The 115,343-nt window shown below is 56.1% G+C and carries 99 protein-coding genes and 3 tRNA genes; 36 read left to right on the forward strand and 66 right to left on the reverse strand.

Going from position 1 to position 115,343, the window contains the following annotated elements:
* Positions 1–43 precede the first annotated feature (43 nt).
* Together ELY38_RS01680 and ELY38_RS01685 are read left to right on the forward strand one after the other, a co-directional pair.
* The gene (locus tag ELY38_RS01680) at positions 44–472 is read left to right on the forward strand and encodes a DUF2231 domain-containing protein (protein WP_127059786.1); all 429 of its coding nucleotides are present in this window, start codon (positions 44–46) and stop codon (positions 470–472) included.
* Between the two features lie 35 nt (positions 473–507).
* On the forward strand, positions 508–1,869 hold the full coding sequence (locus tag ELY38_RS01685) for a PQQ-dependent sugar dehydrogenase (RefSeq protein WP_422822308.1): 1,362 nt from the start codon (positions 508–510) through the stop codon (positions 1,867–1,869).
* 91 nt (positions 1,870–1,960) lie between these two features.
* Here the strand turns inward: ELY38_RS01685 and ELY38_RS01690 are convergent, their stop codons facing one another.
* Complete coding sequence (locus tag ELY38_RS01690; protein ID WP_127059788.1) at positions 1,961–2,983, reverse strand: SO_0444 family Cu/Zn efflux transporter; 1,023 nt, start codon at positions 2,981–2,983, stop codon at positions 1,961–1,963.
* 71 nt (positions 2,984–3,054) lie between these two features.
* Between ELY38_RS01690 and ELY38_RS01695 the strand changes: the two genes are divergently transcribed.
* The 4 genes from ELY38_RS01695 (at position 3,055) to ELY38_RS01710 (ending at position 7,036) form a co-directional block, all read left to right on the forward strand.
* The gene (locus tag ELY38_RS01695) at positions 3,055–3,498 is read left to right on the forward strand and encodes a MerR family transcriptional regulator (protein WP_127059789.1); all 444 of its coding nucleotides are present in this window, start codon (positions 3,055–3,057) and stop codon (positions 3,496–3,498) included.
* A 109-nt stretch (positions 3,499–3,607) separates the two neighbouring features.
* Positions 3,608–4,120 (forward strand): hypothetical protein, encoded by a 513-nt coding sequence (locus ELY38_RS01700; protein WP_127059790.1) that lies wholly within the window; start codon positions 3,608–3,610, stop codon positions 4,118–4,120.
* A gap of 323 nt (positions 4,121–4,443) precedes the next feature.
* The gene (gene fhuE, locus ELY38_RS01705; RefSeq protein WP_246009046.1) at positions 4,444–6,648 is read left to right on the forward strand and encodes a ferric-rhodotorulic acid/ferric-coprogen receptor FhuE; all 2,205 of its coding nucleotides are present in this window, start codon (positions 4,444–4,446) and stop codon (positions 6,646–6,648) included.
* 172 nt (positions 6,649–6,820) lie between these two features.
* Entirely contained in the window at positions 6,821–7,036 is a 216-nt protein-coding gene (locus ELY38_RS01710; RefSeq protein WP_126950504.1) for a hypervirulence associated TUDOR domain-containing protein, read from the forward strand.
* A 109-nt stretch (positions 7,037–7,145) separates the two neighbouring features.
* Here ELY38_RS01710 and ELY38_RS01715 read toward each other — a convergent pair whose 3' ends face one another.
* Positions 7,146–7,943, reverse strand: coding sequence for a PhzF family phenazine biosynthesis protein (locus ELY38_RS01715; RefSeq protein ID WP_127059792.1), 798 nt, complete (start codon positions 7,941–7,943; stop codon positions 7,146–7,148).
* Positions 7,944–8,017: 74 nt separating this feature from the next.
* Positions 8,018–9,217, reverse strand: coding sequence for a Bcr/CflA family efflux MFS transporter (locus ELY38_RS01720; RefSeq protein WP_127059793.1), 1,200 nt, complete (start codon positions 9,215–9,217; stop codon positions 8,018–8,020).
* A gap of 216 nt (positions 9,218–9,433) precedes the next feature.
* Here ELY38_RS01720 and ELY38_RS01725 point away from each other — a divergent pair, with 216 nt between their 5' ends.
* Genes ELY38_RS01725 through ELY38_RS01740 form a run of 4 tightly spaced genes read left to right on the forward strand, consistent with a single transcriptional unit; the run spans position 9,434 to position 11,619 of the window.
* A complete protein-coding gene (locus ELY38_RS01725) occupies positions 9,434–9,943 on the forward strand; it encodes a cupin domain-containing protein (RefSeq protein WP_127059794.1) in 510 nt (169 codons plus the stop codon).
* Positions 9,944–9,994: 51 nt separating this feature from the next.
* Positions 9,995–10,627 carry a TetR/AcrR family transcriptional regulator gene (locus ELY38_RS01730; protein ID WP_127059795.1) on the forward strand — a complete coding sequence of 211 codons (633 nt, stop codon included), beginning with the start codon at positions 9,995–9,997 and terminating at the stop codon, positions 10,625–10,627.
* On the forward strand, positions 10,624–11,301 hold the full coding sequence (locus ELY38_RS01735) for a type 1 glutamine amidotransferase domain-containing protein (RefSeq protein ID WP_127059796.1): 678 nt from the start codon (positions 10,624–10,626) through the stop codon (positions 11,299–11,301). Before ELY38_RS01730 ends, ELY38_RS01735 begins: the two co-directional genes overlap by 4 nt.
* A 21-nt stretch (positions 11,302–11,322) precedes the next feature.
* Positions 11,323–11,619 carry a DUF1330 domain-containing protein gene (locus ELY38_RS01740; RefSeq protein ID WP_018917975.1) on the forward strand — a complete coding sequence of 99 codons (297 nt, stop codon included), beginning with the start codon at positions 11,323–11,325 and terminating at the stop codon, positions 11,617–11,619.
* Positions 11,620–11,658: 39 nt separating this feature from the next.
* On the opposite strand, the gene ELY38_RS01745 is transcribed toward ELY38_RS01740, so the two are convergent.
* Both ELY38_RS01745 and ELY38_RS01750 read right to left on the reverse strand, forming a co-directional pair.
* On the reverse strand, positions 11,659–12,651 hold the full coding sequence (locus ELY38_RS01745; protein WP_127059797.1) for a virulence RhuM family protein/type II toxin-antitoxin system death-on-curing family toxin: 993 nt from the start codon (positions 12,649–12,651) through the stop codon (positions 11,659–11,661).
* A 281-nt stretch (positions 12,652–12,932) separates the two neighbouring features.
* Positions 12,933–13,742 (reverse strand): sulfite exporter TauE/SafE family protein, encoded by an 810-nt coding sequence (locus ELY38_RS01750; RefSeq protein WP_127059798.1) that lies wholly within the window; start codon positions 13,740–13,742, stop codon positions 12,933–12,935.
* 107 nt (positions 13,743–13,849) lie between these two features.
* Here ELY38_RS01750 and ELY38_RS01755 point away from each other — a divergent pair, with 107 nt between their 5' ends.
* The 3 genes from ELY38_RS01755 to ELY38_RS01770 all read left to right on the forward strand — a co-directional run bounded on the left by ELY38_RS01755 (position 13,850) and on the right by ELY38_RS01770 (position 16,536).
* On the forward strand, positions 13,850–14,635 hold the full coding sequence (locus tag ELY38_RS01755; RefSeq protein WP_127059799.1) for an AraC family transcriptional regulator: 786 nt from the start codon (positions 13,850–13,852) through the stop codon (positions 14,633–14,635).
* A gap of 196 nt (positions 14,636–14,831) precedes the next feature.
* Complete coding sequence (locus ELY38_RS19300; RefSeq protein ID WP_246009047.1) at positions 14,832–15,149, forward strand: hypothetical protein; 318 nt, start codon at positions 14,832–14,834, stop codon at positions 15,147–15,149.
* 133 nt (positions 15,150–15,282) lie between these two features.
* The gene (locus tag ELY38_RS01770; RefSeq protein ID WP_127059800.1) at positions 15,283–16,536 is read left to right on the forward strand and encodes a cytochrome P450; all 1,254 of its coding nucleotides are present in this window, start codon (positions 15,283–15,285) and stop codon (positions 16,534–16,536) included.
* Positions 16,537–17,021: 485 nt separating this feature from the next.
* On the opposite strand, the gene ELY38_RS01775 is transcribed toward ELY38_RS01770, so the two are convergent.
* Positions 17,022–18,134 carry a Fic family protein gene (locus tag ELY38_RS01775; RefSeq protein WP_127059801.1) on the reverse strand — a complete coding sequence of 371 codons (1,113 nt, stop codon included), beginning with the start codon at positions 18,132–18,134 and terminating at the stop codon, positions 17,022–17,024.
* 32 nt (positions 18,135–18,166) lie between these two features.
* A complete protein-coding gene (locus ELY38_RS01780; RefSeq protein WP_222845098.1) occupies positions 18,167–19,399 on the reverse strand; it encodes an MFS transporter in 1,233 nt (410 codons plus the stop codon).
* 174 nt (positions 19,400–19,573) lie between these two features.
* On the opposite strand from ELY38_RS01780, the gene ELY38_RS01785 reads away from it, so the two are divergent.
* Both ELY38_RS01785 and ELY38_RS01790 read left to right on the forward strand, forming a co-directional pair.
* Positions 19,574–20,191: a TetR/AcrR family transcriptional regulator gene (locus ELY38_RS01785; RefSeq protein WP_127059802.1), complete on the forward strand. Its 618-nt coding sequence runs from the start codon at positions 19,574–19,576 to the stop codon at positions 20,189–20,191.
* Positions 20,192–20,328: 137 nt separating this feature from the next.
* Complete coding sequence (locus ELY38_RS01790) at positions 20,329–20,637, forward strand: hypothetical protein (protein ID WP_127059803.1); 309 nt, start codon at positions 20,329–20,331, stop codon at positions 20,635–20,637.
* Positions 20,638–20,953: 316 nt separating this feature from the next.
* Here ELY38_RS01790 and ELY38_RS01795 read toward each other — a convergent pair whose 3' ends face one another.
* The 3 genes from ELY38_RS01795 to guaB all read right to left on the reverse strand — a co-directional run bounded on the left by ELY38_RS01795 (position 20,954) and on the right by guaB (position 25,588).
* Positions 20,954–21,904, reverse strand: coding sequence for a DUF808 domain-containing protein (locus ELY38_RS01795; RefSeq protein WP_127059804.1), 951 nt, complete (start codon positions 21,902–21,904; stop codon positions 20,954–20,956).
* A 542-nt stretch (positions 21,905–22,446) separates the two neighbouring features.
* Positions 22,447–24,024 carry a glutamine-hydrolyzing GMP synthase gene (gene guaA / locus ELY38_RS01805; protein WP_127059805.1) on the reverse strand — a complete coding sequence of 526 codons (1,578 nt, stop codon included), beginning with the start codon at positions 24,022–24,024 and terminating at the stop codon, positions 22,447–22,449.
* A 94-nt stretch (positions 24,025–24,118) separates the two neighbouring features.
* Positions 24,119–25,588: an IMP dehydrogenase gene (gene guaB, locus ELY38_RS01810; protein ID WP_127059806.1), complete on the reverse strand. Its 1,470-nt coding sequence runs from the start codon at positions 25,586–25,588 to the stop codon at positions 24,119–24,121.
* Between the two features lie 172 nt (positions 25,589–25,760).
* Here guaB and ELY38_RS01815 point away from each other — a divergent pair, with 172 nt between their 5' ends.
* Positions 25,761–26,351: a DsbA family oxidoreductase gene (locus ELY38_RS01815; protein WP_127059807.1), complete on the forward strand. Its 591-nt coding sequence runs from the start codon at positions 25,761–25,763 to the stop codon at positions 26,349–26,351.
* Between the two features lie 4 nt (positions 26,352–26,355).
* Complete coding sequence (gene xseA / locus ELY38_RS01820; protein ID WP_127059808.1) at positions 26,356–27,693, forward strand: exodeoxyribonuclease VII large subunit; 1,338 nt, start codon at positions 26,356–26,358, stop codon at positions 27,691–27,693.
* Positions 27,694–27,715: 22 nt separating this feature from the next.
* Here the strand turns inward: xseA and ELY38_RS01825 are convergent, their stop codons facing one another.
* Both ELY38_RS01825 and ELY38_RS01830 read right to left on the reverse strand, forming a co-directional pair.
* Positions 27,716–28,288: a carboxymuconolactone decarboxylase family protein gene (locus tag ELY38_RS01825; protein WP_127059809.1), complete on the reverse strand. Its 573-nt coding sequence runs from the start codon at positions 28,286–28,288 to the stop codon at positions 27,716–27,718.
* A 40-nt stretch (positions 28,289–28,328) separates the two neighbouring features.
* Positions 28,329–29,654, reverse strand: coding sequence for an aspartate aminotransferase family protein (locus tag ELY38_RS01830; RefSeq protein WP_127059810.1), 1,326 nt, complete (start codon positions 29,652–29,654; stop codon positions 28,329–28,331).
* Positions 29,655–29,882: 228 nt separating this feature from the next.
* Here ELY38_RS01830 and ELY38_RS01835 point away from each other — a divergent pair, with 228 nt between their 5' ends.
* Entirely contained in the window at positions 29,883–30,770 is an 888-nt protein-coding gene (locus ELY38_RS01835) for a MurR/RpiR family transcriptional regulator (RefSeq protein ID WP_127059811.1), read from the forward strand.
* A 156-nt stretch (positions 30,771–30,926) separates the two neighbouring features.
* On the opposite strand, the gene ELY38_RS01840 is transcribed toward ELY38_RS01835, so the two are convergent.
* From ELY38_RS01840 to ELY38_RS18995, 3 genes are all read right to left on the reverse strand, one after another.
* Positions 30,927–32,090 carry a DUF3618 domain-containing protein gene (locus ELY38_RS01840; protein WP_127059812.1) on the reverse strand — a complete coding sequence of 388 codons (1,164 nt, stop codon included), beginning with the start codon at positions 32,088–32,090 and terminating at the stop codon, positions 30,927–30,929.
* Entirely contained in the window at positions 32,087–32,542 is a 456-nt protein-coding gene (locus tag ELY38_RS01845; protein ID WP_127059813.1) for a phage holin family protein, read from the reverse strand. The genes ELY38_RS01840 and ELY38_RS01845 overlap by 4 nt, the downstream gene beginning before the upstream one ends.
* A gap of 127 nt (positions 32,543–32,669) precedes the next feature.
* A complete protein-coding gene (locus ELY38_RS18995) occupies positions 32,670–33,440 on the reverse strand; it encodes a YML083C domain-containing protein (protein WP_185858900.1) in 771 nt (256 codons plus the stop codon).
* Positions 33,441–34,137: 697 nt separating this feature from the next.
* Here ELY38_RS18995 and ELY38_RS01855 point away from each other — a divergent pair.
* A complete protein-coding gene (locus ELY38_RS01855; protein WP_127059814.1) occupies positions 34,138–34,992 on the forward strand; it encodes an SDR family oxidoreductase in 855 nt (284 codons plus the stop codon).
* A gap of 85 nt (positions 34,993–35,077) precedes the next feature.
* On the opposite strand, the gene argA is transcribed toward ELY38_RS01855, so the two are convergent.
* The 3 genes from argA to ELY38_RS01870 all read right to left on the reverse strand — a co-directional run bounded on the left by argA (position 35,078) and on the right by ELY38_RS01870 (position 38,539).
* Positions 35,078–36,394: an amino-acid N-acetyltransferase gene (gene argA / locus ELY38_RS01860; protein ID WP_127059815.1), complete on the reverse strand. Its 1,317-nt coding sequence runs from the start codon at positions 36,392–36,394 to the stop codon at positions 35,078–35,080.
* 189 nt (positions 36,395–36,583) lie between these two features.
* Complete coding sequence (locus tag ELY38_RS01865) at positions 36,584–37,849, reverse strand: inorganic phosphate transporter (protein WP_127059816.1); 1,266 nt, start codon at positions 37,847–37,849, stop codon at positions 36,584–36,586.
* A gap of 9 nt (positions 37,850–37,858) precedes the next feature.
* A complete protein-coding gene (locus ELY38_RS01870) occupies positions 37,859–38,539 on the reverse strand; it encodes a TIGR00153 family protein (protein WP_127060137.1) in 681 nt (226 codons plus the stop codon).
* 138 nt (positions 38,540–38,677) lie between these two features.
* Here ELY38_RS01870 and ELY38_RS01875 point away from each other — a divergent pair, with 138 nt between their 5' ends.
* Together ELY38_RS01875 and ELY38_RS01880 are read left to right on the forward strand one after the other, a co-directional pair.
* Positions 38,678–39,565 (forward strand): CYTH domain-containing protein, encoded by an 888-nt coding sequence (locus ELY38_RS01875; RefSeq protein ID WP_127059817.1) that lies wholly within the window; start codon positions 38,678–38,680, stop codon positions 39,563–39,565.
* Positions 39,566–39,648: 83 nt separating this feature from the next.
* Positions 39,649–40,536, forward strand: a complete 888-nt coding sequence (locus tag ELY38_RS01880) for an ion transporter (RefSeq protein WP_127059818.1) — start codon at positions 39,649–39,651, stop codon at positions 40,534–40,536.
* Here ELY38_RS01880 and ELY38_RS01885 read toward each other — a convergent pair.
* A complete protein-coding gene (locus ELY38_RS01885; protein ID WP_127059819.1) occupies positions 40,533–41,156 on the reverse strand; it encodes an L-threonylcarbamoyladenylate synthase in 624 nt (207 codons plus the stop codon). The two genes, ELY38_RS01880 and ELY38_RS01885, sit on opposite strands and share 4 nt — an antisense overlap.
* 68 nt (positions 41,157–41,224) lie before the next feature.
* Positions 41,225–42,163 (reverse strand): PHP domain-containing protein, encoded by a 939-nt coding sequence (locus tag ELY38_RS01890; protein ID WP_127059820.1) that lies wholly within the window; start codon positions 42,161–42,163, stop codon positions 41,225–41,227.
* Between the two features lie 167 nt (positions 42,164–42,330).
* Between ELY38_RS01890 and ELY38_RS01895 the strand changes: the two genes are divergently transcribed.
* Positions 42,331–42,630 carry a YciI family protein gene (locus tag ELY38_RS01895; RefSeq protein WP_127059821.1) on the forward strand — a complete coding sequence of 100 codons (300 nt, stop codon included), beginning with the start codon at positions 42,331–42,333 and terminating at the stop codon, positions 42,628–42,630.
* A 156-nt stretch (positions 42,631–42,786) separates the two neighbouring features.
* Positions 42,787–44,784, forward strand: a complete 1,998-nt coding sequence (mnmC, locus tag ELY38_RS01900) for a bifunctional tRNA (5-methylaminomethyl-2-thiouridine)(34)-methyltransferase MnmC2/FAD-dependent 5-carboxymethylaminomethyl-2-thiouridine(34) oxidoreductase MnmC1 (RefSeq protein WP_127059822.1) — start codon at positions 42,787–42,789, stop codon at positions 44,782–44,784.
* On the opposite strand, the gene ELY38_RS01905 is transcribed toward mnmC, so the two are convergent.
* From ELY38_RS01905 to ELY38_RS01920, 4 genes are all read right to left on the reverse strand, one after another.
* Positions 44,778–45,050 carry a YheU family protein gene (locus tag ELY38_RS01905; RefSeq protein WP_126950543.1) on the reverse strand — a complete coding sequence of 91 codons (273 nt, stop codon included), beginning with the start codon at positions 45,048–45,050 and terminating at the stop codon, positions 44,778–44,780. The genes mnmC and ELY38_RS01905 overlap by 7 nt on opposite strands.
* Positions 45,047–47,083: an NAD-dependent DNA ligase LigA gene (gene ligA / locus ELY38_RS01910; RefSeq protein ID WP_127059823.1), complete on the reverse strand. Its 2,037-nt coding sequence runs from the start codon at positions 47,081–47,083 to the stop codon at positions 45,047–45,049. Before ligA ends, ELY38_RS01905 begins: the two co-directional genes overlap by 4 nt.
* Before the next feature lie 108 nt (positions 47,084–47,191).
* Positions 47,192–48,988 (reverse strand): cell division protein ZipA, encoded by a 1,797-nt coding sequence (gene zipA, locus ELY38_RS01915; protein WP_127059824.1) that lies wholly within the window; start codon positions 48,986–48,988, stop codon positions 47,192–47,194.
* Between the two features lie 460 nt (positions 48,989–49,448).
* Positions 49,449–50,324, reverse strand: a complete 876-nt coding sequence (locus tag ELY38_RS01920; protein WP_127059825.1) for a LysR family transcriptional regulator — start codon at positions 50,322–50,324, stop codon at positions 49,449–49,451.
* A gap of 109 nt (positions 50,325–50,433) precedes the next feature.
* On the opposite strand from ELY38_RS01920, the gene ELY38_RS01925 reads away from it, so the two are divergent.
* Positions 50,434–51,603 carry a mandelate racemase/muconate lactonizing enzyme family protein gene (locus ELY38_RS01925; RefSeq protein ID WP_127059826.1) on the forward strand — a complete coding sequence of 390 codons (1,170 nt, stop codon included), beginning with the start codon at positions 50,434–50,436 and terminating at the stop codon, positions 51,601–51,603.
* Between the two features lie 8 nt (positions 51,604–51,611).
* Here ELY38_RS01925 and smc read toward each other — a convergent pair whose 3' ends face one another.
* From smc to ccmA, 10 genes are all read right to left on the reverse strand, one after another.
* Positions 51,612–55,106 (reverse strand): chromosome segregation protein SMC, encoded by a 3,495-nt coding sequence (gene smc / locus ELY38_RS01930; protein ID WP_127059827.1) that lies wholly within the window; start codon positions 55,104–55,106, stop codon positions 51,612–51,614.
* A gap of 36 nt (positions 55,107–55,142) precedes the next feature.
* Positions 55,143–56,111 (reverse strand): c-type cytochrome biogenesis protein CcmI, encoded by a 969-nt coding sequence (ccmI, locus tag ELY38_RS01935; protein ID WP_127059828.1) that lies wholly within the window; start codon positions 56,109–56,111, stop codon positions 55,143–55,145.
* Positions 56,108–56,578, reverse strand: a complete 471-nt coding sequence (locus ELY38_RS01940; protein WP_127059829.1) for a cytochrome c-type biogenesis protein — start codon at positions 56,576–56,578, stop codon at positions 56,108–56,110. Before ELY38_RS01940 ends, ccmI begins: the two co-directional genes overlap by 4 nt.
* Positions 56,569–57,096: a DsbE family thiol:disulfide interchange protein gene (locus ELY38_RS01945; RefSeq protein ID WP_127059830.1), complete on the reverse strand. Its 528-nt coding sequence runs from the start codon at positions 57,094–57,096 to the stop codon at positions 56,569–56,571. Before ELY38_RS01945 ends, ELY38_RS01940 begins: the two co-directional genes overlap by 10 nt.
* Positions 57,093–59,102: a heme lyase CcmF/NrfE family subunit gene (locus ELY38_RS01950; RefSeq protein ID WP_127059831.1), complete on the reverse strand. Its 2,010-nt coding sequence runs from the start codon at positions 59,100–59,102 to the stop codon at positions 57,093–57,095. Before ELY38_RS01950 ends, ELY38_RS01945 begins: the two co-directional genes overlap by 4 nt.
* A 95-nt stretch (positions 59,103–59,197) precedes the next feature.
* Positions 59,198–59,680: a cytochrome c maturation protein CcmE gene (ccmE, locus tag ELY38_RS01955; RefSeq protein WP_127059832.1), complete on the reverse strand. Its 483-nt coding sequence runs from the start codon at positions 59,678–59,680 to the stop codon at positions 59,198–59,200.
* Positions 59,670–59,906, reverse strand: coding sequence for a heme exporter protein CcmD (gene ccmD, locus ELY38_RS01960; protein ID WP_127059833.1), 237 nt, complete (start codon positions 59,904–59,906; stop codon positions 59,670–59,672). Before ccmD ends, ccmE begins: the two co-directional genes overlap by 11 nt.
* The gene (locus ELY38_RS01965) at positions 59,906–60,646 is read right to left on the reverse strand and encodes a heme ABC transporter permease (protein WP_127059834.1); all 741 of its coding nucleotides are present in this window, start codon (positions 60,644–60,646) and stop codon (positions 59,906–59,908) included. The genes ccmD and ELY38_RS01965 overlap by 1 nt, the downstream gene beginning before the upstream one ends.
* Positions 60,647–60,660: 14 nt before the next feature.
* Positions 60,661–61,359, reverse strand: a complete 699-nt coding sequence (ccmB, locus tag ELY38_RS01970) for a heme exporter protein CcmB (RefSeq protein WP_127059835.1) — start codon at positions 61,357–61,359, stop codon at positions 60,661–60,663.
* A 9-nt stretch (positions 61,360–61,368) separates the two neighbouring features.
* Positions 61,369–61,989, reverse strand: a complete 621-nt coding sequence (ccmA, locus tag ELY38_RS01975) for a cytochrome c biogenesis heme-transporting ATPase CcmA (RefSeq protein WP_127059836.1) — start codon at positions 61,987–61,989, stop codon at positions 61,369–61,371.
* Between the two features lie 270 nt (positions 61,990–62,259).
* Here ccmA and ELY38_RS01980 point away from each other — a divergent pair, with 270 nt between their 5' ends.
* Positions 62,260–62,697, forward strand: coding sequence for a LexA family protein (locus ELY38_RS01980; RefSeq protein WP_222845100.1), 438 nt, complete (start codon positions 62,260–62,262; stop codon positions 62,695–62,697).
* Positions 62,698–63,330, forward strand: a complete 633-nt coding sequence (locus ELY38_RS01985) for an IMPACT family protein (RefSeq protein WP_127059837.1) — start codon at positions 62,698–62,700, stop codon at positions 63,328–63,330. It abuts the gene before it with no gap.
* Between the two features lie 78 nt (positions 63,331–63,408).
* Here ELY38_RS01985 and ELY38_RS01990 read toward each other — a convergent pair whose 3' ends face one another.
* The 3 genes from ELY38_RS01990 to ELY38_RS02000 form a co-directional block, all read right to left on the reverse strand.
* The gene (locus ELY38_RS01990; RefSeq protein WP_127059838.1) at positions 63,409–64,731 is read right to left on the reverse strand and encodes a sodium ion-translocating decarboxylase subunit beta; all 1,323 of its coding nucleotides are present in this window, start codon (positions 64,729–64,731) and stop codon (positions 63,409–63,411) included.
* Between the two features lie 12 nt (positions 64,732–64,743).
* Positions 64,744–66,552, reverse strand: a complete 1,809-nt coding sequence (gene oadA / locus ELY38_RS01995) for a sodium-extruding oxaloacetate decarboxylase subunit alpha (protein WP_127059839.1) — start codon at positions 66,550–66,552, stop codon at positions 64,744–64,746.
* Between the two features lie 91 nt (positions 66,553–66,643).
* Complete coding sequence (locus ELY38_RS02000) at positions 66,644–66,901, reverse strand: OadG family protein (protein WP_127059840.1); 258 nt, start codon at positions 66,899–66,901, stop codon at positions 66,644–66,646.
* A gap of 126 nt (positions 66,902–67,027) precedes the next feature.
* Here ELY38_RS02000 and ELY38_RS02005 point away from each other — a divergent pair, with 126 nt between their 5' ends.
* Complete coding sequence (locus ELY38_RS02005) at positions 67,028–68,035, forward strand: tRNA dihydrouridine synthase (protein ID WP_246009048.1); 1,008 nt, start codon at positions 67,028–67,030, stop codon at positions 68,033–68,035.
* Positions 68,036–68,182: 147 nt separating this feature from the next.
* Here the strand turns inward: ELY38_RS02005 and ELY38_RS02010 are convergent.
* The 9 genes from ELY38_RS02010 to ELY38_RS02050 form a co-directional block, all read right to left on the reverse strand.
* A tRNA-Arg gene (locus tag ELY38_RS02010) sits at positions 68,183–68,259 on the reverse strand.
* A gap of 71 nt (positions 68,260–68,330) precedes the next feature.
* Positions 68,331–68,407 (reverse strand) — tRNA-Arg (locus ELY38_RS02015).
* A 17-nt stretch (positions 68,408–68,424) separates the two neighbouring features.
* Positions 68,425–68,517 (reverse strand) — tRNA-Ser (locus ELY38_RS02020).
* A 125-nt stretch (positions 68,518–68,642) separates the two neighbouring features.
* Positions 68,643–68,831, reverse strand: coding sequence for a carbon storage regulator CsrA (csrA, locus tag ELY38_RS02025; protein WP_018918037.1), 189 nt, complete (start codon positions 68,829–68,831; stop codon positions 68,643–68,645).
* Between the two features lie 194 nt (positions 68,832–69,025).
* Positions 69,026–70,276 (reverse strand): aspartate kinase, encoded by a 1,251-nt coding sequence (locus ELY38_RS02030; RefSeq protein WP_127059841.1) that lies wholly within the window; start codon positions 70,274–70,276, stop codon positions 69,026–69,028.
* Positions 70,277–70,374: 98 nt separating this feature from the next.
* Positions 70,375–72,984, reverse strand: coding sequence for an alanine--tRNA ligase (gene alaS, locus ELY38_RS02035; protein ID WP_127059842.1), 2,610 nt, complete (start codon positions 72,982–72,984; stop codon positions 70,375–70,377).
* A 170-nt stretch (positions 72,985–73,154) separates the two neighbouring features.
* A complete protein-coding gene (locus ELY38_RS02040) occupies positions 73,155–73,616 on the reverse strand; it encodes a regulatory protein RecX (protein WP_127059843.1) in 462 nt (153 codons plus the stop codon).
* A 5-nt stretch (positions 73,617–73,621) separates the two neighbouring features.
* Positions 73,622–74,683 carry a recombinase RecA gene (recA, locus tag ELY38_RS02045; RefSeq protein ID WP_127059844.1) on the reverse strand — a complete coding sequence of 354 codons (1,062 nt, stop codon included), beginning with the start codon at positions 74,681–74,683 and terminating at the stop codon, positions 73,622–73,624.
* An 88-nt stretch (positions 74,684–74,771) separates the two neighbouring features.
* Positions 74,772–75,305 carry a CinA family protein gene (locus ELY38_RS02050; protein WP_127059845.1) on the reverse strand — a complete coding sequence of 178 codons (534 nt, stop codon included), beginning with the start codon at positions 75,303–75,305 and terminating at the stop codon, positions 74,772–74,774.
* A gap of 145 nt (positions 75,306–75,450) precedes the next feature.
* On the opposite strand from ELY38_RS02050, the gene mutS reads away from it, so the two are divergent.
* Together mutS and fdxA are read left to right on the forward strand one after the other, a co-directional pair.
* Positions 75,451–78,051 (forward strand): DNA mismatch repair protein MutS, encoded by a 2,601-nt coding sequence (gene mutS, locus ELY38_RS02055; RefSeq protein ID WP_127059846.1) that lies wholly within the window; start codon positions 75,451–75,453, stop codon positions 78,049–78,051.
* A 157-nt stretch (positions 78,052–78,208) separates the two neighbouring features.
* On the forward strand, positions 78,209–78,532 hold the full coding sequence (gene fdxA / locus ELY38_RS02060) for a ferredoxin FdxA (protein WP_126950569.1): 324 nt from the start codon (positions 78,209–78,211) through the stop codon (positions 78,530–78,532).
* 172 nt (positions 78,533–78,704) lie between these two features.
* Here fdxA and ELY38_RS02065 read toward each other — a convergent pair whose 3' ends face one another.
* From ELY38_RS02065 to pilM, 13 genes are all read right to left on the reverse strand, one after another.
* On the reverse strand, positions 78,705–80,096 hold the full coding sequence (locus ELY38_RS02065) for an L-cystine transporter (RefSeq protein WP_127059847.1): 1,392 nt from the start codon (positions 80,094–80,096) through the stop codon (positions 78,705–78,707).
* 646 nt (positions 80,097–80,742) lie between these two features.
* Complete coding sequence (eno, locus tag ELY38_RS02070) at positions 80,743–82,032, reverse strand: phosphopyruvate hydratase (protein WP_127059848.1); 1,290 nt, start codon at positions 82,030–82,032, stop codon at positions 80,743–80,745.
* A gap of 58 nt (positions 82,033–82,090) precedes the next feature.
* Complete coding sequence (kdsA, locus tag ELY38_RS02075) at positions 82,091–82,954, reverse strand: 3-deoxy-8-phosphooctulonate synthase (RefSeq protein ID WP_127059849.1); 864 nt, start codon at positions 82,952–82,954, stop codon at positions 82,091–82,093.
* A 10-nt stretch (positions 82,955–82,964) separates the two neighbouring features.
* Positions 82,965–84,620, reverse strand: coding sequence for a CTP synthase (locus tag ELY38_RS02080; protein ID WP_127059850.1), 1,656 nt, complete (start codon positions 84,618–84,620; stop codon positions 82,965–82,967).
* A gap of 184 nt (positions 84,621–84,804) precedes the next feature.
* Complete coding sequence (locus ELY38_RS02085; protein ID WP_127059851.1) at positions 84,805–86,223, reverse strand: FAD-dependent oxidoreductase; 1,419 nt, start codon at positions 86,221–86,223, stop codon at positions 84,805–84,807.
* Positions 86,224–86,256: 33 nt separating this feature from the next.
* Positions 86,257–90,699, reverse strand: a complete 4,443-nt coding sequence (gene gltB / locus ELY38_RS02090) for a glutamate synthase large subunit (protein WP_127059852.1) — start codon at positions 90,697–90,699, stop codon at positions 86,257–86,259.
* 451 nt (positions 90,700–91,150) lie between these two features.
* Positions 91,151–92,257, reverse strand: a complete 1,107-nt coding sequence (gene aroB / locus ELY38_RS02095; protein WP_127059853.1) for a 3-dehydroquinate synthase — start codon at positions 92,255–92,257, stop codon at positions 91,151–91,153.
* Complete coding sequence (gene aroK / locus ELY38_RS02100; protein WP_127059854.1) at positions 92,254–92,820, reverse strand: shikimate kinase AroK; 567 nt, start codon at positions 92,818–92,820, stop codon at positions 92,254–92,256. Before aroK ends, aroB begins: the two co-directional genes overlap by 4 nt.
* Positions 92,820–94,868, reverse strand: coding sequence for a type IV pilus secretin PilQ (locus tag ELY38_RS02105; protein WP_127059855.1), 2,049 nt, complete (start codon positions 94,866–94,868; stop codon positions 92,820–92,822). The genes aroK and ELY38_RS02105 overlap by 1 nt, the downstream gene beginning before the upstream one ends.
* Positions 94,869–94,902: 34 nt before the next feature.
* Positions 94,903–95,433, reverse strand: a complete 531-nt coding sequence (locus ELY38_RS02110) for a pilus assembly protein PilP (RefSeq protein ID WP_127059856.1) — start codon at positions 95,431–95,433, stop codon at positions 94,903–94,905.
* Entirely contained in the window at positions 95,430–96,086 is a 657-nt protein-coding gene (locus ELY38_RS02115; protein WP_127059857.1) for a type IV pilus inner membrane component PilO, read from the reverse strand. The genes ELY38_RS02110 and ELY38_RS02115 overlap by 4 nt, the downstream gene beginning before the upstream one ends.
* Positions 96,083–96,652 (reverse strand): PilN domain-containing protein, encoded by a 570-nt coding sequence (locus tag ELY38_RS02120; RefSeq protein WP_127059858.1) that lies wholly within the window; start codon positions 96,650–96,652, stop codon positions 96,083–96,085. Before ELY38_RS02120 ends, ELY38_RS02115 begins: the two co-directional genes overlap by 4 nt.
* Entirely contained in the window at positions 96,649–97,710 is a 1,062-nt protein-coding gene (gene pilM / locus ELY38_RS02125) for a type IV pilus assembly protein PilM (RefSeq protein WP_127059859.1), read from the reverse strand. The genes ELY38_RS02120 and pilM overlap by 4 nt, the downstream gene beginning before the upstream one ends.
* A 193-nt stretch (positions 97,711–97,903) precedes the next feature.
* Between pilM and ELY38_RS02130 the strand changes: the two genes are divergently transcribed.
* Positions 97,904–100,432 carry a penicillin-binding protein 1A gene (locus ELY38_RS02130; RefSeq protein ID WP_127059860.1) on the forward strand — a complete coding sequence of 843 codons (2,529 nt, stop codon included), beginning with the start codon at positions 97,904–97,906 and terminating at the stop codon, positions 100,430–100,432.
* A 94-nt stretch (positions 100,433–100,526) separates the two neighbouring features.
* Here ELY38_RS02130 and ELY38_RS02135 read toward each other — a convergent pair whose 3' ends face one another.
* From ELY38_RS02135 to lhgO, 4 genes are all read right to left on the reverse strand, one after another.
* Positions 100,527–102,539, reverse strand: coding sequence for a TRAP transporter permease (locus ELY38_RS02135; RefSeq protein ID WP_127059861.1), 2,013 nt, complete (start codon positions 102,537–102,539; stop codon positions 100,527–100,529).
* A 164-nt stretch (positions 102,540–102,703) separates the two neighbouring features.
* Positions 102,704–103,201 carry a DUF1850 domain-containing protein gene (locus ELY38_RS02140; RefSeq protein ID WP_127059862.1) on the reverse strand — a complete coding sequence of 166 codons (498 nt, stop codon included), beginning with the start codon at positions 103,199–103,201 and terminating at the stop codon, positions 102,704–102,706.
* Between the two features lie 62 nt (positions 103,202–103,263).
* Positions 103,264–104,223: a TAXI family TRAP transporter solute-binding subunit gene (locus tag ELY38_RS02145; protein WP_127059863.1), complete on the reverse strand. Its 960-nt coding sequence runs from the start codon at positions 104,221–104,223 to the stop codon at positions 103,264–103,266.
* Positions 104,224–104,343: 120 nt separating this feature from the next.
* Positions 104,344–105,540: an L-2-hydroxyglutarate oxidase gene (lhgO, locus tag ELY38_RS02150; protein ID WP_127059864.1), complete on the reverse strand. Its 1,197-nt coding sequence runs from the start codon at positions 105,538–105,540 to the stop codon at positions 104,344–104,346.
* Positions 105,541–105,678: 138 nt separating this feature from the next.
* On the opposite strand from lhgO, the gene csiR reads away from it, so the two are divergent.
* The 6 genes from csiR (at position 105,679) to gabT (ending at position 112,239) form a co-directional block, all read left to right on the forward strand.
* The gene (gene csiR / locus ELY38_RS02155) at positions 105,679–106,368 is read left to right on the forward strand and encodes a DNA-binding transcriptional regulator CsiR (RefSeq protein WP_127060140.1); all 690 of its coding nucleotides are present in this window, start codon (positions 105,679–105,681) and stop codon (positions 106,366–106,368) included.
* Between the two features lie 172 nt (positions 106,369–106,540).
* Positions 106,541–107,719, forward strand: a complete 1,179-nt coding sequence (locus ELY38_RS02160; RefSeq protein WP_127059865.1) for an acyl-CoA dehydrogenase — start codon at positions 106,541–106,543, stop codon at positions 107,717–107,719.
* Positions 107,720–107,748: 29 nt separating this feature from the next.
* Positions 107,749–108,963 carry a CaiB/BaiF CoA transferase family protein gene (locus ELY38_RS02165; RefSeq protein WP_127059866.1) on the forward strand — a complete coding sequence of 405 codons (1,215 nt, stop codon included), beginning with the start codon at positions 107,749–107,751 and terminating at the stop codon, positions 108,961–108,963.
* A 219-nt stretch (positions 108,964–109,182) separates the two neighbouring features.
* The gene (locus ELY38_RS02170; RefSeq protein WP_127059867.1) at positions 109,183–109,992 is read left to right on the forward strand and encodes an EAL domain-containing protein; all 810 of its coding nucleotides are present in this window, start codon (positions 109,183–109,185) and stop codon (positions 109,990–109,992) included.
* Positions 109,985–110,911: a sensor domain-containing diguanylate cyclase gene (locus ELY38_RS02175; protein ID WP_127059868.1), complete on the forward strand. Its 927-nt coding sequence runs from the start codon at positions 109,985–109,987 to the stop codon at positions 110,909–110,911. Before ELY38_RS02170 ends, ELY38_RS02175 begins: the two co-directional genes overlap by 8 nt.
* Before the next feature lie 53 nt (positions 110,912–110,964).
* Positions 110,965–112,239, forward strand: a complete 1,275-nt coding sequence (gene gabT, locus ELY38_RS02180) for a 4-aminobutyrate--2-oxoglutarate transaminase (protein ID WP_127059869.1) — start codon at positions 110,965–110,967, stop codon at positions 112,237–112,239.
* A 66-nt stretch (positions 112,240–112,305) separates the two neighbouring features.
* Here the strand turns inward: gabT and ELY38_RS02185 are convergent, their stop codons facing one another.
* Genes ELY38_RS02185 through ELY38_RS02195 form a run of 3 tightly spaced genes read right to left on the reverse strand, consistent with a single transcriptional unit; the run spans position 112,306 to position 115,159 of the window.
* Entirely contained in the window at positions 112,306–113,610 is a 1,305-nt protein-coding gene (locus ELY38_RS02185) for a TRAP transporter large permease (protein ID WP_127059870.1), read from the reverse strand.
* Positions 113,611–113,633: 23 nt separating this feature from the next.
* Positions 113,634–114,146, reverse strand: coding sequence for a TRAP transporter small permease (locus ELY38_RS02190; RefSeq protein WP_127059871.1), 513 nt, complete (start codon positions 114,144–114,146; stop codon positions 113,634–113,636).
* Positions 114,143–115,159 (reverse strand): TRAP transporter substrate-binding protein, encoded by a 1,017-nt coding sequence (locus ELY38_RS02195; RefSeq protein ID WP_127059872.1) that lies wholly within the window; start codon positions 115,157–115,159, stop codon positions 114,143–114,145. Before ELY38_RS02195 ends, ELY38_RS02190 begins: the two co-directional genes overlap by 4 nt.
* Positions 115,160–115,343 lie beyond the last annotated feature (184 nt).

A 115,343-nucleotide genomic window follows, 5' to 3' on the forward strand; every position in this document is an offset into this window, starting at 1 on the left:
CTGCCCACGTTTTATGGGGTCACTTATCAAGGAGGAACGCTCTATGTCGAGGCCTGCACCGACGACCTATCTAAGCGGCATCCACCCGCTTCATGCCCTATTACTTGCGAGCACTTTTCCACTTTTTCTTGGCGCTACGCTAAGCGATTACGCTTACTCGAAAAACTTTCATATCCAGTGGAGCACGTTTTCTTCCTGGTTAATTGCCGGAGGGCTTGTTTTTGCAGGCCTGGCTTTTCTATGTGCAATTATCGGCCTCTTTCGTGCCGACCATCGCCGCGGACTTGTCTTGGTCTATCCATTGCTCTTGCTGGTCACCTGGATACTCGGCTTTATCAATGCGCTAGTTCATGCCCGTGATGCCTGGGCCATGATGCCCACCGGCCTTATTCTTTCGATCATCGTTACCGTACTGACAGTCGCGGCGATTTGGATCGGTTTTTCCCGCCCCACCGTCGGAGCAAAGCCATGAAGTTTTCGCACGTTTGCTACCTCACTCCTTTGTCCATGCTACTGTTTGCCGGTGGCGCCAGCGCCCAGCAACTCTATGGCCCTAACCCGGACCTTCCAGAACCCCAGCGTGGGCTTTTACCTGAGATGACGGTTCCCGAACCCGCCGAATGGGGCGACCAGCTACCCACGGTGCCCGAAGGCTATACCATCACCAGAATTGCTTCTGATCTCAAGGTGCCCCGGCAAACCATCATGCTGCCCAACGGCGACATTCTTGTAGCCGAAGGCAGGGGCGGCAATGCGCCTGCATTAAAACCCAAGGATGTGATTGCCGGTTATATCAAGGATCAGGGTAATACCGCTGTGGAAAGCGGCGACCGTTTAACCCTGCTGCGCGATGAAAATGGTGACGGCAACTACGAACAGATGATCTTCGCGGAAGACCTGAACGCGCCTTACGGGCTGGCTCTGGTAGATAACAACCTCTATGTGGCCAACCAGGATGCGTTAGTGCGCTTTGATTATGAAGAAGGCCAGACAGAAGCCAGCGGGCCACCTGAAGTCATTGCGCAATTACCCTCGGAGATTAATCATCACTGGACCAAGGCGATGACCGCCAGCGCCGATGGCCAATATCTTTACGTGGGTATCGGCTCTAACAGTAATATTACCGAGCGCGGTATGGAGGCCGAAGTTAATCGCGCCGAAGTGTGGGAAATCGACGCCGAAACGGGCGCCCACCGGCCCTATGCTACAGGCCTGCGCAACCCCACTGCCCTGGCCATCCATCCGGAAACGGATCAGCTTTGGGCAGTGGTGAACGAGCGTGATGAGCTGGGCCCGGACTTGGTGCCTGACTATCTCACCTCCGTTCAGGAAGGCGGCTTTTACGGCTGGCCCTATAGCTACTGGGGGCAGCATGTCGACCCGCGCGTGAAACCGGAAGACCCTGAAAAGGTGGAATCCGCCATTGCGCCCGACTACAGCCTGGGCTCCCACGTGGCACCGCTTGGCTTGGCGTTCTCTACCCCAGCCATGGGTGAGGAGTACGCCGAGGGCGTTTTTGTGGGTGAGCATGGCAGTTGGAACCGTTCGGACCCGGTTGGCTACAAGGTAAGCTTTATCCCCTTCAACAACGGCCAGCTCTCTGACAGCGATCCGATTGATTTTGCCAGCGGGTTTCTTACCGATGATGGTAGAGCACTCGGTCGCCCTGTAGGCGTTACTGTTGATCCGGACGGCGCGCTGATCATCGCCGACGACCTGACCAATGCGATATGGCGGGTTACACCGGATAATCCGCCCGCTCAACAGGCGCCCGAAACAGACACCGCTGAGACAGAAGATCCTGAAACAGAAGCCCCTGAAACAGAAGACCTGGAAACAGACGAATCAGTGACAGAGACCACTGAATAATCCAACCAGTTGTCAGTGTTTCAAGTGGCTGAGGGCCAATCAAGCGCCGGATGGGCATCCCCCACCCGGCGTTTTTACCTACTGAAAATACTTAAAATCCCAGCAGCCTCTTGCGCACTGGTCGAATAGCCACCAGCGCCAGTATGCCAAGCGCCGACCACTCCAGCCAAATAGGCAGCAGCTCCTGCACCTCGCTTGCCTGCTCCACCGGATTCCAGCCTGTCATGCCCAGCATCGTGTCAAACACCCAGCCCACTAGCACGGTCACAGCAAGCACGCTGGCGAGATAGACGACCAGTGCCGGATTGCCCAACTCGCGGCGCAAAATTGCCAGCGTTGCCAAACTGGTAATCGGCCCCGCCAGCAGAAACACCAGCGCCATGCCGGGTGAGATTCCCGCCAACAGCAGTCCGGCGGCCACTGGTGTGGCGGCGGCCGCGCAGATATAAAGCGGAATACCCACTACGGCCATCAGCATCAACGCCAGCAGGCCGCCCGAGTAATAGGCCAGGGTATCGGGTGGCACCAGCGTTACCAGCACCCCGGCCAGCAATAACCCGGCGAACATCCATGCGCTGATATCATCCAGCAGGTCACTGAACGCATAGCGCAGTCCTGCCTTAAGGCCACTGGGTTCGCCAGTGTTTGCATCAGGTGCATGGCAGCCGGATGAGGCGCAACAGCCGCCAGACGTGGCAGGGGCTGGCGTTTTCGTCTCACGGGTAAACCCCACCAGCAGCCCGGTCACAATAGCCGTTACCAGCGCACCTGCGACCCGCACCACCGCCATCAACGGCCCAAGCAGCACGCTGGTCAAAAGAATGGAATCAACCCCCACTCCGGGCGTGCTGATTAAAAATGACGTGGTGGGTCCACGCCCAGCACCGCCACGGTGTAGGGCAATGGCGGTGGGAATTGCGCCACACGAACACAGCGGCAGCGGCATACCAATGACCGCCGCCCGCACAATACTCCCCAGGCCACGCCCGCCCATCCAGCGCTGCAATAAATGTTCCGGCAGCCATGCCTTGATCAACCCGGCAATCACCAGTCCCAACAACAGCCACGGGGCCGCCGTTAGCGCGATTTGCAATAACTCGAAAACCAGCGTCATGTCATCACCTACTTGTCCACGGTGGGAATAGGGACTAGCCTAAACCCTGTAATCGTTACAGGGTCAAGCCAATGAAAAACGCTTATCGGATTGGTGAAGTGGCTACCCGCACTGGCTGCTCACCGGAGAGTATTCGCCATTATGAAAAGCTGGGATTACTGCCTACTCCAAAACGCAGCCAGCAAGGCTACCGGTACTACGATCAAGCGGTGCTAGAGCGCGTGGGTTTTATTCGTCATGGCCGAAGCCTGGGCCTTGATTTACACAGCATTCAGGAATTGCTGGCACTTTCTGACCACCCTGATACCGACTGTGGCGCGGCTGACGACATCGCCACCCGGCATCTTCAGCATCTGGAAGCGCGCATCGCCAAGCTGCAAGCACTAGCCACTGAGCTACGCCAAGTGGTACAGCAGTGCCGGGGCGGCAAAGCCGCCGACTGTCAGATCATTCAAACGCTGTACGACCACACGCTCGACTGCAGTGAACGCGGCTGCGGGCAAATAGAGGCATAGACAAATAGAGGCATAGGTAAATAGCGTCATGGCAAGCTGGACTGAATCCCCTCATTTTCAAGCAGCATCGTCTACGCTGAGGTTAAATCATCGTAAAAAGGAGTAGTACATGATCGAAACAAGGGAAGAACTCGACGAGATCAGAAAGACCTGCCGCACGATGGTAACCAAAAGCTCCAGCCTCTCAGCAGGCGCGGCGGTCATTCCTATCCCTGGGGTGGATATTGGATCGGATGTGTCCATACTGCTAAGGCTCATTCCTAAAATTAACGAGAAATTCGGCTTGACGCCTGAGCAGATTGACAGCCTGGATACTGAATCCAAAATAATGATAATGACGGCCATCTCCAATGTCGGCAGCAAGATGGCAGGAAAATACATCACCAAGAAACTAATCGTGATGCTGCTACAAAAGATGAGCGGCAAGATAGCCGCTAAAAGCGTTACCAAGTACGTGCCTTTCATCGGCAGCGCCGTGGCAGGCAGTATCAGTTTCGCCGCCATGAAATACATGGGCAACAGTCATATTGACGACTGCTATGAAATTGTCTTGGCGGCAATGGAAAACAAGCTACCCGCTACAGAGCCTGCGTTTGAACCCAAGCCATCCGATCTTGAATAGAACAGCGCTTGCCATCTTTCAGCTTACCGCTATGCACTAGCCTAAAAAGTTAGCCATTAACGCCGCTCAACCGTTTAACTTTTAAGCGGAGGGGCGGCAAGCAATTATACGGCTATCCATGCCTGACGAAGGCAGGCTAATCGTTACTTATAAACGGGTCTTCAATCACATAAGTGACTATTTCATCATTCATGACCGCCCTAATCATTAATACTAAACATTCTCATATACATTTAAGAATCATTTTTATATGATCCCTTGCTATTCATTTATATAAAACCAGTGAACAAGCGCCGTCACGGCGTGCAAGGGATCCTATGAAAATGTCATCGCTTCATGTCTTGAACACGGCTCGGCGCCCAGTGGCTAAAGCGGCTGTTAGTGATTCTCTTACCTGGCGATATGCCACGCTAACCGCGCTTGTTTCCGCCGCTCTGCTCGTCTCGGGTAACGCCGCGGCACAGACCGCTAATACTGATAGCCCTGAAGCGCTGGGAACCGTCACGGTCACTGGCACTAACCTGTATGAAAATGTTGGATATACGCGGCGCACCACCAGTGCGGGTACCGGTTTAACGCTGAGCCAGAAAGAGCTGCCGCAAGCCATCAGCATTGTTACCGAACAGCGCATACGGGACCAAAACCTGGACTCCATCGAGTCGGTTTTGGGTAACACTACCGGCATTTCAACGCGCAATGTGGATAGTGATCGCGTCAGCTTTTCATCACGTGGCTTTCGCATTAACAGCTTTCAATACGACGGCATACCCACGCTTAATACCGATAACCGCTGGTACTTCGGTGAGGGCCGCTTGAACACTGCGATCTATGATCGGGTCGAAGTTATTCGCGGGGCCAACGGGCTGACTACCGGTTCGGGCAATCCGGGAGCGTCGGTCAATTTCGTGCGTAAACACGCAGACAGCCGCGAACTTACCGGCTCCATTTCCGGCACGGTGGGCAGTTGGGATAAGCGCGGCAGTACCGTTTATGTGACCACGCCGTTAACGGCCTCAGGCGATGTGCGCGCCCGCTTTATCGGCGGTTATGAGGAAGGCGGTGCTCACCTTGACCGTCAGGACAAGCGCCGCACATTTGGCTATGGCGTTATCGATGCCGATGTGACGGACGCCACTACGCTTTCATTGGGCTTTGACTACCAGGATAGCCACACTTCATCACCCACCTGGGGCGGTTTGCCGCTGTGGTTCAGCGACGGTACGCCCACTAACTACTCACGCTCCTTCAGCGTGGCGCCGAACTGGTCCTACTACGACTTCGAGTCCGAGAAGGTCTTTGCGGAGATCAATCACCGCTTCGACAACGACTGGCAGGTTCGAGTAGTGGGTACCCATGAAAAAACCGATATGGATGGCAAGCTGGCCTACCCTTACGTAGAAGCAACGCTACCGGATCGAATGGACGGCAGCGGTGTTACCTTCTTTACCGGATGGAACCGTGGGCATCGTGAAGTCGACTCAGTAGACGTTCAGGCAAGCGGCCCATTTGCACTTTTAGGCCGTGAGCATGAACTGGTCATCGGCGGCAGCTACAGCGACCAAACCAACGACTACGAAAACACCTTCATCCCTGGCTTTGAAGTCGATAACCTCAACAGCTGGGATGGCTCAGCTCCCAACGAAGGCTGGGCTGCCTTCGCTCCGTCTGAAGCATCCAGCACCCGCCAGAAAGCCGTTTATACCGCTTCGCGCTTCTCGCTTGCCGACCCCCTAACGCTGATTGCAGGCGCGCGCTATACCGAATGGGACGGCATGACCCAGCTCCGCCGCCTGGATAGCCAGAGCAAGTACGAAGTCACGCCTTACGGTGGTTTGGTGTTTGATTTCAATGACACCTATTCGGCTTTTGCCAGCTACACCGAGATTTTCGAGCCACAGAACTACCGCGATGTCAGCGGCACCTACCTGGACCCGGTGGTGGGCAAGAACTACGAAGCCGGCTTCAAGGCGGCATGGGTCAACGGTCTGCTTAACGGCTCCTTCTTGGTGTTCCGTATTGAGCAGGACAACGTTGCCGCGGCCCTCCCGATGGCCCCAGGCCAAACCGAAACGTTTTATTCCGCCGCTGAAGGCGTAGTGAGCGAAGGGTTTGAAGTAGAGCTGAGCGGTGCGGTGACCGCTGATCTCGACATGACCGTCGGCTACTCCCACTTCACTGCGAAGACCGATGATGACTCGCTCAACATTAATCAGCCGCGCTCGCTATTCAACCTGTTTGCCAGCTATAACGTGCCGCAAAAAAGTGAGCTGACCGTGGGCGGTGGAGTTAACTGGCAGAGCAGCCTCTTCGCCGGTGATCTGTCTACACCCGCTGGCCTTCCCACCGAATACGAGCAGGGCAGCTACACGCTCGCCAACCTTTTTGGCCGTTACCAGTTCACGCCGGACCTGTCGCTTCAGGTTAACGTCAAGAACCTGTTCGACGAGAAGTATTACAGCAACGTGGGTGGCTACGGCGTTTATGGCGAGCCACGTAGCATCTCTTCGACGCTGCGCTACGCGTTCTAATATGCAGGCGTAAGCGATGGCGCCACGCTGACAAGACCGCCTCGATTCGCTCAGAGAACCCGATCTTCCAAAGCTCCTCTCGAACATACCGGCACGCCTACCAAATGCAAAATTGCGCAAACCCGCAAAACGTACAATTATTGTAAATCACGTGTATCGAAAGAGTTTTGCAATGGCGGACTTTAAACAGCGCGAGTGGGTGAAGTGGAAATGGGGCGAGAACTGGGCCGAGGGCCAGGTGACCCGGAAGTATCAACAAGAGGTAACCCGCAAGCTAAAGGGTAGCGAAGTGACCCGCAAGGGTAGCGAGAAGAACCCCGCGTACCTGATCAAGCAAGAAGATGGCAGCCGAGTGTTGAAACTTCATAGCGAGCTCAAGAAGGCATAGGCAGGGAGGCCAGCTTGCCAGCCAGTCGAGTATCACGGGACTGGACAGCACATAGCTGCCCTCTTCACCACAGCACTTTCAATGCAGTATTCGTTTTACTGATCGTTATTTAACAAGCATCTTCCGGCAGAGAAATAACCCCTTGCAGGTAAGGCGCTACGCGCCCTTTGATCACCACGCGTTCGCCCTCTACCAGGCAGCTCAACTTTCCTTTACGAGCGCCGCCCTGGCGGGCAGTGAGTGAGGGCTTACCCAAACGCTTTGCCCAGTAAGGCGCAAGCGACGTATGCGCCGAACCGGTCACCGGGTCCTCCTCCACGCCCACCTTGGGGCCGAACCAGCGGGAGACAATATCCACATCCTTGCCTTGGGCCGTCACCGCGATACCTCGCCCCGGCAGCGTTTTCAGCCGCTGCATATCCGGCGCAAGCGACTCGATCAGCACCGTGTCATTCACCACCGCCACGATATCGTCGGATATCCAGAGCTCTTCGATCTCGATACCACCAAGTGCAGCGGCGACTTCATCGTGCATATCCAACGATGCCAGCGTTTTGGCCGGGAAATTCATGGCCAGCTCATCGCCTTCGCGGCGCACTGTGAGCACGCCGCTGCGCGTCTCGAAATGCAGGGTATCGGCGCTATAGCCAAGCCGGTTGAAGATCACCCACGCGGCGGCCAGGGTGGCGTGGCCGCACAGGTCTACTTCCACTTTTGGCGTGAACCAGCGCAGATGGTAGCCCGCTCCACCAGCCACGAAGAAGGCGGTTTCTGAGAGGTTGTTCTCAGCGGCAATTGCCTGGAGAGTTACGTCATCCAGCCATGCATCCAGCGGGCACACCGCTGCCGGGTTGCCCTCGAAGGGTCGGGAAGCAAAGGCGTCTACCTGGTAAAGATCGAGTTTCATGGGCTCCACTTTATTAGAAACGAATAGGCAAGGCTGAAAAGCATACGGCGTTTAACCAGCGAGTACGGTCCGACTCAATGCGCCTCGACCGCGGCCCGCCCCTTGATGATCGAGCGTGCGAGCAGCCAGTATGCCACCGAACCACAGGCGGCCATGGCCAGAACGACCGATTCCAGCGTATGCGGCAGCACGGCGGACAGCGCACTTAAGATACCGGCGATACCGAACTGGGCAGCACCCAGAAGGGCGGCGGCCGTGCCTCCGCTGGTAGGAAAGAACTCCAGAAAGCAGGCCTGAATATTCGGCGAGATCGCCCCCACCGTGCCGATGGTCAGCATCATGGCGGCCAGGAAGGCGTAAAGTGACCAGTCCATAAAGGCAGCCATCACCAGTAGGAATATGCCGACCGCCTGACAGCCCGTTGCCAACTGAAGAATGCGAAACGACGGCAGCCTGGAAAGCAGTATCCGATTGAGAATATTGAAGATAAGCATGGCCACAATGTTCGCCGCAAACAGTATCGAAAAGCTCGAGGGCGATTGCTCGAAGTGCCCTTGATAGATGAAGGATGCGTAGGTGATAAACATCATCAGGGTAGAAAAAGAGGCGGCCTGCCAGGCAATGAACGGCAGCGCCGGCTTGGTCGACAGCACCAGCTTGTATCGCGCCAGCAGGCTCATCTGCGGGCTTTTCGCGCGAGATACCTTGCCCTTGCCGGTAAACAATACCCGTACCAGCAGTGGCACCAGCAGCACCGCGTAGGCCGCCAAGGCGAAGAAGATATAGTGCCAGGAGCCAAATGACAGAATCGCGCTGCCCACGCTTGGCGCAATGCCAGGCGCCAGAACCATGATAAAGCCCATCATCGAGAACAGTTTCGCGGCGTCGCGGCCTGACACCCGATCGCGCACCAGCGCTGGTACCGATACCAGCGTCAAACCCGCGCCAATGGCCTGAACCGCCCGCCCGCTAAGCAGTGTATTCAAGGAATCCGCCATACCTATAGCAATGCTTGAGAGCGCAAAAATCGCCAGCCCGCTCATCAGAACCCGCTGGCGTCCGAAACGATCCGAAAGCGCGCCGCCGATCAACTGACCCAGCGCCATCGCGAATACGTATACCGACACGCTCAGCGATACCGCCTGCTGAGAAATACCCAGCGACTCCCCGATGACCGGAAAGGCCGGCAGATACGTATCCATGGAAAACGGGCCCAGCATCATGGTCAATGCCAGGCTCAGTACCACAATGAATGGCGTTTTAGATTGGGTCATGAGAGCTCGCGGTAAGGTGGATTAATGATGGATCACATCATCAATATGATAACGATTGACGCCATTATCAGCCAATGATCGCCGCTTTTAAGACCCGCGTACGCAGCCAGGCGATCATCTGAAGCCCACCGCCAGTCGCTTATCAATTAGCTCGGCTATGCTAAAAACTATTTTGTAAAGACTATGCTGAAAGAGCATCCTAACGAGGAGACCAGAATGTCTACCCCGCAGCCCGAACTACTCCATCTCGATAGCGACGAAACAAGCGGCTATCCCAACTCCCCGCTTCCCGTGCTGATTTACCGCGGGGTTCTGGACCTCAGCAGTGCAGAGGAGCGGGCCGATGCCTTTGAAAGCATGTTCAAGCAGCACGGCTGGCCACCAGCGTGGCGTTACTACTTGTATGACTTTGACCACTTTCACTCCACCGCTCACGAGGCTCTAGGCATTTTTCAGGGCCAAGCCAGGGCTCGATTGGGCGGCCCCAACGGCCGAGAAGTGATGCTTTACGCGGGCGATGTACTGGTACTGCCCGCAGGGGTTGGGCATGCCAGCCTAGAGGCCGACGATGATTTCTGCATGGTAGGCGCCTACCCACCGGGGCAAGACCCGGAGATTGAGCGCGGCGACCCGGCCGAGCTTGCGGCGGCAAAGGCGCGGGTGGCGTCGGTAGCCGTACCAAGCACCGCGCCGGTAGGCGGGCCGCTTAAACCGCTATGGGAATAGACGCCACAACACTGCTAGACGACTGGTCTAGTCAGGCGTAAGCTGTTTGTCATGAACACGACTCCAGTTACCGGCGATGTCCGGCAGCGTATTCTCCATACCGGCCAGCTTATTATCGCTGGCAAAGGGTTCTCGGCGGTGGGCCTTAACGAGGTTCTCAAAGCCGCCGAAGTGCCCAAAGGATCCTTTTATCACTACTTCGGCTCCAAGGAAGCCTTTGGCGAAGCCCTGTTAGAAGACTACTTCACCGGCTACCTCACACAGCTTGAAGAGCGCCTGGGCCAGCCGGGCGTTTCCAATGCCGAACGGCTAGTAGGCTATTGGACAAACTGGCGGGACACCCAGCACCACGGTGACCCGCGCGGTAAATGCCTGGCGGTTAAGCTCGCGGCGGAGGTAAGCGATCTTTCCGAACGCATGCGCCAGGTGCTACAGCGTGGCACCGATCGCATCATCGCCCAGCTGGCCCTGGCAATAGAGGCAGCGGTTGCCGATGGCTCACTGCCCAGCCTTGCCAGTACGCAGAGCAACGCGGCTGAGCTTGCCACCACGCTTTACCAGCTATGGCTGGGTGCCAGCCTGCGGGCCAAGATTACCCGCGACCGGGTACCGCTGGATGTTGCCTTAAAAGCCACCTACGCTCTGTTAAGTCTCTCTCCCTCCCAGGAAAGGAATGGATCATGAAAATTCTCGTTGTAGTGACTTCACACGATAAGCTTGGCGACACCGGCAAAAAAACCGGCTTCTGGCTCGAAGAGCTGGCCGCGCCCTACTATACGTTCAAGGACGCAGGTGCCGAGGTGACCCTAGCCTCCCCCGAAGGCGGCCAGCCGCCGCTGGACCCCAGCAGTAACGCGCCGGACGCCCAAACCGAGGCTACCAACCGATTCCAAGCGGACCTCGACGCGCAGGCGGCGCTGGCCAATACCCATAAGCTTGCCGATATCGACATCGCCGAGTTCGACGCGGTGTTCTATCCCGGTGGCCACGGCCCGCTGTGGGATCTGGCCGAGAGCGCCACTTCCGTTCGTCTGATCGAGGACGCCCTGGCCGCCAACAAGCCGGTCGCCACGGTATGCCATGCCCCCGGCGTGCTGCGCCATGTGAAAGGCAGCGATGGCAAGCCGCTGGTCGCGGGCCGTAAAGTGACGGGCTTCACCAACAGCGAAGAAGAGGCCGTTGGCCTGACCAACGTAGTACCGTTTTTAGTTGAAGATATGCTCAAAGACCTGGGCGGCCAGTACACTAAGGGTGATGATTGGAGCTCCCATGTGGAAGTGGACGGTCTGCTGATTACCGGGCAAAACCCCGGTTCGTCTGAAGCCACCGCCCAAGCGCTGTTAAAGAAGCTTTCCTGATAATTACCCAAGGAGAATGGAATGCCGGCTTATGTTGTACTGACTCGTGAGCGCACTCACGACGCCAAGGAAATGGAGCAATACGCCACCAAGGCCAAAGCCGCCCGCGAAGGCCATGACCCGAAGCCGCTCGCCTTTTATGGTGACTTTGAAGTGATGGAAGGCAGCGATATGGAAGGCGCGGTAATTCTGCGCTTTCCCGATATGGCCGCCGCCCGCGCCTGGTATCAAAGTGACGCCTACCAGGAAGCCCGCAAGCACCGCTTTCAGGGTGCTGACTACCGCGTGTTTATTGTGGACGGGGTTGAAGAGGCTTAAACGACCAAGCCCCCGCCTTTAACGGCGGGGAGTTAACAGCTATCGCAGCAAGATAAAATGCTCGATCAATCGGATCATCAGCGTTTTTTGATCGGGTAGGCTCTCAGCCACTAACAGGGCTAACGCCACCAGCGTATTATCGTTGATGAGTTGCTCGACGGGCCGGGCCAGCAAGGCCGCATTGCGGCGCAGATACCATAGAAACAGAAACGAGCCACAGCGCTTGTTACCATCGGCCAGCGGATGGTTTTTGATCACAAAATAAAGCAGGTGCGCCGCCCGAGTAGCCACATTAGGGTAAAACAGCTCATCACCAAACCCCTGCTCGATAGTAGCAAGGGCTGATGTCAAACCATCACCTCGCACTTGCCCAAACAATTCGGTTGCCTCACCTTTAGCGATTAAGGTTTGCTTTAACTCCCTAATGGCTTTCAGAGCTTCTTCCAACTCCAGCGAATGCATACCGGGCTGCTTGATGTTTAACTCAGCTAATTGCTGCTCATCGTAACCTTGCAGCAAACTCCAAGAGCGAGCGTAATCGCTAATCACGCGGGCTACCGCTTCGCCTTCTGGAGAAACCAGGCCTTGATTGGTCAAGGTACGGCTGAGCAGACTCACCGCCTGCTCAAACTCTATGCCACGCTCGGTTAGGCGGCGTTGGTTTAGGGTATAACCATGAACCAAATGCTCTTTCAGTACCTGAGTAGCCCATTTACGGAACTGCACGCCGCGATGGGACTTTACTCGGTAACCCACTGAAATAATGGCATCTAAGTTATAATGATCTATTTCCCGCTGAACTTGGCGTTTACCCTCTTGGCGAACTATCCGGAATTTCCGGATAGTTCCCTCTTTCTCCAGTTCAGCTTCTGCATACACATTACTAATATGTTCATTCACGGTACGCACATCTTTGCCAAACAGTTCTGCCATCTGCGCCTGGCTTAGCCAAACCGTCTCTTGCTCCAGCGTCACCTCAAGGTGTGCTTGTCCATCTTCGCTGGTGAATATCTGTATTTGCTGGTCATTCATGAGTGTTGCCCCCTAGGTTTAATCAAGCGCCACGCACCTCCAAAACATGCACCTGCCAAACAAGCATCACTCAATGCAGCAATCTTCACCTTTGCACACCAAAGCAAATACTCAAGCGCACCTGTTATAAGAAGTTAAGTAAACCTTAACACAAAAACTGTTTATTCATACAGAAAAGCAAAATAATCTCTGCACAGTAACAGTAAGCACCTAACACCTGCCCCGACTAAAAACGATTTGGCAGCAGCAAACGTGTAGCAATCGTAGGAGCCTGGCTCGATTCAATGCATAAAAACCATTACCACCAGCACCATTGCCAGCAATAGAAGATATACCCTGGCATGAATACGATCAGGGATCCGCCCGATCCAGATCGACGCCAATCGGATGCCGAACCAAGAGCCCACCGCTAATACCAACAAGGCGCGCAGATCTACATAACCTGCATACCAGCCCTCCAACGCTGGGTGGTTCGCCGACAGCAACACATACGTTGCGGTACCACTGACCGCCATGGGCAACGATAATGGGTTGGCCATAGCGGTGGCTGCCGTCATACTCGCGCCTCTACGGCGCATGAGCGGTACGGTCATCACACTGCCACCAACGCCCAACAAGGCGGCCACTGCACCAATGAATGTACCCGTAATGGCTGTTACTGCACGCCCCATAGGACGCACATTACTCCCCGCCTGATGCAGAAAACCAGGCCGCAGAACGGCATCCGTAATAGTGATGCACAAATAGCCAATAAACGCCCAGCGCACCCACTCCCCACTTAACGACACGGCAGCCGCCGCGCCAAGCACAGCGCCCATGGCGATATAACCGACCAACGGACGCACTAAATGCCATTGCACAGTGTGACGCCGATGATGACGCCATGTTGCCAGTGAAGCCGCGAAGACCATTAACGCAGTCGAGGTGGCTACCGCGATATGCATTGCCGCCAGACCCGCCTCGCTATTCGACCCATGGATGGAAATCAGTAAGACATACAGCAATGGAACCACCACAAACCCACCACCGAAACCGAACAACACGGTGGTGACTCCCGCCAACCCGCCACAGAGAAGTAATATGCTATACACCGCCGCTCTCCTGATGAAACGAAACAGCAGACACTGTATGCTGGCGGGGGTTGGCCGACATTCGTCGTTCGGACAATAATCATCGCATTACGGCCAGAATAAAAATTATGCTCAATACTCCCCTATCCGACGTGGATCATGTGGCACGGCCCATTGTGGCCATCGGTACTGACTACAACCCCGGCACACTCCTCGACTTCCATACCCATCGTCGTGTCCAGTTTCTCTATGGCATGACAGGCGTGATGGAAGTCAATACGGATGACGGCACCTGGATGGTGCCGCCTTATAGCGGTGTCTGGCTGCCTGCGGGCAAGCGACATCAGGTGCGCATGAATGGAGTTAGCACTCGAAGCCTGTATATAGAGCCCCACACCGCTCTACGCGCTTCCCGCAATTGTGAAGTGCTGGTCGTAACGCCTCTGTTGCATCATCTGCTGCTGGCTTCCGCCCACCTACCCGCGCTCTATGACGAAAACGGCCGCGACGGCGCCCTTGCCCAATTGCTCCTATACGAACTGCAACAAGCTCAGGCCCTGCCGCTGTTTGCGCCCCTGCCCCATGACCCTCAATTAGCCAGTCTGTGCCGAGATTTTCTCAGCCAGCCGAACATTCACACTCTTCCCGAGGACTGGGCTCGGCAGATGCATCGCAGTCAGCGCACCTTCAATCGCCTATTCCGTCAGCAGACCGGCACGTCCTTTGCCGTATGGCGCCAACAGGCCTGTCTCATGGCAGCTATTCCCAGCCTGCTGTCTGGCAGTTCCGTTACTCGAACCGCGCTGGAACTCGGCTACGACAGCCCAGCCGCTTTTTCTAGTATGTTTCGCAAGGTACTTGGTCAATCTCCCACCGTTTTCGTCCGAGCGGCTACTCGCCAACTGGAAGAGTAACAAGCACGCCTACGGATCAGTTGCTCGGCTAATCCTAGTAGTTAGGTGTATGGCCATTCTTAACAGCCCACTTATATTCTTATTTGTTACTTTTGAATAAAGGAAGTAAATCATGGTGGCTGCCAGTCTTAGCTAGGGGAAACACTGGGAAGTCTTCATTAGAAATGAAGTCTCCAGCGGCCGCTACGGCCCCGCTGTGGGCCTAGCCAAAGACGCCCGCGAAGGCCACGGCCCAGAGCCGCTCGCCTTCTACGGCAACTTTGTGGTGATGGAAGGCAGCGACATGGAAGGCGATGTGATTCTGCGCTTTTCTGAAAGACAGCCCTTTTCTACCGGCTCGGCCAAATCCCGCGTTGTGGTAGCTTTACTCGCCTTGGCCAATGAGCGGTACTTCAAGGTGATCGTAGTATGCCTCGCGGCGAGCCGATTGCCGCTCTGCCTGTGCCAACGCCCTACCCGTTACTGCGCATGTAACGCGCCTACTACCCTTGCCAAAGGAATGGTGGCCCCCTAATCAGCGGTTAGCGTCCTTGGCGGCTACACTTAGATAAGTTTACTTGAGCGCAGTGGTCAGCAAACCCACCACTTTCAGGCAGGTTGATCATTGTCCTTTAACCGCACGAACTCTTGCAAACAGGGAGGTTATAATGAGTAAGCGGACGAATATGCCAGAAGAAAAAGGCCTGGAGCACAGCATTAGTCTAGTGAAAGAAGGCTATCATTTTATTATTAATCGACGCGAGTCGATGCAGTCCAATGTCTTTAAAACCAGGGTACTTGGCCGTAGCGCTTACTGTCTTAGTGGCAGCGAGGCTGCCGAGCTGTTTTACGATGAGTCTAAATTTAAACGAGCTGGGGCGGCTCCGCTACCGGCTAAAAAAACATTGTTCGGCGTGGGCGGGGTCCAGGGGTTAGATGACGAAGCTCACCGGCACCGAAAAGCAATGTTTATGCAGTTATGGACGCGCGAATCGGTGGATAGATTGGGCCAGTTAACTCGTGATTACTATGCCAAGGCGGCAGAAGATTGGGTTCAGCAGGACGAGATCGTTTTATATAACGAAGCCAAAAAGATCCTGACGCAAGTGGTTTGTGACTGGTGCGGGGTTCCATTAGCGGCAGATGAGATTGAGAAACGAACCGATCAGCTTAGTCTTATGTTTGAAAAAGCAGGGGAAGCAGACTTTTCGCATTTTAAAGGTTGGAGTGCCCGTTCAAAAGCAGAAGATTGGATTGAAGATCTCATTAGTCAAGCGCGCGAAGGCAGCTTGCAACTAAATGAAGACACCCCTTTTTATAAGTTTATTTGGCATAAAGACCTAGATGGAAGTTTGCTCGATAAAGAGATAGTGGCCGTAGAGGTGCTTAATTTACTGCGGCCTACCGTGGCAAATGCAGTCTGGATAGCCTTTATAGGCTTGGCGTTACACGATTCTCCGCCAAATTCCGAGCTGACTCACGAGCAACTTGAAAGCTTCTGCCAGGAAATAAGACGTTTTTATCCATTCTTTCCTTTTACGGTGGCGAAGGTTCGGGAAGATTTCACCTGGCAAGGCTATGAATTTGAAAAGGACACGCTCACACTGCTGGACTTGTATGGCACTAACCACCACCCGGAGGAATGGGATAACCCGGACACCTTTATTGGTACCCGTTTTATAGACAGCAAGCAGCGTCCGTTCAGCTTTATTCCTCAGGGTGGCGGGGACTATGACACAGGGCATCGCTGTGCAGGCGAGTGGATGACACTTCTTATTATGCAGGAAACCGTCGATTTCCTAATGAATAAGATTAGTTATCAGTTACCGGAGCAGGATTTGTCTTATAGCCTGAAGGAAATTCCAAGCCTACCTAAAAGTCGGATCCGAATGAGAGACATCCGTTTTAATACGCCGGATTGACTTAACCGCGCAACCTAGTTACCCCAGAAAGGCAGGGAGTATTGATGTTGGCCAATTTGGCTAATAAAGATACTCCCCATTCCCTTCTCACTCTTTTCAAACACGTGAAAAACCTTACTGCCCGGTACTGGTATAAGCATGCGGGTACGGCAGGAAAACCACCTGATTACGGCCGTTTGTCTTCGCCTGGTAGAGCGCCTGATTAGCTCAGCATCGGCTGCCCTTTTTGCAGTGTTAGAGAACCATAGCCCCCTGTTTACTCATATCCAGCGGCTGTTCAAACACGGTTGCCCGCTGCGCTAAGCGCCGCTGACTTTGAAGGGCGTGATGATACGTTAATTCAGCATTGGCAGGCAGTGGCTTTGTTCACGGTGGGGGCAAGGCGGGGCTGGCTCTAGAGTAAGCCTAGTTAAACGAGGGCTAAATATAAGGTTAAAGACTTTCGCCAAGCATGTTTAATCATCGCTCTATCGGCTATTAGGGGTTCATCCAAACAGTACCGCATAACGCGTACTCCGCCCGCCCCCAGGCAGCTTGTAAAGGCAGCCTTTTTCTACCAGCTCGGCCATATCCCGAGTAGCGGTGGCCTTACTCACCTTCGCCAATGCTTGGTACTTACGGGCACTGATACCCTGCGCAAACTCCTCACCCGCGCCATCCAGTAAGCGATTAAGCACTTTAATCTGGCGCTCATTTAGTACGATGGTGGCGTGGTGCTGCCAGAAGTTGGTTTTCGAAAGTACTCGGTCGATGCGCAACAGCGCCTGCTCAAGCGCCTCTCTCAACGTATCCAGAAACCACAATAGCCAAGGCGTAATATCCAGGCTGCCTTTCTGGACGCTCTCAAGATGATCGTAATACGCCTCGCGACGCGCCATGATGGCGGCACTCAACGAATAAAAGCGGATGGACTGTCGCTCGGCCTGTGCCAGCGCTTTATCCGTTACCGCACGCGTCACGCGCCCGTTACCATCATCAAATGGATGAAGCGTAATCAACCAAAGATGGGCGATGCCAGCCCGTATTAAAGGATCAAGCCCTTCAGGCGGATGGTTGAACCAGTTAATAAACGCATCCAGCTCAGTTTCCAACTGCCCACGCGGCGGCGCTTCAAAATGTACCGTGGGGCGATCAATGCGCCCAGATACGACCTGCATGGGATGATCCCCTCGCAGCTTGCCAACCCTTACCCTTCCCAACAAACCAGGACCTTGCACGAACAACAGGGACTGCCAGAAACAGAGTTGTTGGTAGGAAATAGGCTCATCCGGATGGTGAGTTGCTTGCAGCAAAAGCTCGATCAACGCTTCGGATTCCGGCGTGGTTCTGGTGGATACCCCCGCTTGCTCAAGCCCTAAATGACGCGCAACCGAAGAGCGCACGGAGCCAACATCCAGGCGCTCGTCCTCGATCTCGCTGGTTCGAATAGCATTCTGAATGAGCGCATCCATTTCCACGTCTAAATCAGTCTGCTCGGGAGCAGCATCCATTCTGCCCAACGCCCGTCCTTGCAATAGTCTTACGGCATTTAACGTAGGCCGTAGGGCAGATTCATCCCACTTGAAATAAGGCCAATTGTGCTGCTGCCAGATATACATGAGCCGATTATGGTTTATATTCGGCTCATAGGCTAGCAGCCGCTCGAATCAGGTTCTCCCTGGGTTTCTCCATTTCGGGGGCCAGGTTTGAAAGCATGTGAACGCGCCGCCCACGCGACGGTGAATGCGATAACAAGCAAGATCACCAGAGACCAGGGGAAGGCGCCTACACCCCATGAATTAAGAAGCATACCGCCAACGACTCCACCACCAGCAATCGCAGCATTCCATGTCACTACATTCATGGAAAGCGCCACATCGGCACCACTTCCAGCCGTATCGGCCAGCGCGGTTTGCAGCAATGTGGAAGCACCGCCGAAGGTGACGCCCCACACTACAATGCCGATGAAGACGACAACGGGGCTTTGAGTGCTCAAACCAAAGATGAAAGCGGTTATCGCGAATGCTGCAAGGCTTGTCAGTACCGTGACCCGCAAATGGCTGTCCACCAGCTTTCCGGCAATCCAGATGCCGCCAAGCGATGCAGCGCCAAAGGTTAATAGCACCAGATCAATCCGTTCGCCGAGTCCCGCTGCCCCCACAAACGGAGCAATATAGGTGTAGAGAATATTGTGGGCTAGCATCCACGTTACGACCACTGCAAGCACAGGCCGCACGCCCGGCGTCGTAAAGACTTTTCGCAATGGCATACGCTCGCCTGCCGGCTGCCCGGGATAGTCTGGAACTTTGGCCATTACCCATACAACCAGAGAAAGTGTCAACGCGGACATGACCCAGAAAGCGGTACGCCAGCCGGCGACCGAGCCCATGTAGGTTCCAAGAGGCACACCGAGAGCCAAAGCCACGGGGATGCCGACCATCGCCACGGCCATTGCACGCCCTTGTTGATGAGGAGCGACCATACGCCGAGCATAACCAGCGAGAAGACTCCAGGCCAACCCGGCGGCAACACCGGCAAAGAAGCGAGCAACCAGCGTCAGGCCATAGGTACTGGATAGCGCAGTGACCGAGTTAAAAACAAAGAACCCGATAATGGTGAGCAGCAAGACGTTGCGTCGCCGCCAACCGCGCGTAGCAATCGTCAAAGGAATCGCCGCTAACATCGACCCCAGCGCATAAGCCGTCACCATTTGACCCGCCAACGCTTGGCTGATCCCGAGACCCTCACTGATTTGAGGTAATAATCCCGCAGGTAGCGTTTCTGTCACGATGCAGACAAAGCCCGTCATAGCCAAGGCCAGCAGTGCGGACATGGGAAGCTTATCAGTCGTCGCCGATTCCGCCTGAATAGATGAGTAGGCCACAAAAATACCCTTTCGAAGATGAAGTTTAGCGCTGGGCAGCAGACACCCAGAGCATTTTTTCTCACATATGTATCGATCGGTATAAATATGTGGCGCCGGATAGATTATTGTCAAGGACTTTTGTATCGAGTAGTATATAAGTCATCTGTATTTAGTAACGTAATGGAGTTCGAAATGGCACAGATGGGGCGCCCCAGAGTGTTTGATCGACAGCAAGCTATTGAGCAAGCGATGCACCTTTTCTGGGAGCAGGGTTATGAGACAACGTCTCTGAGCCAGCTCAAAACTCAGATAGGCGGCGGCATCTCTGCACCAAGCTTTTATGCTGCTTTCGGATCCAAGGAAGCTTTGTTCAAAGAGGCTGTTCAGTGTTACCTGGAGAGCTATGCCCGCGTGACAGACGGCCTATGGGACGATGAAATACCTCCCAGAGAAGCGGTCGAACTTACGCTACGTCGTTCGGCGAAAATGCAGTGCGAATCGGGGCACCCAAAAGGCTGCATGGTGGCCCTGGGAACCATGAGTGCGCCGAAACCTGAGCATGCGCATGTCGCAAAGCCGCTAGCCGCCTCACGTTCGCGTACTCATGCTGGGTTTGTACGATGCGTTGAGCGTGGAATTGCTATGGGCGAGCTCTCCGAAGAAACCGATGCTCGGGCCATGGGGACAATGTTCAGTAGTTTTCTGCTGGGTGTGTCCATATCAGCGAGAGACGGCATCAAGATATCGGTCTTCAATGCCTCTATTACAGAGCTCATGAAATTGTGGGACGCCGCACGCAATGAGCGGTAGAGACTTTTTCAAATAGAAAGTCTCCCGCACGTTGGCAATTTCCCAGTACACCCAGCCGCTGTTCGATCACCGCTGATACCAACCAAATAATTTTCTGCCGAATTCATGCGCTTTTATATTCGCTAACTGGACACGCTATGCATAACCTATGGATTCCCGTTGTCGCCATTTTCGTCGTGGCTGGCCTGATATTCGGTAGCCAGGCCTATTCCGAGGCCCAGCGTGATGCCCACATCGCCGCGACGATATCTGAACGCCTCGAAAGCCAAGCACCGGCCAAAATCTCCCACTTGACGCGAGTCAACAAGGGCTATGGGGTGTGCGGCGACTATGAGCTTTCAGGCGCCGAGTCCGGTCATTTCTACTACAACAGCAACACCAAGCGACTAGCGTTGGGCACCGATGCCCCGCTGTATCAAGACAACTGCAAAAGCGTTTATAACTAATCTCTTAGAACCTGTTCACGATTTGTTAAGCAGTAAAGTGATTGCGTTCGATGCTGCGCGGATTGTTGAGCAGATGAAGTCGAGGTAGCCTGGCGCGGCAGATTCAAGGTAAAGCGCGGTGGCAAACAACCACCAGTTCACGTTTTTCCATCGAGTAAAGCCGATACGCCCCGCTCTTGCAGAATCAGACGTTGTTAGTGCATGTTCGTAATTAGAGAACAGCTCTTCAGCACGAGCCAGGGAGCCTTTAAAGCACCACGTTGCAGTTCATGATAGCGGGCTCTTAGCTCCCTGGTACGCACGTCGCGGCCCGCACCTATGCCGAGTGAGTCTTCTTAAAGGGAACGAGGTGCAACACCCCCACCACCACCGAGCCCACCAAAAAGCCAATCACCGCAGAGCACAGCGTATTGAAGCTCCAGCCCAGCGCGCCGCCCAGGGCACCGGTTGCCTCGCTAATGCCATGCTCAATATGGTGAACCCACTCATAGGGCGCGTTGAACCAACCCGTGCCATCAGCACCCAGATTGGCCATCAGGATATGCCCTCCCACCCAGAGCATGGCGACGGTACCCACGACCGAGATGGCCGCTAGCACCTTGGGCATTGCAGTCACCAGACCACGGCCAAGTGTCTGCATGCCCGAACTGCCCCGCTGGGCGAGCTTCAGGCCGATGTCATCCATCTTGACCAACAGCGCCACCACGCCATACACCAGAATAGTGATGATAAACGCGACCACCACCAGGCTCGCCAGCTGTGACCAGAATCCCTGATGGGAGACACTGGCAAGCGAGATCACCATGATTTCGGCGGACAGAATCAGGTCGGTCCGAACGGCGCCACTTACGATCTTTTTCTCGGCTTCCGGCCCCTTTTCTACCGCCGGCTTTTCATCAACATGTCCCCCCGAGAGCTTGTGCCAAACCTTTTCCGCGCCCTCAAAGGCCAGATAGGTGCCACCCACCATCAGGATGATTGGTAATAGCGCGGGCAAAAAGTAATTCAGCAGCAGCGCCGCCGGCAGGATAAAAACCAGCTTGTTGCGGATCGAGCCCAGCGCGATCTGCTTCACAATCGCCAGTTCACGCTCCGCTGTCACCCCCTGCAAATATTGCGGCGTCACCGCCGCATCATCGACCACTACCCCGGCCGCCTTCGCCGTCGCACGCCCAGCGGCTGCACTGACATCATCCAATGATGCGGCGGACAACTTCGCCAATGCAGCAATGTCATCCAATAATCCTATCAAACCGCCTATGGCCATGGATGCTTACTCCGTGAATAGCAGTTGCTAATAGTAAAGCACATAGCGGGTTGGGCAGGTCACCTCTTTTGCCCGCAGGACAGTGCTGTTTCAGTCTGACTTTCAATTAACTGCCACCCGTTGAGTATGCTCAAAAGCGGCATCAGATGAAGGATCTTATTGAGCGAGGGGTACTAATCGAGAGTCAACCAACGCACTGCTGAGTCGCTCCCTTCGGCCTGATCCAGTACCAACGCTCACTTTCTATCTTGACCTCTGTAACCTATACCTGTGACGCTCGGCATTCTTACTCGCTCATCATATTATTTATCTTAGCGCCCTATCGCCTGCTGGATAGTGGATAACGCCTCATGAAAGTCCTTTTTTTCGCTCGGCTAGTTTCGGCTTGGTAGTTGACCGTAAACAGATTCGCGACTGGAGAAATCTGGCTATATGTCTCTTTGCTTTATCTAGTTTCTATCATTAAAAGCCATCAACTATTTGATACTCATAAAAAACCCGCCTTTCGGCGGGTTTTTGCGAAAAGAGCTAGCAAGTAAAACTCACTCCCACTCAATAGTAGCCGGCGGCTTGCTGGAGACATCATAAGTCACCCGCGACACTCCACCCAGCTCATTGATAATCCGATTGGAGACGGTCTCCAGCAACTCATAGGGCAGGTGCGCCCAGCGGGCGGTCATGAAGTCGATGGTTTCGACCGCGCGTATGGCGATGACCCATTCGTAGCGGCGGCCGTCACCTACTACGCCGACTGACTTGACCGGCAGGAACACGGCGAACGCCTGGCTGGTTTTTTCGTACCAGCCGGAGGCGCGCAGTTCTTCGATGAAGATGGCGTCGGCTTCGCGCAGGATGTCGGCGTACTCTTTTTTCACTTCGCCCAGAATACGCACGCCCAGGCCCGGCCCCGGGAAGGGGTGGCGGTACACCATGTCGTAGGGCAGGCCAAGTTCCAGACCGAGTTTGCGTACTTCGTCCTTGAACAGCTCGCGTAGCGGCTCAACCAGCTTGAGCTTCATGGTTTCCGGCAGGCCACCTACGTTGTGGTGGGATTTGATCACGTGCGCCTTGCCGGTTTTGGAGGCGGCGGATTCGATCACATCCGGGTAGATGGTGCCCTGGGCCAGGAACTCGACACCTTCAATCTTGCTGGCTTCTTCATCGAACACGTCGATGAAGGTGTTACCGATGATTTTACGCTTGGCTTCCGGGTCCTTCTCGCCTGCAAGCTTACTCAGGAACAGGTCTTCGGCATCTACACGAATGACCTTGACGCCCATGTGCTTGGCGAAGGTTTCCATCACTTGGTCGCCTTCGTCTTTACGCAGCAGGCCGTTATCCACGAATACACAGGTCAGCTGGTCGCCAATCGCTTTGTGTAAAAGTGCGGCTACCACGGAAGAGTCCACACCACCGGAGAGGCCCAGCAGTACGTGGCGGTCGCCGACCTGTTCACGCACACGCTGTACCTGGTCTTCGATGATCTGGGCAGGCGTCCACAGCTTCTCGGCCTTACAGATATCCAGCACGAAGTGCTCGAGCATGCGCTGGCCTTGCAGAGTGTGGGTCACTTCCGGGTGGAACTGTACGCCGTAGAACTGCTTCTCTTCCCAGACCATGGCGGCAATCGGGCAGCTGGGTGTGGAGGCCGTGATGGTGAACTCGGCAGGCGCCTTGGCTACCTTGTCGCCGTGGCTCATCCATACATCCAGCAGAGCTTTGCCGGTGTTGGCATCTACGTGGTCTTTAATGTCTTTGAACAGCGCGTTTTCAGCATCGATGCTGATTTGCGCGTAACCAAACTCGCTCTTGTTGGAGCCTTCCACCTTACCGCCCAACTGCTCGGCCATGGTCTGCATGCCGTAACAAACACCAAACACGGGCAGGCCCATTTCGAACACACACTGAGGCGCACGCGGGGAATCCAGCTCGGTCACGGATTCCGGGCCGCCGGCCAGGATGATGCCGTTGGGGTTGTACTCGCGGATCTCTTCTTCGGTGATATCGAAGGCGCGAACCTCAGAGAACACGCCAATTTCGCGTACCCGGCGGGCGATCAGCTGCGTGTACTGTGAGCCGAAGTCGAGAATCAGGATTTTATGGGAGTGGATATCATTCATGGCAGTGTCTCGATTAAGCAGTGGGGGTGCTGCTAAAAAGGCTGAAAAGCAAGCGGCGGGGCAAAGCCCGCCGCCATTCAACTAAAAGCGCTGGTTAGCTCACCCGGTAGTTGGGAGCTTCTTTGGTGATCTGCACGTCGTGAACGTGGGATTCGTTAAAGCCAGCACCGGTAATCTGGACGAATTCCGGCTTGGTGCGCATTTCTTGAACATCACGGCAGCCGGTGTAGCCCATGGAGGCGCGCAGCCCACCCATCAACTGATGAACGATGGCGCTCATCATGCCTTTGTAAGGTACGCGGCCTTCGATACCTTCGGGTACCAGCTTCTCGGCACCGGCATCCTTATCCTGGAAGTAGCGATCGGCGCTGCCCTGGTTCTGGGCCATGGCGCCCATGGAACCCATGCCGCGGTAGGCCTTGTAAGTACGGCCCTGGAACAGCTCGACTTCGCCCGGCGCTTCTTCGGTACCGGCCAGCAGGCCACCTACCATCACGGCACTGGCACCAGCGGCAATCGCCTTGGCCAAGTCGCCGGAGAAGCGTACGCCACCGTCAGCAATCAGCGGAATGTCGTACTCTTTAAGCGCGGCGGCTACGTTGGAAACCGCGGTGATCTGCGGCACACCTACACCTGCCACAATACGCGTGGTGCAGATGGAGCCGGGGCCAATGCCCACTTTCACGCCGTCAGCACCCGCTTCGGCCAATGCCTTGGCAGCGGCACCTGTGGCAATGTTGCCGCCGATCACCTGAATGTCAGGGAAGTGCTCTTTGATCCAGCTAACGCGGTCGATAACGCCCTGGGAATGGCCGTGGGCGGTATCGACGATGATCACGTCAACACCCGCTTCAGCCAGCGCAGTAACACGGTCTGGAGTTTCCGGGCCGGTACCCACGGCGGCGCCTACCAGCAGGCGGCCATCGCTGTCTTTAGCAGCCATCGGGTACGTGCGGGCTTTTTCGATATCCTGGAAGGTCACCAGGCCACGCAGATGGAACTCGTCGTCAACAATCAGCATTTTTTCGATGCGGTGTTCGCGCATCTTGGCTTTGCTGACTTCAAGCTCGGTGCCTTCGGCAACCGTTACCAAGCGCTCACGCGGGGTCATGATATCGGCCACGCTGTCGCCCACGTTCGGCTGGAAGCGCATGTCACGCTCGGTCACGATACCCACCAGGGTTTCGCCTTCAACCACCGGGAAGCCGGAGAAGCCGTACTCTTTCGCCATGGCAAGAAGGTCTTCAAGCTTGGCTTTGGGGCTAACCGTGACGGGGTCTTTTACAATGACGCTTTCGTGCTTTTTGACCTTGCGGACTTCAGCAGCCTGCTGGGTCATGGTCATGTTTTTGTGAATGATGCCGATGCCGCCTTCCTGAGCCATCGCAATTGCCAGACGTGCTTCGGTCACGGTGTCCATTGCAGCAGAAACGAGCGGGATATTAAGCGAGAGGTTACGGGTCAGGCGGGTTTTGAGACTGACATCCTTGGGGAGGACGTCGGAGAAGCCAGGAACGAGAAGTACGTCATCGAACGTAAGCGCTTCTTGGGCCATACGTAGCATAGCGGCAACACCCAATTTGATGTGGGAAGAAGGGGCGTGAAAAGTTAATCCCCCATTATAGCGTTTTGAGGGGCACCCCAGCAATGCAGTCGAGCGGTTGTGCTTATACCAATTGCTAATGACGTATACTGCTAGACTGATGGTTGGTTACTTTTTTATCGAAGGGGGCCTTATGTCTCAACAGATTATTGTTTACACCGATTACGTCTGCCCCTTCTGTCTGCTGGCTGAAGAGGCGATAGTTCAGGCAACCGAAGGCATGGACGTTGAAATTCGCTGGCGGCCCTTTGAGCTGCGCCCTGCCCCGGTGCCCACGCTGAAGGTGGAAGACCCTTACTTGCCCAACGTGTGGCGCGAGTCGGTGTATCCCATGGCGGAAAAATTGGGCGTGCCCATTACGCTGCCCAATATCTCCCCTCAGCCGCGTACCGATAAAGCCTTTGAAGTGTTCGCCATGGCCGAAGAGCACGGTTTGGGTCATGCCTATTCGATGGCCGCGTTAAAGGCGTTCTTCCAGGAAGAGCGCGATATCGGCGACCCTGAAGTACTCGCGGATATCGGTGAATCGGTGGGCTTGGAGCGCCAGGCGGTGCATGATGCGCTTGCCCAAGGCCGTTACCGCGAACAGCACCAGGCGGCCCAGCGGCACGCGGTGGAAGAAGCGCGCATCCAGTCAGTGCCTACGTTGATCATCGATGGCGAAGTGATTCAGGGCGTGCCCGACCCTGCAGCTCTAAAACGTTATTTGATGGAGCGCGCTTAACCTTATGGCTACCTCCTCCCAGGCGCTTTCCGTCAGCGAACTCAACAAGCAGGCCCGCCAGGCGCTTGAGCGCGATGTGGGCGAGGTGTGGGTGGAAGGCGAGCTCTCCAATGTTTCGCGCCCGGCGTCGGGGCATATCTACTTCACGCTAAAAGATGACCGCGCCCAGGTGCGCTGCGTGCTGTTTCGCCAGCGGGCTCGCTTTGTGTCAGCCCCCATGCGCGATGGCGATCAGGTAAAACTGCGTGGGCGGGTGTCGCTGTTTGAACCACGCGGCGACTACCAGCTGATTGCCGAAGCCGTGCAGGCGGCAGGCCTGGGTGAACTGCTGGCCGCCTTTGAGCGACTGAAAGCCCAGTTGGATGCCGAGGGCGTGTTTGCCAATACGCGCGCTCTGCCCTTTCCGCCGCGCAAGATTTTGATTTTAAGCTCGGGCACCGGCGCGGCCATTCGTGATGTGCTGGCAGTGCTCGCCGCCCGCTGGCCCTTGGCGGATGTCACGTTAATCCCGGTGCCAGTGCAGGGTGTGGAAGCCGCACCTGCGATGATCGCCGCCCTTGGGCTGCTCAACCGCCAGGCACGGCTGGCCCCTGAACGGGATGTGGTGTTGATTACCCGGGGCGGCGGCAGCCTGGAAGATTTATGGGCGTTCAACAACGAACATCTGGCCCGGGCGATTTTTCATTCACGCCTGCCGGTAATGTCGGCGGTGGGCCATGAGGTGGATATCACGCTTGCTGATTTTGCCGCTGATGTTCGTGCCCCCACCCCGTCGGCTGCCGCCGAGCGCCTGGTGCCAGATCAACACGCCTTGAAGCGCCAGCTAACTGACCAGAAAAGCCGCCTGCACCGCGCCATGCAGCGGCGGTTGGAGCGCGATAGCCAGCAGCTGGATAGCCTGCGCGCCCGGCTCAAACACCCCGGCGAGCAGTTAAACCGTCAGCGCCAGCACGTGACGACACTTACCCAGCGCTTAACTCGCGCCATGCAGCAAACCCTTGCCCAGCAGCAGTCAAGGGTGACACAACTGGGCAGGCGTTTGACGAGCCAGGACATGGCGCGGTTACACCGCGCAGAAAGCGAACGGGTTAACCAATTACATCGCCGTATGGAAAACGCTATCCAGCGTCAGTTTCAACGCCAGCAAGCCCGCTTAACCAGTGCGGCTCGGGAACTAAACGCCATCAGCCCGCTAGCCGTTCTAGGCCGTGGCTACGCGATTGCTCAGGATGACAAGGGCCAGGTCGTTCGCCGTGCCGAGGAGACCCAGCCGGGCCAGAAGCTCTCACTGCGCTTGGGTGAAGGCAGGCTAAGTGTCGAGGTAAAACGGCGCTTCAAGTAGGGCTGCTCGAGACCTTCGCTTGCTATGTTGAAGGCGGCGTTAGTGAAAACAGCGTTGGATTCGACCGGGCCTCTGCTTGAATGGCCTCATCAATCGGCGTGTCATAGGTCTTGAGTAAATAACCCAGCACCGAATAGAAACCAACCATGGCAATCAGGTCGATCACGGCCTCACGTCCGATTGCATAGGCCAACGCTTCTTCTTGATGCCGTGTAAGCATGTGCGCGTCGAGTAACGCATCCACTGCGTTAACAATCATGCCGTCAACACCGTCAATTGCTTCAGGCGTACCGCGAATAGCGTCAATCCGCGCCTCGGAAAACCCCAGCGCCAGCGCACGGCTGACATGGTGCACCCACTCATAGGCAGACCCCAGGCGAAAACCAGCACGTAGAATCACTACCTCGGTTAACTCAGGGCCCAAGGCATTGTCCTTCACCACATGCTGCCGCAACGGCGCCCAGGCGTTTAACAGGGCTGGGTGATGCGCCATGGTGCGGTACACGTTCAGTGCGCCCGCAAAACCATCGCGCAACGCCGCAATATTTTCTGGCCAGTCGGCATCGGTCACTGGTGGACAAGGCGACTGCTTCATCTTGGCATTTCCTCTTGTATTATTTGGCTATCGCGTCAGGTTATTCAGCTATTGCGGCGTCAATCGCCTGGGTAATCCGTTCAATAAGGAAATCAATCTCATCCGCCTGGATGGTATACGGGGGCGCAAGCAGCACGTGATCGCCATACACGCCATCAATGGTACCGCCCATTGGATAGCTGATCAGGCCTCGTGCCATTGCCTGGCGTTTGATCTTGGCGTGAATTTTTCGAGCGGGGTCAAACGGCGTCTTTTGCTCCCGGTCTGCCACCAGTTCAATGCCACGAAACAATCCCCTTCCCCGAATATCGCCCACATAAGGTGATGCGCCTAGCGCTGCTTCCAGGCCACTTTGTAAGCGCGCGCCCATGGCGTTGACGTTGGCCAGCGTTTCAGGCCGCGCGATGATCTCGACGACCTTGTTGGCAGCGGCCGCCGCGACGGGGTGGCCAAGGTACGTATGCCCATGCTGAAAAAGGCCGGAGCCGTTGGCGAAGCTATCAAATATAGCGGATGACAACAGCACAGCCCCAATCGGCTGGTAGCCTCCCCCCAGGCCTTTGGCCACGGTGAGAATATCAGGCGTTATGCCGTCCTGCTCGCAAGCGAACATGGTGCCTGTGCGCCCCATGCCGCACATGACTTCATCAAGAATCAACAACACGCCATGCTGATCGCAGATTTTACGCACCCGCTTGAAGTAATCCGCTTCAGAGGCCACCGCGCCAAGGGTAGCCCCCACCACAGGTTCGGCCACAAACGCCATGACGCTTTCAGGGCCCAGTTCGAGAATCTTGGCCTCAAGTTCATCAGCAAGCCTTGCAGCGTACGCTTCTGGGGATTCGTCGCTTCCCTTGTCACGGTAGGCATAGCAAGGCGAAACATGATGCGTTTGGGGCAAAAGTGGTTGGAACTGCTGTCGGCGCATGGCGTTGCCCCCGGTGGCAAGCGCACCCAGGGTATTGCCATGGTAACTCTGGCGCCGGGCGATAATATGCCGCCGCTCTGGCCTGCCGGTTTCCACGAAATACTGGCGAGCCATTTTTAACGCGGCCTCTACCGCTTCTGAACCGCCGGATACCAGGTACACGTAATCCAGGCCGTCGGGCGCCAGCTTCACCAGCTGCTCAGCCAGCTCCTCGGCGGCATCCGTGGTGAAAAATCCTGTATGGGCGTAGCAGAGGTTATCAATTTGGGCACGCATGGCTGCCAGCACTTCCGGGTGGCCGTGCCCCACACTCGTCACTGCCGCCCCGCCAGAGCCATCCAGGTAGCGGCGCCCTTCGGTATCAGTGATATAGACGCCTTGCGCTGATGCCGCATGCGGCAACGGCTGGCCAATGCTGCGATGAAGAATACGAGCCATGGTTATCTTTTCCCCTTTTTCAAGCGCTGCTTTTCCGAGCGGTCTTTGCCGAGCCGCCACAGCCCCCCTTGTTCAGCACAAGAGTGGCACGACCTTATCCACCAATGCAACAAGACAATCATTAAATAAATTATTAAAACAAATGGATCATTGTTTTCAGTAAAAAGGCGCGTTTACACTCATGCGCAATCATCTCAAGCCCATGGCATGTTTAAGAGGCACCTTTCTATGTCACAGAGCGATCCGCTAAGAGAGCAGATCATTGCTCGGTTCGATGCCATGTCAGCACAACTGCAACAGGCAGCGCGCTACGTCCTTGAGCATCCGGAAGAAGTGGCATTGGTTTCCATGCGCGAATTGGCACGTTTGGCCGCCGTTCAGCCGGCGACCATGACGCGGCTTGCCAAAGTGCTGGGCTTTCAGGGCTACAATGAAATTCGTGCTTACTATGCTGAAACGGTGCGTAAGCGAAACGACGGTTTCGCTGCCAAGGTACGCCAAAGAGACGTTGAAACGACTAGCACGCCGGAAAGTGATATCGCCCATCACATGCTGCACGGGATAAGCGCCCAAATTGCAGCGCTCTGTGAGCCAGAGCCGCTACAGTGCTTGACCGCCATGGCCGATAGGCTGGCAGCCGCCAAAAAAGTCTATGTGCTGGGGTTACGCTCAAGCCATGTGGTGGCCTGGCATTTTCATTACGTCATGTCGCTGCTGGGCGAGCGCTCCGTTCATCTTGATGGCCCCGCCGGCACGGGTGGCGACGCCTTGATTCGTGCCAAGCCTGATGAGGTAATGCTTGTCGTATCCATCAAACCCTATGCGGTAGATACGCTGGTGCTTGCGCAATTGGCAAAAGATAAGGGCCTGGCTGTTCTCTCGATTACAGATAGCGAGGTATCACCGCTGGCGGGAATTTCCGAGCATACGATTTATTGCGCCACGGACAGCTACAGCTTCTTTCATACCCTGACCCCTGCCCTGGCCGTTTCGGAAGTGCTCTGCACATTGCTGGCCGAGCTTGACCGTCCTTCGGCGCTGAAAGCCCTTCAGGACGCCGATGATCATCTTGCACACCTTAACACCTACTCGAATACGCTCCCCAGGCGGGTGTGAATGGCACTGCTCCGGCTAGCTTTCTGAACGTGGCAGGACGTAGATCAGGGCTTTAGATGTAAGCTCTGGATCAGCAAGTTCGCCCATAAAAAAGTGCCCGGCCTAGGCCGGGCACTGCGCTTCAATATCAGAACTTAACGCTTGCTGTTTTAGCGCTTACGGGGCTTTATTGGTGCCTGAGCCCTGCGTATTACCGGAAGGCGTATTCGAGCTTGCCAAGCCCGGCGATTTATTACCCGCTGGAGGGTTCGCTACGGGATTGGTGCTTGAGCTAACGCCCGATGCTGAGTTATGGCCCATTGACGAGGCGCCGGAATGATTGCTCGATCCACTACCAGACGTTGATGACTGTTTTCCACCGGAAGACGACTGCTGGTCATGACTCTGCGAATCTTCTTTCATATGCTCCGCCTTTTCATGAATCGCCTGCTGCGCTTTATCTACCTGCTCATGCCCTGTTTCTGCTGCTTTGTGCAGAGCACGATCACGGTATTCGCCCAGGTACTCATCTTCTTTACGCGTTGTGGGGAACAGGCTCGCCAGGGCAGCGCCCAGCGCAACCCCTAAAGCGCCCACGACCAACGGGTGATCCTGAATAAAATCTGACGATTTGCTGCCCATATGGCGGGCGCGGCCAGACATATTGTGCAGGTGATCCTGCGTGCCATGTTGAAGGTGGGACGTGGAATCTCGCATGCTGCCTCCCATATGGTGTGCCTTGTCGCCAAGATGATGCACCTTGTCACTTAACTGATGTGCGACACCCTTGGCTTTTTCGCTGAAATGTTGAGCTTTTTCTTTTGCTCCCTCTTTCATGCTGCTCATGCGGCCTTGGTGTTCGCTCTGATGGCCGGATGCACTGCTATAACTGGAGGGGCCGCTATAGGTAGAAGCACTGCTGCCAGCATGGGTTCCTTCATGCACAGGGATTCCCGGCGTGCCATGAGAGCCGCTGTGGCTAGTGGCCGTATGCTCATCCATATAGCGGTGTTGAGACATACGCTTATGACTGTGCCCTTGATTAGGGTTACGCTGGGACATCATTAACCAGCCCAAACCTGCGGTGGTCACAAGGAACGGCACCGGGTTTTGCTTAATGGTGTTCCCCAGGTTAGAGACAAACTCATTGGCTCCACCATGACGAATATAGTCATAGGACGTGTTCAACAGCTGCTGAGGAGAAAACCGTTCCTCGATTTCGTGCAGTGTGGAGTCAAGGCGTTCACGCGAACGATGAATATCCTTTTCAATCTCTTCGGTACTGCGATGATCACTGTGAGTACGGTCACTGTGCTTATGATCGTGATCGTGGTCGCTCATTTTAACTCCTCCTTGACGTTATGCTTATGCTCCTTGGCGAGCTCCTTATTGGTCTGAAGGCTATGCAAGGTGCGATTAGGCACCAAATTACGTGCTTGAAGCTTAGCAAGGCCACTTTTGAGCATCACGATGCCAATGATCGTTACCACCACGCCCACAATAATGGCAGACAGCCAAGGCGTCATATCAGGTGGCAACACTTCATTCAGCACAAACACCAGCGCCGCAAGCAACGTAAGAAAGCCGCCCAGGAGTACTGCGCCCGCGATGGCTATGGCAGCCAGGGCCATCATGGCCTGGTGCGTTTTTTCTGACATCTCGGTCTTAGCAAGCTCAGCTTCATTGCGTATCAGCGAGGTAATTTCCTGCATCACCGTCGATAGCAGCGAGCCAACCGATGCGCCTTGAGCGGAACCTGGCTGTGGCGAGGTCGCTTTATGATCTGAATCCATTCTTAGCCTCCCTTACCCTATGCAGGGTCTGTGTCTCTATTAAGAGCTGCTAGCCAATCTCAACCCGGTAAATACCGAAGCTATTGGGCTAACAGCGCCTGGAGCCATACGTACCTTGCATGCCTGCCTAGATACGGCCAGGCCCGCCGGGCTTGTTCACTGAACCCGCGCTACTCCCTGGCGTGTTAGAAGTGCCGGGTGTATTGGAAGTGCCGGGCGCATTGGAGGTGCCGGGCGTAGGCGGCGTAGTGACGCCCAATGAGGTAGCGCCGGGCTGTGAAGAACCTGGATGCGCTGTAGGATCCTGGGAAGCACCAGGGGATGAACCGTGCATGATGCCATCCGATGGGTCGCCGGGAGTAGGAGACGCATGGCTTGAGTAAGTACCTGATGGCTGCCCCGGCTGACTGCCAGATGAGTAGTCATGCTGGCTAGATGAGTGCGAATGCTGACCGGAGCTGCGTAAAAAACGGGTTATTAAAAAGCCTGCGGCAATCGCCCCACCAAAGAACAGAGCTGGCTCACGACGACTATAGCTTTGCGCTTCCTGACACAGGCTTTTCAAATCCTTTTCACGCAGCTTGTTAGAGAAACGATCCGCCGTATCAGCAAGCTTTCTCGCCTGTTGGGAGAAATAGGGCTGTTGCTGGTTGTCGAACTCATCAGCCATTTTGTTAAAGACGTTGGTAAATTTGTGCGTCTGTTCGGCGGCGGTGTCGCGCTGCCGGTTGTAAAGGCTTTCCGCCTGATGCTGTGCCGCTTCGCTGACGTCATGCATGGTATCCCGGCCCTGCTGCTTGAGTGAATCAGAAGAGTGGGAACCTGAACTTGAGTGTGACGTACCAGTATTCGGCGTTGATGAAGAGCCTGGGTCAGCCTGTTTTCCATGATCAATCATTTGTCATCTCCTCCTTGGCGTCTCATCTGTGACTGCATTAATAGATGCGAATTAAAGATGAAACAAAACGAACTTGACCGCAAAAGCATTAAACGCATTTTAAAGATAAATAATCGATTATCCTGGATGACGTTTAATATAAATCGCTATTTTAATATAGTGCCCTTACCTACCCTGTCAATTTATGCTCACTTGCTATACCAAGTTGCAAAAACATTTAATCAAAATCAATAAGTCTAAATTAATATACATTAAAAAATCTTTAGCTCTCAGTGCATGGTGGCAAAACGCATCTACAAATACGGGAAGCTAAGCACCAACTGCTTTAAAGCGCAGTAATAAACAGTACAAAAAGAGGCAGTACAAAAACCAACAGTACAGATGAAAGCCTCCTGCCTTACTTCGGATTTATTGCCATGATTGTTAAAAGGTAATTGATAAAAAATCAGAACTTAAAATCAATTATCAAACCGCTTGATAACCTACATCTCGGAAATTGTTAAAACCTATTTTCTCAGCCTAATTCGAACTTGAGAATCCTTTTAAAAACCACTTTCCTCACCTTTAACAATCGCTACTAACAATAATAAAAATCAGCGATTACTAACGCCTGGTTTTGGCCCTCTCTGCCATCGTAAGCTAGGGTAAATAAGGGTGAAAAGTGAAGGATTAACGTGCCAACAAGGAGTCAATGCACATGAGTGAGCAGAAGCAGCCACCCCAGCATCAGGAACAACAGCCAGGCGATGAGCATGAAATGCGCCCCGAGCCTGAATTTATCCGCGATAGCTACAAAGGCACCCAGAAGCTTTTGGACAAGGTCGCCATTATTACCGGCGGTGATAGCGGCATTGGTCGTGCCGTTGCGGTGCATTACGCCCGCGAAGGCGCTGATAGCGTTATTGTTCATCTGGAAGAGGATAAAGACGCCGAGGACACCAAAGCGCTGGTAGAAGCCGAAGGCCGCCGTTGCCTGGTGCTAAAGGGTGATGTAGGCGAACCTGCATTTTGCCGCGAGGTGGTGCAAAAGACCCTGGACCACTTCGGCAAGCTCAACATTGTAGTCAACAATGCCGCCGAGCAGTACGACTGGGACGACCTAACCGAGATCCCCGATGAGCAGATAATGCGCACCTTCCAGACCAATATCTTCAGTCACTTCTATTTGACGAAAGCCGCGCTGCCGCATTTGCAAAAGGGCGATACCATCATTGAGACGTCCTCTATCAATGCCTTCAAAGGCAACGATACGTTGATTGATTACAGCGCCACCAAAGGTGCTATACAGGGCTTTATGCGCTCAATGGCAATGTCGTTGATGGATCGCGGTATTCGCGTTAACGCCGTGGCCCCAGGCCCGGTTTGGACACCGCTGATTCCAGCAAGCTTTGACGATGAGAAAGTGGCCTCGTTTGGCGGCCAGGTGCCCATGAAGCGCGCTGGGCAACCCAGCGAAATGGGGCCCGCCTACGTGTATCTGGCAAGCGAAGAGTCATCGTATATGACCGGCCAGACACTGCACCTTAACGGCGGGGTTATTTTAAATACGTGATTGGTGATGGGGCGGCATTGCCGCCCCCTTTTGATACCCGTCTCTTTCCTTACCCCTTACCTTACCCGCCACATTTGCCTCGCCGTTATCCTGCCAGGTTTTTCACTAGCACCTTGGATTTACGCGCGTGGTTATAAGCTTCCCGTTTTAAGGGCGGCAAATCCTCAAAGCTTGCCGGGCGGAAGCCGTGTTCCACAAACCAGTGGGCGGTATGAGTAGTAAGTACAAAGATATCGGTCAGGCCGCGCTTGCGAGCGCGGCGTTCCAACGCTTCGACCAATCGCTCGCCCCGCTCACCGCCCCGATAATTACCATGCACCGCCACGCAGGCAAGTTCGGCAATCGTAGCATCAGGATAGAGATGCAACGCCGCACAGCCGATGACCATGCCGTCACGCTCGATAACCATATAGTCATCAATTTCATGCTCCAGGCGTTCACGGGAGCGGGCCACCAGCATGCCACGACGTTCCAGCGGCTCCAGAAGCTCAAGTAGGCCAGCGATATCATTCAGCTTGGCCGGGCGCAGCTGCTCATAGCGATGCTGGGTAATCATGGTGCCCACCCCGTCACGAGTGAACAACTCGCCCAGCAACGCGTCGTGGTTACGCCATGAAAGCAGGTGCGTGCGGGCCACCCCTTCAAGGGCTGCGTTGCAGGCCGCCTGAAGATGCCGGGCAAGCTCACTACCCGGCTGGGCACTCTCCAGCCGAGGTTCGGCTTCGGCTGGTGTCAGCTGGCGCAAAAGCTCGCCTTCTTCATCTGCCAAACCTTCCGATTCACCCAGCAGTATCAGCTTGTCAGCTTTTAGCGCAACGGCGGCGTGCTGGGCAACTTCCGAGGCATCCAGGTCAAACACTTCGCCCGTGCTTGAAAACCCCAGCGGCGGTAGAAGCACTAAAGAGCCTTTTTCCAGCAGCCCCTCAATGGCGCTGGCCCGCACCCGGCGCACTTCACCGCTGTGGTCAAAATCGATCCCCTCACGCACGCCCAAGGGCTTGGCGGTAACCAGATTGCCGGAAATCACGCTTAGCTCAACACCATGCAACGGCGTGCTGGGCAGGCCGAGCGATAGCCGCGCCTCCAGCCACAGGCGCTGGTGCGCCGCCACCTGCTCTACGTGGGCCATCACTGCGCGGTCGGCCACCCATTTCCCGTTAACCCGGGTGGGCTCAACATTGGCATTGGTAAGGGCCTCTTGCACTTGGGGGCGCGTACCAAATACCACGACCAACCGTACACCCAAGGTATGCAACAGCGCCAAGTCCTGCACTAGCTGCTCCCCGCGGCCCGACGCCATGGCTTCGCCCTCAATCAGAATGACGAAAGTTCGCCCCCGGTGCGCGTTGATGTAGGGGGATGCATTACGAAACCAGTCAACAAAAGGGAAGTGCTTGTCCAAGGCCGCTCTCCGGCAGCAGGTGAAAGAAGAAAACAGGCGTGTATAAAACTGTGCGAGCTACTTTACCAGAGCATAAAAAACAGCGGCACCTTCAATCGCTATTTGCTATTGCAAATCTGCATGAAGATGCCGCTGTCCGGTCAGACTTTTAAGCCAACTTTTTAAGTCTGTGCGTAGCTATGTGAGTCGTTACCCAAACATGCCTTTGAACATAAAGAAGAACAGAATCGCCAAACCGGCACCGGCTGGCAGGGTGATCAGCCACGACATGGCAATGGTGCCAATCACACGCAGGTTAAGCGCCGCCATACCGCGGGCTAAACCAACGCCCAGAACCGCCCCCACCAGGGTGTGGGTGGTGGAGATAGGCAAGCCGGTACCCGATGCCAACACCACCGTGGTTGCCGCGGCCAAAGTGGCCGCAAAGCCACGGCTAGGCGTCAGCTCGGTAATGCCGGTACCTACCGTCGCGATGACTTTATGGCCGTAGGTAACAAGACCCACGACAATACCGCCGCCGCCCAGTACCAGTACCCACCAGGGCACCAGCGCAGACGCTTCGATTTCACCACCGGTTTGCACCACGCTGATCACCGCTGCCAGTGGGCCGACCGCGTTAGCAACGTCGTTAGAGCCGTGCGCAAAGGCCATGGCACAGGCGGTGAAGATCATCAGCACGCCGAAGACTCGCTCCACGTTGGCGTAACCAAAGTGGTCATTGGCGTTCTTTTCGAACTTGATACGGCGCTGCATCAGTACGCCAATACCCATAATGACCAAGCCAACTAGAATTGAAAACAGTAGGCTTTGGTTAAAGGTCAGATCCAGCCCAACATGGGAGAGACCCTTCGTTAGCGTGACCATCGCCACGATAAAGCCCACCAGGAACACATAGCCCGGCACGTAGCGCTTGGCTGCCGTAAACGGGTTGTCGTTTTCAAAAATCAGGTGGTGAACCGATTTAAACAACACAAAGCCGATGGTACCGGCCAGCAGCGGGGAAACGACCCAGCTTGCGGCAATGGTCGTCACGGCGCTCCAATCCACGGTAGAAGCCCCCAGGCCTGCCACCGCGAAACCCACAATCGCACCTACAATGGAGTGCGTGGTGGAAACGGGCCAACCTTTCATGGAGGCCACCAACAGCCAGGTACCGGCTGCCAGCAACGCGGCTAACATACCGTATACCAGCAGTTGCGGGTCATCCTGCAGCAGTTCCGGGTCGATGATGCCTTTACGGATGGTGTTAGTAACTTCCCCCCCGGCCAACCATGCACCTAAGAACTCAAAGACAACCGCAATAAGGATCGCCTGTTTGATGGTGATCGCTTTCGACCCCACCGAGGTTCCCATGGCGTTCGCAACGTCGTTTGCACCAACGCCCCACGCCATAAAGAAGCCGAATACACAGGCCAGAATGATAAAAATGTCACCGTGCTGGGCAATAATCTGCATGAGGTCCCCTTAGCGTGCGGTCAAAATCTGCAGGCGGCTGCCCACGCGTTCAGCGCGGTCAGAGACTTCACCGACCCACTCGATGATCTTGTAGAGGAAGATCACATCTACCGGCGGCAGCTGGCTTTCAAGCTGAAACAGCTGGCGACGAATCGCCACTTGCTGAGCATCCGCTTGATGTTCAAAGTTATGCAGTTCGCGGATCATGTTGTGGATAACATCGGAGACGTGACGGCCAAAGCCGGACTCCAGAAGCTCCATGAGCTCCTCAAGCGCCTGGCGCGCCTGGGCGACACACGCCACACTGGTAGCCATGTAATCCCGCATGGGATCGGCAAGTTCATCCGGCACGCGCATTTTACGCCCCAGCATAATGCCGGTTATGTCGCGAACCTTATTGGCTATTTTGTCCTGAACGCTGATCAAATCCAGCAGATCAGTCCGGGAAACCGGTAAGAACATGGTGTTGGGCAGGTTGAGCCGCAGCTCCGTTTTAAGCACATCCGCCTCGTGCTCTAAACGGGTCACGTTTTCACGCAGCTCAGTTGCTTTGTCCCAGTCACCTGCAAGGGACGCTTCAAAAAACGGCAACAGCTGATCGGCGCATTCATTGGCCTTGACGATGTGGGCCAGCAACGGCTGGAATGGCGAGCGGCCAAACATCGCAGAAAAAGGGTTGGAGGTAACCATAGAGCCTTTTAGCCTGTTTTCGGGGGAGCCTGGAAATGGCGACGCCAGTATAAAGAGTGCGCTCGCCGTCGTCATGAAAAGTTCATATTGGTCTAAAAAATTTCACACACACTTCATCACCTAAGGGTGGCTATTGTCATGAAAAATGCAACTCCTATTGAAGTAGAGTTAAAACTTGCGCTGGCACCGTCAAGCATTGAAGCGCTGGAACGCCACCCATTGCTCGCAGCGAAGCCACCATTAACCCAGGAGTTAGCCAATACCTACTTTGATACGCCTACGAATGCTTTAGCCAGTGCCCGGGTCGCCCTTCGCCTTCGCAAGGTAGATGGCCGCGTACTGCAAACGGTAAAAACCGCAGGCCAAGGCGGCGGCGGATTATCCAGCCGTCAGGAGTGGGAGTGGCCCGTGACCCATGACGAGCTTGATCAACAGGGCTTGGCCGCCCTGCCCCCGTTCAAGGGCGAGCTGGCCGGGCAGATAGCTTCGCTAACGCCAGCCCTGCGTACCGACTTCATCCGGCGCAGTTGGCAGCTTGACTGGCAGGGCAGCCATATTGAGCTAGTGCTGGATAAAGGCGAAATTGAAAGCGGCGCGTACACCACGCCTATTTGTGAGGTAGAGCTTGAGTTGAAGAACGGCGCGCCAGAAGCCCTTTGGTCACTGGCCATGGCGCTTGCCGAGAAAGTCCCGCTGCGCCCATCGGATAGCAGTAAGGCTACCCGAGGTGGAGCACTACGTGCCCAGCAGTGGCCGCTGCCAGAAGCACACTCACCCGCGCAGTGGTTGCATCGCGCCACGCTCGCGCTGGACGCTTTTCACGACAGCCAAGCACCGGAGCATCTGCAAAGCGCTCGCGATGCCTTGCAACAGCTGGCAGAGCACCCGGCACTGCCTGGCGACCTCAAGGAACTGGCGAGTGCCCTGCCCCAGACGTTGGATGCCAACGGTCATCCCAGCCTCGCCTATGGCGTTACGCTATTAACACTTTCCCATCGTTTGGCGCTGCAAAGCGCGCTAAGCTAGTCTTGCTATTAAAAATATTAATGCTGATAACGCGCTTACCTGCCTTTTACGGGTAAGTGTTTTTTCATTTTGCCGGAACCGCCATGAGTTTTCATCTGACCCCCGCTGCTGAAGGGCTTCGTACGCAGCTATTTCATATTATTTTTGAATCCGATACGCCAGCGGCCAAAGGGTTTGATATTGCGCTGATCGTCATGATCCTAGGCAGCGTGGCGGTAATTCTGCTGGGCAGCGTGCAGGCTATTTCTCAAGAGTACGGCTGGCTTTTTTATTACATTGAATGGGCATTTACGGTGCTGTTTACCGTGGAGCTTGCGGTACGCATCTATTGCCTTGAACGCCCGACCATCTACTTGAAAAGCTTTTATGGCGTGGTGGACATGATCTCCATTCTGCCTGCCTGGCTTGTGCTGCTGGTACCCGGTTTTCATGCGCTGGTGATTATTCGCATTCTGCGCGTGTTGCGTATTTTCCGCATTCTGCGGCTGATGGAGTTTGTGGGTGAAGGGCGTCTGCTCATTGATGCGCTAAAGCGCAGCGTACGTCAGGTGCTACTGTTCTTTTGCAGTATTTTCATGGTTGTCACCATGTTTGCAGCTCTCATGTACACCATTGAGTCGCCGGAAACCGGATTCACCAGCATTCCCATGTCAATTTACTGGGCAGTGGTCAGCGTAACTACGGTTGGGTATGGCGATATCGTGCCGGGCACGCCGCTTGGCAAGACCATTACCGTGGTACTGATGCTGATTGGTTACTCGATTATCGCGGTGCCCACAGGCATATTCTCTGCTCAGGTTATCCGCTCCATTCGCGAAGACCGTTATTCCGAAGAGGCGTGCCCTGGCTGTGGCCATGACCGCCACGAAAAGCGTGCCCGCTATTGCCTGCGCTGTGGTACCTGGCTGGATGAAACCAGTGAGGATCCGCGTAAAGAGAAGCAGGAAGCCTCACCAGATAAACCCGACTAGCTGGTAAACGGCGCAATATCACCGCGTCCTTCACGCACAACCTTGGGCGGAAGCTCACGTAAGTCAATCACGCTGGTGGGGTCGAGATGACAGGCCCCTCCATCGATAATCAAATCCAGGTGCGCGCCAAAACGTTCGCGAATCTCTTCAGGGTCGCTCATGGGCAGCACCTCACCCACCGGAATCAGCGTCACGCTCATCAGCGGCTCGCCCAGTGCCTCAAGCAGCGCATGGGTAATCCGGTGATCGGGTACGCGCACGCCAATCGAGCGGCGCTTGGGATGCAAAAGCAGGCGCGGCACTTCCGTGGTGGCATCCAGGATGTAGGTATATGGCCCCGGCGTATGCGCTTTCAGCAGCCGGAAAACGGCGTTATCCACCTTGGCGTAGGTGCCAATTTCAGATAGATCGGAACATACCAGCGTAAAATTATGCTTATCGTCCAGCGAGCGCAGCCATTTAATCTTCTCGATGGCCTTTTTCTCGCCCAGATGGCAACCCAGCGCATAGCCTGAATCAGTTGGGTAAGCCACGACGCCGCCTTTGCGAATAATCTCGATGGCCTGATCGATCAGGCGCTTTTGCGGATTCTCTGGATGTATCTGGAAATACTGGCTCATTGTCTGCTCCTGCCCGTGGGTGCGTTTCAGTCCATTGGGATGTTCACGTACTTACTCCATACGTTTACTCATACCATAGCTGACCCGGCGGCTAATGGCCCAGGCGGCGCATCACGCAAATGTAAAAGGCGGGGATGCTGCCAGATGGGCGGCGCGGCCGTACGCGGCACCATACTCATGCTGCCAGGTGCTGCGTGGCTACCGGGGAAGTGAAAATCGCTTCCCAGCGAAGCGTAAAGCCCGCGCTCGACCAATTGGCGGGCAAGGTCTCGCGTGCTGTCGGGGTTTTGTTGACCGCTGACCAGCTCAACGCCCTCGCCACCTGCGGCCTGGAAGGTATCCATTAAAAGCCCGCGCTTGCGCCGGGTCAGTCCGTAGCGCAAGGGGTGCGCGATCACCGCCACCCCGCCGGATGCCACTATCCACTCTACAACCTCGCTTATTTCCGGCCAGTGGGCTTTTACATCGCCTTTCTTGCCGCTGCCCAGGTAGCGCTTGAACGCCGTGGCCCAGTCGGCCACCAGCCCTTCGGCTACCAGGGCACGGGCAAAATCGGGTCGGCCAAGCGGGCGGTCGCTACCGGCCTGCTGGCGGGCTTTTTCCAGAGCGTCTTCAAGGCCCAGCTTTTCCAGGCGCTGGGCAATCACCTCGGCACGCTGAATACGCGCATGGCGCTGGCGCTCAAGCCCATCGACCATCGGGCCCTGCAGCCCGCCGGGCATGAGTGCCACCACATGAATATTGATGCCCTGCCAACGGGTAGATAACTCACTGCCGGGCACCAGGCAAAGCCCCGCCTGCCTGGCGGCCTGCCCGGCCTCTTCAATGCCGTCCATGGTGTCGTGGTCAGTCAGCGCCATGTGGGTAAGGCCACGCTCGGCACATAGAGACACCAGATCAGAAGGCGTCATGGCACCATCAGATGCCGTTGAGTGCATGTGCAGATCAACCGGGTAGCGCTGGTCGGCATCGAACACCGCCGGAAGTAACGTTGGAAATAGAGGCATGGACATGACGCCGTGTAGCGAGTTTGTCAGAATAGGAACGTCGTACACGAACAGTCATAATGCTGCGTGTGGGACAGTTTGCAAATGCTCGCCATGGTGCGCGCTTATGCGGGTGCGGTCAATGCCGCGTAAGACGCCTTATCGTATGCTTTTAAGGAGTTATCCCCATGCTCTACGCAATTATAAGTGAAGATGTAGCCAACAGTCTGGAGCGCCGTATGACCGCCCGCCCAGATCACCTGGCGCGTATTGAAACCCTACGCGATGAAGGTCGTTTGGTATTAGCTGGCCCTCACCCCGCCGTTGATACGGAAAACCCGGGGGACGCAGGTTTCAGCGGCAGTTTGATTGTCGCTGAATTTGACAGTTTGGAAGCCGCGCAGAGCTGGGCAGACGCCGACCCATACATCATTGCAGGCGTCTATGCCAAGGTAATTGTTAAGCCGTTCAAGAAAGTTTTACCTTGACCGAAAGGGGCGACTATGGAGGGTCGGTCGGCTTTTTCACAGAGCCTGTGGAAAACTCTGTGCAAACCCAGCGGACGCTTTGCGCAAAGCCAGAGATAGCGCCCCCGTTAACAAATTGTCTATTTTTTAACCACCTTCATCACCACGGATATCCGCGTGACCAAGCGCTCTACTGCTTTGCCCCCATTAACGGCGTTAAGCGCGCCCTCACTCACTTGGAGCGACACTTCACCGCACTCTGATGCCTTTGATGACGTGTACTTTTCCCGTGAGGGCGGGCGCGCTGAAACCGAGCACGTTTTCTTGAATACCAACCGCTTGCCTGAGAGGTTTGCCGCCTGGGAAAGCACGCGAGCCTTTGTGATCGGGGAAACCGGCTTTGGTACAGGGCTGAATATGCTATGTGCCTGGGCCTGCTTTGAACAGCACGCCCCCGCCGGGGCGCGACTGCATCTGTTATCCACAGAAAAGTACCCGTTGGACCAGGCCTCCCTTGAACGAGCTCTGTGCGCCTGGCCTTCGCTTGCCAGTTATTCACAGGTGCTGTGCGCGCAGTGGCCCGCGCCGGTGAGTGGGGTACACCGCCTGCACCTGAGTGATCGCGTGACGCTGGATCTGCATTATGGTGATACCACCGAGCGCTTGGCGCTTTTAGATGGACAGGTAGATGCCTGGTTTCTGGACGGCTTTGCTCCCTCCAAAAACCCCCAGATGTGGCAACCCGAGCTGTTTGAAGCCATGGCGGCGCGCTCGCGCCCAGGCGCCACCTTTGCCACGTTCACCTGCGCGGGGATCGTCAAGCGGGGCTTGAAAGCGGCAGGGTTTGCCTGGAAAAAGGTGCCGGGTTGTGGGCGTAAGCGCGAAATACTCGCCGGCATGATTGAAACACCACCTGCCGACACGCGCCGCGCATCCACGCCCTGGTTTACGCCGCCTGCCCCTCTCCCGGCCCAGCATGTGGCGGTCATCGGTGCGGGCATTGCCGGTGGCTGCGTAGCGGCGGCCCTTGCCAAGCGTGGCATCAAGGTCAGCGTAATTGAGCGTGACGGCCCCGGCGCTGGTGCTTCGGGCAATCGTCAAGGGGCACTTTATGTAAAGCTGGCCGCCGAGACCAACCATCAGAGCCGGTTCTACCTCTCCGGTTTGCTGTACAGCCAGCGCTGGCTGAGCCAGCTGGATTCGGCTGAGCTATGGCAGCCCTGCGGCGTGGTGCAGCTGGCAACAAGCGCGAAAGAAGCCAACCGCCAGCAGCGCTTTAGCGAGCAGCATTCGCTACCCGAAAGCGTGGTTTCCCCCTTAACCCAGAACTTGAGCGAAACGGCAGGGGCCACCATTGAGGCTGAGCATGGCCTCTTTTATCCACAAGCAGGCTGGGTACGCCCTAAGGCTCTCTGTGAGCACTTGCTGAGCAAGCCAAATATTACTCTTGAGCAGGGTAACGTTACGCGCCTTGATCGTGAAAACGGTGCCTGGCAGCTGCAGCTGGAGGATGGCCGTACGATAAAGGCCGACCAGGTGGTGATTGCGAACGCTCACTACGCCAACGCGTTTGCTCAGACGGCAAACCTGCCTCTGCAGCAGGTGCGCGGTCAGGTAAGTGAAGTGGCATTGCCTGACCATATACAAGGCCCCCAGCGGGTGGTATGTGCCGGTGGCTATGTGTCGCCGGCGATTGAAGGCGTGCTTACCTTTGGCGCAAGCTTTGTGCCCAATAGCGCCAATACCGACGTAACGGCGGAGGATCATCAGCGCAATGTGGATGAACTGCGCCAGACCCTCCCCGCGCTAGTAGCCGCGCTTGAAGAGGCAGGCACGCCTTTGACACCGCAAACACTAAAAGGCCGCGCGGCCGTGCGCGCGGCAAGCCCCGATAAAACGCCCTATGCAGGCCCGGTGTCTAATGCACCTGCCTGGAAGGCGGATTATGCGTTGCTCAGCAAGGATGCATCAAAGGTGCCGGATGTGCCCGGCGAGCATTACCCGGGGCTTTGGATATCCACCGCCCACGGTTCCCGCGGGCTTTCAAGCGCCCCGCTGTGCGCCGAGCTGATTGCCTCACGGCTGTGTGACGACCCCATGCCTCTGGAAGCACCGCTGGTCGACCACCTTCACCCGGGGCGGCGTATTATCAGCTCAATCATTCGCGCTCAGTAGTCGCCCTCTTCCTCATCGTCAGCCAGATCCCGACCGAAGGAACGCCACTGGGCAAGGGTCATTACTTCGGTCATCTCAAGTTTGAGGTCATGGGCGATGATCAGCTCGCTGCGCGCCAGCTGCTTTTTAAGCTCTTCCACCCACCCAGCCATGCCCTCGCCGGTATCGGTGGTGTCATACCCCTGGCGGGTAACAAACGCCTCCAGCAGCGCATTAAGCGTTTCCGGGGGCAGCATGCGGGCAGGTACTTCGATAAAACGGCTCATTGGCTTTGCTCCCACTGGGTCAGGCGTTCAATAAAGGTCGCTTCATCCACTACCTCAACGCCTAGCTGTTCGGCCTTGGTCAGCTTGCTGCCGGCGGCTTCACCGGCCACCAGGGCCGTGGTCTTTTTCGAAACGCTGCCCGCCACCTTGGCGCCCAGCGCCTGCAGCCGGGCCTTGCCTTCGTCCCGGGTCATACTTTCCATGGCGCCGGTAAGCACCCAGGTTTGGCCCTCAAGTGGCGTGGGGCCTTGCGTCACTTCCGCCTCTTCCCAGGTCACGCCGGCCTTGATCAGATCGGCAATGGTGTCTTGGTTATGCGGCTGCTGGAAAAACGTGTGCACGTGGGCGGCAACAATCGGGCCTACATCATTGACCGCCTCGAGCGCGCTCTGTTCGGCCGCCTGAAGCGCTTGCAGCGTGCCAAAGTGGCGAGCTAAATTGGCGGCCGTGGCTTCGCCTACCTCACGAATGCCCAGTGCATAGATAAACCTGGCAAGGGTGGTGTGCTTGGCAGCCTCAAGAGCATTGACCAGGTTGACCGAGGACTTCTCTCCCATACGCGGTAGTTCCTGCAGCTGCGCGACGCTCAGGCCAAAAAGGTCAGCCGGCGTTTTTACCCAGTCAAGCTCGACCAGTTGATCGATCAGCTTGACGCCCAGGCCATCTACATCCAGTGCCTTACGGCTGGCAAAGTGCTTGAGCGCCTCTTTACGCTGGGCGGGACAAAAAAGCCCGCCCGAGCAGCGCGCCACCGCTTCGCCCTCAAGGCGCTCAATATCCGAGCCACACACCGGGCAGTGTTCAGGAAATACGATCGTCCGGGCGTCCGCCGGGCGTTTTTCCTTGTCCACCCGAACCACCTGAGGAATGACATCGCCTGCACGACGGATCGCGATCGTATCGCCAATCATCACGCCCAGGCGGATAATTTCATCGGCGTTGTGCAGCGTGGCATTGGAAACCGTCACGCCCGCCACCGAGACGGGCTCAAGCCGGGCTACCGGGGTAATTGCTCCCGTACGGCCTACCTGGAACTCGACGTCGTTAAGTGTGGTGACCTCTTCCTGGGCGGGGTACTTGAATGCTGTTGCCCAGCGCGGAGCACGAGCAACAAACCCCAACTCACGCTGGTAGCGCAGCGCATTCACCTTGATGACCACGCCGTCAATATCGTAGCCCAACTGATCACGCCTCTCGCCTAACTGCTCGCAATATTCAATCACTGCCTGGGGGCCGGTTAGCACTTTTAACTCCGCGCTTGAGCGAAAGCCCAACGTAGCCAGCCGGGCCATCAGCTCGCTGTGCGTGGTGTCATTCATGTCGGGTTCGAGGCGGGCAGCCTGGTAGGCGTGAAACTCCAGCGGGCGGGTGGCGGTCACTTTAGGATCCAACTGGCGAAGGCTACCCGCCGCGGCGTTACGCGGGTTGGCAAATACCTTGCTGCCTTCTTCCCTGGCGCGCTCGTTAAGCGCTTCAAAACCCTTGTGGCGCATGATCACTTCACCGCGCACTTCCAGAAGCTCAGGGATATGCTTGCCCATCAATTTTAAAGGCACCGAGCGCAACGTGCGCAGGTTAGAGGTAATACCCTCACCGGTGCGACCATCACCTCGGGTAGCCCCGCTTATCAGCACACCCTGCTCGTACACCAACGATACCGCCGCGCCATCAAGCTTGGGCTCACAGGTAAATTCCACCTCCTCCGCTGCGCATTCAAGGCGCTCGGCAACGCGCTCGGCAAAAGCCGTAATGTCCTCGCGGCTGAACGCATTATCCAGCGAGAGCATGGGGATGGCGTGAGCCACCGAGGGAAAACCATCAGCGGGGGCAGCGCCCACCCGCTGGGTAGGCGAATCAGGCGAAACAAGCGAGGGCGTTTCGGCTTCCAGCTGCTTCAGGCGCTGCAATCGACGGTCGTAGTCGGCGTCTGATAATGTCGGCTCATCCAATACGTAGTAACGGTAGTTGGCTTCATCAAGCTCGGCGCGCAGCTGGGCAACCTCTTCCAGCAATTTGGGGTCAGGCTGACTCATTAACGTTGGTTTCCATCGTACAGGCTAAAAGCGATAATAAAAAAGGGTGTCTTTGAACAAAAACACCCGCCCTCTGCGAGAAGGCGGGTGTTTGTCCGCAAGCGCTATTTAGTGCGCGTGCATATGACGATGCAGACGGTGGCGACGCTCAAAATCATGCACTCTCTGGCGGGCAAACTCAATGGTCTGGGCCGTCATGACGCTGCGGTTTTCATCTTTCAGCTCGCCGCCCATATGGCGCACAACCACCATGGCCGTTTCCACCATGGCTTCAAAAGCTGCAGAGCTATCGACCGCTCCCGGCAATGGCATCAGGAAGGTAACCCCTGGCGTTGCAAATTCGTCCATCTCTTCAATGGGGAAGGTGCCCGGCTTGACCACGTTGATCATCGAGAACTGCAGTTCGCTGTCTGCGTTCTCGGTTTCAAAGCGATGGAAAACCCCCATCGGGCGGCTATAACGCAGCCCACAGGCCATGATCAGATCCAGGAGTTTACTGCCGTCAAAGCCTTCTGGGTCCCGGGAAAGCACGCTGATAACGATAACTTCGTCAGCGTTGGAAAGGGTTTCCTTGGCATGCTCACCAGGCACATCATGACGCAGCGCCTTTTCAAGCGTTGGATGTGCACGTACTACCGAATCCCGCGCGCTGCTGACAGGTGCTTCATCGTAGGCGCCATCGGCATAGGCATCGTCGACGTACGGATCATCCGCGTAGGCAGGCTCATCATAGCGATACTCAGGCTGGGCAGATTCGTAACGTGCTGCAGCTGCGCGCTGGGCTTCGGCAGCAAGAGCAGCGGCTTCGCGAGCTTCTGCCTGCTCTTGAGCCAGGCGGGCCTTTTCTGCTTCGGCGGCTTCTTTCGCTTCCCGACGCTGCTCGGCTTCAAGCGCCTTGCGCTCGGCTTTCAGCTTGGCCTGCGCTTCGGCGCGTTGGGCTTTTTCAGCTTTTTTACGTGCTTTCTCTTTACGCCGAATAATCAGGCGGCGTTTTAACGAGCGACCCATGCCTTCAAAATCGACCAGACGATATTCATCTACCGCATCGTCATCCAGCTCATCATACTCACCGGCCGTATCTTCACGAAGCTGGCGACGCTTGGGTGAATCCTGCTTGGCAAATACTGCATCTTCGGGTTCGGCACGCAGGACAGGATCGGCTTCCTTGCGGGTAGCGACAGTCTCAACGTGACTCTCCTTATGCACCGCCGCAGGCGCTTCATCGGCAGAGGATAGGGAGATAGACGGCTCAACAATAGCCTGTTCACCTTGGGTGGTAGTTTGAGGCGCTGCACTTGCCTGCTCAGTACGCGGCTGCTCAATGCTTACTTGCTCAATGTCTGGCTGGTCAATATCGGGCTGTTGCATACGGTCTTGGGAAGCGGCGGGCGCTTTAACCTCAGGGGTGCTCGCGGGTTCATCAGCTAGAGAGAAGCTTGGCTCTCGACGCTCTTGTTCAACCATTGGAGCTGGCCTGACGCTAGGCTTGGGAGTAGCGGTCGTTGATGGATAAGCCGGGGCAGCTTGCTGGGGCTGTGCCTGGGCAACGGGTGCCTGCTCAACAGGTGCTTTACGCTTTGGCGCGGCCTTGGCAAAAGTACGCCGAAATTCAGACAGCACGCGAGAAGCCCCCGGGTGCTCTTGGCGCTCCAACTTGGGCTTTTTACCCAACCCACTATAGTCGGCAGGCTTCACGACCCGCGCTCCACCGTTAGGCAGCTCCCAATTGATTTCTGCTTCTTTGGCCTCATCATCAAGTTCGGTAAGCTTCGCTTCGGGAAGATCTTTAACCGCTTGGTCCAGGCGGGGTACACGTCGCTGACGCTGAAGTCGCCGAACACCATCAACTACGATGAGCGATACCAGCGCCAGACCTAAAATGATTAACCACTCTCTTAGTTCCATGTCGAACATTCCATGGGTCGTCTTACCGGTTGCCAAGGCACCATGCCTGAAGATGGAAACCTTCTAGATGATAGATCATTATCACCAAACATAGCGCGGTTGCTATAAAAAGGCCTTTTTTTACCATTTTTCAGGTTATGGCCGATTTTCTAACGTTTTAACGCAGTTTTTCGACTCTAACTGCCGATAATAGTGCCGTATATTTTCATTTTAATACTGATAAGAGCAATTATTTTTACACTTAGCATGTTTACTTAAACATTTAATAAGTTTCAGCTTAAAGCTGGAACTCCTAATGCTGTATATAATACCAGCAGCTGTTTAATAGCGTTTAACACTAAGTCTGTACCATAGCACTAACCACAATTTTATAATGGTCAATATAGATAAGTTGAGCCTTTTTACACATTTTTTTGTTAATATGATTTAATTTGTTAATGTTTGTATCATTATGTAATTATCAACTAGCAAGCTTTTGCCAAAAGCTGTCAGCAAAGGCGCTCGCCAGTACCCGTGGTCGCGTCAGATGAATTTCTAACGGTATGTCCCACTGCTCACTTAACCCACGCACTAACCTTCCCTCAGCAATTTCTTGTTCTGCCAGACTTTTAGGTATCCAGGCAAGACCCTTATTTTCAAGTGCCATGGACATCAACACGGCCGCCAAATGGCTGCTAAAGTGGGGTATCCGTTGGGTAGACGGCGCATTTTCGCGAAGCCAGTGGCTGACAACACGGCCCAACCCTGAGGCATCGGTATAGGCAAGATACGGCATCGCTTCCAACGTGTGGGTACCAGCAAGCTCGCAACCCACCAATGGGATCAGCGTGTCCTCACCTACTTTGAGGCTTTCAAACTGATCGGGCGAGAGCCGGGTCGGGACCGCCACATGGCGGTGGCTGATTAGAAACTGGCTATCACCATGCAGCAGCAACTGCTCGCAGGCGGCCATGGTATCTGAATGAAGCCGTACAGCTTCCATGGGTGCGCCCTGTTCCAGCGTACGCACCCAGCGGGGAAAAAACGTGAAGGAAAGCGAGTGAGTAGCAGCAAACTGAAGGGTCTTGGCTACCTTGCCGTCAATTTCCTGAGCCTCGGCACGCAGCCGATAAAGTCGCCCTACCGCATCCACGGCGCTGGCCTGAATATGCTTGCCGGCTTCGGTCAGGGTAGTGCCTTGGGGCGTACGCATGAAAAGGCTCACACCCATCCATTGTTCAAGCGCACGAATGCGCCGACTAAACGCGGGCTGGGTAATATGCCGGGCGGCAGCGGCGCGAACAAAGCTGCCGTGTTCGGCAAGCGCGGTAAAGTCTTCAAGCCAGACGAGTTCCATTGGGCAATGCCGTTTTTGCATGGGGTGGCGAAGTAATAGCATTGGGCAGCCACGCTTGTCACGCTTAGGGTAAGCACTTAACCACTGCCTAATCACTCAGGGAGCCCCCATGCGCATTGTAGACATTCGTGAAAAGACCGTTTCAATCGCCTCGCCCATTGCCAACGCCTATATAGATTTTTCCAAGATGACCTGCTCGGTCGTCGCCGTGGTGACCGATGTGATCCGCAACGGCAAGCCGGTGATTGGCTACGGGTTTAACTCCAACGGACGCTATGGCCAGGGTGCGCTGATGCGTGACCGCTTTCTGGACAGGATTAGCGAAGCAAATCCCGATACGTTGATCGATCAAGACCGCGACAACCTGGACCCGTTTGCCATCTGGGATACCCTGATGAAAAACGAAAAGCCCGGCGGTCATGGCGAACGCTCGGTCGCGGTAGGCACCATCGACATGGCGGTTTGGGATGCGGTGGCCAAAATTGAAGGCAAGCCGCTCTACCGACTGCTTGCCGAACGCTACCGTAACGGCCAGGCCGACGATAAGGTCTGGGTCTATGCAGCTGGCGGTTACTACTATCCCGGCAAGGACCACACCAAGCTGCAGGATGAAATGCGTAGCTACCTGGAGCGTGGCTATAACGTGGTCAAGATGAAGATTGGCGCCGCCTCGCTTGATGAGGATATCCGACGCATAGAAGCCGTGCTTGAGGTGGTGGGCGATGGCAGCCGTCTGGCGGTAGATGCCAACGGGCGCTTTGATCTGGAAACGGCCATTGCCTACGCCGAGGCGCTTAAACCGTACAATCTGTTCTGGTACGAAGAAGCCGGTGACCCACTGGATTATGCACTTCAGGCGGAACTTGCCAATCACTATGAGCTGCCCATGGCCACCGGGGAAAATCTGTTTTCCCATCAGGATGCCCGCAACTTGCTGCGCCATGGAGGCATGCGCGCCGACCGCGACTTCGTGCAGTTCGATTGCGCGCTCTCCTATGGACTGGTGGAGTATATGCGCACGCTCAAGGTGATGGATGAGCTCGGCTGGTCATCACGCCGTGTCGTACCCCACGGCGGTCACCAGATGTCGCTGAATATCGCGGCAGGCCTGCATCTGGGCGGTAATGAATCCTACCCTGACGTGTTCCAGCCGTTTGGTGGCTTTGCCGACGGCATTCAGGTGGAGAATGGCTACGTCGGCCTGCCCGATATTCCCGGCGTGGGCTTTGAAGCCAAATCCAAGCTGTATGCGGTGATGCGCGAACTGGGTGAAGGCTAAACGGAGACTTAGTCCACCAGCGCCGCCGCTTCATCAATACCCACTGATACCAGGCGTGAAACGCCGGGTTCCTGCATGGTGACCCCCATCAGGCGCTCGGCGGCTTCCATGGCAATCTTGTTGTGGGTGATATAGATGAACTGCACGTTTTCCGACATCTCTTTAACCAGCTTGGCGTAGCGGCCCACGTTGGCGTCATCCAGCGGCGCATCGACTTCATCGAGCATACAGAATGGCGCAGGGTTGAGCTGGAAGATAGAAAATACCAGCGACAGCGCGGTAAGGGCTTTCTCACCACCGGAGAGCAGATGGATGGTACTGTTCTTCTTGCCGGGCGGGCGCGCCATAATGGCCACACCGGTTTCAAGCAAATCATCACCGGTTAATGTCAGCCAGGCCGCCCCGCCGCCAAACACACGGGGAAAGAGTTCCTGTAACCCGCTATTTACCTGATCAAAGGTTTCACGGAAACGTATCCGCGTCTCCTGATCAATACGCTTGATGGCCCGTTCCAGGGTTTCCAGCGCCTCGGTAAGCTCGGCATGCTGGGCTTCCAGGTAATTACGCCGTTCGGCCTGCTGATCGTACTCCTCAATAGCCGCCAGATTGATCGCCCCCAAACGACGGATCTTCTCGCCCGTGCTTTCCAGCCGTTCCTGCCAGACTTGTTCGCTGGCATCGCTTTGTAAGGTTTCGGCTAGGACCTCGGCGTCGTGGCCGAGTTCGGCCAGCTGCTCGTCTTGGGTAGCCGCTTTTAGGGCCAGCGCCTGAACATCCATACGCCGCTGCTGAAGCTGCTCGCGGCTCTGTTCAAGGTTGCGTTCGTGCTGCTGGCGGGCCAGCTCGTCGTTGCGCAGCTGTTCGGCAAGCGATTGGGCCTGCTGGCGGGTTTCGTTAAGCCGACGCTCCTGCTGCTCGCGCTGATGCAGCAACTCTTCCAGCTCTTCGCCAGCCAGTTCGTCTGGCTCCAGCAACGTTTCTCGGGCCTCTTCCAATTCGGCGATGCGCAGCGTCAAGCGCTCTTCGCTGTCGCTTGAACGCGACTGCTGGGAGCGCAGGCTATCGCGCTCGGCGGTTAACCGCTCGCGCTCCAGCGCCAGCGTCTGCTGCTGAGTCTTTAACGGGGCATGTTCTCGGCTCAACTGCTCGCGCTGTTCGCGCAAGCCGCTGCGTAGTTCGGTGGCAACTTCTCGTGCTTCTGAAGCCGCTTCCAGCGTTTCCATGGCGATATGCCAGCGGGCACGCTGCTCTTCTAAAGTAAGTGTTAACTCCGCCTCGTCCTCTTGTAGCTGGCTAAGCTCGGCGTCAAGCTCGGTGGCTCGGCTTTCAAGATGCTCCAGCTTCTGGGCGGCGCTGCGCTCTTTGATCGCCAACTGCTGAAGGCGGGCCGCGTGGGTGCGCTCCTGCTCTGCCTGCTGCTCACGGGCAATTTCAAGCGTTTCAATCACTTCGCTGGCTGTTTCGCACTGCTCTTCTACCAGGGCTAGCGCCTGTTCATCCTGCTCGCGCTGAGCGTCAAGCTCGTTAAACCGGCGGCGGGTCAACAGCAACCCATCAACGCCCTGGCCGTTGGCCTGCTGGTGCAACCAGCCGCGTCCTAGCCAGACACCATCCCGGCTGACCACACTTTCCCCCGGCGCGAGGTTGGGTGCCAGTTGTTCAGCCTCCGCGCCGGACTCAACGTAGTGAATACTTGCTAACCACTCGCCCAAGGCACCAGCGCCGTTTACCAGTGAGTCCAGGCGCTGGCCACTGGTTGATACGGCGGGCGCTTTCTGATCGATCAGGCACCAGTCGGTCGCCAGCGCCTCCGGCAGTGCGGCAAGCTGGTGGGTTTCCACCAGGCGCGCATTCAGCCAAGGCGCCAGCAGCCAGGAAATGACCGTTTCCCAGCCGGGCGTAACGCTCAGCGTTTCCCCCAGACGAGGCGCACTGCTCAAGCCATGGGCGGCAAGGGTCGCTTCGCTTTGTGGATCGTGGTCGGCAAGTGCGGCGTCGATCAATGCCTGAAGCGAGGCTAGCTCGCCCTGGCGCTGGCTCAACCCGGCGCGCCGTTCATCGCGGCTGCGCGTGGCCTGCTGGTAAGCATTTTTGGCATCGCTGTATTGCTGCTGCCACTGTTCACGAGCCAGCTGGAATGCTTGCGAACACTCTTCGGCCTCTGCCAGCTGGGCCTGAAACTGGCCATGCTCTTCACGTAGCGCTGTCAGGTCAGCCAAATCGCCGCGCTGCTGGCGCCGTCGTTGCCCCTCAGCTTGCAGGCGTTGGATGCGCTGTTCCAGATCGCGCAGCTGATCCTGACTTCGCTCGGCTTCGCGGCTTGAGTCCCGCCAGCGGTTTTCCGCCTCCGACCACTGCTGTTCAGCAGCTTCCATGGCAGGCGTGGCATCAGCCAGCGCCTGCTCTAGCGTTTCCAGCTGCTCTTCCAGCGCCTCATGTTCGGGTAACAAGTCCTCAAAGCGCTCTTCAATGGTGGCCAGCCGCTCACGATCGCCTTCGCTGACCCGGCGCTGCTCGTCAAGCTCGCGCCGAGCGGTGGCGATATCGTTGGCCAGTTGGGCGTCTCGGCTCTTACGGTGGGCTTGATCCTGCTCGAGCCTTGCAATCCGTGTGGTAGTTTCGAAAAACTGCTGCTGGTGGCGCTCAAGTACTTCGGCAAGCTCGTCGTGCTGCTCGCGGGCCTGCTCCAGGCGGGTTTCACACTGGCGTACGCCAAACACGTCTTTCTCAACGGCGGTTTCCAGCTCGCGGACCCGGCTCTCCTGCAGCGACTGTTCGGCACGCAGGGTGCGCCCACGCAGCAGGGCAAGCTCGCCTTTCAGTCGATACTCCTGCTGCTTTAACTCCTGATAGCGTTTGGCCGCCTCGGCCTGACGCTTTAAACGCTCAAGCTGTTTATCAAGCTCCTCGCGAATATCGTCCAGGCGTTCCAGGTTTTCTTGGGTACGCCGCATGCGGTTTTCGGTTTCGCGGCGGCGTTCCTTGTACTTGGAAATGCCAGCCGCCTCTTCAAGCGTTGAGCGCAGATCATCCGGACGGGCTTCAATCAGGCGCGAAATCATGCCCTGGCCGATAATCGCGTAAGAGCGCGGACCAAGGCCGGTGCCCATAAACAGGTCGGCGATATCTCGCCGCCGGCACTTCTGGCCATTGAAGAAGTAGTTGGACTGGCCGTCACGGGTAACCAAGCGCTTGACCACGATTTCCGCATACTGGGCGTACACGCCACCCATGGTGCCGTCGCGATTGTCGAACTTGAGTTCAATGGATGCCTGGCCTACCGGCTTACGCCCGGTAGAGCCGTTAAAGATGACATCCGCCATGGATTCACCGCGCAGAGTCTTGGCGGACGACTCTCCCATCACCCAGCGCACGGCATCAATAATATTGGATTTGCCGCAGCCGTTGGGGCCGACAATGGCCGTCATGTTGCCATCAAAAGGCACCGTGACCGGATCGACAAACGACTTGAATCCCACCAGACGAATAGACGTTAAACGCATGCCGGACCTGCATGGCGGTTGTTTAGAACAGGGGACTTATTCAGATACACGATCACTCACGACCTCGGCGGCATTATCTTCAGAGCGGTTTTCACGGTTTTCTTCATTCAAAGGAGCGGCAAGCCCATCCGGCAATTCGGTTTCTGGCGATTTCAGGCGCTCTTGGGCCGCGCGAATACCTTCGCGCAATGATTCGGCCATGGGAGGATCATTGATGGTGGCCAGCGCCCGTCGCCAGTGGTCAATGGCGGCTTCATAGTCGCCGGCATCAAAGGCGTGAATGCCGAGCAAGCCTAACACCGTTGGCTGGCGTGGGTCTTGTACCAGGGTTTCATCGACCAGGTCTTGTACATCCCTGGTGAGTTCACGGCCAGCCATGAAAAAGCGGATCTGGGCAAGCTGGGCCAGCAGTTCAGGCAGGCGTCCTTCAAGGGCGATCAAGCGTTCAAGAGCATTGATAGCTTGGGCCTCATGGCCGGTATCCCGGTAAAGCGGAAACAGCATCGCCCATACGTTGGGGTTATCCGGCTGAAGCATCGCCTGTTCCTCAATACGGGCAATATAGGTCACGGCCGTGGCGGTAGCGTCATCAAGCAGCGCCTGCTGGACGCTATACAGAGCAAGGTCACCCTCCGCCCCCTCTTCCATGTACCAGAACAGGCTGATCGCGGTCACGCCTAGCGCAATGAGCGGCACGGCCAGCCGCCCGGCACGTGGTGATTTCAGCGGGCGCACGGCATGTGTAGTGGTATCTTCCAAAAGGCTGCGCTCCAGCTCCAGCTGCCCTTCGGCCCGCTGCTCGGCATCGATCTCGCCGCGCTCAAAGGCGGCATTGAGCGAGGCTAAGCGGCGCTTAAAAATCGCCAAGTTCTGCTCGGCAGCCGTATCGTTGGCCTCAAAGGCATGCAGCTCGGCATAGAGCGTGCGTGCCGAGCGCAGCGGAGCCAGCAGGCAGGCAATCGCGGGCAGCATGAGCAGCGCCATGGCAATCCATAAAAGCGTCATGATGACCTCTGGCGTTCAAGCAGGGCATTAAGGCGGGCGCGCTCATCAGCGCTCAAGGCCTTGGCGGAGGCGTTGCGACGGGCGCGGACTATCAGCATGACGATCAGGCAGCCAATAACACCCAAGCCGATGGGCAGGCCCCATAGCAGGTAAGTGCGGCGTTCCAGGCGCGGGTTATAGAGGATATAGTCGCCAAAACGCGCCACCATATGATCAACAATTTCGCTATCTGCCCGGCCTTCTTGAAGCAACTGATACACCCGCTCACGCATATCGGCGGATATGGGAGAATCGGAGTCGCCAATTGCCTGGTTTTCACATAGCGGGCAGCGCATTGAGGCGGTCAGATCATCATAGCGCTGCGCCAGCACCGGGTTATCGAATTCACGGATCTCAATCCCACCGGCCACCGCGCTGAGCGTCAGGGTGAACAGGATAGCCACGGTAAGGGTGCGGATTAACGCCATTTGGCCACCTCCGGAAGAATGCGCTCCGTCACGTCTTCAGGCGAGATATAGCCCTTATGGTGATAGCGGATAATGCCATCGGCATCGACCAGAAAGGTTTCCGGCGCGCCATAGACGCCCAGATCAAAGCCCAAGCTTCCTTCAGGGTCGAAAATATTGACGGTAAAGGGATCGCCGTACTCGTTGAGAAAACTCATGCCTTTCTCGCGGGTATCGCGGTAGTTGACCCCCACCATCCGGATGCCATGCTCCGCCAGCTCAAGCAGTTGCGGCATCTCCTGCTTGCAGGCCGGACACCATTCGCCCCACACGTTGACCAGCGTGACGTCATCTTGCAGTAGCGTCTGGTCGACATGGCGGTTCGCATCACGCAGAGTGGTAGCTTCGAACACCGGAAACTCCCGCGCCATCAGCGCAGAGTCCCGCGCGGAAGGATCATGCTGCAGGCGCTGGTAGAAAAACAACGCTACCAACAAGAAGCCTAACGGCAGGAGTAACAGCAACCGTCGGCGATTCATGGAGTAACCTCCTGTGCTTCGATGTGCTGACGGCTGGCTGGCTGGGCATGGCCGGCTGCCTGGGTTCGCCGGTAACGCTTGTCAATAATTGCCAGTACGCCGCCCAACGCCATCAACAAACCACCCAGCCAGAGCCAGCGCACGAAGGGCTTGTACTGGATGCGCATGGCCCAGCTGCCGTCTTTCAAGTCTTCCCCCATGGCAACGTAAAGATCCCGTAGCAGGCCAGGGCGCAGCGCCACTTGGGTCATGGGCATACCAGTGGCAAGGTAAAAACGCTTTTCTGGGCGCATCTGAAAGTGACGGCCTGAATCGATGTTGTGCACGTCAAGTACTGCCGTATCGGCTATAAAGTTGGCCCCACGGCGACTGACAAGCTCGTTCATGGTGAACCGGTAGCCCGCTATCTCAACCGTTGTGCCCGGCGCCATGCGCACGGTCCGCTCGCTGGCGTAATTGGATACCACCGCGACGCCCACAATCGTTACGGCAATCCCCAGATGCCCAAGCACCATGCCCCAGTAGGCCAGCGAGAGCTTGCGCAGACCGGCTAAGCGCGTGGTGCCATGGCGGGTTTTATCGACAAGGTCACGCATCATGGGCAGCACAATCCAGAGTGCGGCTACGATGCCAAGCGAGGCCCACAGGTTCCACTCCCCTCGATAGATAAGCGGTAAAACAACCCCAAGCGTCAGCGCCGCGCCGCCAGCAAGCCACAGCTTGCCTATCACTTCACGAGGCGCCATGCGCTTCCAGCGAGCTACCGGCCCCAACCCCATGAAAATGCACATGATGACGGTTAGCGGTACAAACAGGGCATTAAAATACGGCGGGCCCACGCTAATCTTGCCAAGCCCCAGCGAATCGAGAATCAGCGGATAAAGCGTGCCCAGCAAAATGGTCACGGTCATGATGACCAGCAGAATATTGTTAACCAACAGCAACGCATCCCGGGAGAGCCAGCTGAAACTGACATGGTGACTTACCCTGGGCGCGCGCAGGGCAAATATGCCCAGCGACAGCGTGACGGTGATGGCTAGCAGCACCAGGATAAAAAGCCCGCGAGAAGGATCGTTGGCAAACGCGTGCACAGAGGTAAGCACGCCCGAGCGCACCAGGAAAGTCCCCATCAGCGATAGCGAAAAGGTGAAAATGGCAAGCAGCACAGTCCAGCTTTTAAACGAGCCGCGTTTCTCGGTGACGGCCAGCGAGTGGATCAGCGCCGTACCAGTTAGCCAGGGCAAGAGCGAGGCGTTTTCCACCGGGTCCCAGAACCACCAGCCGCCCCAGCCAAGCTCGTAGTAGGCCCACCAGCTGCCCAGCGCAATTCCCACGGTTAAAAAGGCCCAGGCGATATTGGTCCAGGGGCGCGCCCAGCGGGTCCAGGCGGCATCCAGGCGACCACCCAGCAGGGCCGCTATGGCAAAGGCAAACACCACCGAGAACCCGACATAGCCCATATACAGCATGGGCGGATGCACAATCAGTCCGACATCCTGAAGCAGCGGGTTAAGGTCCGCCCCATCGTGAGGCACGTTAGGCAAAAGGCGCGCAAAGGGGTTGGAGGTGAGCAGAATAAACAGCAGAAAGCCCACGCTGATAAAGCCCATGATGCCCTGCACGCGGGCAATCATATCGCGTGGCAGACCAGCGGAAAAACGCGAGGCCGCATAACCCCAGCCCGCCAACATCAGGCTCCACAGCAGCACAGAGCCTTCATGATTGCCCCATACCGCGCTTAGCTTGTAGTACCAGGGTAAAAGCGAATTGGAGTTGTTGGCTACGTTGGCCACGCTGAAATCATCCACCGCATAGCTTGTGGTCAAGCACAGGTAGGCAAGCGCGATAAAGAGAAATTGGCCGACCGCCATGGGGTGGCCGTAGGCCATCCACAGCGGCCTTCGCGTAGTGGCACCGGCCAGCGGCATGATCGTCTGCACCACCGCCATCAGCAAGGCGATAATTAACGCGAAATGGCCAAGCTCGGGAATCATTTTAATTAACATCTGTACTCCAACCTGGCACTGACAACAGGGCGCAAGGCCCCTAAGCAGGCCATGTTAAGCCGGCAACTTCTCGTAACGCTCTTCAAGCGGCATAGCTACAGCTCAAGGCGCTGCCCTACCTCAGCCGCCTTGGCCTGATAGTCAGCGGCCGAGTACCCCGCCTCCTCTAGCGCTTGCGCTACTTCAGGCGGCATATAGTTTTCATCGTGGCGGGCAAGCACTTTGTCAGCCATAAACTGGCCATTGGCCAGGAGCTTGCCTATAACGACTACACCCTGCCCCTCACGGAAAAGATCCGGCAATATGCCGCTGTAGGCCACGGCAAGCTCATCCACATAATCGGTAATCTGAAATTCGACATCCAGGCTTTGTGGGTCGCGGATAACCGAGCCCTCTTTTACCATGCCCCCTGCCCGAATAGTGCGCTCGACAGGCGCATCGCCCTGGGCAATCTGTACAGGGCTGAAGAACAGATTGATGTTAGCGCGCAGGGCATACAACGTCAGGCCCACGGCAAGCCCGGCCAGCACCAGGCAGCCCAGAATGACCAGTAGCTTTTGGCGGCGTTTAGGTGTCATCAGCTTGGCTCGCTTGAAATGGGTTCGGCGCGACCTTGCCACTCTGGGGCGGACGCATTTTTTCACGGCGGGCGCGGCGCGCTAAAATACGGATCAGCAGGCGGCGCTCAACGCGGGCATGCCAGACGCAGGCAATCATCAAAAGCGCCGTGACGCCCCAGGCCGCCCAGACGTAAGGCCCATGCCCGCCCATAGCTACAAACGCGGCAAACGAAGAAAACGCCATTAGCGCGCCTCCTGGAATAGATCCATTACCCAGCGCTTGTTTATCTCCCGGCGCAGGATTTCGTTACGCGTGCGCATCAGTGTTAGCGCAATAAAAAAGCAGTAAAACCCCAGCACCATGACCAGCAGCGGCAGCCACATTTCCGTGGGCATGGCGGGACGTGATGTTAGCGTAAAGGTCGCTGGCTGGTGGAGAGTAAACCACCAGTCGACCGAGTACTTGATAATCGGAATATTGATCACCCCCACCATGGCCAGCACCGAGGCCGCTTTTGAGCCGCTATCGCGGCTGGCAAAGGCGCCGCGCAGAGCAATAACGCCGAGGAACAGAAACAGCAGGATCAACATCGAGGTCAGCCGGGCATCCCACATCCACCAAGTGCCCCAGGTGGGTACGCCCCACACCGCGCCGGAGAACAGGGCCACAAACGTCATCACCGCCCCCAGCGGCGCCATGACTTTCGCGGCCATATCTGCCACTTTAATCTTCCAGACCACGAAAACCAGGCTCGCCAGAGCCATCGATACAAAAATCGATTGCGCTAGAAAGGCGGCGGGCACATGAACATAAATGATTCTGAAGCTATCGCCTTGCTGATAATCAGCCGGCGCGAAGGCCAATCCCCATACCGTACCGGTCACGATAAGAAGCAGCGACACCATCCAGAACAAAGGTTGTAATTTCGCACTCATTACGTAGAACCATTTGGGCGAGCCCCACTTATGGATAAAGGTCCACATGACGCGTTCTGTCCTTAACCGTTAATGCTGATACGTAGTGAGGCGGCAATCGCCCAGGGCGCCAATAGCAGGGAAGCGGCGAATAAGGCTCCCAGCATAGCCAGGTGCGCGGCAATGCCATCGCCGTTAATCGCGGCCTGCACGGCCCCTACGCCAAAAATAAGCACCGGAATATAAAGCGGCAGTATCAATAACGATAGCAGTACACCACCCCGCGCAATACCCACCGTGAGCGCGGCACCAATGGCACCAATCAAGCTCAGGCTGGCGCTACCTATTGCCAATGAAAGCGACAGCACCATGTAGCTTCCTGCCGGAAGCGCCAGCATGACACCTAAAAGCGGCGCCACAATAGCAAGCGGCAGCCCGGTGAATAACCAATGGGCGACCACCTTTGCCAACCCAAGGGCAGCCAAGGGCTGGGGCGTCAACAAGAGCTGTTCCAGACTGCCATCGTCATAGTCAGTGCGAAAAAGACTATCCAGAGACAGCAGTGCGGCTAAAAGCGCGGTGACCCACAAAAGCCCCGGCGCGATTAGCGAAAGCACTACCGGGTCGGGTGAAATACCGATAGGAAACAGTGTTACCACCAGGGCAAAAAATACCAGCGGATTTAGCAACTCGCCACGCCGTCTGAACATCAGGGTGGCATCGCGCTTTAGCGTGGCTTTGAAAGCAATCCAAAGCCCGCCTTGCGCTGGGGTATTAAGCATTGTCTTCTCCTACCCCAGTTGGACGCAACGAACAGCTGGCGAGACGGCTAGAGCATGATGCGTTGTCACTAAAACGCTTCCTCCCGCCTGGACATGAGCGGCCAGCTGCTTTTCAAGCGCGACTACTCCTTGACGATCAATGGCGGTAAACGGCTCATCCAACACCCAGAGCGCGCGGCGTGTAAGCGTTAATCGAGCCAAGGCCACGCGGCGCTGCTGCCCGGCAGACAATTGTCCCGCCAACACGTCTTCAAAGCCACCTAGCCCCACGTGAAAAAGCGCGTTCAGGCACTGTTCCTCGTCGCCTTTATCTCCGTTAAGTGCTTGGTACCAGGCAAGGTTCTCAAGCGGGGTGAGCCCCGCTTTGACACCCGGCGAGTGGCCCAGGTAAAGCAGGTTAGCGAGAAAGTGTTCACGCACTTTATGAAACCGCTCGCCGTTCCAGTAAAGCTCGCCGTGGTAATCACCCAGCTGGCCAGCCAGAAGCTTTAGCAACGTGGTTTTGCCACTGCCGTTGGGGCCTTCAATTCGAACGATTTCACCGCAGCGAACATCCAGATCGAGCCCTTCAAATAACCAGCGCCCATCGCGTTCGCAGGCTAGCTGTCGTGCTTGCAGGCCCAAGCTCAAGTGCCTCTCCCTGCGTATTGATAATGGGCAAAACTCTACACGGAAAGCTACTTTACCGCCAGCCAATGAAGGCCGTCCCGACTACAAACTTATCACGCTAACGATATCGTGGCGCCGTGTTGCACATACAGATGAGCTAAAAACACCACTACCACTGTATGCAAAAACAGCTGTATACTGAAACCACTGTATGAAAAACCATGCCAATAAACATACTGAACTATCACCATCACATGCCTAGGGAACGGGCGCTGCATTGGAGAATCCCTCATGAATATGTCGATGCCAGCATCAACCCACGCCTGCCGAGTAGCCTTGGCAGGAGCGTCCTGCTCTACCAAGGGTATTCAGTCTGCTCACTCCTTTACGGCGCCGCGCATGACAAGGCGTAATACCTATGCGCTCAAGATACGCGGCAACCGCATGCGCGATTGCAACCTGTTCGATGGAGATGTCATTATTATCCGTCGTTTTCAGCACGATGCGCATGAAGAAACCGCCGTGGCGCAGATCAACCAGCAGGAAATCGCCCTGAAGCACTTGTCAATCAATCGCTTTGGGGTCCATCTATGGCCTGCCGATGCCCACGCGCCGGATCTTTTTTTACATAATCGTGATATTCAAGTATTGGGAATGGTCATGGGTGTAGCTCAGCACGACTCAGTAGCTGGCCGTGCCGCTAATGCTCAGGGGCCTCTGGAGCACTGATTGCGTTACCGAGTACCTGATTTACCTGCTGCGCAATGGCAAATTGATGACATTGAAGTCGAAAAGAGTCAATTTATTACCTGGCTATGTCACGCGCCGGACATTGACGCCTTTAGCGCGCTGCTTGAGGCAGCCAAGGCTGCTCACCCCAACGCCAGCCATCACTGCACGGCCTATATAGCCGGCCCTCCTGGTGAGCAGACGCGAATTGGCTTCTCTGATGACGGCGAGCCTGGCGGCACGGCGGGGCGACCTATGTATCAGGTACTGCAGGGCAGCCAGCTAGGAGAAGTCGGCTGCGTGGTTATCCGCTACTTTGGTGGTACCAAGCTGGGCACGGGCGGCCTGGCGCGCGCTTATGCTCAAGCGGTTAGCCATGCGCTGGAAAACCTGCCTACCCGCGCAGTGATTGAGCGAGATGCCTATAATCTTCGGCTGTCATTTGCCAATGAAGCCATTGCCCGCACCTGGTGCAGTGAGCAGTCCATTCCCGTTGAACAGGTCGATTACGACGGTAACGGCGTGCAGCTGACCATTGGCTGGCCTCGCGATCAGGCGCTTGATCTTTCTCCGCTGGAAAACCGCTTAAAAAGCACCCTGGACGTTAGCCCGGTAAACACACCCGCTTCCTGAGCCATAAGAAAACGGCTTACGGAGTGACCCGTAAGCCGCGTATTGGGCATTACTGCTATGCCCGCCTACCCTCGGGGTTTACCCCAGATACTTGATCATTACCCCGGCGGCCACGGCAGAGCCGATCACTCCCGCCACGTTCGGGCCCATGGCATGCATCAACAGGAAGTTGTGCGGGTTGGCTTCCAGGCCGACTTTATTGGCCACCCGTGCAGCCATGGGCACAGCGGATACGCCAGCCGCGCCAATCAGCGGGTTAATCGGCATACGGCTCACCAGATTCATCAGCTTGGCCATTAACACGCCGGCCGCCGTGCCAATTCCGAAGGCGATGATACCCAAGCCCAGGATGCCCAGCGTTTCCACCGAGAGGAAACTGTCGGCCATCAGCTTGGAACCCACCGAAAGCCCCAGGATGATGGTCACGATATTAATCAGTGCATTCTGAGCGGTATCGGAAAGCCGCTCGACGACCCCACATTCGCGCATCAAATTACCAAAGCAGAACATCCCCAGAAGCGGTGCCGCATCGGGCAGGAACAGCGCCACCAGAATCAGCAGCATCAGCGGAAAAATAATCTTTTCCAGCTTGGATACCGGACGCAGCTGCGTCATGGTGATCTGGCGCTCTTTTTCAGTAGTGAGAAGGCGCATGATAGGCGGTTGAATCAGCGGCACCAGCGCCATATAGGCGTAGGCGGCCACTGCGATCGCACCAAGCAGTTCAGGCGCAAGAACGCTTGAGACATAGATCGAGGTCGGTCCATCAGCTCCGCCAATGATACCGATGGCCGCCGCCTGATTCAGCGAGAAGTCCATTACCCCCATCGAGGTCAGAAGCACAGCACCAAACAGCGTGGCGAAGATACCAAACTGGGCGGCCGCCCCCAGAAACAGCGTGCGCGGGTTTGCCAGAAGCGGACCAAAATCGGTCATCGCACCCACGCCCATAAAGATCAACAATGGTGCAATGCCTGATGCGATGGCCACTCTATAGAAGTTATACAGCATGCCATCGCTGTAGCCGACGCTCATCGCAATATCCCTGGCAGCGCGCAGCTGGTCTGGCGCTACGTCGCCATGGGCAAGCACATGCAGCGTTTCGCGAAAACTTTCAGTACCGGCAAGCGGATCAGGCGTAACGCCAAGCGCCACGCCGATCTGCTGCAGCACGGCAGGCTTGGCAACCTCAATGGCCTGATCAAGGGCCGAGATGGCAAGCCCCGCTTCAGGGATGTTGGCCAGAATCCCGGCAAAGCCGATAGGTACCAGCAAAAGCGGTTCAAACTTCTTGTGGATCGCCAAGTAGAGTAGCAATAACCCCACCATGATCATGACCGCCTGGCCAAGCTCAAGGTTATAAAGCCCCGAGCCTTCCCATAAGGTGATTAATTTTTCCATTCCGGGGTGCCCTTAAAGCTCAATCAATGCGTCACCAACAGCTACGCTGTCGCCTTCGCTAACGTTAACTTTCGATACCGTACCAGCACTGCTGGCGCGGATTTCGGTTTCCATTTTCATGGCTTCAAGGATGATCACCACATCCCCTTCAGCTACTTGGTCACCCGGACGCACGTTCACTTTAAAAATATTGCCGGCAAGCGGCGCGGCAATGCTCTCGCCGCTGCTCATAGCAGGTGCAGGCTCGGGCGCGACGCTCGTGGTTTGTTCCTGAACCTGGCCAATATCCCCACCTTCGGAAACTTCAACAACAAACGCCTTGCCGTTGAGCTTGACGGTATAGGTTTCCGGGCCGCGAGCGGGTGCCGGAGCACTGGACGTGACGGTACTGGGCACCTTGTCCGTTTCGCTGCCGACAGCCTGCGGTGCGGGCTCGAAGGCATCGGGGTTGTCGCGGTTTTTAAGAAACTTGAGGCCAATCTGCGGGAACAATGCGTAGGTCAGCACGTCGTCCAGCTCGCGCTCGCCTTCGGCCATGCGTATTTTTTCCGCACCGGCCTTCTCTTTAAGCTCCGCCGCGAGGCGCTGCATTTCGGGCTGCAGGTTATCTGCCGGGCGGCAAGTGATCGGCTCGCCGCCTTCCAGTACACGCGCCTGTAGCTCCTTGTTGAACGGTGCGGGGGCCGCGCCATACTCGCCTTTTAACAGCGCCTGAACTTCCTTGGAAATGGATTTATAGCGCTCGCCCATCATCACGTTCATCACCGCCTGGGTGCCGACAATCTGCGAGGTGGGCGTAACCAATGGAATAAAGCCCAGGTCCTCGCGCACGCGAGGTATTTCTCCCAGCACATCGTCCAGCTTGTCACCCGCACCCTGCTCTTTAAGCTGGCCTTCCATGTTGGTGAGCATGCCACCCGGCACCTGCGCTACCAGAATGCGCGAGTCGATACCGCGCAGCGAGCCCTCAAAGGCGGCGTACTTTTTACGCACTTCACGGAAATAGCTGGCAATGTCTTCTAACAGCTCAAGATCAAGCCCGGTATCCCGTTCAGTGTCCTTGAGCATGGCAACCACAGATTCCGTTGGGCTATGACCATATGTCATCGACATGGAGGAGATAGCAGTATCCACATTGTCGACCCCCGCCTCTACCGCCTTGAGAATAGTCGATGTGGAAAGCCCGGTGGTAGCATGACAATGCAGGTGGACCGGAATAGAAAGTGTTTTCTTGAGCCGCGACACCAGCTCAAAGGCGGTATACGGCGTCAAGAGCCCCGCCATATCCTTGATAGCCAGCGAGTCGGCACCCATATCGGCAATGGCCGTGGCAAGATCGACCCAGCTATCCAGGGTATGAACCGGGCTTACCGTATATGAAATGGTGCCCTGGGCATGCCCCCCCACCTGACGCACCGCTTTGATGGCACGCTCAAGATTGCGCGGGTCATTCATGGCATCAAACACGCGGAAAACGTCCACGCCGTTGGTCTTAGCCCGCTCGACAAACTTGTCGACCACATCATCGGCATAGTGGCGATAGCCCAGCAGGTTCTGACCACGCAGCAGCATGGCCTGAGGCGTGTTGGGCATGGCTTCTTTTAGTGCCCTGATCCGCTCCCACGGGTCTTCACCCAAATAGCGAATACACGCATCGAAGGTGGCTCCACCCCAGGTTTCCAGTGACCAGTAGCCAACGCGGTCCAGCTTTTCGGCAATCGGCAACATGTCTTCCAGGCGCAGGCGCGTTGCAAACAGCGACTGATGGGCGTCGCGCAGCACAACATCGGTAATTCCCAGCGGGCGTTTTGTCTCATTCATGGCGGTAGCTCACAGATTGAAATTATTGATATGTAGTAAAACTAACAAAAAAAGACGCAAAGATGCTCAAAGCGAATAAAAAAAACGTTGTTTAGTGACGTGTGGAAGAACGATAACGATGCACTGCAGCAGCGATCACTGCCTTCACTTCAGCGTCCTGATGGTTCAAAGCAGGCGCGGGCGCGTTTCGTGAACCTTTTGCTGCGGGTACCGGTGCCGGTTGAAAACGGCCCACAAATTTTGACATCAGCGTGACACTGACAACTAAAACAGTAAGAAAAACAAAGACAAATCCCATACCCAGCCCCATGATGGCCAGGCCTTCCTGAAGTAATTCCGAATCCTGCATACTGCCCCTCCTGTTATCTGGTGCCCACTAACTGATCAGGCACTATAAAAGCCCCTTGGCGACATCAAGGTAATCCACTAACCTGCCACACCCAGCATAGTTTGCAATCGCGCCATAGTGGAAGTCATGGTTGTTAATTTACTACAAAGTGGAAAGATTGGCCTGGCGCCAATGGAAGGTGTAATCGATGCTCTGACCCGTGAGCTGTTAACACGACAGGCAGGGTTTGATTGGACCGTTACCGAATTCGTGCGCGTGGTCGATACGCGTCTGCCGCCTCGCGTGTTTTACCGGCACTGCCCCGAGCTTGCCAAACGTCCGGTGGCGACGCCAAGCGGCGTTCCCGTGCATTTACAGCTACTTGGCTCTGATCCGGCAGCGCTTGCAGAGAACGCCCGCCAGGCGCTGGCGTTAGGCGCACTGAGCGTCGATCTCAATTTCGGCTGTCCAGCAAAACTGGTCAACCGTCACGATGGCGGCGCCTCACTGCTCCGCCGCCCTGAACGTGTCTATCATGCGATCAAGGCCGTGGCTGATGCACTTGCCGGAGAAATCCCGGTAACCGCTAAAATTCGCCTGGGGTTTTCTGATCGTCGCCTGGCGGTTGCCTGTGCTCAGGCAACCGAAGCGGGGGGCGCTGCGCGATTAGTGGTACATGGGCGCACCCGGGATGAAGGCTATCGCCCTCCGGCCCATTGGGAATGGATTGGCCGGGTACGTCAGCAGGTGTCGATACCGGTGGTCGCCAATGGGGATATATGGACGCTGGAAGCCTATTGGAAGGCGCGCACGCTTTCAGGCTGCCGGGATGTAATGCTGGGGCGTAGCGCGCTGGCAGACCCCTGGCTTGCGCCACGTATCCGCCATTGGCAGCAAACCGGCGAACGGCTGCCTGAAACGACCTGGGAAATGCGCGCCAGCGTTCTTAGAGAGTATGCTGATCTACAGCGCCAGCATTTACCCGACCGCATTGTGGTTTCACTGGTAAAGCAGTGGCTTGCCCAGATGCGCCAAGGCAACGCAGAGGCCAATCAGCACTTTCATCGGGTCAAGCGTTTAACCGACCTTGAGACTCTGCTTTCAAGCTTGGTGGCGGACATGTCTCTCGCTGAACCTGAAAGCCTTAGCTTTTAATTGGAGCATGGAGGCCAACCCACAGGCCAAAAAAAAGCGCCCACGCTAAGCGGGGCGCTCTAAACGATCCAAGACCGAGACGCGAGCCATCTCGATCAGGCTAGAAAACAGAAAACCCGCTCTCAAGAAGAGAACGGGTTTGGAATCTGGCGCGCCCGGGAGGATTCGAACCTCCGACCCCCTGATTCGTAGTCAGGTACTCTATCCAGCTGAGCTACGGGCGCTTTAGAGATGTAAATACTCATTAAAAAATAAAAAGTACACAAGGGCTTTCGCCTTACATCAGGTTAGAAGATGGCGCGCCCGGGAGGATTCGAACCTCCGACCCCCTGATTCGTAGTCAGGTACTCTATCCAGCTGAGCTACGGGCGCATCTTCTAATGTGCAGCTGGCGGAGAAGGAGGGATTCGAACCCTCGATAGGGCTATAAACCCTATACTCCCTTAGCAGGGGAGCGCCTTCAGCCACTCGGCCACCTCTCCTCAACAGCACGGCGCGAATGTTACCGATTTTAGCGGCTAGTGTCTAGCCCTATGTCGATTTTTTTTCGCGCCAGCTTAACGTTACCGTTTAAACGCCCTGTAGTGGGCGTGACACAAGCGGCCATTTACTCTGTTTCACTTTCGCTATTACGTTCGCGCTGGATGCGCTGGTAAATCTCTTCACGGTGTACGGCAACATCTTTCGGCGCATTGACGCCGATACGCACCTGATTACCTTTCACACCTAGCACTGTGACGGTGATTTCATCACCGATCATCAGTGTTTCGCCAACACGGCGGGTTAGGATGAGCATGGCTGATCTCCTTCTCAGACGTTTTTATACAACGGGCTGTGTCCGCCAAAGGGGACCACCACGCCATTATGCGGCATAGTGGCGCTGTCACCAATGGCTGTTGCTCCATGACACTTAAACCTCCCGTTGAAAGAAAGCTCACCACCAACGGTAGCGAGTACCTCTTCAGCGTAGAAGGTTTAAGACAGAAAATGTTATTCAGATTCTATGTTTGATTTATCTAAACCAAATGCTTTATGTAAGGCATTAACCGCCAGTTCCATATGCTTTTCGTCAATCACGACGGAGATTTTGATTTCAGACGTGGAAACCATACGGATATTGACGTTCTCATCGGCCAGAACACGGAACATTTTTGAAGCAACCCCGGCATGAGACCGCATGCCGACACCAACTAAGGATACCTTGGCGATATTATCATCGCCACGCAGCTCGCCACCGCCCAGATCAGGAATGACGGTTTCTTCGAGCAGCTTTTTGGTAGCCTTGTAATCGCCTTTCGCGACGGTAAAGGTGAAGTCTGTATAGTCGCCTGCCGGCGCCACATTTTGCACGATCATGTCGACTTCGATATTGGCATCAGCAATCGGACCAAGAATACGCGAGGCAACGCCCGGTACATCGGGGGTATGCAACAGCGTCAGCTTGGCTTCATTTTTGGTAAACGCGATACCGGAAATCAGCGGTTCTTCCATGGAGTCCTCGTCTTGGTCAGCATCTGCAACAATTAGGGTACCGGGCCCATCTTCAAAGCTCGACAGTACCCGCAGGGGAACGTTGTACTTACCCGCAAATTCTACCGCGCGAATCTGCAGCACTTTAGAGCCCAGGCTTGCAAGCTCCAGCATTTCTTCCACCGTAATACTTTCCAGTCGTTGTGCCTTGGTGCATACGCGGGGGTCGGTGGTATAAACCCCGTCGACATCGGTATAGATCTGGCACTCGTCAGCACCCAGTGCAGCCGCAAGCGCCACACCGGTAGTGTCCGAGCCGCCACGCCCGAGCGTAGTGATATTGCCGTCTTCATCAACGCCTTGAAAACCAGCTACGACCACAACTTTGCCTGCTTCCAAGTCAGCTTTCAGGTCGTCGGTTTCGATACGCTGAATGCGAGCTTTGGTGTAAGCACTATCAGTATGAATACCGACCTGAGCACCGGTGTGGGACGTTGCTGATACACCAATTTGCTGTAGCGCCATGGCAAGAAGTGAAATGGTTACCTGCTCACCGGTGGAGAGCAGCATATCCATTTCGCGCGGGGCGGGGTCTTCATTAAGCGCGTTGGCCATATCGGTCAGCCGGTTGGTCTCTCCGCTCATGGCGGAGACCACGACCACGACCTGATGGCCCTGGTCACGAAAGCCCTTGACCTTTTCCGCCACGGCTTTGATACGGTCGACTGAGCCTACCGAGGTGCCACCGAACTTCTGTACGTATAGTGCCATATGCCGTTTTTTCCTATTCGTTCGGGAATGGAAGATGAAACGTAATTATCTTAAGTTGGCAAAAGGCCGGTTGCTGATAATGCCACCGGCCTTTTTGATTAGCTAAGTATATTTTTAAGCCACGCAGGCACGCTATTCAAGGCATCGGGCAGCGCCTCTGGCTGGCTGCCCCCAGCCTGTGCCATGTCAGCGCGGCCACCGCCTTTGCCGCCAACTTGCGAGGCGACATGATTCACCAGCTCACCGGCTTTAACACGTCCGGTGAGGTCCTGGGTCACTCCGGCAATCAGACTGACCTTGCCAGCCGCCTGATCGGCTACTCCCAGAATGATGACGCCGGAGCCAATCTTGTTTTTAAGCTGATCAAGTACACCGCGCAGATCCTTACCGGATACTCCTTCCAGCTGCGTTGCAAGCAGCTTAACGCCGCCTACTTCCTGTGCCTGACTGAGCATATCGCTACCTGCGGCGCTGGCCAGCTTGGCCTTCAGCTGCTCAAGCTCTTTTTCCAGGCTACGATTACGCTCAACCAGTGATTCAACGCGGGCCTCAACCTGTTCGGGCTTGGTTTTCAAACGCTCGCCCAGACGCTGCACGCGAGCTTCCTGCTCACGGAAATAAGCCAGCGCATTCTCGCCGGTGATTGCCTCGATACGCCGCACGCCGGAAGCAATCCCCACTTCACTGACAATATGGCAGCAACCGATATCGCCGCTTCTTGCGACGTGCGTACCACCGCATAGCTCGATTGAGAAATTATCAGCGCCAATGGTCAATACGCGAACATTTTCCGCATACTTGGCTTCAAACAGTGCCGCCGCCCCTTTGGCCTTGGCTTGCTCCAGACTCATCTGCTCAACTCGCGTCGCCGCGTTGGCCAGAATCTGCTCGTTCACCAGACGTTCGACCTCTGCCAGCTGATCAGCGCTCATCGGCTCGAAGTGGCTGAAATCAAAGCGCAGGCGCTCGGCATTTACCAGCGAGCCCTTCTGCTGCACATGATCACCCAGTACGATGCGCAACGCTTTGTGCAACAGGTGGGTGGCCGAATGATTGCGGATCGTTGCCGAACGCAGGCTGGCATCTACTTCTCCGCGTACGCTGGCGCCTATATCAAGGGCACCTTCCACCATGATGCCTTGGTGCAAGTGGTGACCGCTCTGCTTCTGGGTGTCGGTGACCTGAAAACGCCCACCTTCTACATGCAGGTAACCGGTGTCGCCTACCTGACCGCCCGATTCACCGTAAAACGGTGTGCGATCCAACACCACGGTGCCTTTTTGTCCTTCCTCCAGTGCCGCCAGCGCATTGCCTTCACTGTCGACCAGCGCGGTTACCTTGGCTTGGTCTTCCAGACGGTCATAGCCGGTGAAATTGGTTGTACCGTCAAGCTCGATTGAAGCACTGTAGTCACCGCCAAACTGGCTGGCGGCGCGGGCGCGCTCACGCTGGGCTTCAAGCTCCCGCTGGAAACCTGCTTCATCAAGCGTTACACCGCGTTCGCGGCAGACATCGGCCGTCAGGTCAAAGGGGAAGCCGTAGGTGTCGTAAAGCTTGAACACGGTTTCGCCTGGCAGCTCATCGCCGTCAAGCTCCTCAAGGGCAGCATTCAACAAGCCCATGCCGTGATCCAGGGTACGCGCAAACTGCTCTTCTTCTTTGAGCAATACGCGGGCGATTTGCGCGCGGGCATTGCGAAGCTCGGGATAGGCCTCGCCCATCTCGGCGTCCAGGGCGTCTACCAGCGTGTGGAAGAACGGCTTGGTGGCGCCCAGCTTGTGGCCATGGCGAACGGCCCGGCGAATGATGCGTCGCAGGACATAACCGCGTCCCTCATTGGAAGGCAGCACGCCGTCGGCAATCAGGAAGGCACATGAGCGAATATGGTCGGCAATAACGCGCAGCGAAGGTGTTTCTGTATCGGCGTGCCCGGTCGCCTTGGCCGCTGCTTGCAGCAGGTTCTGAAACAGGTCGATCTCGTAGTTGGAATGCACGCCCTGCATAACGGCAGACACACGTTCAAGCCCCATGCCGGTATCAATGGAGGGCTTAGGTAGCGGGTTCAGTGTGCCCTGAGCATCGCGATCGAACTGCATGAAGACCAGGTTCCAGATCTCAATGTAGCGGTCGCCATCTTCATCGGCGCTGCCGGGAGGACCACCCCATACTTCAGGACCATGATCAAAGAAGATTTCCGAGCTGGGACCGCAAGGGCCGGTATCGCCCATCTGCCAGAAGTTATCTTCATCCAGCCTGGAGAACCGCTCGGGGTCGATGCCGATCTCTTCTTTCCAGATGCGCTCGGCTTCATCGTCGCTGATATGTACCGTTACCCAGAGCTTCTCTTTAGGAAGCCCCAAGGTTTCGGTTAAAAACGTCCACGCGAAACGAATGGCATCACGCTTGAAGTAGTCGCCGAAGCTAAAATTACCCAGCATCTCGAAAAAGGTATGGTGGCGCGCTGTATAGCCCACGTTATCCAAATCGTTATGCTTACCGCCCGCCCGCACACAGCGCTGGGAAGACGTTGCACGAACGTAGGGACGCGGATCGCGGCCAAGGAAGACATCTTTAAAAGGCACCATACCCGCATTGGTGAATAGCAGCGTGGGGTCGTTATCTGGTACCAGCGAGCTGGTAGGGACAATGGTATGACCCTGCTCTTCGAAAAAGGATAAAAAGGCCTGCCTAATCTCTGCGCTTTTCATAGGGTATCCGTAACAATAAAGCATGATGCCCCAGGGCGCTGTCGCTACTACCCGCTGGGGTCGCAAAAGCGCCATTATAGCGCAGTTGTCAAACGACTAAAGCGGCAGTTAGTGGCTTAAAGCTAAAGACGCCAGAAGTTGATCAGACATAATAGTGATGAATTAAGACTTTACAGGCAAGAGAGCGCGTAACGAATTTGTTCAAAATCGAAGCCGCGTGCTGCCAGGAAGCGCTCACGTTTGGCTCGCTCTTTGGGATTTTCACCGGGGGAGGAAAAGCGTCGTGCCAAGGTTTCTCTGGCAAGTTCAAACCAGTCCACGTCTTCGTTTTCTTCGACGTGGGCAAGCGCTTCGCTAAGGGTTTCCTGATTAACGCCACGCTGACGCAGTTCGCCCTTGATACGTATCACGCCTTGACCACGCATGATCCGCGACCGAATAAAGCTTTCGGCAAAGCGGGCGTCAGACTGAAGCCCCTGCTCTTCAAGCGTATCTAAACACGCTTCGATATCTGCGTTATCAAACGTTTTCTGTTTTAGCTTTTGCGCTATCTCGGCGCGAGAGTACTCGCGCCGAGATAGCAGCTGAACAGCAATGTCGCGTGGCGTTGCATCACGTGACGAAGCGAACATAAGCGTTAAAGCAGGTCGTCGTCAGCATCGGCCGACACATCAGCCGCCGATGCCTCTTCCTTTTTCGGGTCAGGCTGGGCAAGCAGCTGAGCGCGAATCTGGCCTTCGATCTCATCCATGATTTCCGGATGCTCTTCAAGGTACTGAGCCGCGTTTGCCTTACCCTGACCGATCTTGCTGCCTTTGTAGCTGTACCAGGCACCCGCCTTATCTACCAGATTACACTGCACGCCGAGATCAACCACTTCACCGGCATGGTAGATGCCCTTGCCGTACAGAATCTGGAACTCAGCCTGACGGAATGGCGGTGCCACCTTGTTTTTCACCACTTTTACGCGGGTTTCGTTACCGGTGACTTCATCACCCGACTTTACCGAGCCAGTGCGGCGAATATCCAGACGCACGCTGGCGTAAAACTTCAGTGCGTTACCGCCGGTAGTGGTTTCAGGGCTACCGAACATCACACCGATCTTCATGCGGATCTGGTTGATAAACACTACCAGACAGTTGGCATTCTTGATGTTACCCGTGATCTTGCGCAGTGCCTGAGACATCAGACGCGCCTGCAGGCCAACGTGGGAATCGCCCATCTCACCTTCGATTTCCGCACGCGGCGTCAGCGCCGCCACGGAGTCGATAATGATGACATCGACGCCGCCGGAACGCACCAGCATATCGGTGATTTCAAGTGCCTGCTCACCAGTATCCGGCTGAGATACCAGCAGATCATCCAGGTTAACTCCCAGCTTTTCTGCATAGCTTGGATCAAGGGCGTGCTCGGCATCCACGAACGCACATACCTTACCCTGCTTTTGCGCCTGAGCAATCACGGAGAGCGTCAGCGTCGTTTTACCCGAGGATTCCGGGCCGAAGATTTCTACTACTCGGCCAAAGGGCAAGCCACCAATACCCAAGGCAATATCCAGCCCCAGCGAGCCGGTGGATACTGACGGCATCACAACGCGGGGTGTATCACCCAAGCGCATTACCGTGCCTTTGCCGAACTGACGGTCAATCTGGCTTAGTGCAGCGTTTAACGCTTTCGTACGGTTGTCATCCTGAGCCATGCAAACACCCTCATCACAGACTGTATAATTAACCAGTATTATGCCAAAAATTCGTCGCTAAACAAATCCTCAACGCGGTTTTTAACGATTATTTCTCGCCTTGACCATCAACCTTGGCGTCCAGGCGCGCCACCAAGCCTGCCAGCGCCTCGCGAACCGCCTGCTCGCGCACCGCCTGACGATCACCGGGAAAATGAAAACACTCGGCCTCTTGATGGTTAACATCACCCCAAGCCAGCCACACGGTACCCACCGGCTTTTCAGCACTGCCGCCATCTGGGCCTGCCACACCGCTGACGGCCACGCCAAGCTGCGCGCCGCTATCCTGGCAGGCACCGGCGACCATCGCCTTAACCACTGCTTCACTGACAGCGCCATGTGTCTGCAGTGTAGCGTCTGAAACGCCAACAAGCCGCGTTTTTGCAGCATCTGCATACGTCACGAACCCCGTCGTGAAGTAGGCCGAGCTGCCTGCCGCCGAGGTAATCGCGCAGGCTATACCACCACCAGTACACGACTCTGCCGTGGTCACTTCTATCTGCAGCTTACGGCAAAGCTTTCCAAGGCGCTGCGCCAGCAGGGACAAATCAAGATTTTTCAGGCTGGATACGCTGGGCGTCATGACCGCTCCTTCATGTAAGATATCAGTCAGCGTAGAATACTGCGTTTAGCTTTCTCAACGAAATCGCATAAAACCGTTCAGAAGAAACTGCCCCAAGAACATGCCGCGAGCCAAAAGGCTTGCGCTACGCTCAACCAGGACGCCCATGTCACAGGCCATCCCCCCCAACACGCCCATGATCACGCAGTATTTGAAGATCAAACGCGAACATCCTGAAGTCCTTCTGTTTTACCGGATGGGAGACTTTTACGAGCTGTTTTTTGATGACGCCAAGCGCGCGGCGGCGCTATTGGATATAACGCTCACACAGCGTGGCCAATCAGGGGGCAAGCCCATTCCCATGGCGGGCGTTCCTTACCATAGCGCCGAAGGCTACCTGGCACGCCTGGTGGCAACCGGCGAATCCGTGGCTATCTGCGAGCAGATTGGCGACCCGGCCACCAGCAAGGGGCCGGTTGAGCGACAGGTAGTGCGTATTGTGACGCCCGGCACCCTGCATGATGAAGCGCTTTTAGATGCCCGGCGTGACAACATGTTGGTGGCCCTGGCACCCGGCAGTGATCGCTGGGGGCTTGCCTGGCTTGAACTGTCCAGCGGGCGCTTTAGCGTGCTGGAAGTGGAGAGCGAAGCTGAAATGCTTGCCGAGCTTACCCGCCTCTCGCCTGCGGAACTGTTGGTACCGGAAAGTCTGACGCTACCCGACATGTGGTCACAAAAGCGCAGCTTACGGCGCCAGGGGGAATGGCTGTTCGATCTGGAGAGTGCCAACCGCAGTTTGTGCGATCAGTTTGAAGTGCAGGATTTACGCGGATTTGGCTGCGCCCACCTGAGCACAGCCTTGGTGGCGGCCGGGGTGTTGATTGATTACGCCCGCGACACCCAGCGCTCACGCCTGCCGCATGTGACCGCCATCAGCGTCGAGAACCGCGACGATGCGGTGGTGATTGATGCCGCAAGCCGACGCAACCTGGAAATTGACATCAATCTCGGCGGCAGCGCTGACAATACGCTTGCAAGCGTTCTGGACACCTGTACCACCGCCATGGGCTCACGACTTTTGAAACGCTGGCTGAACCGACCACTACGTCAGCGCGACATCGTTCAGGGCCGTCAGGCGGGGGTTGCCCTGCTAAGTCTGGACGCAGCATATATGTCACTGCGCGACACGCTTAACGACGTGGGCGATGTGGAGCGCATTCTGGCCCGCGTAGCCCTGTACAGCGCCCGCCCGCGCGACTTGGCCCGCTTGCGGGACGCCCTTAATACGCTGCCGCTTCTTGAGCAGCAGCTGGGCAACGTCGAACACGGCAGCGCGCTGGATAACCTGCGTCCCCACATTCGCCCCTACCCAGAGCTTGCCGACACGCTAAGCCGCGCGTTGATCGAGAACCCGCCGGTGGTGATCCGCGATGGCGGCGTGATTGCCGACGGCTTTGATGCCGAGCTTGATGAGCACCGCGGCATGGCCGAAAACGCCGGCAGCTACCTGATTCAGTTGGAGCTACGCGAGCGCGAACGTACCGGGCTTGCCAACCTGAAGGTCGGCTACAACCGCGTACACGGCTATTTTATCGAACTGCCCCGCTCCCAGGCCCAGCAGGCGCCCGCAGACTATATTCGTCGCCAGACACTGAAAAACGCCGAGCGGTTTATTATTCCCGAACTCAAGGAATTCGAAGACAAGGCACTTTCTGCCAAGTCGCGTGCCCTTACTCGTGAGAAATGGTTGTATGACCGTCTGCTGGGCGAGCTTAACGGGGTGCTCAACGAACTACAGGGTACTTCCCGGGCGCTTGCCGAACTGGATGTTCTATGCGCCTTTGCCGAGCGGGCCGATGCGCTTGGCTGGGTACGCCCGACCTTGAGTGACACAACCGGCATTACGATTACCGCCGGCCGCCATCCGGTGGTGGAACAGGTAAGCGATAAGCCCTTTGTCCCCAATGACGTGATGCTATCGCCTGACCGGCATATGCTGATCATTACCGGCCCCAACATGGGCGGTAAGTCGACCTATATGCGCCAGACCGCCCTGATTGCTCTGCTGGCTCATAGCGGCAGCTTTGTGCCCGCCGACGCGGCTGACATTGGCCCTATTGATCGCATATTCACCCGAATAGGTTCCTCGGATGACCTGGCCGGCGGGCGCTCAACCTTTATGGTCGAGATGACCGAAACAGCCAATATCCTACATAATGCCACCGAGCACAGCCTGGTATTGATGGATGAAATTGGCCGGGGTACCAGCACCTTTGACGGCCTCTCATTGGCCTGGGCCAGCGCCGAACACTTGGCACAGGCGCGCGCGCTTACCCTATTTGCTACTCACTATTTTGAAATGACCGCTCTGCCTGAACAGGCCGAGGGTGTCGCCAACATCCATCTAACCGCGACCGAGCACGGCGACAGTATCGTCTTTATGCATCGCATTGAAGCAGGGCCCGCCAGTCAGAGCTACGGCCTTCAGGTGGCGCAGCTGGCCGGGGTGCCTACCCACGTGATCAGCCGAGCCCGTGAAAAGCTGGTTGCGCTTGAACAGCGCGATGTGGACACCCAGCAGATACGGCCATCGTCTTGGCAAAGCCCGGCCCAGCCATCAGCAGCTGCGGTTTCGCCACCTCAGCAAAACGACCTGTTTGCCAGCGCCCCGCACCCGCTCATAGAGGCACTTGAGCGCACAGATGTGGATGATTTATCGCCTCGCGAAGCGCTGGCCCTGATCTATCAATGGCGCGACTTGTTGTAATTGGCACAAGAGAACATGGCCAAGAGCTTGCCGTGAGGTATGGGCACCACTAGAATGTCGCCCATACTTTTTTAGCTTATAAAAAACGGCTGTTTTATAACCATTCACGATTGACCACGACCGGGACCTACCCCGGTCCCGCAAGAGGGATAGCGCGATGACGTTTGTCGTTACCGAAAACTGCATCCAATGCAAATACACCGACTGTGTCGAAGTTTGCCCGGTTGACTGCTTTTACGAAGGCCCCAACTTCCTGGTTATCCACCCGGATGAGTGCATCGACTGCGCCCTGTGCGAGCCCGAGTGTCCGGCCGAGGCAATATTCTCAGAAGATGAGCTGCCCGATGGCCAGGAGCAGTTTATCGAGATCAACGCTGAACTCTCGGAAGTGTGGCCCAATATTTCTGAAAAGAAAGATGCCTTGCCGGATGCCGAAGAGTGGGATGGCAAAAGCGGCAAGATCGAGAAGCTCGAGCGTTAACGCTAGCCGTGTTAGCGTTTTGAAGAACCAGCGTCCGCGCTGGTTTTTTTATAACTCCTTCCGCACTCTGCCGGCTGTTGTAGCACGCAAATAGCGCAAAGCCACCGTATAGGTGGCTTTTAACTTTTTATTACCTGCCTGCTTACTACAACCAGAGCGATACACGCATAGCTTACGCCGCTTTAGGCTCGCCCAGCTGATCATCATTGGACGCAAAGATATCGCCATCGTGCTGCTTGAGCAGGCGACTTGTCACCGTACCTGCAGTCATTGAGCCGTTGACGTTGATCGCCGTGCGGCCCATGTCGATCAGCGGCTCGATGGAGATCAGAAGACCCGCCAGAGCAATCGGCAAATCGAGCGTCGAGAGCACGATGATGGCCGCAAAGGTTGCCCCACCGCCGACACCGGCAATGCCGAAAGACGCGAGCGTCACCACCAGTACCAGCGTGGCCAAAAACTCAAACGACAGCGGGTCGATGCCCACGGTTGGCGCAATCATCATGGCCAGCATGGCCGGGTAAAGCCCGGCACAGCCGTTTTGACCAATCGTTGCGCCGAAGGAGGCGGCAAAATTGGCAATTGCCGGCGGAACGCCAATACGGTCTACCTGGGCCTCAATATTCAAGGGAATGGTTGCCGCGCTGGAGCGTGAAGTAAAGGCGAAGGTCAACACCGGCCAGACTTTTTGGAAATAGCGCTTGGGGTTGACGCCGACGCCTAGCAAAAATAGCGCGTGCACCACCAGAATCAGCGTTAGCCCCAGGTAAGAGGCCACCACGAACCCGAGCAGGCCGAGAATATCATTTAGATTGGACGTGGAAACGACCTTGATCATTAACGCCATTACGCCATAAGGCGTCAGCCGAATCACCATACGCACCAGGCGCATGATCCATTTCTGCACAACGTCGATGCCCTCAATCAGTTTGCCGCCAAGCGCCGCATTTTCACGCTTGATACCCAGCGCCGCCATACCCAGAAAAGAGGCAAAGATCACCACGCTGATAATCGAGGTTGGCCGAGCGCCCGCAAGATCTTGAAAGGGGTTGCTGGGAATAAACGAGAGCAGCAGCTGGGGCACACTTAGGTCAGACACCTGTGCGCTGCGTTCGATAATAGCCTGGCCACGCTCAAACTCTCGAGCACCCTGCACCAGCCCTTCAGCAGACAGGCCAAACAGCTGTGTCATGCTGATGCCGATAACAGCTGAAATCGCGGTCGTGATCATCAATACCGCTAAAACGCCCAGGCTGATCTTGCCCAGGGCGCTTGCATCGTGGAGTCTGGTCACCGCCGACAAAATGGTCACCAACACCAAGGGCATGATGATCATCTTCAGCAGCTGGACGTAACCGCCGCCGACCAGGTTGACCCAGTCGATAGTACCAACCAATACGTCAGAACCAGCAAACAGCCACTGCAGCAGCGCGCCCAAGGCAACACCGACCACAAGCCCCGCCAAGACAACGCGAGACAGGTTTGCCCCGCTGCGCTGCCAACGCGCCAGTAGCGCAATGGCCACTAGAAAGATCAACACGTTGACCGTAATCAACCCATACATGCTTACCGCCCCCCCATAACTGAAAAACGGCTCAGTAGCTCTATGTCATCAAAGAACTCTGCGCCGACAAAGCAAGCAGGGTATGAAACATAGCCTGCTAATTCTCGCGCGCATGGTAAGTAATAGTTATAAGGAATAAAAATGTATTTTACTTATAACCTAGAAAGAATTTGTATTGGTTAGTTATTCTTCAGAATGATAGTGCCAAAGTTTGCATATAAAGGGCGCATAAAACGGACGCAAAAAAAGGCGGCCCGTAGGCCGCCCGCTCCAAGCACTTCCTCTGACCACTCCCTGTGTCAAACTCCTCAGGTAACTTCCTTACCAAGGCTCACATCAATGTGGCACCCGGCGTACCTGTCTACACCCCGTTACATTGCATCCTGTCTAAAGCATCCCTGCCTCCCCTGTCCTGTTAAGCATTGTGGCAGATAACGATGGCTTCTCAAGGCGGGCAAAATGAAAAAAGGCGAGCCCTCAAGGCCCGCCTTTACTAGATAAAACACTTTTAAATCAATCTCATAAAGTTTAACTAATTAGAAACTTCGTTATTTCTTACCCCAAACCGAGCGATTTTCGTCGGCATTTGTAAGAGATGTCTTACAAATTTTTGAGACATCTCTTACATGGACAGTGAAAACAGCCTTTACTGGCTCTTGATAGCCTTCAAACCCGGGTAAATAACATCACCTAACTCTGCTTCAATTACCAGCAGGCGGTTGTATTTGGCTACCCGGTCAGAACGGCATAGCGAACCTGTTTTAATCTGACCTGCACAGGTACCTACCGCCAAATCAGCAATCGTGGTGTCTTCCGTTTCGCCGGAGCGATGCGAAATAACGGCCGTAAAACCAGCGTCCTGAGCCATCTTGATGGCATCCAGAGTCTCAGACAGCGAGCCGATCTGGTTGAACTTGATCAGAATCGAGTTACCGATCTTCTCGTCGATACCGCGCTTGAGGATCTTTGTGTTGGTCACGAACAGGTCGTCACCCACGAGCTGCACCTTATCGCCCAGCTTGTCGGTCAGCGCTTTCCAGCCATCCCAGTCAGACTCATCCATGCCGTCTTCGATCGACACAATCGGGTACTCGTCGCACAGGCCCGCCAGGTAGTCGGTAAAGCCTTGGGCGTCGTAGCTCTTGCCTTCGCCAGACAGGTTGTACTGACCATCCTTATAGAACTCAGAAGACGCGCAATCGAGCGCCAGCGTTATATCGCGACCCAGAGTATAACCAGCATCAGCCACGGCCTGCTTGATGACCGCCAACGCGTCCGCATTGGAAGCCAGGTCAGGCGCGAAACCGCCCTCATCGCCAACGGCCGTTGACAGCCCTTTGGCAGACAGCACTTTTTTCAGAGCATGGAACACTTCCGCGCCCATCCGCAGTCCTTCGCGGAAGTTCTTGGCACCGACCGGCTGCACCATGAACTCCTGAATATCCACATTGTTATCGGCATGCTCGCCGCCATTGATGATATTCATCATGGGTACCGGCATGCTGTACTGACCCGGCTGGCCATAAAGCTCAGCAATATGTGCATAGAGCGGCACGCCCTTGGCGTTAGCGGCCGCTTTAGCCGCCGCCAGTGACACGGCGAGAATCGCATTCGCACCGAGTGTGGCTTTATTGTCAGTGCCATCCAGCGCCAGCATAGCGTCGTCCAGACCACGCTGGTCACGCGCATCCATTCCCAGCAGCGCATCCCGAATCTTGCCATTGACCGCATCGACAGCCTTCAGTACACCTTTGCCAAGGTAGCGTGCCTTGTCGCCGTCACGCAGCTCTAAGGCCTCGCGTGAACCAGTGGAAGCACCGCTCGGCGCGCAGGCCTCGCCTACCGCTCCGCTCTCAAGACGCACGCGCGCCAGCACCGTCGGGTTGCCGCGCGAATCGAGTACTTCCAGTGCACTGATATCTACAATTTTGGTCATGACAGTGTCCTTGGTTGTCGGTCTAATAGAAGATTGAGTACTGCATGGATGGCCGAGATCAGCGAATGGTCAACGGCGCAAAATTTTTCACCAGTGAATCTAGTTGCGAAAGCTGGGTTAAAAACGGCTCAAGCTGGTCAAGCGGCAAGGCGCAAGGACCGTCGCACTTGGCGTTGTCCGGATCTGGGTGCGCTTCCAGGAAAAGCCCGGCAAGACCTACCGCTACACCTGCCCGGGCAAGCTCTGCCACCTGCGCACGACGACCATCGGCGCTATCGGCACGCCCACCGGGGCGCTGAAGCGCATGGGTAACATCGAAAAACACCGGGTAACCGGTCTGTTTCATGTCGCCAAAGCCCAGCATATCGACGACCAGGTTGTTATACCCAAAGCTTGTGCCACGCTCACACAACATCAGGCGGTCATTACCGGCTTCCTGAAACTTGCTCAGGATATGGCGCATTTCGTGCGGCGCGAGAAACTGCGGCTTCTTGATATTGATCGCCGCGCCGGTTTTGGCCATGGCCACCACAAGGTCAGTCTGGCGCGCCAGAAAGGCGGGCAACTGGATAATATCGGCCACTTCCGCAGCAGCAGCGGCCTGCCAGGGCTCATGAACATCGGTAATGATCGGCACGCCATGACGCGACTTGATATCGGCCAGAATCTGTAAGCCTTTCTCGATACCAGGGCCGCGATAGGAGTGGATAGAACTACGGTTGGCCTTGTCAAAGCTCGCCTTGTACACATAGGGCATACCGAGCTTTTTGGTCACCTCGACGTAGGCGCTGGCCACTTCGTCGGCAAGCTCGGCCGACTCCAGTACGTTCATGCCGCCCAGCAGCATTAGCGGCAAAGAATTGCCGGCGGTTAGGCCGGCAACGTTGATATGACGCTCTTGGAAAGGTGCTTGAGAAGACATCTTCTTCCCCTTATTCCTGAGGTGTCGCGTGTGCCCGGGTACGCGCCGTTTTGTACTCAAACGCGGCATTTACAAAGCCCGAGAATAGCGGATGCCCATCACGCGGGGTAGAGGTAAATTCCGGGTGGAACTGACACGCCACGTACCAGGGGTGGTCAGCCAGCTCGACCATTTCAACCAGCGACTGGTCAACGCTCTTGCCCGAGATCACAAGGCCTGCCTGCTCCAGTTCGTCAATAAACTGGTTATTGACTTCAAAGCGGTGACGGTGACGCTCGACAATTTCATCAGAACCGTAGGCTTCACGCGCCTTGCTACCGGATTTCAGATGACACACCTGACCGCCCAGACGCATGGTGCCGCCAAGGTCGGATGCCGCGTCGCGCAGCTCGATCTTGCCTTCCTTGTTGATCCATTCGGTAATCAGGCCAACCACCGGGTGCTGGGTATCGTGGGTAAACTCGGTGGAGTTGGCGTCTTTCCAGCCAGCCACGTTACGCGCAAACTCGATAACCGCGACCTGCATGCCTAAGCAGATACCCAGGTAGGGCACGTTGTTTTCGCGAGCAAATTGGGCGGTCAGAATCTTGCCTTCCACGCCGCGCTCGCCAAAGCCGCCAGGTACCAGAATGGCATCTTTACCTGCCAGCCGCTCGGTGCCGTGGCGCTCGATATCTTCAGAGTCGATATAATCAACGTTGACCTTGATGCGCCCTTGGATACCGGCGTGAATCAAGGCTTCGTTAAGCGACTTGTAGGCATCCAGCAGCTCCATGTACTTACCGACCATGGCAATGCTGACAGATTTCAGCGGGTTAAGCTTGGAGTCCAGCACTTTCACCCACTCGGACAAATCGGCGGGCTCGGCTTCAAGGCGTAACTTATCGCAGACAATGTCATCCAGGCCATGCTCGTGAAGCATCAGCGGAATGCGATAGATGGTATCGGCATCCTGCAGCGGCACCACGGCGCGCTCTTCGACATTGGTGAACAGCGCGATCTTGCGGCGCTCACTTTCTTCAAGCTCGACTTCACTGCGGCAGATCAGGATATCCGGCTGGATACCGATCGAACGCAGTTCCTTGACGCTGTGCTGGGTAGGCTTGGTCTTGGTCTCGCCCGCCGTCTTGATATACGGCACCAGCGTCAGGTGCATGAACAGCGCACGGTTGGCGCCCTGCTCACTGCGAATCTGACGGATGGACTCCAGGAAAGGCAGCGACTCGATATCGCCCACGGTGCCACCGATTTCTACCAGCGCCACGTCAAAGCCTTCGCCGCCGGCGTAGACGCGCTGCTTGATTTCATCGGTGATATGCGGAATGACCTGTACCGTGCCCCCCAGATAATCACCACGGCGCTCTTTGCGCAGCACGTGCTCGTACACGCGGCCGGTAGTGAAGTTGTTGCGCTGAGTCATCTTGGTACGAATAAAGCGCTCATAGTGACCAAGGTCCAGATCCGTCTCGGCGCCATCCTCGGTGACGAACACCTCGCCGTGCTGGAAGGGACTCATGGTGCCCGGGTCCACGTTGATGTACGGGTCGAGCTTGAGCATGGTGACCTTAAGGCCGCGGGCCTCTAAAATCGCCGCCAGCGAGGCCGACGCGATGCCCTTGCCAAGAGAGGACACAACGCCGCCGGTCACGAAGATATATCGTGTCATGGAAAACCTGTCGAAACGTGATCAAAAGGCGTAACAGAAAGCCACACCAGGATGGGACGACAGAATAGCAGACTACGCCTTAAGGCTCAATTTGAACTGCCAAAGATAGCAGCGCATTGATCCATATGGCGCCCGGTGGGGTTGCGAGGCCATGAAGGCCTCGCTCAGCCTCTATAATAACGAATCAGACGCCCAGGTAGTTCAAGATACCATCTGCGGCCTGACGCCCTTCATGGATAGCGGTAACCACCAGGTCAGAGCCGCGCACCATGTCGCCACCGGCAAAGATTTTCTCGTTGCTGGTCTGGAAAGCGTACTGGCCGTGCTCCGGGGCTTTCACCAGGTCGCGCTCACTCAGCTCGATACGCGCACCTTCAAACCACGGCGCCGGGCTTGCCTGGAAGCCAAAGGCCACCACCACCGCATCGGCCGGAATAATCTCTTCAGAACCCGGCACCACTTCAGGACGCTGGCGGCCATTCTCGTCGGGCTCGCCCAGGCGGGTGCGTACTACTTTCACCCCTTCGACTTTACCCTCGCCCACCACAGCGACCGGCTGACGGTTGAACAGGAACTCGACGCCCTCTTCACGCGCGTTGGCCACTTCGCGGCGTGAACCGGGCATGTTGCCTTCATCACGGCGGTAGGCGCAGGTCACGCTTGTCGCGTGCTGACGAATGGAGGTGCGGTTACAGTCCATGGCCGTATCGCCACCACCGAGCACCACCACGCGCTTGCCTTCCATCGAGATATAATCGCTGGGGTCTTTTTCAAACCCCAGGCGGCGATTGACGTTGGCAATCAGGAAATCGAGCGCCTTGTACACGCCGGGCAAGTCCTCACCGGGGAAGCCGCCCTCCATGTACTTGTAGGTACCCATACCCAAAAAGACCGCATCGTACTCCTGAAGCAGGGTATCGAATTCGATATCGGTGCCGATTTCGGTATTCAGACGAAACTCGACGCCCATCTCTTCAAATACCGCCCGACGACGCTCCATGACGTTCTTTTCCAGCTTGAACTCAGGAATGCCGAAAGTTAAAAGGCCGCCAATTTCCGGGTACTTATCAAATACCACAGGCTTGACGCCGTTGCGTGCCAGAATATCGGCACAGCCCAGGCCTGCAGGCCCCGCGCCCACAATGGCTACCTTCTTGTCGGTCCATACCACCTTGGACATATCCGGGCGCCAACCCATGGCAAAGGCGGTATCGGTAATGTACTTCTCGACAGAGCCGATGGTGACCGCACCAAAACCATCGTTAAGCGTACAGTCACCTTCGCACAAACGGTCTTGCGGACATACGCGGCCACACACTTCCGGCAGCGAATTGGTTTTGTGCGATAGCTCAGCGGCTTCAATAATATTGCCTTCCACCACCAGCTGTAGCCAGTTGGGAATGTAGTTATGTACCGGGCACTTCCATTCGCAATACGGGTTGCCGCAGTGCAAGCAGCGATGCGCTTGGCTTGCCGCATCGGTGGGCTTGAACGGCTCGTAAATCTCAGCAAATTCCTTGGCGCGGGTATGGGCCGGCTTTTTCTGTGGGTCCATGCGCCCCACATCAACAAACTGGAAATCATTGTTTAAACGGTTAGCCATGATATCTCTCCTCGAAGCGTAGGCACAGGCGGTTTATTGCGGCTGACGCCGAGATTGATCCAGCAGACTACCCAGACTTGCCGCCTTCGGTTTCACTAGCCAGAAGTGGCGCAGGTAATCGCTAAAGTCTTCCAAAATCGCCGCTCCACGGCTGGACCCCGTCTCCTCGACATAGGTGGCAATCAGCTCACGAAGATGGCGACGATACGCCTCCATGGCTTCGGTACTGACCCGATGAATCTCGACCAGCTCGTGGTTGTACTTGTCCACGAAAGTGCGATCTTCATCCAGCACGTAGGCAAACCCACCCGTCATGCCCGCGCCAAAGTTAACGCCCGTTTCACCCAGCACACACACCAGGCCACCCGTCATATATTCGCAGCAGTGGTCGCCTGCGCCTTCAATGACCGCCGTAGCGCCTGAGTTGCGCACCGCAAAACGTTCACCTGCGGTGCCGGCGGCAAATAGCGTACCGCCCGTGGCGCCGTAAAGGCAGGTGTTGCCGATAATGGCCGTCTTATGGCTTTCAAACTGGCTGACCTTCGGCGGCACAATCACGATACTGCCACCGTTCATGCCCTTGCCCACGTAATCGTTGGCATCGCCTTCCAGATACAGATTCAAGCCACGCGCGTTCCATACCCCAAAACTCTGCCCCGCCACGCCGGTAAAGCGTGCGGTTACCGGTGCGGCTTCAAGGCCTTCCTCACCGTAGCGCTTGGCAATCGCGCCGGACGTCAGCGCACCCACGCTACGATCACAGTTGGTAATGGTGAAGCTGAACTCACCGCCCGACTGGCTCTCGATGGCCTCTTTCAATGCGGCCAGCACTTCCTGGTTCTTGGCGCCCGGGTCGTGCGGCACGTTGCGGCTCACCTTGCAGAACTGCGGCGCATCAGAAGGCACAAAATCGTTTGCTAGCAGCGGAGCAAGATCCAGCTTACGCTGGCTTGCCGTGTTGCCTTCAAGCACTTCCAGCAAATCGGTACGTCCGATCAGGTCGGTCAGCTGGCGCACACCCAGCAGCGCCATCAGCTCACGGACTTCTTCAGCGATAAAGCGGAAGTAGTTCTTGACCATATCCACGGTGCCGCGGAAGTGCTCACCGCGCAGGAAATCATCCTGAGTGGCGACTCCAGTAGCGCAATTATTCAAATGGCAAATGCGCAGGAACTTACAGCCCAACGCCACCATCGGCGCAGTGCCAAAACCGAAGCTTTCCGCCCCGAGGATCGCCGCCTTGATGACATCCAGACCGGTCTTGAGGCCGCCGTCGGTCTGCAGACGAATCTTGTCGCGCAGGCCATTGATACGCAGCGCTTGATGCACTTCAGGCAGGCCCAACTCCCAAGGAGATCCAGCATGTTTGATCGAGGTGAGCGGGCTTGCCGCCGTACCGCCATCATAACCGGATACGGTAATCAGGTCGGCGTAGGCCTTGGCAACGCCAGTGGCAATGGTACCGATACCCGGTTCGGACACCAGTTTCACCGATACCTGCGCTTCCGGATTAATCTGTTTAAGATCAAAAATCAGCTGCGCCAGATCTTCAATCGAGTAAATATCGTGGTGTGGCGGCGGCGAAATCAGCGTGACACCAGGCACCGCGTAGCGCAGCCGCGCAATCAGCTGATTGACCTTGCCACCCGGCAACTGGCCGCCTTCACCCGGCTTGGCACCTTGGGCAACTTTGATCTGGAGCACTTCGGCATTGACCAGGTAAGCAGGTGTAACTCCAAAGCGGCCAGAAGCAATCTGCTTGATCTTGGAGCTACGAATGGTGCCGTAGCGCGCCGGGTCTTCGCCGCCCTCGCCCGAGTTGGAGCGCCCACCGGCTTCGTTCATGGCCTGGGCCAGCGCCTCATGAGCCTCGGGCGACAGCGCGCCCAGTGACATGCCCGCGCTGTCAAAACGCGGTAACAGTGCTTCAACCGGCTCAACCTCATCCAGCGCTACCGGCGTTTCGGCGGGCTTGAGAATGAGCAGGTCACGAATAGTAGCCACCGGTCGCTCGTTAACCAACTGAGCGAATTTTTTCCACTTGGCGTAGCTGCCCTCCTGCACGGCGGCCTGGAGCGCCTTTACCACATCGGGGTTGTAGGCGTGGTACTCATGGCCATGCACGTACTTGAGCATGCCGCCCTGAGAAATTCCCTTACGGGGAATCCAGGCGTCTTTCGCCACAAGCTCTTGCTGCATCTGCAGTTCTGCAAAGCCTGCGCCCTGAATGCGTGATGCCATGCCCGCAAAGCAGGTATCCATGACCTCATCAGAAAGGCCTACTGCTTCAAACAGCATCGAGCCACGATAAGAAGCCAGGGTCGATATCCCCATTTTAGAGAGGATCTTGAATAGGCCCTTTTGCAGCCCTTTGCGGTAGTTCTCCCGGCCGTCGGCCGGATTGCCGGTTAGCTCACCGCAACGGTGCATATCCGCCATGACCTGGTAAGCAAGCCACGGATAGACGGCAGTGGCGCCAATACCGAACAGCACGGCCATCTGGTGAGCGTCCCGGGCATAGCCGGTTTCCACGATGATATTGGCATTAGGCCGTAGGGCCAGGCGGCTAAGGTGCGTATGCACTGCGCCCACGGCCAGCGCCGCCTGAATGGGAATCAGCCCTTTAGGCAAGTCGGCGTCAGAAAGCACCAGAATCACCTTGCCCGCTTTTACCTGGGTTTCGGCTTCTTGGCAGAGCGCATTAAGCGCCTGTTTTAGACTTTGCTGTTCCGGGTCGTACCCCATTACAAATGTGTGGCTGGCAAAAGCCGGGTCTTCCTGGCTGACAAGTGCAGTAAACTTGCGCGGCGAAAGCACAGGCGTGGTCAGAATTAAGCGATGGGCGTGCTCAGGCGTTGCCTGGAAGACGTTAAGCTCCGCCCCACAACAGGTTTCCAGCGACATCACGATCGCTTCGCGCAGTGGGTCAATCGGCGGATTGGTAACCTGGGCAAACTTCTGACGGAAGAAGTCGGTCAGAAGACGCGGGCGGCTTGAAAGCACCGCCATTGGCGTGTCGTCACCCATGGAGCCCACAGCCTCCTGACCGCTTTCCGCGAGCGGGCGCAGCACCTGGTCACGCTCTTCAAACGTCACCTGGAACATTTTCTGCTGCACGTTGAGCGCGTCGGCATCCATGGACTGAAAGCGCGCAAGCTCAGTCAGCGCCGATTCAAGATAATTGGCTTCCTGCTTGAGCCAGCGCTTATAGGGGTAGGCAGATTTCAGGCGGTCGTCGATATCCTGAGTGTGCAGCACTTCGCCGGTCTGCGTATCGACTGCCAGCATCTGTCCCGGGCCTACACGGCCTTTAGCCACAACATCTTCCGGCTGGTAGCCGTAAGTGCCAACTTCTGACGCCAGGGTGATATAACCGTTCTTGGTGATTACCCAGCGCGCCGGGCGCAGGCCGTTGCGGTCCAGCATACACACCGCCTGGCGGCCGTCGGTCATGACCACGCCAGCCGGGCCGTCCCAAGGCTCCATGTGCATGGAGTTGTATTCGTAGAAGGCGCGCAGCTCGGCGTCCATGGTCTCGACGTTCTGCCAGGCAGGCGGCACCATCATGCGCACCGCACGGTGCAGTTCCATACCCCCGGTCAGCAGCACTTCCAGCATGTTGTCCATGCTTGAGGAGTCGGAGCCGGTAGTATTGACGATTTCATCTAACTTGGCGATATCCGGCAAGCGGTCGTTAACAAAGTTCGCCTTGCGCGAGTTGGCCCAGCCACGGTTGGCCTCGATGGTGTTAATTTCGCCGTTATGCGCCAGCAGGCGGAACGGCTGTGCCAGCGGCCAGCGCGGTGCGGTATTGGTCGAAAAGCGTTGGTGGAAAACACAGATGGCGGTTTCCAGGCGCGGGTCGTTCAAGTCTTTATAAAACGCCGGAAGGTCTTCCGGCATTACCAGACCTTTATAAGACACTACCTCAGAGGAGAGCGACGCTACATAAAAGTCTTCATCGCTGCGCAATGCCTGCTCTGTATAGCGGCGCGCCATGAACAGATCAACGGTGAACTGCTCGCTACTACCGGGCTCGACAAAAATCTGCTCGATGCGCGGCAGGCAATCAAGCGCCATCGGACCACAAACGCTTGAATCGGTGGGCACAACGCGCCAGCCGACAACGTTTAGACCACGCTCACCCAGCTCTCGCTCAAATGTTTCACGCGCATTGGCGGCCCGCGCGTCGTCGGTGGGCAGAAAAACAACGCCCACGGCAAACCGCTCGCCAAGCGTTACATCCAGCGCCTCTTGCGCTGCCTCGCGCATGAACTGGCCAGGCATTTTAAGCAGCAGCCCACAGCCATCACCGGTTTTGCCATCTGCGGCAATCCCGCCACGGTGCGTCATGCAGGTGAGCGATTCAATGGCCGTTTTCAGCAGATCGTGACTGGCCTGCCCTTCCATATGAGCAATAAGGCCAAAGCCGCAGTTATCGCGAAACTCGCCAGGCTGGTGAAGACCTCTATTCATGGGCGTGCCTCTAGTCAAGGTATTTTATTAGCAGCGTTCTTATGGTTAAATGGCAGGTTTTTATTTTTTTGATAGATTTTTTACCCGCCTAGAAAGGGGTGTTTACCCGGTCCGCTGCTGCAAGAAAATGGTTGCTCAGCATAGCGATTCGCCCCCCCGAAGCGCAATCACTCAGCGCTACGAAGACCAAGAAACCCTTTTCAAATCCGCTATTTGCAACACTCTCCGCTATTAAAAATACATACACTTCAAGGACTTGCAAAGCAGTAAAACGGTATTTCAACGATAAATAGGAAGAGTTATACTTTAGTCTAATAACCTCTTAAAAACCCATGCCGATAGCGCATACGCCATGCTGATTAGATAATGATCAATTTTCTAACACTGTTCTAAAACACAAAAACCCGCCGAAAGGCGGGTTTAATGAAAGCAGCGCGTTCTTACTGGCGGGTTACGCCCGCGGATAGCGGTCTATCAAGTTGCGCAATATGTTCTCCGGGGTGGCATCATTGATGCAGGCATCGCCCAAGGCATTAAGCAGCACCAGCCGCAGCCTGGCATCCACGTTTTTCTTATCCAGGCGCATGCGGGTTATAAAATCATTGCTCTGCATGTTTGCAGGCGCTGCCAGCGGCAGCCCGGCGCTGTCAATGATGGCTTGGACACGGGCTAGATCGGCCGCGCTAATAAGGCCCAACTGCTCGGAAAGCGTAGCAGCCATGGCCATCCCAGCGCCTACCGCTTCGCCGTGCAGCCAGTTGCCGTACCCTTGATGCGCCTCGATGGCGTGACCAAAGGTATGCCCCAGGTTGAGCAGGGCGCGCATGCCCTGCTCGGTTTCATCATCCGCGACAATATCGGCTTTAATCTGGCAGCTGCGCGCAATGGCTTCGCTGACTGTTGCGGGGTCAATCCGGCGTAACGCCGCCATATTGTCCTCCAGCCAGCCAAGAAATGCCTCGTCACGAATCAACCCGTACTTGATCACTTCGGCAAGCCCTGCTGAAAGTTCGCGGTCAGGCAACGTTGCAAGCGTTGCAATATCGATCAATACCGCTTTAGGCTGCCAGAATGCACCAATCATGTTCTTGCCGAGAGGATGGTTGACCCCCGTTTTGCCGCCGACAGAAGAATCCACCTGAGAAAGCAGCGTGGTAGGCACCTGGATAAAGGCAACGCCACGCTGATAGGACGCCGCCGCATAGCCCACCATATCGCCAATCACGCCACCACCTAATGCGACCAGCGTACAGCGGCGATTAAAGCCTGCCTCAAGCAGGGCATCCCAGATACGGTTGACCTGCTCAATATTTTTGTACTGTTCGCCATCGGGTAGAACCAGTGTGCGTAGCTCTACATTATCCGGAAGATTAGCGCACAGCGTCTCCAGATAAAGCGGGGCAATGGTTTCATTAGTCACTACCATTACCTGCTTACCCGCCAGATAAGGCGTCAACGCCTCAGAGCCACTCAATAATCCGGTGCCTATATGGATCGGATAGCTGCGCTCCCCCAATGCAACATCAAGCGTATGCTGGGCGGTGGCGGGTCGAATCATGGCGATACCTTTGAGTTAAGCGTTTCAGTGCTTTCCAGCGGATCTATCAAGCGGTGCACGCGACGCAGGATTTCATTCACCACGGCGCGCGGACTACGCCGGTCAGTGCGTACGGTAATATCCGAGGTGGCACGGTACAGCGGGTCGCGGGCAGCAAACATGTCAATCAGCACCTGCTCGCGGTTAACACACTGTAGAAGCGGGCGGTTGCGGTCTTTCGCGGTACGCTTGAGCTGCTGATCCACCGTGGTCAACAGATAAATGACCGTGCCGCGCTCTCGCAACGCTTTACGGTTCTCTTCACGTAGAACAGCCCCCCCACCGGTGGCGAGCACCACATTTGAAAGCCGGGTAAGCTCGTCTATCATCTGAATTTCGCGCTGGCGAAAGCCAGGTTCGCCCTCTACATCAAATATCCAGGGGATATCCGCACCGCAGCGGTCTTGAATGGCATGGTCGCTATCATAGAACGTGCGCGACAGCTCGCCTGCCAACAGGCGGCCTATCGTGCTTTTACCAGCCCCCATGGGGCCAATCAGAAAAAGGTTGGGTAAATCCTGCATCAGCGAACCGCCAAGCCATCGTCAAGTAGTCGTGGAGTAATAAAGACTAACAACTCTACCTTCTCATTGCTCTCTTCGGTATACCGAAACAGGCGTCCGAGCAAAGGAATATCACCTAAAAGCGGTGTTTTGGCCATTTGACTCAGCTGCTCGGTGGTCAAAATTCCACCTAACACCACTGTTTGGCCGTTATTCACCAGCACCTGGGTTTCAATCTGGTTGGTATCAATAGGCGGTTCACCGCCAAACCCGGATTCCCGGAAACTGTCATTTTTGATGACCAGATCCATGATAATACGGTTATCCGGAGTAATCTGCGGCGTCACTTCCAGCGAAAGCTCAGCCTCCTTGAACTGGGTATCCGGATTGCCCTGCACATCCACACTCTGGAATGCCCGCTCTTCTCCCTGGCGAATGATGGCCGTGCGCTGGTTGGCGGTAATCACTCGAGGCTGGGAAATGGTCTGGCTTTTGCCTTCGCTCTCTAGCGCGCGAAGCTCAAGGTCCAGCAGCACATCACCGGATAAATAGCCAAAGCTGAAGCCTGTTCCTGGACCTGAAGGTGAGCCGAGATCAACGGCCAGGCCGCCGCGCGCCCGGCTCAGGCCATCCGGGTTGATATTTCGCCGTCCAACATTACCGCTTTCTGTCGCCTGGAAGCCTCGCGTGCTGGAAACGCCCCAGTTGACTCCCAGCTCTCGAGAGGCGGTATCTCGGGCAATCACGATGCGCGCTTCTATCTGCACCTGGCGCACCGGTACGTCCAGTCTCGCCAGCGTACTCAAGATGCTCTCTACCTGCTCGGCGGTATCCTGCACCCAAAGGGCATTGGTTCTAGGATCAACGCTAATCCGACCACGCTCGGTCAAGAGCCCAAAGCCCTCGTTGCCGCGCAGCAGCTGGGCAAGGTCCTCAGCACGCGCGTACTTCACCTCAATAAGTTCACTGACCAGCGGCGATAGTGTTGCCTGATGGCTCTGGGCCTCGATTTTCTGCCGCTCAAGTTCAGCAAGCTCCCCAGTAGGCGCTATAAGAATAACGTTGTCGCTCTCACGACTTGAAAGCCCCTGGCTTTGTAAAATCAGCGCCAGCGCCTGATCCCAGGGCACATCATTAAGGTTCAGGGTGATGCGCCCGGCCACGCTATCACTGGCGATCAGGTTAAGCCCGGTGAATTCGGCAAGCGTTGCCAACACGGCGCGGATGTCCATGTCCTGAACGTTCAGGCTTAGCCGCTCACCGGTGAAACGGCGCTGTGAATCTTGCTGTACGGGCTGCGGCTCGGCGGGCTGCACGTCGATCGTCACTACCCGGCCACTTTGCGAAGAGAGCATGGCATAAGGGCCATCAATGGTTAACGCCAGCTTGGTTTCATGCCCACCCGCGCGAGGAGTAATACGCATCACCGGCGTGGCAAAATCACTAACGTCATAAATCCGGTTGAGGGCGTCTGCCAGCGTCACTCCCGGCAACGTGACTACCGCGGGCGCATCAGGCGCGCCGCGCGGCACATCATGAACCTGTACGGTCACATCGTCGCGGTCCAGTGTTACCAATAGGCGGCCTGCGCCCGCTGGCCCGCGCTGAAAATCAATGCCGGTAATTTGCGGCCCCTGGGCTGTTTGCAATGGCGCACTTTCCAAACGCCCGGTTTCTAAAAGCCCGGCCTCCAAAGGCGCGCGGAGAGATATGTGTACTTGATCATCTATAGCCTGCGAGGTGTAATCCAAGAGTGTCGTCAGGCCTATCACCAGCCGGGTGCGGCCATTACCTTCCAGCACACTGATTCGCCCAATGCCGCCTTGGTCAACCTCAATGTGGCGCTGTCCCAGACCATTCTGGGCACCAGCCAGGTCCAGCGTCAAACGCGGCGGATGATCAAGGCGGTAACCCTGCAGCTCAGCTACCCCGCCGCTGAACTGAAGCGCTAACTGCGTCTCGTCACCGCTCACTGGGTGCACATCGATGGCGGTCAGTACTGACGCCAGAGCTGACCAGGGCATTAGCGCCAACACCACCAGGGTCATTCGGTTCACTAATAAAGCCATGACGTGCTCTCGTAAGGTTGAAATCAATAGTGTGTTATCGCACGTCCAGCACAAGAGATGCTGTGCGTGCCTGCCACCCTTGTGGCGTGGCGGTGCGTTCAGCAATACGCACTTCTTGCCGGGTAATCTGGGTAATACGTCCTTTATCGCTGCCCACATACGCCCCCAGGGGCGCGCTGGTTACCTGCCCCTCCGGTGTCTCGATCAGGGCCACGCGCTGCTCCCCCATAACAAGCGTGCCCACTAGGCGCAGCTCGGAAAGCGTAAAATGCTCAAGAGGCTCCAGCGGGCGCAGCGTTTGTGCCGCAAGCACATCTGCCTGTAATGAAGGGCCACGCTCGGCAATGGCAGCCGGTGGTTGAAAGGGGCTGCGGCTTGCCGCGTAGTCATAGGTCATTGAAGACGTGGTAAAAAATGGTTCGGTCGCATCACGTGCAGAAGCGTCAGCTACACGCGTTTGAGATGAGTGGCGCAACTCGGCCAACGTAGCGTCCAAGCGCTCTAGCTCCGGGTTGCCACACCCTGCAAGCCAAAGCATGCCCAGCATGCTGATCAGCCACTTCATGGGGGCCCCTCTTGATACTCATCGTCATGCGTCTGATCCGTTTCGCCATAGGCTTTTGCTACCAGCGTCATTGCCAGCATATCGCTTTGCGGATCAACAGGAGCAAGCGTGAAAGCATGCTGAGTGATAAGCCGTGGCAACGTACTTATGTCACTAATAAACTGCGCCAGCTGGTGATAGCCACCCTGTACCCGAATATCCAGCGGATACTCGGTATAGGCTGAACGCGCAATAACGGGCTGCAGCTGGATGGTTTCGATGACAAGCTGGTTATCATCGGCGGCATTGATAATGCTATCCAACAAGGCGGGAGTATCATCGTGGGGCGTTAATGTAGCGCGTACCTGAACCCTCTGCGCCTCCAGCTCTGCCAGCTGGGTACGTGTATGGGCAAGCAACCCGGCCGCGTGAACGCTCCCTCGATAGTCGTTTAATAAGCGTACTTCCTGGCGCTGGGCGGCAGCCAAGGCTGAGCGATAATCGCTTACCCACCACCAGCCAGTGAGCGTTAACGCGACTAAAAACACCAGTACGCCGCTAAGCACTTTCACCGCCCAAGGCCAGGCGCCTGCTTCTTGAAGGTCCAATGCTTGCCAGTCAAGCATGCGCAGACGTTGCCACTCCTCTCGCCACAGCTGGACATAACGCTTCATGGCGGCGCCTCCTTATCGGCTAATAAGGAAGACGGCCGGGCCTGCGCTATTTCTAACGTGAAAATGCGCTGACCTTCGGGCTCGCTGGTCACCCCAGCAAGTACCGGTGCATTCAACCCCGGCTGTTCAGCCAGACGGCGCAGTTGCTCAGACATTTGACGTTCATTCGGGGCTACCGCTGTTACATTTATCTGGCCATGACGGCGCTCAAGATGCCGGTAGGTCACGCCGTCTTCAAGGCTTGCAGCCAGGTCATTAAACAGGCGCAAGGTATCCGTTCGCGTCTCAAGCAGGCGCTTGAAGCGCGCTAGCTGCTGGTCAAGATCCGCCACCTCTCCGTGATAGTGCTCGGCCTGGGCAATTTCATCATCAAAGTGCGCTATGTGCGCCACTATGTGGGCATTGCGCTGCTGCTGTGCCGCAAGCGTTTGCTGATAACCGTAAGCCACCGCACCGCCAAGCCCGGTCCCCAACGCACCTGAAAGCAGCATGGCACCATAAAACATGCGCGTACGCTTTATGCGTCGTACCTCTCGCCAGGCCAATAGGTTGATATTACGGCTCATAAATCCACCCGCAGGGCTAGCCCGCAGACATTAAGCAGCGCCGGTAAAGCCTCAGCCAATGCCTGCCCATCGAGGCGCTTATTTAGCTGCATGGGCTGAAGCGGATTACCCAACGCCACCGGTATACCGCAGGTAGTCGCGATATGGGCAGCCAAGCCCGGCAAGCTACTTGAACCGCCCACCAGCACCAGATGCGTCACTTCAACTGACCAGCCTTGGGTATAGTAGAGCTGTAACGCACGGGCCACCTGCTGACCCAGCGCTTCCAGAAAAGGCGTGAGCAACGCGTGTTGAAAATCATCGGGAAGCCCACTGCGCTTTTTAGCCTGCTCGGCGTCTGCCTTATCAAGCGCATAATGCGACTGAATGGCCTGGGTTAAATGCTCGCCGCCTATCGGGCTATCATGGGTATAAACAATGCGCGTTTCTTGGACAACGTGAAATGAACTGACGGCAGCACCTATATCCAACAACCCCACGCAAGCGGGTGAACCTTGGCTCAAGGGCAAATAAGTGCTCATCGCGGAAAATGCACGCTCTATTGCAAAGGTTTCCATATCGATGGCCACCACCTCAAGACCCGCTTGCTCCAGCGCCTCAACCCAGCGCTGGATATCCTGGTGACGACAGGCCACAAGCAGGACTTGCTGTAAATGCGGTGACGTCGGTACCGGCCCCAGAGAGAGAAAATCAAACGCTACGTCATTGAACGCAAAAGGCAGATGGTGGTCTGACTCCACCATCAGACGCTCTTCAACTTCGTCCTCGTTCAGCGCAGCAGGAAGGGTGAGCATTTTAGTGATAGCTACACTGGCAGGGATGGCAATAGCGGCTTTACGGGTAGCTGGCCTGGCATCATCAAGCGCCTGACTCAAGGCATCTGCAACTTCGTTAATGTTTTGAATGCGCCCTTCGACCACTGCGCCATCACTTAGTGGGCGAATCGCATAGTTTTCTACCTGGTAGGTATTACGGCTTTTTTTAAGCTCCAGAAGCTTGACGGAAGACGAGGTAATATCGACGCCGATCAAGCTTTTACTGGCTTTGAGTAAGCGCATTATGGGTTTAGCCCTGCCGCCTGAGATGGCTGACCTGTAGTGATACAGCGCTTTTCTCAGGTAGTGCGCTGTTAAATTTACGGTATATCAACACTGGTGGCCGGTGCCTCGCCTTCCTATAATGGCTGCCAATTGCGCGATACGGCCGTTTAAACGCCGATCCTATTCTTCTTATCATGGGTGCCCCCTGTTCATGACGTTTTTGCGAACCCTTATCCTGTCGCTGTTCTTTCTTATCGTTTCGTTATTCGGCGCCGCCGCGCTTGCCGTGGTGGGTGCCGCTATCTATTTTTCTCCCGGCTTACCCGACGTTCGTCAGTTGCAAAACTTCGAGCTGCATTCGCCGCTACGCATCTTCACCAACGATGGCAAACTGATTGGTGAATTTGGCGAAGAGCGCCGGGTGGTAGTGGATTTCGATGAAATCCCTCAGGACATGGTGAACGCCCTGATCGCCGCCGAGGACACCAATTATTTTGATCATGCCGGGGTCGACCCTCGCGGCCTTGCCCGAGCAGCCGTCGAGCTTGCCCAGAGCGGCGGCACTATCCAGTCAGGCGGCTCGACTATCACCATGCAGGTCGCGCGTAACTACATGCTGACGCTGGATCAGACCTTCACCCGAAAAATTCGTGAAATTCTTCTCGCGCTGCAGATGGAGAAAGTACTGAGCAAGGATGAGATCTTTGAACTTTACGTTAACAAAATTTTCTTAGGAAATCGAGCCTACGGCATTGCCGCCGCGGCCGATACCTATTACGACAAACCGCTGTCTGAACTTACCCTGGCGGAAACGGCCATGATCGCGGGTCTGCCCAAGGCGCCCTCGGCGTTTAACCCACTGGCCAATTCTGAGCGCTCCCTTATTCGACGCAACTGGATTCTGTTCAGGATGCGCGAACTCGGCTATATCGATGACGCCGCCTACCAGACAGCCGTACAGGACCCGGTTACCGCGCGCCGTCACTATATCCAGCCCGAAGTCGATGCTTCTTACGTCGCCGAAATGGCGCGCCAGTATGCCGTTGAGCGCTTTGGCGACACCGCCTATACCGGCGGCTACCGAATCTATACAACGCTGGACAGCAAACTACAGCCGTTCGCCCGCGATGCGCTGGCCAATGGCCTGCGTGAGTATGATGTACGTCACGGCTGGCGCGGTGCCGAGCAGCATGATATTGCACCAAGCCTGGTTGAAGCGCAGGAACGTACGACAACCCAGGGGCTAGAAGAAGAGCTGTCTGAATCGCCCGAGATTCGCCAGACCGCACGCCAAGCCGCCGAACGTAGCCAGACAGAAATTGCGGGCATTGAGGGCGACGTCAGTAACTGGTTGCAGGTACTGGAACGTACGCCCAACTATGGCCTGCTGCAGCCAGCCATTGTGGTAGAAAGCGGCGGCCGTGAAATGCAAGTACTGACTCGCGGTGGAGAGCTGAAAACCATTGGATGGGACGGCTTGAGCTGGGCCCGCCAATATCAGAGCCCGCGTAGCCGAGGTGCTGAGCCAAGTTCTGCCGACCAGATTGCCGTGCGTGGCGATTTGATTCGGGTCATCGAAGCCGAGGATGGCACCGTACGCCTTTCCCAGCGCCCAGATGCAGAAGGCTCGCTAGTGGCTCAGGACCCGCGCACCGGCGCCATTCTTGCCCTGCAGGGTGGGTTTGATTTCAATGCCAGCAAGTTTAACCGTGCCATTCAGGCACAGCGTCAGGCAGGTTCTATCTTCAAACCGTTTATCTATCTGGCGGCACTTCAGGATGGTGAAATGAACGCGGCAAGCGTGGTCAACGACGCGCCGGTCGTACTTGATGATGGCAGCAACTCGTTATGGCGCCCCGTCAACTCCAGCCGCGATTTCCAAGGCCCCATGCGGCTTCGCCCGGCCTTGGCCCGCTCGCGTAACCTGGTCACCATCCGCGTTCTGCAGACCATGGGGCTGGACCATACAATTAATTATCTGGAAGGCTTTGGCTTTACTCCTGGCCGCCTGCCCCACGGGCTTTCCCTGGCACTGGGAAGCGCCAGCCTGACACCGCTGGAAATGACCAACGCCTACTCGGTTATTGCCAACGGCGGTTTCCAGGTGGCTCCTTGGTTTATCGAGCGTGTCACCCGCAACGATGACAGTGAGCTTATTGATGAAGCAACGCCTCAGGTTGCCTGCCCCAGCTGCGAAGAGGGTCAGGAAACCGTTGAAATCAATGGCCGTGAATATCCGGTAGCCAAGCGCGTAGCCGATGCCGCCGCCGTTTATATCCTTCGCGACATGCTGCGTGACGTTATTACCTCGGGCACTGGCCGCGGTGCGCTCAGCCTCAATCGTGAAGATATCGTGGGTAAAACCGGTACCACCAACAGTCAGCGTGACGCCTGGTTTGCAGGTTTTAACAGCGATCTGGTTACCACGGTCTGGGTGGGCAAAGACAGCAACGAAACCATTGCTGAATACGGCGCCAACGCGGCACTGCCCATCTGGACAGCCTTTATGGGCAAAGCGCTGGAAGGTACCCCCAGCGCCATGCCGGAGCGCCCCGATACCGTTGTCACCGCGCAGGTAGACCCTAATACAGGGCGCCGCTTGCAGGATGGACAGGGCGGCGGTATTACCGAGTTCTTCCATCGCGATCACCTGCCCGACTATCAGCCACGCCGTATTAGCCGTGAACTGGAAGAAGCCAGCGGCTCGCAAGGCTCAGGCACCGCGGAATCGATCTTCTAAGCCACGCTAGAGCAAGAAATGTAAAAGCCCGGAAACCTAATGGTTTCCGGGCTTTTTTATATGCCTGTTATGGGCAGATGCCTATTTACAAGCTTTAAGCCACTGCAACAGGCGCCTCACGCTTACTGGTCTTCCAGTTAAGGCCAATGGCCACCACCATTACCACAACGCCGATCACCTCGGTCAGCAAGCTCGGGTAGAACACGCCAAAGATAGCGGCACTGATCGCCAGGCGTGGCAGCCAGGCCATACGGGTAAACAGATACCCTTCCAAAGCCGCGGCGAAGGCGCATAACGCCAGAATGGCAATTACCGCGTTCCATGCCACCACCAGCACCGGCCCGCCCACGATAATCTCAGGGTTAAAGACCATAAACAGCGGAATCAGGTAAAGTCCTTTGGCAAATTTCCAGGCCTGGAAGCCGGTTTCCATAGGCTTACTACCCGCGATGGCCGCCCCGGCAAACCCCGCCAGGGCTATGGGCGGCGTCACGTTAGAATCCTGGGAGTACCAGAACACCACCAAGTGAGCGATCAGTAGCGGTACACCAAACTCAGAGGTAAGCGCCGGACCAACCAGCACGATCAACACAATGTAGCTGGCAGTGACCGGCAGTCCCATGCCCAGAATCAGGCTAGCCAATAACACCATGACCAGCGCCAACACCAGGTTACCGCCGGAGAACGCCAGCATCATCGAGGAGAATTTGAGCCCCAGGCCTGTCAAGCCCACAACGCCAACGATAATACCCGCCACCGCACAGGCCATAGAGACCGCGACGGCATTACGGGCGCCCAGCTCGAGTCCTTCGATCAATTTGATTAATCCGGCCCAGATAACGTCCTTGGTCCGGCTGAGCGTCACCGGCTGGCCCTGCCCAGGGGCCACGAAAAAATACCATAGCGCATAGCGTATAACGGCCACAGCCACCATAGTGATAACCGCGTAATAACCTACCCGCATGGGCGAGAGGTTCATCACCAGGAGCCACACCAGTACCGCCAGCGGTAGCAGGAAATGCCAACCCTCTTTCATCACCTGACGCATTTGCGGCAGCTCGCTTCGGGGCATGCCTTGCATGCCTTGCTTGAGCGCAATGATATGCACGAACAGATACACTGTTGCAAAGTACATGATGGCGGGCAAGATACTGATTTTGACGATATCCAGATACGGTGTATTCGTGTATTCAGCAATCAAAAACGCGCCTGCACCCATCAAGGGCGGCATGATCTGCCCGCCGGTTGATGCCGCCGCCTCAATACCCCCCGCCTGCTTGGGCTGATAGCCCAGCTTTTTCATCAAGGGAATGGTAAAGGCGCCGGTAGTGACCACGTTGGCAATCGCGCTACCTGAGATCGAGCCCATGCCCGCCGAGGCAAGCACAGCGGCTTTTGCCGGGCCGCCACGTTGGCGGCCGGTTGCGGCGTAGGCCATATCGATAAAGAACTTGCCCGCCCCGGTGCTCTCTAAAAACGCCCCAAACAGCACAAAGATAAAGATGTAAGTGGCCGCCACACCCAGCGGCAGGCCAAAGATACCTTCCTGGCCCAGATAGAGCTGCCCGGCGACCCGGTCGAGCGTATAGCCGCGGTGATTCAAGATGCCGGGCAGCCACTCGCCTAGCCAAGGTAGCTCGCCGCGCGGCCCGGCAAACGCATACACGATAGCCAGTACGCCGATAATCGTCATGCCAAGCCCCACCGCACGGCGGCTAGCTTCCAGTACCGTGACCGTGGCGATACAGGCCACCAGTATATCGGTATCACTCCAGAACCCGGCACGGCTTACAATCTCGTCCAGAAAGAGAACCAGATAGCCACCGGTAATCAACGCACCGGCAAAAAATATGAGATCGATCCCCCAGCCAACCACACCGCGCTTACGCGATGGCCCAAAGGCGGGAAACATTAAAAATGCCAGCAGCATGATTAGCGCAAGGTGAATGCCACGCTGGTAAAACAGTCCCAACGGCTGAATGCCGGCGGAGTAGAGTTGGAACAGGGAAAGTCCGACCGCCACGATGGTGATAAGCCACAGCACCACGCGCGGTTGAATCGCATTACCGCCCGGCATCAATACCGGCGGTGGATTGGATTCGTTCATGAAGTCCTCGGAAAATGTTGTCTAGCTTGTTTTTACTGATCGGTGATTTGGTTGCTTAAGCTCTAGAGGCCTAATGTGTAGTGCTGCGTTTTCTTATTGTCTGCGTCTCTATTACATCAAGTTTATTAAGCTTTCCGTATTCAGCGTGGCGAATTGTTTGCCAGTTATGAATTGTCTATGAGTTGGATCACCACCCGCTGCCCGGCCGCCTGCTCACTTAGGCTGACGCTTGGATGCTCGCCATCAGGCCATACCACCTGATGATTGACCGCCGGCGATCCGACACGGAGGAGATAGCGATTGTTGGCGACAGGCTCGTTGATCGCATTAATCCAATAGCCCCCTTGGCCATCAGATACCTGCTCTCCCCGGCCAAACACATGCCCAAGCCCTGCTGCAAAGTCAGGCTGGTGACTGCGTTCAAGCTGCATGACACCTGCTACATTGCGATAGCAGTCCAGCACCGTGAAATGCTTGACCGAGTGCTTCCATTCAATACACCAGCGCGACCCGGCGGGCGCTTGCCTGTCTACCAGCGTCTCGCCCTGCTCGGTAGTGACCGAAAGCCGCCAAGACGCAGACGCCGAAGCAGGGGAAGCCCCGACTTCGGCGAACGGCATGCATATGAACAAAAGCGCCATCAGTTGTTGTTGCCGCTGCATGGCGAAATGCCCTTTATTAGCTATCTGCAAAACAGCCGCTTAGCAGCTGCATACGCCACCCGTTATGGGCGAAGACGATCCGGAATCTCAACACCGGTTTCTTCAAAATAGCGAATAGCGCCCGGGTGCAGCGGCACCGGCGTTGACTTCATGGTGAAATCAACCGTGGTGTCATTGGCTGCCGGGTGTACTGCGATCAACTCATCGGTGTTTTCAAACAGCAGTTGGGTCAGCTGATAGGCAAGCTCTTCATCCATATCGGCATTGACCACCAGAACGTTGGGAATACCGATGGTTTGAACCGCCTCGTCCATGCCGTCATACATGCCGGCCGCCAGCTCGTAGGGAGCGAAAACCGCTTCCTCTTCCTGAGCATTGGCAATTTCTTCTTCGGAAAGACCAATCAGGCGAATATCACGCGTGGCCGCCAGGTTCAGAATGGAACTGGTGGGCGGGCCAACGCTCCAGAAACCGGCATCGATATCACCATCACGGATGGCATCGGCGGTTTCGTTAAAGTTGAGTCGCTGAGGGGTAAAATCGCTGTAGCTGATGCCGTTGGCTTCCAGTACCGCACGGGCATTAAGCTCTGTACCACTTCCCGGTGCGCCTACCGATACACGTTTACCAGCGAGATCTGCAATGGATTCAATATCCGACTCAGCAAGCGTTACCAGCTGAACCGCGTTGGGATATACCGACGCCAGGGCACGGGTATTTTCAATCTGGCGGCCTTCAAAGTCACCCGTACCGGTATACGCCTGATACACCGTATCGGCCAGCGCCAGGGCCAGGTCAGCATCGCCACGCATGATCAGTCCCATGTTCTCAACCGACGCACCGGTCACTTCGGCGGTCGCCTGGGCGCCTTCGATATGGTTGTTGATCATCTCGGCCAAGCCGCCGCCGATCGGGTAATAAACGCCCCCGGTGCCGCCAGTAGCGATAGAAAGCTGTTGCGCACTGGCGGGCAGTGCTACGGCTAGCATGGATGCTGCGGCTGCATATTTTAGTGTTTTCATGCGCATTGCCTCCGTCCTGTTGGACTTATAGGTAGAGTTGACAATTAGGGAGGTGTAAAGCCGCCGTCTCTGTTCCATCAGAGGCGGTAGAGTGAAGTTAGCACGGCTTATACGCTGATGTTAATGGGACAATAGTGCCACGACCTGCTTAGTAATATGCGCACCAATGGGCAGCGCCGAGGTGGCCGCCGGTGAAGGTGCATTGCCTACGTTCACCGTCCGTCGTGTATTCACGAACAGAAAGTCATCGACTAGCTTGCCCGCTTTAGAGACTGCCTGCGCACGAACGCCTGCCGGGTAAGGCTTGAGATCCTCAATGTTTAATTGCGGGCAGTACTTACGTACAAGTTCCAGGTAGCCACGCTTGTAAAGCGAATTCTTCATTTCGCCAAGCCCCGGCTTCAGGTGTTTGCCCAGCACTTTTAAAATACCGGGGTGGGTAAACATCTGACTCATATCACGCAGTGACATGTCCTGTTTGCGGTAACCTTCGCGCTTAAGCGCCAGCACCGCATTGGGGCCCACCGTTACGCTACCGTCGATCATGCGGGTCAGGTGCACGCCTAGAAAGGGCATGGCCGGGTCAGGAATGGGATAAATCAGATGATTAACGATGTGGTTATGCTTCTCGGGCAACAGGTAGTATTCGCCTCGAAACGGGCAGATGGTAAAGCCGGGGTCCTGACCCAGCATACGAATCACCCGATCTGCCATTAACCCGGCACAGGCCACCAGGTAACGGCCGGAAAAGGTGTCATTAGAGGTGCTCACCACGACCTCGGTTCGCCGCTCTTCTAGCGCCTTCACCTCAACACCATACTGGATTTTGCCACCTAAGCGCTCAAACTCCGCCGCCATGGCGCGGGTGACTTCGGCATAGTTGACGATACCGCTTGAAGGCACAAAGATACCCGCTTCTCCACGGATGTTGGGTTCCCGCTCTTTGAGCGCCTCAGCGCTTAACCACTCGCGCTCAAGCCCATTGGCGGCTGTACGCTCCCATAGCGCCTGCATACGCTCAGTTTCAAGGGCGTTGGTAGCCACCAAAAGCTTGCCACAGATGTTGTAATCAACCCCGTGCTGGTCGCAGAACTCACGGGTGGCGCGATTGCCTTCAAGGCAGAATTTGGCTTTCAGGCTGCCCGGCGTGTAATACACCCCTGCATGAATAACCCCACTGTTATGGCCGGTTTGGTGCTGGGCCGGGCCACTTTCTTTTTCAAGTACTAACAGGCGTTTATCAGGATAGGTCTGCTGTAGTTGCATGGCGGTCGACATGCCCAAAATACCGCCGCCAATAATGATGAAATCCCACATCAATCACGCCTCCTGTGCCAAATTGTTAAAATTTATTGATAATAGCCGTTATTCTTTTATCTTCGCTTGTTTGCCACCATCGCACCAGGGAGCCGCGTTGTTCTGGAAATTATTATGGAAATTGACATGAAGATTGCCATGGAAACAGATGCGCCGCGTCAGAACCTAGCGATAAACGCTTATCGCACGCTCAAGCACGATATTATCCGTGGCCGCTACGTGCCTAAAGAGAAGCTTCTCATGAGCCTCTTAAAGGAACGCTACGGGGTGAGCACCGGTCCACTGCGTGAAGCCCTTTCGCAATTGGTCGCCGACCGCCTGGTCGTGGCGATCAGCCAACGGGGCTACCGGGTCGCCCCCATGTCACTTGCCGAACTTAACGATATCCATGACGCTCGCGCCCAGCTGGAAGGGCTTATCCTGCGACTTGCCATCGAACGAGGCGACGACGACTGGGAAGCCTCTGTAGTCGCTACCGCACACCGGCTTGCTAAAGTGACTGATATCAGCTCGCCCGATGAGCTGCTCGACGGCTGGGATTTTCGCCATAAGGCGTTTCATACTGCCATTGCCAGCGGCTGCAACTCTCCTCACCTGCTGCAAATGCGTAACACCTTATTTGACCAAGTGGAGCGCTACCGCCACCTGTGGCTGCAGGAAACCGTTATGTCCTCAACAGCCCTTGAGCAAAAGCGGCAAGAGCATGCCGCACTGGTAGAGGTCATCCTAGCTCGAGACGCCGAACAGGCTGCCATCTTGATGCGCGACCACTTGATGACGCCCGTCCCCATTATTACCCGGGTGCTTGAAGCACGTGGCATCAGTTAAATTCTGCATTTTAAAAAAATGTAGATATTTTTAAATAACGGCGATACATTGGGTTTACTTGAACAGTTTTTAACTACGTAGTAGATCAATGGATCGTCGTGGGCGCCTGGGTGTGTCTACGCGAAACGCTTCCCTCAAGAATTCTTCTTAAGAACCGTCTAGGAGCTTCGTAATGTCACATTTCAACTGGGATGACCCGCTACTGCTGGAGCAACAGCTCACCGACGAAGAGCGCCAGATTCGTGATGCGGCCCACGACTACTGCCAGGAAAACCTTCAGCCCCGCGTACTGAGCGCTTTCCGTGAGGAGCGCTTTGATCGCGAGATCATGTCTGAGATGGGCGAGCTTGGCCTTCTGGGTGCTACCGTAGCTGAAGAGTACGGCGGCGCGGGCGTCAACCACGTGGCTTACGGCCTGATCGCTCGGGAAGTTGAGCGCGTTGATTCCGGCTATCGTTCCGCCATGAGCGTGCAGTCGTCATTGGTGATGTACCCTATCGAGACATACGGTTCTGAAGAACAGAAACAGAAGTATCTGCCCAAGCTTGCCAGTGGCGAGATGGTCGGCTGCTTTGGCTTGACCGAGCCAGACCACGGCTCCGACCCCGGCTCCATGATTACCCGTGCTGAAAAGGTTGACGGCGGCTACCGGCTAACCGGGGCCAAAATGTGGATTACCAACAGCCCGATTGCCGATATCGCCGTGGTCTGGGCGAAATCTGCCGCCCATGACAACCAGATCAAGGGCTTTATTGTTGAGCGTGGCACCGAAGGTTTCTCCACGCCGAAGATTGAAGGCAAGGTATCGCTACGCGCCTCGATTACCGGTGAAATCGTGCTGGATGGCGCCTTTGTTCCCGAAGAGAACCTGCTGCCCAACGTGAGCGGCCTGAAAGGCCCGTTTGGTTGTTTGAACAAGGCCCGCTACGGCATTGCCTGGGGCGTGATGGGCACGGCCGAATTCTGCTGGCACGCCGCCCGCCAATACACGCTGGACCGCAAGCAGTTTGGCCGCCCCCTGGCCGCCAACCAGCTGATTCAGAAAAAACTCGCTGACATGCAGACGGAAATCACCCTGGGCCTTCAGGCTGCGTTGCAGGTAGGCCGATTGATGGACAGCGGCAACTGGACGCCGGAAATGGTCTCGCTGATCAAGCGCAACAACTGTGGCAAGGCGCTGGATATTGCACGCATGTCGCGGGATATGCACGGCGGCAACGGCGTGTCCGATGAGTACGGCGTGATTCGTCATATGGTGAACCTGGAGTCGGTGAATACCTACGAAGGCACCCATGATGTCCACGCACTGATTCTTGGCCGTGCTCAGACCGGTATTCAGTCGTTTTTCTAAGCCGCTTTATCCTACAAGAAGGAATCACCATGAGCACTCCTTCCAAACCGCTGGCTGGCATCAAGGTACTCGATATTTCACGGGTGCTGGCAGGACCGTGGTGTGGCCAGATGCTCGCCGACATGGGCGCCGATGTAATCAAGGTTGAGCGCCCTGTTGCGGGTGACGATACGCGCCACTGGGGGCCTCCCTGGCTTGAAGGCACGGTGGAATCGGCTTATTACCTGTGTGCCAACCGCGGCAAACGCTCGGTGACAATCGACATGGCCAAGCCGGAAGGCCAAGCGCTTATCAAGCAGTTAGCAGCCCAGTCCGATGTTCTGCTTGAGAACTTCAAGGTTGGCGGGCTGAAGAAGTACGGCCTGGATTACGCAAGCCTCAAGACGCACAATCCATCGCTTGTCTACTGCTCGATTACAGGGTTTGGCCAGGAGAGCCCCTACGCTCACCGGGCCGGTTACGACTTTATGATTCAGGCCATGGGCGGGATCATGAGCCTAACCGGCAAACCTGACGGTCAGCCGGGCGGAGGCCCGGTCAAAAGCGGCGTAGCATTTACTGATATTTTCACCGGGCTATATGCCGCTAATGCGGTGCTAGCCGCGCTTTATCAATGCCGTGATACAGGGGTGGGTTGCCATATTGATATGGCGCTGATGGATGTTCAGGTAGGGGTACTGGCCAACCAGGCGCTTAACTATCTGACCTCGGGCAACGTGCCTCAGCGCTTGGGCAATGCCCACCCCAACATTGTGCCCTATCAGGCCTTTGCTACCGCGGATGGTCATATGATTGTCGCGGTAGGTAATGACGAGCAGTTCAGACGCTTTTGCGAAGTACTTTCGTTAGGGCATTTGGCCGCTGACGAGCGCTTCTCCACCAACGGGGCACGTGTTAACCAGCGTGAGCTGCTGGTTCCGGTGCTTGAAGCCGCCCTTGTTCAGCGTACCACTGATGATTGGCTCGCAGCCCTTGAAGCCGTGGGTGTGCCCTGTGGGCCTATCAACACCCTTGATCGTGTATTTGATGACCCGCATGTCAAAGCGCGCGGCTTAAAACAGACTCTGCCCCACACTCAGGCAGGCAAGGTGGACCTGGTAGCGAACCCCATTCGTATTAACGGGCACTCGCTAAGCGCCACCACCGCGCCGCCAGGTCTGGGTGAACATACCGAGCGCGTATTAGACGATATGGGCATTAGCCCAGCACAGCAGCAAGCACTTCGCGAGGCAGGCATTATTTGATCAGTGCCTTAAGCACCCCGCTGGCCTACCGTTTCCAAGCGCCCTTAGGGGCGCTTTTTGGTGCTACCTAATATTTACATAATCGATAAAGGCTAAGAATTTCATTTTAATACACATTCATCCGCTACAATACCCATGGCTTTACATTAATGTGTCAATTTGTAAACAATAAGTGTTTGCAACAAGGGATTAGTCGGACACAGCAAGCATGGAGGCTTTATGAGTCATTGCGCACGCGTGAATGGGCACTGCAAACGTTGTGAAGACGAGCTGCCGTTTGCCTTTACCATGGCATTTCAGCCTATCGTCAACCTCTCCACTGCCAGGGTAGAAGCTTATGAAGCCTTGGTTCGCGGCCCGAAAGGCGAATCTGCCTTGAGCGTTCTGTCACAGGTAACGAACGATCTGCTCTACCGATTTGATCAGGCTTGCCGTGTGAAAGCCATCGAAATGGCAAGCCAGCTTGGCATGCAAACAGACCTTTCGATTAATTTCCTACCCAACGCAGTTTACGAACCTGAAGCCTGTATTCAGGCCACGTTGGCTATTTCACGCCAGGTGGGCTGGCCGATTGAACGGCTTATTTTTGAAATCACCGAAACTGAACGTGTTACAGACCGTCAGCATCTGCGCAGTATCATCGACGTCTATCGATCGATGGGATTTAAGACCGCGCTAGATGATTTTGGCAACGGCTACGCCAACCTTGACCTGTTAACCGACCTCACCCCGGACAAACTTAAGATTGATCGCGAACTGGTCATGAACTGCGCTCATGACCTGCGCCGTCAGGCCCTTCTAAAAGCGCTTGTCTCACTGGCCCAGCAGTTGGATACACAATTGATTGCTGAAGGCGTGGAAACCCATGCCGAGGCACTTTGGCTGGCTCAAGCGGGGATTGTGCGCCAACAGGGATTTTACTACGCCAAACCTAAGGTTAACTCGCTGGGAGAAGACCTGACGCCACGGCTTGCCGCCCTACGTGATGAAACTCATTTAACGCCAAGCCAAGGAGGCCCTCATGCTTGATAAGGGCCTCGAACAGGTCTACCAACTGTTCACACGTTCAAAGCGTAACACCGAGAATATTATCAAGACCGCCCCATTAGGTATCTGCATAACCGACCCTGACGGCCATTTTGAAATGGTAAACGCCGCTTACTGCAACTTTTACGGGTATTGTGAAGAGGAGCTGCTGGGCAAGCATTTCACCCTGCTGGTGCCACCCGCCAACCGCGACAAGCTGGCGGCCTTTCACGAGGAGTTCATTCAGGGCGACTGCGACCAGGAGCTTCGCCAGGAGTGGGAGGTACACGACAAGCAAGGTGAAAAGCGCACCATCCTTGCTGAAGTTGTGCGTATTGAGGGCGATGACGGGCGACCGCGCATGGTAACGTTTATTGTCGATATCACCGAACGAAAACAGCTGGAAGAGCGCTTGAAACAGACCAATGAACGTCTTGACTACCTTGCTCATCATGACGAGCTAACCGGTTTGTTCAATCGCCGGGCGGGCCTTTTGCGTATGGAAGAAGAGCTTCAGCGCTGTAAACGGTATGGCAATACCTTGAGCATCGCCATCTTTGATCTAGATAGCTTCAAAGCCATCAATGATACTTACGGTCATGGCACGGGCGACAGCGTTCTTAGAGAGGTCACGGCAGTGGTGGGTAAGACCCTGCGCAATACGGATATTCAGGCGCGTTTGGGGGGCGAAGAGTTTCTGGTGATCATGCCCGAGGTCGATACCCGTGCAGCAAAGCGAGCCATGGAGCGGGTGTGTGACGCAATAGCTACCACGCGTTTTACCAGCCAGCAGCTAGTGGTTACTGTTTCCGCCGGGATTGCATGCTACGTTGAAACAACCAACCGTTGCCTTTTAGAGCAGGCTGACGATGCCATGTACCGGGTCAAGGAAGCTGGCGGAAACGGTGCCATGATTGCCTAGTGAGTTACGCCAGCGTCCGCTATGTTAAAACGACTCGTTAGAGGAGTTGAGTCATGAGCAATGCTGAACTGAACGAACTAAAGCGCAAGTACGTGGCCAATGGTGCCGCAAGCCCCGCGACCGCGTTTGCCGATCATGCCGAAAACGCCGAAATATGGGACGCTGACGGCAACCGGTTTATCGATTTTGCCGGTGGCATTGGCGTTCTCAATATCGGCCACCGTCACCCTAAAGTGGTTGCAGCGGTAAAAGCCCAGCTCGACAAGGTGATGCATACCTGCCAAACGGTGATGCCTTATGAAGGCTATGTCCGGGTAGCCGAAAGACTCAGCCACCTGGTGCCGGTACGCGGGCATGCCAAGGTAATGCTGGCCAACTCCGGTGCTGAAGCGCTTGAAAATGCAGTCAAAATAGCCCGTGCGGCGACTGGCCGTCCTAACGTTATCTGCTTTGATGGCGGCTATCACGGCCGCACCTTTTTTACCATGGCAATGAACGGCAAGGTAGCACCCTACCAGACCGATTTCGGCCCCATGCCCGGCACCGTGTTTCGCGCGCCCTACCCGGTGGATTACCACGGAATAAGCGAAGACGAGGCAATTCGCGGTCTGATGATGGCGCTGAAAACCGATGCTGGCCCCACGAACACCGCGGCCATCATTCTCGAGCCCGTGCTGGGCGAGGGAGGCTTCTACCCGGCCCCCACTACTTTCCTGGAGAGGCTTCGCGCCATCTGCGATGAGCTCGGCATTCTTATGATCATCGACGAAGTGCAGTCAGGCTTCGGGCGCACCGGCAAGATGTTCGCCATTGAACACAGCGGTGTTGAGCCTGACATCATGACCATGGCCAAGAGTATGGCTGATGGCATGCCGATTTCAGCGGTGGTGGGTACTGATCACCTCATGGACGCCTCCGGTCCCAACTCGCTGGGCGGCACTTACACCGGTAGCCCTACCGCTTGTGCAGCAGCACTGGCCGTGATGGACGTTTTCGAGGAAGAGAACATTCTGGAAAGAAGCCGTGCGCTGGGGGAAAAGCTGACCAAGCGCTTTAACCAGTGGCAGGCCCGCTACGCCTGTGTGGATAACGTGCGCCATATGGGCGCCATGGCCGCTTTTGAGCTAGTGTCCGACAAAAATACCCGTACGCCTGACGCCGAGCTTACCGGGGCACTGTGCAGGAAAGCCCGCGAAGAGGGCCTGATCCTGCTTTCCTGCGGCATGTACGGTAATACCATCCGGTTTCTGATGCCCATCACCATTGAAGATGACGTGTTAAACGAAGGGCTGGATATTATTGAATCGTGTCTGGAGTCGCTGGTTTAACACGGCCTGAACGCAAGAACGCCGCCCGATGGGGCGGCGTTCTTGTATTTACCCGTAGCTAACGGCTCAGCCGTTCATGAAGCGCGGCAGCCAAAGCACGAGGTCAGGCCAGACGCTGATGATGATGGCCGCCAGGCACATCAGCAAAAAGAAAGGCAGCGCCGCCCAAGCTACGCGGCCAATGCTCTCCCCGGTCAAGCTTTGCAGTACGAAAAGGTTAAAGCCCACTGGCGGGGTGATCTGGCCAAGCTCGATCATGATGATCAGGAAAATGCCGAACCAGATCGGATCAAAGCCTGCCAGCAGCACGATCGGCAGCGTAATGGGCAGGCTCATGACGGTGATCGAGATACCGTCCAGAAAAAGCCCCAGTACGATGTAGAACACCGCCAGCGCCAGCAACAACATGGTCGGGCTAAAGTTCTGCGTGGCGATCCAGGTTGCAAGCTCCCGCGGTAGGTGCAGATACCCCATCGCCGTCGACAGCAGGCTTGCTGTGATCAAAAGGCTACACACCATGATTGAGGTGATCAGTGTTCCCCGAAACGCCTCGGTCAGCATAGCCAGATTAATCTGCCACTCGACGCCCAGCAGCACCAGCGTGGCCGCAACACCCACTGCCGCCGCCTCTGAAGGCGTAGCGATACCGGTGTAGATCGAACCGATCACGATCGCGATCAGTATGAGGATCGGCAACAGTAGCAGAATCGACTGACCGATCGATTGCCCGTGCGCTACCTGTTTGGGCGCAAGCGCCGGTGAAAGCGTGGCGCGTAGGCCGATATAGCCGCTGTACAGCAGAGCAATCACAAGCCCCGGCACCACACCCGCCATGAACAGCCGGCTGATCGACACCTCCGCCTGAACCCCGTACACGATCATGACGATCGACGGCGGAATTAGCAGACCCAGGCTACCGGCGCCAGCAAGTGAGCCGATCGACAGGTGCCGGTCGTAGCCGCGCTGCTTAAGCTCTTGTGTGGTTATTTTGCCGATAGTAGCGGTGGTGGCGGCACTTGAGCCGCTTACCGCGGCAAACAGCGTACAGCCCAGCACGTTGGTATGCAAAATGCCGCCCGGCAGACGGCTGGTAATGGGCACCAGCCCCTTGAACAACCGCTCTGAAAGGTTCGAGCGAAAGATCAGCTCGCCCATCAAAATAAACAGCGGGATCGCCGAAAGCTCCCAGCTATTGCTGGCACGATACAAGATACGCGAGAAAATCAAACCGATACGGTCAGCGCTGAAGTCTCCGAAAACCCAAAGCGAGCCGATGGAGATTGCCAGCATCGAGGCAAATATCCACGTTCCCATGGACAGGAAAAACACCAGCAGCAGCGCTACGCCAACGGCTGTCCAGAAAATATCCATAATCTCTTCCTGTTAGCCAGGCCCTAGGCCGTGGGTGATGAATACCGCGAGCGCAGCAAGATTATCTTCAAAGACCTCACCAGTAGCGTTAAGGAAATCAGCCACATGCCAATAAGGATGGCACCTTCGGGAAGCCAGATAGGCGTTTCGGCCAGCGTCTCACTCACCACACCGCGCTGGTAGCTGCGCTGAACGTTTTGCAGCCAGAACGTTGAGAGCCATAAAAAACAGCCGGCGGTAACCAGGCTGCTAAACAGCTCCAGTGGCCACCGCCTGGGTTCAGGGATGCGCTCCATGAGCAGCGACACCCGAATCAAACCGCCTTTTTCGAGCACGTAAGGAAGCCCAAGAAATGCCATGGTGGCCACGGCGTAGCCGATGTATTCATCCAGAATGAAGGTCGAACGGCCAAACAGCCGCATCACGATTTCTAGGATGATATGGCCAAACATGTAGATGATGAGCGCCACAGCAATCAAGGCGCCCACCCGATTGAGCAATGTCGATGCTTTTTCTATGGGCTCGAAAAACTTCATTGCTGGCCTCGAAACTCATTTATGATCGTCTCGCCGGTGTCGCCGGTACTCCCTAGCCAGTTTTCGATCACGCTGGCCGAGGCCTCGGAGAGTGCATCGGTCAGGTCTTGCGCTACCGGGTCGCTTACTTCAACGTTGTTCTCTGCCAGCATCTGGTAGTTCTCTTCGGTGCGCGTTTCAACGGCCGCCCAGTTGTGCTGGTCGGTCAGGCGAGCGGCTTCCAGCACCGCCTGCTGCTGTTCTTCGCTGAATGAATCGAACACAGCCTTGTTCATGTGCACCATGTTGAGCGGGATGGCGTACTGAACGGCGGAGAAGTGGTTTTGATGCTCCCAGAAACTACCGTTGGCGCCTGCTTCGGCGGAGGTTAGCACGGCGCTAATGCCGCCGGTGGCCAATTGCGGCACCACATCGCCCCAAGAGAGACTTACCGGCGAGGCGCCGACGTTTCTAAAAGTTTCGGTGCCGCTGCGGTCAAAAGTACGTATTTTGAGGCTCTTCAGATCATCGGCGCTGTCGATGGCGTCTTTCGACCAGATACCGCTGGCCGGCCAGGGCGAGGCGTAAAGCAGCACCTGATCGTTATCTTCAAACACTGCTTCGTAATAGGGTTTGGCGATATCGTAAAGCTTGCGGGCATCCTCGATATCATTGACCAGAAACGGCAAGGAGGAGAGCAAAAAGATTGAGTCTACGCCACTCATGGTGCCTGAAAGCGTATCTGCAATATCGACAGCGCCGTCCGCCACAGCGTAGAAGTGATCGCCGGAGTTAAACCCCAGCGCGCCACCGGTATGCAGGGTGATGCTGATATCGCCGTCGGTCAGCTCCTCTACCTTGTCGATAAAATAGGCGTCGCCCTGGGCGTGGATCGAGCTTGCGTTGTATTCGTTTGAGAAATCCAGGCTGAACGACTGGGCATGCGACTGGCCGCTAACGATCGCGAGTCCCAGCGCGGCAATAAGACTTTTACCGGCGTTGAACCGATGGTTTTGGAGTTTTAGCGTTGTCATGAAGTCAGGTTCCCTGCCAATTTTTATTGAAAGTCATTTTCAATGTAACTTTATCGGCAAGCCGTTTATTTTTATAAACGACGTAAACGCTTCTGAACGCGACATCTAAATTACCAGAAAATAAAGTATTATTTGCTTTTTACGTTAATTAAACCCTGTAAAAGCAGAGACGAAACGGCGATTT

It is taken from the genome of Vreelandella nanhaiensis (genome assembly GCF_003990185.1).
Classification (GTDB): Bacteria; Pseudomonadota; Gammaproteobacteria; order Pseudomonadales; family Halomonadaceae; genus Vreelandella; species Vreelandella nanhaiensis.

What these genes read in the sequence shown, in the direction of transcription:
- ELY38_RS01680 (WP_127059786.1), top strand. Translation starts at nt 44, where the DNA reads ATGTCGAGGCCTGCACCGACGACCTATCTAAGCGGCATCCACCCGCTT.
- ELY38_RS01685 (WP_422822308.1), top strand. Translation starts at nt 508, where the DNA reads ATGCTACTGTTTGCCGGTGGCGCCAGCGCCCAGCAACTCTATGGCCCT.
- ELY38_RS01690 (WP_127059788.1), bottom strand. Translation starts at nt 2,983, where the DNA reads ATGACGCTGGTTTTCGAGTTATTGCAAATCGCGCTAACGGCGGCCCCG.
- ELY38_RS01695 (WP_127059789.1), top strand. Translation starts at nt 3,055, where the DNA reads ATGAAAAACGCTTATCGGATTGGTGAAGTGGCTACCCGCACTGGCTGC.
- ELY38_RS01700 (WP_127059790.1), top strand. Translation starts at nt 3,608, where the DNA reads ATGATCGAAACAAGGGAAGAACTCGACGAGATCAGAAAGACCTGCCGC.
- fhuE (WP_246009046.1), top strand. Translation starts at nt 4,444, where the DNA reads ATGTCATCGCTTCATGTCTTGAACACGGCTCGGCGCCCAGTGGCTAAA.
- ELY38_RS01710 (WP_126950504.1), top strand. Translation starts at nt 6,821, where the DNA reads ATGGCGGACTTTAAACAGCGCGAGTGGGTGAAGTGGAAATGGGGCGAG.
- ELY38_RS01715 (WP_127059792.1), bottom strand. Translation starts at nt 7,943, where the DNA reads ATGAAACTCGATCTTTACCAGGTAGACGCCTTTGCTTCCCGACCCTTC.
- ELY38_RS01720 (WP_127059793.1), bottom strand. Translation starts at nt 9,217, where the DNA reads ATGACCCAATCTAAAACGCCATTCATTGTGGTACTGAGCCTGGCATTG.
- ELY38_RS01725 (WP_127059794.1), top strand. Translation starts at nt 9,434, where the DNA reads ATGTCTACCCCGCAGCCCGAACTACTCCATCTCGATAGCGACGAAACA.
- ELY38_RS01730 (WP_127059795.1), top strand. Translation starts at nt 9,995, where the DNA reads ATGAACACGACTCCAGTTACCGGCGATGTCCGGCAGCGTATTCTCCAT.
- ELY38_RS01735 (WP_127059796.1), top strand. Translation starts at nt 10,624, where the DNA reads ATGAAAATTCTCGTTGTAGTGACTTCACACGATAAGCTTGGCGACACC.
- ELY38_RS01740 (WP_018917975.1), top strand. Translation starts at nt 11,323, where the DNA reads ATGCCGGCTTATGTTGTACTGACTCGTGAGCGCACTCACGACGCCAAG.
- ELY38_RS01745 (WP_127059797.1), bottom strand. Translation starts at nt 12,651, where the DNA reads ATGAATGACCAGCAAATACAGATATTCACCAGCGAAGATGGACAAGCA.
- ELY38_RS01755 (WP_127059799.1), top strand. Translation starts at nt 13,850, where the DNA reads ATGCTCAATACTCCCCTATCCGACGTGGATCATGTGGCACGGCCCATT.
- ELY38_RS01770 (WP_127059800.1), top strand. Translation starts at nt 15,283, where the DNA reads ATGAGTAAGCGGACGAATATGCCAGAAGAAAAAGGCCTGGAGCACAGC.
- ELY38_RS01775 (WP_127059801.1), bottom strand. Translation starts at nt 18,134, where the DNA reads ATGTATATCTGGCAGCAGCACAATTGGCCTTATTTCAAGTGGGATGAA.
- ELY38_RS01785 (WP_127059802.1), top strand. Translation starts at nt 19,574, where the DNA reads ATGGCACAGATGGGGCGCCCCAGAGTGTTTGATCGACAGCAAGCTATT.
- ELY38_RS01790 (WP_127059803.1), top strand. Translation starts at nt 20,329, where the DNA reads ATGCATAACCTATGGATTCCCGTTGTCGCCATTTTCGTCGTGGCTGGC.
- ELY38_RS01795 (WP_127059804.1), bottom strand. Translation starts at nt 21,904, where the DNA reads ATGGCCATAGGCGGTTTGATAGGATTATTGGATGACATTGCTGCATTG.
- guaA (WP_127059805.1), bottom strand. Translation starts at nt 24,024, where the DNA reads ATGAATGATATCCACTCCCATAAAATCCTGATTCTCGACTTCGGCTCA.
- guaB (WP_127059806.1), bottom strand. Translation starts at nt 25,588, where the DNA reads ATGCTACGTATGGCCCAAGAAGCGCTTACGTTCGATGACGTACTTCTC.
- ELY38_RS01815 (WP_127059807.1), top strand. Translation starts at nt 25,761, where the DNA reads ATGTCTCAACAGATTATTGTTTACACCGATTACGTCTGCCCCTTCTGT.
- xseA (WP_127059808.1), top strand. Translation starts at nt 26,356, where the DNA reads ATGGCTACCTCCTCCCAGGCGCTTTCCGTCAGCGAACTCAACAAGCAG.
- ELY38_RS01825 (WP_127059809.1), bottom strand. Translation starts at nt 28,288, where the DNA reads ATGAAGCAGTCGCCTTGTCCACCAGTGACCGATGCCGACTGGCCAGAA.
- ELY38_RS01830 (WP_127059810.1), bottom strand. Translation starts at nt 29,654, where the DNA reads ATGGCTCGTATTCTTCATCGCAGCATTGGCCAGCCGTTGCCGCATGCG.
- ELY38_RS01835 (WP_127059811.1), top strand. Translation starts at nt 29,883, where the DNA reads ATGTCACAGAGCGATCCGCTAAGAGAGCAGATCATTGCTCGGTTCGAT.
- ELY38_RS01840 (WP_127059812.1), bottom strand. Translation starts at nt 32,090, where the DNA reads ATGAGCGACCACGATCACGATCATAAGCACAGTGACCGTACTCACAGT.
- ELY38_RS01845 (WP_127059813.1), bottom strand. Translation starts at nt 32,542, where the DNA reads ATGGATTCAGATCATAAAGCGACCTCGCCACAGCCAGGTTCCGCTCAA.
- ELY38_RS18995 (WP_185858900.1), bottom strand. Translation starts at nt 33,440, where the DNA reads ATGATTGATCATGGAAAACAGGCTGACCCAGGCTCTTCATCAACGCCG.
- ELY38_RS01855 (WP_127059814.1), top strand. Translation starts at nt 34,138, where the DNA reads ATGAGTGAGCAGAAGCAGCCACCCCAGCATCAGGAACAACAGCCAGGC.
- ELY38_RS01865 (WP_127059816.1), bottom strand. Translation starts at nt 37,849, where the DNA reads ATGCAGATTATTGCCCAGCACGGTGACATTTTTATCATTCTGGCCTGT.
- ELY38_RS01870 (WP_127060137.1), bottom strand. Translation starts at nt 38,539, where the DNA reads ATGGTTACCTCCAACCCTTTTTCTGCGATGTTTGGCCGCTCGCCATTC.
- ELY38_RS01875 (WP_127059817.1), top strand. Translation starts at nt 38,678, where the DNA reads ATGAAAAATGCAACTCCTATTGAAGTAGAGTTAAAACTTGCGCTGGCA.
- ELY38_RS01880 (WP_127059818.1), top strand. Translation starts at nt 39,649, where the DNA reads ATGAGTTTTCATCTGACCCCCGCTGCTGAAGGGCTTCGTACGCAGCTA.
- ELY38_RS01885 (WP_127059819.1), bottom strand. Translation starts at nt 41,156, where the DNA reads ATGAGCCAGTATTTCCAGATACATCCAGAGAATCCGCAAAAGCGCCTG.
- ELY38_RS01890 (WP_127059820.1), bottom strand. Translation starts at nt 42,163, where the DNA reads ATGCCTCTATTTCCAACGTTACTTCCGGCGGTGTTCGATGCCGACCAG.
- ELY38_RS01895 (WP_127059821.1), top strand. Translation starts at nt 42,331, where the DNA reads ATGCTCTACGCAATTATAAGTGAAGATGTAGCCAACAGTCTGGAGCGC.
- ELY38_RS01905 (WP_126950543.1), bottom strand. Translation starts at nt 45,050, where the DNA reads ATGAGCCGTTTTATCGAAGTACCTGCCCGCATGCTGCCCCCGGAAACG.
- ligA (WP_127059823.1), bottom strand. Translation starts at nt 47,083, where the DNA reads ATGAGTCAGCCTGACCCCAAATTGCTGGAAGAGGTTGCCCAGCTGCGC.
- zipA (WP_127059824.1), bottom strand. Translation starts at nt 48,988, where the DNA reads ATGGAACTAAGAGAGTGGTTAATCATTTTAGGTCTGGCGCTGGTATCG.
- ELY38_RS01920 (WP_127059825.1), bottom strand. Translation starts at nt 50,324, where the DNA reads ATGGAACTCGTCTGGCTTGAAGACTTTACCGCGCTTGCCGAACACGGC.
- ELY38_RS01925 (WP_127059826.1), top strand. Translation starts at nt 50,434, where the DNA reads ATGCGCATTGTAGACATTCGTGAAAAGACCGTTTCAATCGCCTCGCCC.
- smc (WP_127059827.1), bottom strand. Translation starts at nt 55,106, where the DNA reads ATGCGTTTAACGTCTATTCGTCTGGTGGGATTCAAGTCGTTTGTCGAT.
- ccmI (WP_127059828.1), bottom strand. Translation starts at nt 56,111, where the DNA reads ATGACGCTTTTATGGATTGCCATGGCGCTGCTCATGCTGCCCGCGATT.
- ELY38_RS01940 (WP_127059829.1), bottom strand. Translation starts at nt 56,578, where the DNA reads ATGGCGTTAATCCGCACCCTTACCGTGGCTATCCTGTTCACCCTGACG.
- ELY38_RS01945 (WP_127059830.1), bottom strand. Translation starts at nt 57,096, where the DNA reads ATGAATCGCCGACGGTTGCTGTTACTCCTGCCGTTAGGCTTCTTGTTG.
- ELY38_RS01950 (WP_127059831.1), bottom strand. Translation starts at nt 59,102, where the DNA reads ATGTTAATTAAAATGATTCCCGAGCTTGGCCATTTCGCGTTAATTATC.
- ccmE (WP_127059832.1), bottom strand. Translation starts at nt 59,680, where the DNA reads ATGACACCTAAACGCCGCCAAAAGCTACTGGTCATTCTGGGCTGCCTG.
- ccmD (WP_127059833.1), bottom strand. Translation starts at nt 59,906, where the DNA reads ATGGCGTTTTCTTCGTTTGCCGCGTTTGTAGCTATGGGCGGGCATGGG.
- ELY38_RS01965 (WP_127059834.1), bottom strand. Translation starts at nt 60,646, where the DNA reads ATGTGGACCTTTATCCATAAGTGGGGCTCGCCCAAATGGTTCTACGTA.
- ccmB (WP_127059835.1), bottom strand. Translation starts at nt 61,359, where the DNA reads ATGCTTAATACCCCAGCGCAAGGCGGGCTTTGGATTGCTTTCAAAGCC.
- ELY38_RS01980 (WP_222845100.1), top strand. Translation starts at nt 62,260, where the DNA reads ATGAATATGTCGATGCCAGCATCAACCCACGCCTGCCGAGTAGCCTTG.
- ELY38_RS01990 (WP_127059838.1), bottom strand. Translation starts at nt 64,731, where the DNA reads ATGGAAAAATTAATCACCTTATGGGAAGGCTCGGGGCTTTATAACCTT.
- oadA (WP_127059839.1), bottom strand. Translation starts at nt 66,552, where the DNA reads ATGAATGAGACAAAACGCCCGCTGGGAATTACCGATGTTGTGCTGCGC.
- ELY38_RS02000 (WP_127059840.1), bottom strand. Translation starts at nt 66,901, where the DNA reads ATGCAGGATTCGGAATTACTTCAGGAAGGCCTGGCCATCATGGGGCTG.
- ELY38_RS02005 (WP_246009048.1), top strand. Translation starts at nt 67,028, where the DNA reads ATGGTTGTTAATTTACTACAAAGTGGAAAGATTGGCCTGGCGCCAATG.
- csrA (WP_018918037.1), bottom strand. Translation starts at nt 68,831, where the DNA reads ATGCTCATCCTAACCCGCCGTGTTGGCGAAACACTGATGATCGGTGAT.
- ELY38_RS02030 (WP_127059841.1), bottom strand. Translation starts at nt 70,276, where the DNA reads ATGGCACTATACGTACAGAAGTTCGGTGGCACCTCGGTAGGCTCAGTC.
- alaS (WP_127059842.1), bottom strand. Translation starts at nt 72,984, where the DNA reads ATGAAAAGCGCAGAGATTAGGCAGGCCTTTTTATCCTTTTTCGAAGAG.
- ELY38_RS02040 (WP_127059843.1), bottom strand. Translation starts at nt 73,616, where the DNA reads ATGTTCGCTTCGTCACGTGATGCAACGCCACGCGACATTGCTGTTCAG.
- recA (WP_127059844.1), bottom strand. Translation starts at nt 74,683, where the DNA reads ATGGCTCAGGATGACAACCGTACGAAAGCGTTAAACGCTGCACTAAGC.
- ELY38_RS02050 (WP_127059845.1), bottom strand. Translation starts at nt 75,305, where the DNA reads ATGACGCCCAGCGTATCCAGCCTGAAAAATCTTGATTTGTCCCTGCTG.
- mutS (WP_127059846.1), top strand. Translation starts at nt 75,451, where the DNA reads ATGTCACAGGCCATCCCCCCCAACACGCCCATGATCACGCAGTATTTG.
- fdxA (WP_126950569.1), top strand. Translation starts at nt 78,209, where the DNA reads ATGACGTTTGTCGTTACCGAAAACTGCATCCAATGCAAATACACCGAC.
- ELY38_RS02065 (WP_127059847.1), bottom strand. Translation starts at nt 80,096, where the DNA reads ATGTATGGGTTGATTACGGTCAACGTGTTGATCTTTCTAGTGGCCATT.
- eno (WP_127059848.1), bottom strand. Translation starts at nt 82,032, where the DNA reads ATGACCAAAATTGTAGATATCAGTGCACTGGAAGTACTCGATTCGCGC.
- kdsA (WP_127059849.1), bottom strand. Translation starts at nt 82,954, where the DNA reads ATGTCTTCTCAAGCACCTTTCCAAGAGCGTCATATCAACGTTGCCGGC.
- ELY38_RS02080 (WP_127059850.1), bottom strand. Translation starts at nt 84,620, where the DNA reads ATGACACGATATATCTTCGTGACCGGCGGCGTTGTGTCCTCTCTTGGC.
- ELY38_RS02085 (WP_127059851.1), bottom strand. Translation starts at nt 86,223, where the DNA reads ATGGCTAACCGTTTAAACAATGATTTCCAGTTTGTTGATGTGGGGCGC.
- gltB (WP_127059852.1), bottom strand. Translation starts at nt 90,699, where the DNA reads ATGAATAGAGGTCTTCACCAGCCTGGCGAGTTTCGCGATAACTGCGGC.
- aroB (WP_127059853.1), bottom strand. Translation starts at nt 92,257, where the DNA reads ATGATTCGACCCGCCACCGCCCAGCATACGCTTGATGTTGCATTGGGG.
- aroK (WP_127059854.1), bottom strand. Translation starts at nt 92,820, where the DNA reads ATGCAGGATTTACCCAACCTTTTTCTGATTGGCCCCATGGGGGCTGGT.
- ELY38_RS02105 (WP_127059855.1), bottom strand. Translation starts at nt 94,868, where the DNA reads ATGGCTTTATTAGTGAACCGAATGACCCTGGTGGTGTTGGCGCTAATG.
- ELY38_RS02110 (WP_127059856.1), bottom strand. Translation starts at nt 95,433, where the DNA reads ATGAAGTGGCTGATCAGCATGCTGGGCATGCTTTGGCTTGCAGGGTGT.
- ELY38_RS02115 (WP_127059857.1), bottom strand. Translation starts at nt 96,086, where the DNA reads ATGAAGCGTTATGTCCAGCTGTGGCGAGAGGAGTGGCAACGTCTGCGC.
- ELY38_RS02120 (WP_127059858.1), bottom strand. Translation starts at nt 96,652, where the DNA reads ATGAGCCGTAATATCAACCTATTGGCCTGGCGAGAGGTACGACGCATA.
- pilM (WP_127059859.1), bottom strand. Translation starts at nt 97,710, where the DNA reads ATGCGCTTACTCAAAGCCAGTAAAAGCTTGATCGGCGTCGATATTACC.
- ELY38_RS02130 (WP_127059860.1), top strand. Translation starts at nt 97,904, where the DNA reads ATGACGTTTTTGCGAACCCTTATCCTGTCGCTGTTCTTTCTTATCGTT.
- ELY38_RS02135 (WP_127059861.1), bottom strand. Translation starts at nt 102,539, where the DNA reads ATGAACGAATCCAATCCACCGCCGGTATTGATGCCGGGCGGTAATGCG.
- ELY38_RS02140 (WP_127059862.1), bottom strand. Translation starts at nt 103,201, where the DNA reads ATGCAGCGGCAACAACAACTGATGGCGCTTTTGTTCATATGCATGCCG.
- ELY38_RS02145 (WP_127059863.1), bottom strand. Translation starts at nt 104,223, where the DNA reads ATGAAAACACTAAAATATGCAGCCGCAGCATCCATGCTAGCCGTAGCA.
- lhgO (WP_127059864.1), bottom strand. Translation starts at nt 105,540, where the DNA reads ATGTGGGATTTCATCATTATTGGCGGCGGTATTTTGGGCATGTCGACC.
- csiR (WP_127060140.1), top strand. Translation starts at nt 105,679, where the DNA reads ATGGAAACAGATGCGCCGCGTCAGAACCTAGCGATAAACGCTTATCGC.
- ELY38_RS02160 (WP_127059865.1), top strand. Translation starts at nt 106,541, where the DNA reads ATGTCACATTTCAACTGGGATGACCCGCTACTGCTGGAGCAACAGCTC.
- ELY38_RS02165 (WP_127059866.1), top strand. Translation starts at nt 107,749, where the DNA reads ATGAGCACTCCTTCCAAACCGCTGGCTGGCATCAAGGTACTCGATATT.
- ELY38_RS02170 (WP_127059867.1), top strand. Translation starts at nt 109,183, where the DNA reads ATGAGTCATTGCGCACGCGTGAATGGGCACTGCAAACGTTGTGAAGAC.
- ELY38_RS02175 (WP_127059868.1), top strand. Translation starts at nt 109,985, where the DNA reads ATGCTTGATAAGGGCCTCGAACAGGTCTACCAACTGTTCACACGTTCA.
- gabT (WP_127059869.1), top strand. Translation starts at nt 110,965, where the DNA reads ATGAGCAATGCTGAACTGAACGAACTAAAGCGCAAGTACGTGGCCAAT.
- ELY38_RS02185 (WP_127059870.1), bottom strand. Translation starts at nt 113,610, where the DNA reads ATGGATATTTTCTGGACAGCCGTTGGCGTAGCGCTGCTGCTGGTGTTT.
- ELY38_RS02190 (WP_127059871.1), bottom strand. Translation starts at nt 114,146, where the DNA reads ATGAAGTTTTTCGAGCCCATAGAAAAAGCATCGACATTGCTCAATCGG.
- ELY38_RS02195 (WP_127059872.1), bottom strand. Translation starts at nt 115,159, where the DNA reads ATGACAACGCTAAAACTCCAAAACCATCGGTTCAACGCCGGTAAAAGT.